The organism is Asanoa sp. WMMD1127 (genome assembly GCF_029626225.1).
Lineage (GTDB): Bacteria > Actinomycetota > Actinomycetes > Mycobacteriales > Micromonosporaceae > Asanoa.
Window position 1 is genome coordinate 5,569,990 of the sequence record NZ_JARUBP010000001.1, and the last position, 112,437, is coordinate 5,682,426.

Below are 112,437 nucleotides of genomic sequence, written 5' to 3' on the forward strand. Positions count from 1 at the left end.
TGCCGGAGACGGCGTTGAAGGCGCGCAGCGTACGCACGCCCGGCTGGGCGTAGATGCCGGCCTTCCAGTCGTCGTTGCCGGCCGTCGCCGGGTCGACCTGCCTCGTCTGCAGCGCGTTGCCGCTGCGGTGGAAGGCGCGCTCACGGACCCGCATCTCGGGACCGCCGTTGACCAGGTCGATCTCGGTGCCGGAGCGGCCCTGGTCGCGCTCCAGCGCCGCGTCGCCACGGGCGGGGTGGTCGAAGTCGTAGTACGCGACGAGGTCGTCGCGCAGGGTCGGGTGGACGTCGCGCGGGCCGTCGTTGCTGGCCGACGCGGGCAGGACGGCGGTGCCGGCGCCGGCGAGCAGGCCGGCGGCGAGGACGGTGGCGGTGGCGAGGACGGCTTTCCGCATGGGCGTACCTCCTAGCGGGGCGACTCGGCGGGACGGCCGCCGAGGTAGAGCTCTCCGAGGCGCGGGTCGGCGAGGAGTTGGGCCGCCGGCCCAGAGATGTGCACGCGCCCGAGGTCGAGGACGCAGCCGATGTCGGCGGTCTCCAGCGCGCGGCGGGCGTTCTGCTCGACCAGCAGCACGGCGGTGCCGGCGTCGCGCATCCGCACGACCTGCTCAAACACGGTGCTGGTGGCCTTCGGGTCGAGGCCCATCGACGGCTCGTCGAGCAGCACGACCTTGGGGTCGACCATCAGCGAGCGGGCGAACTCGACCTGCTTCTGCTGGCCGCCGGAGAGCAGGCCGGCCAGCGTGTCCCAGCGGTCGGCGACCACCGGGAACAGGTCGCGGACGAACTCCGTGCGCGCGGCGATCCGCGCCTTGTCCTTGATGGTGTACGCGCCGAGGAGCACGTTCTCGGCCACGGTCATCTCGCTGAACACGCTGTGCCCCTGCAGTACGTGGGCGACGCCGCTGGCGAGCATCCGTTGTGGACCGTGGCCGGTGACGTCGACGCCGCCGACGCGGACGGCGCCTGATCGGGGCGCGAGCAGGCCGCTGGCCACTTTGAGGACGGTTGACTTGCCGGCGCCGTTGGGGCCGACGAGACAGACGATGGTGCCGGCCGGGACGGCCACGCTGAGTCCACGTAGGACGGGCGCGGCGCGGCCGTAGCCCGCCTCCACGTCGACGAGCTCGATCTCGGGTTCAGACACCAAGGTAGGCTCCCAACACGCGCTCGTCGGTGCGGATGACCGACGGCGGGCCCTCGGCGATCGGCCGGCCCCGGTCGAACACCACGATGTGGTCGCTGATGCTCATCACCAGCTCCATGTTGTGCTCGACGATGACGAACGTGCGACCCTCGGCGTTGAGCTCGCGGACCAGCCCGCCGATCCGGTCGAGCAGCGCCGGGTTGACCCCGCCGGCCGGCTCGTCGAGCAGCACGGTCTCGGGCTCGCTCATCAGCACCCCGGCCAGTTCGAGCAGCTTCTGCTGCCCCCAGGACATGGTGCGCGCCTCGACGTCGGCGAGGTGTTCGATGCCCAGGCGGGTCAGCCACTCGCGGGCGCGGTCGACCTCGGTGCGGCCGCGGGCGCCGCGGAACAGGTGCAGCCCCTGCGGCCGGGTCGCGGCGAGCACGTTGTCGAGCGCCGTCATCCGCGGGAAGACCCGGCACAGCTGGAAGGTGCGGCCGAGCCCGGCGCGGGCGATGGCGTGCGGTGAGCGGCGGGTGATGTCGTGGTCGCCGTAGCGGACCGCGCCGCTGTCGGCCCGGATCATGCCCGTGACGCAGTTGAAGAACGTCGTCTTGCCGGAGCCGTTGGGGCCGATCAGCGCGTTGACCTTGCCGTGCTGGAAGCTGACCGTGGTCTTGTCGAGCACCACGTTGCCACCGAACGCCTTGGTCAGCTCAACCGTTTCCAGGCTGCGCACCGCGCTCACCTCCGATCGGTTGGGGCTCGCGCTGTGCGGCCAGCTCGGCTGCGGTCACCTCGCGGATCGAGCTGTCGGTGCGGCCCGAGAAACGGTGCAGCAGGGTGCTCAGGGCGGGCAGCACGCCGTCGGGCATGAAGAGGACGACCAGCGCCAGCAGCACGCCGGTGGCCACCAGGTGCAGGGGAGTGTTGCCGAACTCGACCTTGAAGTATTCGAGCGCCGAGCCGACCAGCAGCGCGCCGACCAGCGGGCCGAACAGGTTGCGGACGCCGCCGAGCAGCGCCATCAGCACCATGTAGGAGCCGGTCAGGATGGAGAACTGGAAGATCGGGTCGAGGTCGCCGAACCAGAGCGCGTAGAGCCCGCCGGCCAGCCCGGTGAAGAACGCCGAGACGACGAACACCACCAGCTTGTAGGTGAACGTCGGCGTGCCCAGCGCCTCGGCCTTGTCCTCGTCCTCGCGGATCGCCTTGAGGCCCAGGCCGAACCGGGAGCGGTCGATCAGCCACCAGACCAGCAGGGCGACCGCGAGCAGGGCCAGGAACAGGTAGTAGAAGACCCGGTGGTGCTCGGGCCGGAGCAGGCCGGGGAACGGGCGCGGCACGTTGAGCCCGCGGGACCCGCCGGTGAACGACGCCCAGCTCTGGAAGACGAGCAGCGTCACCAGCACCAGGGCGATCGACACGATGACGAACGAGGCGCCGCGGACGCGCAGGGCGGCGTACCCGATGGGGACCGCGAGCACGGCGACCAGGAGGGCGGCGGCGGCCAGCGCCACGAAGCTCGGCAGGCCGCCCTTGGTGACCAGCAGGGCCGTGCCGTAGGCGCCGAGGCCGGCGAGGGCGCCGTGGCCGAGCGAGATGTAGCCGGTGAAGCCGCCGACGAAGTTCCACGAGGTGGACAGCACCGCGTAGTTGAGGACGACGATGCCGACCGAGAGGAGATAGGGGTTGGGCGCGATCTCCGGGTACGCGAGCGCGACGGCGACGAACGCGAGCAGCGCGACGCCGCCGGCGACCCTAGAAGCGTTGCGCAAGGCGACCTCCGAAGAATCCCTGCGGCCGGATCGCCAGCGTGACGAAGAGCGCGACGTAGAACACGGTCTGGGCCCAGGTCGTGCCGAGCTCGATCTGCAGCAGGCTCTGCGCGAGCCCGAGGACCATCGCGGCCGCCGCCGCGCCCGGGACGCTGCCGAGCCCGCCGACCACGATGATCGCCATCAGCGGGCCGATCCAGTGCCAGTGCAGCGACGGGTAGATCGTGGTGTCGAGCGACAGGGCGGTGCCGCCGATCGCCGCGGTCGCCAGGCCGAGCCCGAAGCCGAAGCCGGCGACCCGGTCGGTGTCGATGCCGACGAGCCGGGCCGCGTCGCGGTGCTGGATCGTCGCCCGCAGCGCCCAGCCGAACTGGGTGCGCTTCATGACCAGGTAGAGCGTCACCAGGGCGACGGCGGCCAGCCCGAACGCGATGAGCTTGACCACCGCGACGCGGGCGCCGAACAGCTCCAGGCTGGCCGAGCCGTAGCCCAGCTGGATGCGGCGCTGGGTGCCGCTGAAGACGTAGCCCAGCAGGCCCTCGATGACGACGGCGATCGCGAACGTCAGCAGCACCGACATCATGGTGAGGGTGACCGGCCGGAGCCGGGCGAGCAGCAGGCGTTGCAGCAGCACCCCGCAGCCGAAGAACAGCGGGACGGTCACCACCATCGACAGCAGCGGGTCGATCCCCAGCTCGGTGTGTGACCACCAGGCGAGGTAGGCGGCCAGGATGAGGAACGCCGAGTGGGCGATCATCACCACCCGCATGATTCCGAAGTAGAGCGTCAGCCCCGCCGCCAGGAGGGCGTAGAGCCCTCCCAGCAGCAGGCCGAGGATGACGCTCTAAAAGAGCAGGGCGCCGGACGGCATGGTCAGCTCACCAGGCCGGCTTCGGGAACACGAGGTCGGTCTCCTTGGCGTCCGCCGGCAGCACGATCTTGATCTCGCCGCCGACCCACTGCTGGATCATGTGGGCGCCCTGTGGCTTGCCGGTCTCGTCCCACGACAGCGGGCCGACGACCGTGTCGACCGTGTTGGCGCGTACCCAGTCGACCAGCTTCTTCTGGCACTCGCCCTGCTCGGCGCAGCCGGCCGCGGTGATGGCGGCCGCGACGACCTGACCCGTGGTGTACGCGTTGGCCTCGTCCTCCTCGGGCGGCGAGCCGAACTGGGCCGTGTATTTCTCGACGAACTCCTTGTTGCTCTCGTAGGGCGCGTCCTGCGTGTAGCCGGTGGGCGACAGGATGCCCTCGGTCTTGTTGCCGATCGCCGCCGCGAACTCGGGGCTGGTCGGCGCCGTCGAGAAGGCGGCCAGCTTGGGCTGGTAGTTGAGCTGCTGCAGGGCGACGATCAGGTTGACGCCGTCCTGGTACTGCGAGCCGCCCACGACCATGTCGGCCTTGGAGGTGGCGATCTTCGCCGCGATGCTGCTGAAGTCGGTGGTGTTCGGCGGGTAGACCTCGTCGACCACCGTCTTGACGCCGCCGGCCTCCAGCTTGGCCTTGAGACCGTAGGCCGTGCCCTGGGCGAACGGGTCGTCCATGGCCGCGTAGGCCGCCGTCTTCGGACGCTGCCCCTCGGGCAGGGCGAGCAGGTGCTCGGCGAGATGGTTGTAGTGGTCGTTGGCCACCGCGGGGGCCGCGTAGAACAGGTTCTTGAAGCCCTGCTGGAAGACCTCGGCCGCGGCGCCGGCGGGCTCGACGAAGAGCATGCCGTATTCCTCGGCCACCCGGGCGGCCGGGACGACGAGGCGGGTCGAGAAGGGACCAACCACGACGTCGACCTGGTCGCTGCCGATGAGCTGCTCGTAGTCGGCCACGACGCGGTCGGCGTTGGACTGGTCGTCGAGAATCTTGAGCTCGATCTGGCGGCCGAGCAGGCCACCCTTGTCGTTGGTGATCTTCGCCCAGGCCTCGTAGCCGCGCTGGACGCCCTTGCCGGGCTCGGAGAAGTCTCCGGTCAGCGGCAACGAGATCCCGACGACGATCGGTTCGTCGCTGTTCTGCTGCTCCGGTTCGTCTCCACCGCAGGCGCCGAGCGCGAGTGCGAGCGTCGCGCCGATCGCGGTGGCCGTGCGTCGTATCGTGCGGTTCTGGTTCGTCATCTCCGGACGCTCCTTCGAGCGGGGGACGGAAGCGCTTGCGAAAGCGCTTTCGTAGCCTAGGCTGTGTCCTGCGGGACTGGCAATAGACGGATTCCGTTGGATCGATGCTCGCGCGGGAGTGCGGATGCCGAAGCCTGGATCACGGTTGCGCCTCGTCGACGTGGCCGAGCGGGCCGGCGTGTCGCTGGCGACCGCGTCGCGCTCGCTGACCGGTCGCGACGGCGTCAGCGAGGAGGTCGCCCGCCGGGTCCGGCAGGTGGCGGCCGAGCTCGGCTACGTCGTCGACCCCTACGCGCGCACCCTCGCGGGTGGAGTCTCGACCTCGGTCGGTCTGGTCGTGCACCAGGTCGACGACCCGTACTTCTCCGAGATCGCCGGTGGCGTCATCGAGGTGGCCGGCGAGCAGGGGCTGATGGTGCAGATCTGCCACTCGGGCCGCGACCCGGTCCACGAGCTGCGGCAGATCCGGCACCTCATCGCGCAGCGGGTCGGCGTCATCATCGTCGCGGGCTCCGGCTACAACGATCCCGCCACCGAGGCGGCGACCAAGGCGGAGCTGACCGCGTTCCAGGACCTCGGCGGACGGGTCGCGGTGATCGGCCGGCACAGCCTGGGCGTTGACGCGGTCCTGCCGGACAACGAGGCGGGCGGGTTCGCGCTCGGGACCCATCTGCTGTCGCTCGGGCATCGGCGGATCGCGATCGCGGCGGGCACCGGCGGGCTGACGACGGTGACGGACCGGATGGCCGGGGTGCTGCGGGCCGTGCGGGAGGCGGGCCTGCACCCGGCGTCGCTGCCGGTCGTGCACACCGACTTCACCCGCGACGGCGGCCGGGACGCGGCCGAGCGGATCCTGCGCGACCACCCGGACACGACGGCCGTGATCGCGCTCAACGACGCGATGGCGATGGGCGTGCTGTCCGTCCTTCGTGGACGGAAGATCGCGGTGCCGAAACGGATGTCGGTGGTGGGCTTCGACGACGTCTCGGTGGCGGCGGACCTGGCGCCGTCACTGACCACGATCCGGCTGCCGATGACCGACATGGGCCGGATGGCGTTGGAACTGGCCCTCAAGCCGAAGTCGGCCCGCGCCCGCCGCCGCTCCACCGGCCACACCCTGGTCGTCCGCGACTCCACCGGCCCCGCGCCGCGCTGACGCGCGCCGCGCTGACGCGCGCCGCGCGTTAGGAACGGGCCGTTCCAATCGCTATCCGTTAGGAACGGGCCGTTCCTAACGGGGCGGGCGCCGGGAGGTCAGCCGGCCTGGGAGGAGGCGGCCCAGATATTGAGGTCGGACTCCGTCGCGTACCGGTCGATCTCGGTCAGCTCGTCATTCGTGAAGTCGAGGTGGTCGAGGGCCGCCAGGCTGTTGTCGAGCTGGGCCACGCTGCTCGCGCCGATCAGGGTGGAGGTCATCCGCTTGTCGCGCAGGGTCCAGGCGAGCGCCAACTGGGCCAGCGACTGGCCGCGGCCACGGGCGAGGTCGTTGAGCGCGCGGATCTTGCCCAGGTTCTCGTCGGTGAGCCAGTCGGCGTCGAACGAGCCCTCGCGAGCGGCGCGGGAGTCGGCCGGGATGCCGTCGAGGTAGCGGTCGGTGAGCATGCCCTGGGCCAGCGGGGAGAAGCCGATGCAGCCGATGCCCTCGCGGTCGAGCACGTCGAGCAGGCCGTCCTCGATCCAGCGGTTGAGCATCGAGTACGACGGCTGGTGGATCAACAGCGGCGTGCCGAGGTCCCGCAGAATCTGGGCGGCCCGCTCGGTCAGCGCGGGGGAGTAGGACGAGATGCCGACGTAGAGGGCCTTGCCCTGGCGCACCGCCGAGTCGAGGGCGCCCATCGTCTCCTCGAGCGGCGTGTCCGGGTCGACGCGGTGGGAGTAGAAGATGTCGACGTAGTCCAGGCCCATCCGGGAGAGGCTCTGGTCGAGGCTGGCCAGCAGGTATTTCCGGGAGCCCCAGTTGCCGTAGGGCCCCGGCCACATGTCGTAGCCGGCCTTCGTCGAGATCACCAACTCGTCCCGGTAGGGCCGCAGGTCGCCGGCCAGCAGCGACCCGAACGCCGTCTCGGCGGAGCCGTAGGGCGGCCCGTAGTTGTTGGCCAGGTCGAAGTGGGTGACACCGCGGTCGAAGGCCCGCCGCACGATCGCGCGCTGGGTCTCCAGCGGTCGCTCGCCACCGAAGTTCTGCCACAGCCCGAGCGAGATCGCCGGGAGCTTGAGTCCGCTGCGTCCCGTGCGGCGATAGGGCATCGCGTCGTAACGGTCGGCGGCGGCGGCGTACACGGAGGTCCCGATCGCTGGCATGACCTCCACCCTAGGTCTTGCCGGCCAGATAGCTCCGCACGGTGTCGTCGGACACGGCCTGGTAGAGCGCCTTCGCCTTGGTGCTGTCCGAGAGCACGACGCTCTGGCCGTCGCGGTTGCCGGTGCCGGCGGTCGGGCTGCCGAGGAACGTGAGGTCGGCGCTGCGCAGCCCGCGCAGCTGGAGCGCGGTGCCGACGAGGTCGAAGTCCTGGTCGACGGTGAGCGACCTGGTCGCCGCCTGGAGGAAATCGTTGAGCTTGACCGGGTTGGCCAGCGTGCCGGCGCTGGCCGCCTTGTCCAGCAACGCCTGCAGGAACTCGCGCTGGTGCCGCTCGCGGCTGAAGTCACCGTCGGCGAACTGGTAGCGCTGGCGCACGTAGTCGAGCGCCTCGGCGCCGGTGAGGTGCTGGGTGCCCTTCTGGAACGTCCGGTACGGCGGGTGGATCGACTTGATCGTCTTTTCGATCTTCAGGTCGACGCCGCCCAGCGCGTCGACCACCTGGGCGAAGCCGGCGAAGTCGATCATCGCGACGTGGTCGATGTGCACGCCGGTGAAGGTCTCCACGGTCCGCACGGTCAGCGGGGTGCCGCCCCAGGCGTACGCCGCGTTGATCTTCGCCATGGTGTCGCCGTGCTGGCCGTCGGGCGCCGGCGGCACGTAGACCCAGGTGTCGCGGGGTATCGAGATGACCTCGGCCTTCTCGTGGTCGGCGTCGACGTGCATCAACATGATCGTGTCGGTGCGGGAGTCGGCGCTGTCGTCGGGGTCGCGCGAGTCGCTGCCCAGCAGCAGCACGTTGAGCGCGCCCTTGACGACCGGGGCCGGCCGGTCGTCCTCGGGCACGCCGGCGAAGGCGTCGGTGCGGGCCAGGTGCCCGTTGAGCGAGCGGCCGTACGCCCAGACGCCGATCGCGCTGCCGCCGCCGATGACCACCAGCGCCGCCAGCACCCCGACCAGGATCCGTCGCGTTCTCCGTCGCACCGTTTCTGCCCGTCCGTCCCGCCGGCGGCCACCGCGGCCGCCGGACGTCACCGACGGTAAACGCGAATTCTGTGCGGAACCTTGACGCCGCTCGGTCCGGTCGACCGGGCGGCGGCCGGCTCGGACCTGGCCCGGCGGACCCCGAGAACGCTGACCGGTTGGCCCGGTCGGCCCGCTTGGCCGGGTCGGCCCGGTTTGCCCGGTCGGCCTTCGGTCTCCCACTCGCCCGATGATCAGGTGCACCTGATCTGGCTCGTGCACCTGCTCCTCCTCGATCATGTGCATCACGCCTGGGCGACACGCCCTTCCCTGGCCAGACCAGTCGCACATGATCATGAGAAGCGCACTCTCGTAACCAGACCCCGTGCACCTGATCAAGAACGCCACGCCCCCGGCGGCGCCCGTCCCGCGGTGCGGTGTCCGGTCGTGCGGTTCCGGCGGTGCGGTGTCCGGCGGTGGCGTGTCCGGCGGTGGCGTGTCCGGGCGGTGCCGCCTTCGCGTGCGGTTCCGGCGGTGCCGCCTCCGGCCGTGCCCGGTCCGGTGCCCCGGTGGGCGGTGCCCCGCTGGGTGGCGCCGCGTTGGGCAGCGCGCCGCACTGGGCGGCGGGTCGTGCGTCGGCCGTCGGGGCGCGGAGCCGGTGAGGCCGCCGGCGCGGGCCGCGCGTTAGGAACGGTCCGTTGCAATCGGAAGCAACGGACCGTTCCTAACGCGGGCGGGCGTGGTCAACCCACTGGCTTCCAAGTGCTGTCGTCGGTCACATCGGCGAGCGTGATGCCGTCGAGCACCTTCCGTATCTCCTCCGTGGACAGCCCGCCGGCGCCGCGGCTGGCCACCTGCACGTTGACCTTGCCGTCCGGCGACCATCGGTTGCAGAAGCCGGCGCCGCAGCTGATCTGGCGGGACGGTCGCTGGTTGGCGTTGGTGGACGGCACGACGTAGACCACGAAGCTGTTGGGCGGATCGGCGCCCTCGACGCCGCCGTACGGCTCGGACAACCCGGTCGTCGGCTGGGCGGGCCGGCTGTAGAGCAGGCCGCCGTAGTCACCGTCGCGCGCGGCGGCGATGCCGTTGAGCCCGGTCATCGCGTGCTGCGCGACCTCGTCGAGTTGGTAGCCGGCGGGGACGTAGCCCAGCGTGACGGGAACCTTGGCGGGCCTGGGTGTCGTCCCGCGCAGCCCGGCCGCCAGGGCGCGGAACTCCGCCGCCGACGGGTTGCCCGGCTCGCTCGAGTAGGAGTCGATCACCGCCCAGGCGCCGTCGGCATATTCCCAGGCGAGGGTGTGGAGGCGGCCACCCTCCGGCACGTCGGTCTCGCGGCCGGGGCGCTCCCCGACGGTCACCGGACGGGCGCCGGGGAGCTTGTCCGGGTCGTACGCGCCGGGTCGGTAGACGGTGAGGTAGGCGTAGAGCGACGGACCCTCGCGGGCCGGCGCGGCGGCGTCGATCGCCCGGTCGTTGGTGACCAGGCCCTCGGCGTAGACAGGTGCGATCTGGTAGGCCGTGGCGACGTCGACCGGCGGCGCGACCCGCAGCCGGCCGACCTCGTAGGCGTCGACGGTGAAGGTGAACGGTGGCGCCGCCACCGGCACCGGCGTGAGCGCCTGCGCCGCCGTCTCCGCCGGCCCGGTCACCGCGCGCGACTGCAACGCCACCGCCGCGACGACGCCCAGCACGGCCAGCCCGGCCGCGCCGGACGTGGCCCAGGCCTGCCGCCGGCGCCGGCGTACCCTGCGTCCACGTTGGACAATGTCCTCAACGCCGTAACGCGGCGGCGGCGCTTCGTCGGCCGCCAGATCCACCACGTCCCTGACTCGCATCTATCCACGCTCCCGGTTCCGCTGAATCGTCAAGAACGACACCGCCCGCGGCCAGCGCCGCACGCAGGTTGGCCAGGCCGCGGCTCGTCTGGCTGCGCACCGTGGGCGGGCGCACGCCGAGCACCTCCGCGGCCTCCTCGGCCGTCAGGTCGAGGTAGTAGCGCAGGACGAGCACCGCCCGTTGGCGCACGGGCACCCGGCGCAACGCCGAGCGCACCCGCAGGCCCTCTTCGCTGGCCCCCGTCGGGTCGGAATGGGGGACGTCGGGCAGCGCGTCGCCGGCGGACCGCTCGCGTCGCCACCAGGGCCGGCGGGTCTCGTCGATGGCGGCCCGGACCACCATGGTCCGCGCGTAGAGGTCCGGCCGGTCGAGCCGGCCCCACCGCGGGTAGAGCTTCGCCAGCGCGTTGGCCACGGCGTCCTCGGCGGCATGCCAGTCGCCGCACGTGACGTACGCGAGCTTGCGCAGCGCCGGCATGTGCGACGCCACGAACTCGCGAAACCCGTCCTCGTCAGCCGGACTCAATGGGCCGCTCCCTCCGCCAGGGGTAAGACGGTGGAACCGCCGCGAAACGATGCACCGGTCACGGTTCCGATCCAACGCCGGCCCGGTAGCCGGCCGGTGACGCCCCGGTGACGCGCTTGAACGCGACGCTCAACGCGCTCTCCGAGCCGTAGCCGACCTCGCGGGCGATGCTGGCCAGCGTGCCGTCGCCGCGCCGGATGCGGTCCGCCGCGAGCTCGATCCGCCAGCCGGTCAGGTAGTCGACCGGGCTCTTGCCGATGACCTCGCGGAACCGGGCCGCGAGCGTCGAGCGGGACACCGCGGCCGCGCCCGCCAGCGACCCGACCGTCCACCGCTCACCCGGCCGCGCGTGCATCGCCCGCAGCGCCGGGCCGACCACCGGATCGGTCAGCCCGGCCAGCCAGCCGGACGGGGCGGCGTCGGTGGTGGCCAGATGGAAGCGGAGCACCTGGATCAGCATCACCACCGCCAGATGCTCGGCGACCAGCGTCGAGCCGATCCGCTTGGCCCGCACCTCGGCGTCGATCCGGTCGATCGCCCAGTGCACCGCCTCGGCCTCGGCGGTCGTGGCCGGCACGTGGATAACCGGCGGCAGGCCGTCGAGCAGGAGCGCCCGCGCCCGCCGGTGGAAGCTGAACCGGCCGCCGATCAGCGCCAGGTCGTCGCCGTCGCCCACGCGGGCCACCCCGTCGACGGCCGCGGCGAACACCGGCCCGGCCGGCTCCGGCGGCACCTCGGCGTCGCTGGCCAGCCCGAACGGGACCGGCCTCGTGAGCAGGAAACAGTCGCCGGTCGCGAGCGGGATCGGATCGGCCAGGCCCTCGACGGTGAGCAGGCACCGCCCCCGCCGCACCGCGTTGAACTTGACCCCGTCGAGCGGGGTGAAGCGCAGCGCCCAGCGGCCGCCGGCGACCATGCCGCTGGAGAGGTGACCGGAGACCCCGATCAAGGTCAGTACGTCTTCCAAAGGATCCATGGCTGGACGCTCGCTAAAGTTTCGTGCCGTCTCGACTATTCATCGTCTGCCGCGCGGCTCATACCGTAACAGCCATGACTGAGTTCCACTCCCGCACGACAGCCGCCGAGGTCCTGGCCGGCGTCGACCTGACCGGCCGCCGGATGATCGTCACGGGCGGTGCCTCCGGCATCGGCGCCGAGACGGTCCGCGCGCTGGCCGGCGCCGGCGCCGAGGTGACCGTCGCCACCCGCGAGCCCGCCGACGCCAAGCCGCTCGCCGACGAGCTGCCCGGCCGGGTGCTCGCCCGCCGCCTGGACCTCGCCGACCTCGACTCGGTCGCGGAGTTCGTCCGCGGCTGGGACGGGCCGCTCGACGCCCTCGTCGGCAACGCCGGCATCATGGCGCTGCCGACCCGGCAGACCACCGCGGCCGGCTGGGAGCTGCAGCTCGCCGTCAACTACCTCGGGCACTTCGCCCTGGCGTACGGGCTGCACGACGCGCTCGCCGCCGCCGGCTCGGCCCGGGTGGTTTTGGTCAGCTCGGGCGCCCACCTGCGTTGCCCGGTCGACTTCGACGACCCGCAGTTCGACCGCCGGCCGTACGACGGGTTCGCCGCCTATGGCCAGTCGAAGACGGCCGACGTGCTGCTCGCGGTCGGGATCGCCGAGCGGTGGGCGGCGGACGGCATCGTGGCCAACGCGGTCGCGCCGGGCTCGATCCACACCAAGCTCCAGCGGCACCTCGACCGCGACACGATGGTGGCGTGGGGCGCCATGGACGAGGCGGGGGAGCTGCTGGTGCCGGCCCATTTCAAGACGGCCGCCGAGGGCGCGTCGACCACCGTGCTGCTCGCGGCGTCGCCGACCGTCGCCGGGGTGACCGCGCGCTACTTCGAGGACAACCGCGAGATGCCGGTCGTACCCGGTGGTCCCGACGCCCGGACGGGCGTGGCCGCGCACGCCCTCGACCCCGCGGCCGCCGACCGCCTGTGGGAGCTGGGCCTACCGTTCGTGCGCTGACCGGGTCACTCGCCGACGGCGGTGGCGGCGGCCACGATCGCCTCCGTCGTCGCCCGTGGCTGCGACACCATCGAGACGTGTGAGGCGGCCACCTCGGTGACCGTCGCGCCCGCGCGCTCCGCCATCCGGCGCTGCGCGCTCGCCGGGATGATCCGGTCCTCGGTGCCGATGACCGCCCAGCTCGGCAGCGACCGCCACGCCGGGGGACCGGACGGGGTCATGTTGGCGCTCAAGGTGAGTGGGCGCTGGCCCGCCGCGATCAGCCAGCGGTCCTGCTCCGGCAGGTCCTGGGCGAACGAGCTGTGCACGGTCTCGGGCTTGAGGAAGGCGTCCGCGTCGCCCTCCGGCGCGCCCGGGTAGCCGATGACGTCCAGCACGGTGGTCGGGTCGGGCACCGCGAGCGCCGACCCCGAGTCGCCCAGCACGCCGAACGTGGTCTCGCCCTCGTCCGGCATGAACGCGTCTACGTAGACGAGCGCCCGGACGTCGCCGCCGTCCAGCCCGGCGTTGGTGGTGACGAAGCCGCCGTACGAGTGTCCAACGAGGACGACCGGCCCGGCGGTCCGCTGACCGAGACAGGACGCGACGTACGCCGCGTCGTTCGTCACGCCCCGCAACGGGTTCGGCAACGCCAGCACCGTGAACCCCATGTCCCGCAGGGCCGTGACGACGGAATTCCAACTCGAGGCGTCCGCCCAGGCGCCGTGCACCAGGACGATCGTGGGTCGTGCCATGCGGATCTCCTCCCTCGGCCACTGACTGCCTCGTAGCCACGAGAGGCGACGCCAAACCTCCGGCGGCCAGGCTGGTGCCGGTGGGTCCCGCGGGGTCAGAGTGGGCGGCAGGAGGCCCGGACGACCAGCTCCGTCGGCATGCGGATGTGGGTTTCCCGCTCGACGCCGGCGATCAGGTCGACCAGCAGGCGCAGCGCCTCGGCGCCCATCTGCTGCAGGGGTTGCATGATGGTCGTCAGGGGCGGGTTGACCACGGCCGACTCGGGGACGTTGTCGAAGCCGATGACCGACAGGTCGTCGGGCACCGACAGGCCCATGCCGCGCGTCACGTCCATTGTGGAGATGGCGGAGAGGTCGTTGCCGGCGAACACCGCCGTCGGCCGGTCGGGCAGCGCCAGCAGTTCCGCGGCCGGGCCCTCGGCGCTCTCGCTGCGGAAGCCACCGACGCGGACCAGCCGCTCGTCGACGGCGACGCCCGCGTCGGCCATCGCCTTGCGGAAGCCCGCCTCGCGCAGCCGGGCCGACTCGAGGTCGGGGCGGCCGCTCAGGTGGCCGATCCGCCGGTGGCCGAGCGAGAGCAGGTAGTTGGTGGCGAGCACCGCGCCGGCGAAGTTGTCGGAGTCGATGGTCGGCAGGCCGGACGGGCCGGTGTGCGGGTCGACGGCGACGACGTGGAAGTCCTGCTTGGTCTCGACCACGGTCGGCGTGACGATGACGGCGCCGTCGATCAGGGTGCCGGAGAGGCGGGCCAGCGAGCGCCGTTCCCAGCCGATGGCCGTGCCGCCGCCGTCGCCGCTGGAGTAGGCGAGCAGCTGGTAGCCCGTGCCCGCCAGCTCCTTGGACGCGCCCTTGAGCAGCTCCGTGGAGAACGGCTCGAACTCGGCGACCAGGATGCCGAGCACGTTGGTGCGGTGGCTGCGCAGGCTCTGCGCGCCGAGGCTGGCCTCGTAGCCGAGCTGGTGGATGACCTGCTGGACGCGCTCGACGGTCGCCTGGGCCACCCCGTAGCGACCATTGACGACCTTGGACACGGTGGCCACCGAGACGCCGGCCGTGCGGGCCACGTCCGACATCTTCACACGCTGCGGGAACGCCACGCCGATGAGGATAGCGGGCGGTCGGGCGTACCCCTGGAGCGTTTCGAAAACGATATCGATAACGATTGACACTGGCTTGTGATGGCTGCGAAACTCGCCGTCAATCCCGAGCACCCGACTGACCGGTCGAGGAGAGATCGATGGCGATCAAGCACCGTGCTCTTGCGATTTTTTCGGTAACAGCCCTGCTCGTCGCCGGTTGCGGCGGCGGCGGTGAGGACGAGGCGCCCGCCGCGGACGAGCTCTACAAGAACCCTGTGACGCTGACCTGGTGGCACAACGCCTCCCAGGACGGCCCCGGCAAGACCTACTGGCAGAAGGTCGCGAAGGACTTCTCCGCGGCGCACCCGAGCGTGACGATCGAGATCGAGGCGATCGAGACCAACCAGCTCCAGCGCACCCGGCTCCCCGCCGCGCTGCTGACCAACGACCCGCCGGACATCTTCCAGGCCTGGGGCGGCGGCGAGATCCGCGAGCAGGTGGAGGCCGACTACCTCAAGGACGTGACCGAGCAGGTCAGGACCGAGGTCGGCAACATCGGCAGCGCCGCCGAGATCTGGCAGGTCGACGGCAAGCAGTACGGCCTGCCGTTCCGGATGGGCATCGAAGGCATCTGGTACAACAAGGACATGTTCGCGCGGGCGGGCATCTCCGCCCCGCCCACCACGTTCGACGAGCTCAACGACGCGGTCACCAAGCTCAAGGCCATCAACGTCGTGCCGATCGCGTTGGGCGCCGGTGACAAGTGGCCCGCCGCGCACTGGTGGTACAACTTCGCGCTGCGCGCCTGCTCGGTCGAGACGCTCAAGAAGGCGTCCGTCGACCTGGTCTTCGACGACCCGTGCTTCGTCAAGGCCGGCGAGGACCTCAAGACCTTCATCGCCACCGAGCCGTTCCAGAACAACTTCATCGCGACCCCCGGGCAGAACGACCCGACCAGCGCCAACGGCCTGCTGGCCAACGGCAAGGCCGCGATGGAGCTGATGGGCGACTGGAACAAGGGCACGCTGGAGACGGTCGCCGAGGATCCCGAGGCGCTCAAGAAGTTCCTCGGCTGGTTCCCCGTGCCGGCCCTCTCCGGCTCCGCGGGCGACCCGAAGGCGGCCCTCGGCGGCGGCGACGGCTTCGCCTGCGCCAAGAACGCGCCGGCCGAGTGCGTCGAGTTCCTGAAATACATCGTGAGCCCCGAGGTGCAGACGGGGTACGCGGAGACGGGCACCGGCCTGCCGGTGGCCAAGGGCGCCGAGGCGGGTGTCGAGGACCCGGCGCTGAAGTCCATTCTGGAGGCCACCTCCGGCGCCACCTATGTGCAGCTTTGGCTGGACACCGCGTTCGGCAGCACGGTCGGCAACGCGATGAACGACGCGATCGTCGGCATCTTCGCCGGCAAGGGCACCCCGCAGCAGGTGGTCGACGCGATGAAGTCGGCTGCCAAGAAGTGACCTCGACCAAGGTGAGCCCCGCCGGTGGCGCGTCCGCGCTGCCGGCGGGGCGACCGCCCGCCCGCCGCCGGTCGTCCCGGGCGGCCGAGACCCGGCGCAAGTGGTACGAGATCATCGGCCTTACTACGCCGGCGATCGTCGTCTACGTGATGTTCGTGCTCGTGCCGATGGGCTTCGCCGTCTACTACAGCCTCTTCCGCTGGCGCGGCGTCGGGGCGCCGACCGACTACGTCGGGTTCGACAACTACGTGCTCGCCTTTCAGGACCCGATCTTCCTGGACGCGCTGCGCAACAACGCCGTCATCGTGGTCGGCTCGCTGCTGGTGCAGGGCCCGATCGCGCTCGGCGTCGCGCTGCTGCTCAACCGGCGTTTCCGCGGGCGCACGGTGTTCCGGCTGCTGGTCTTCGTGCCCTACGTGCTGGCCGAGGTCACCGCCGGCATCATGTGGAAGCTGATCCTGACCGACGGCGGCACGGTCGACGCGCTGCTGCGCTCGCTCGGGCTCGGCGGCCTGGTGCAGGCGTGGCTGGCCGACCTCGACGTGGTGATCTGGACGCTGCTGTTCGTGCTCACCTGGAAGTACGTCGGGTTCGCCATCATCCTGCTGCTCGCCGGACTGTCCAATGTGCCGCCGGAGCTGACCGAGGCCGCCGCGATCGACGGCGCCGGCTGGTGGCAGATCCAGCGGCACGTCACGCTGCCGCTGCTCGGCCCGACGATCCGGATCTGGATGTTCCTGTCGATGATCGGCTCGCTGCAGGTCTTCGACGTGATCTGGGTGACGTCGGTCCCCGCCGTCCGTTCGCTGGGCGCCTCGGCCACCATGGCGACCTACATGGTCGACAACGGCTTCTTCGCCCGGCTCTGGGGCTACGGCAACGCGGTCGCCGTCATCCTGTTCGTCATCTCGTTCGTGGCGGCGCTGCTGTTCCAGCGGTTCCTGCTCCGCCGCGACATCCAGGGCGCGCTCACCGGGAGGGTGAACTGATGGGTGCTCGGCCGTTCTCCTGGGGCAACCCGCTGACGTACGCCCTCGCCTTCGCCGTGGCCGCGGTGTCGATCGCGCCGGTGGTCTACGTGATCGTCGGCGGCTTCCGCACCACGCCGCAGATCGTCGCCGACCCGGCCGGGCTGCCCGACCCGTGGGTCTGGGACAACTACCGGCGGGTGCTGACCGAGAGCGACTTCTGGGGGCAGGCGTTCAACAGCGCGGTCATCGCGATCGGCACGACGGTGTGCGTCGTCGTGCTCGGCGTCTGCGCGGCGTACGTGCTGGCCCGCTACACCTTCCGCGGCCGCGAGGCGCTCTACACGTTCTTCACCCTGGGCCTGCTCTTCCCGGCCGGCGCGGCGATCCTGCCGCTCTACCTGATGCTGCGCGACCTCAACCTGACGAACTCGTACTACGCCGTGATCCTGCCCCAGGTCGCGTTCTCGCTGCCGCTCACGATCGTGATCCTGCGCCCGTTCCTCACGGCCATCCCGCGCGAGCTGGAGGACGCGGCGGCGATCGACGGCACGGGCCGGCTCGGCTTCCTCTGGCGGATCACGCTGCCGCTGTCGCGACCGGCCCTGGTCACCGTCGGCGTGCTCGCGTTCGTGGCGAGCTGGAACGCGTTCCTGCTGCCACTGCTCGTGCTGGGCGACGTCAGCCTGCATACGCTGCCGCTGGGCGTGCAGAACTTCAGCAGCCAGTACACATCGGACACCGCCGGCATCCTGGCCTTCACGTCCCTGGCCATGCTGCCGGCGTTGCTGTTCTTCACGTTCGCGGAGAAACAGATCGTGGGTGGCCTGCAGGGAGCGGTGAAGGGCTGACCCGCCGGGCCCGGACGGTCGCGACCAGGAACCAGAGCAGGACGGCGAGCACGCCGGTGACGAGGGCGGGGGCGAAGGCCCAGGGGAGGGCGCGCGGCGAGAGCGTCCAGGCCTGCTGGGTGTCGGCGAGCACTCTCGGGTGCTTGGCGGACTCCGGGATCCGGACCTCCCACTCGTACGCCTCGTTCGGGTGCTCGGGGTCGAGCGCCTGCCACGAGGTGCCGACGTCGACGCCGTGGATCGGGCCGCGATGGCCGTGGCCGCCCCGGGTCCAGTTGCCGACGCACCGGTGGTGCCGGACCTCCTGGCGGTCGTAGGTGACGTAGCAGTGGTCGACCGTGGCCCGCGGCTCGTCGGCCCCGGGCCACAGACCGGCCAACCAGGACAGCACGCCGCCGAGCGCCAGGGTGGCGAGCACCATCACGGCGAGCCTGGTCCGGAACGCGTCCATGGGCTGCCCCTTCGTCTGCTGGCCCACCGTAGCCGTGCGGGGCCGTGCGTCGTCGCCCCTGACCGGTCGGGTGGAGCGCCGGAGGAACACGGACCTTCACCGCAGCATCAGGGGCATCGCGTTTCAGCGCCAGACTCCGTGGAGGAGGGTGTCGACGACTAGGTCGGCCGCCTCGGGCGGTGGCATCTCCGGGAATCGGTAGGCGGCAGTGCTGACCAGTTGGTCGAGGACGGCGCGGGCCCATTCCGGGGCGACGCCCGCACGCAGGAAGCCCTCGTCGGCGGCGCGCTGGACGAAGGCGTCGAGCCGGGCGCTCTGCCCGGCGGCCCGGGCGGCGGCGGGCGGATCGTTGCGCATCATGCGGTGCGTGTCGACCGGCCACTCGCGGCTGACCGGCACGATGCCCTCGACGAAGCGGTGCAGCGCGACCGGCACCGGCGCGGTCGTGAGGCGGGCCTCGTCGAGGACCCGCTCGGCCGAGTCGAGCTTGGCGTCGAAGACCGCGCTGAGCAGGGCCTCGCGGCTGGCGAAGCGGCGGTGCAAGGTCGTGCGGTCTACTCCGGCCGCGCTCGCGATCGCCGACAGGGGAGTGCTCGGGTCGTCGGCCAGCAGGCGGGCGCCGGCGCGGAGGACCTGGGCGAGATTGCGGGCGGCGTCTGCTCTCATGGTGTGTTAGATCATACCCGCTGTAGCAGATGGGCAGCCACAAGCAGCCGTCCGGTGGCGGCTGGAATATTTAGTGCTACGTTCATGTCGTACTTAGCGTTCCAGCTTCAACATGTTCTAGGAGATTCGCGATGACACGCACGTGGTTGATCACCGGGGGTTCGCAGGGCCTCGGTCGAGCCCTCACCGAGGCGGCGTTGGCGGCCGGCGACCGGGTGGCGGCGACCTCTCGGCAGGCCGACGCGCTGCCCGAGCTGCGGGCGGCGTACCCGGATCGGCTGTTGACCCTGCCCTTGGACCTCACCTCGGAGGCGGCGGCCCGAGACGTCGTCGCGACCGTGGTCGACCGCTTCGGCTCGCTCGACGTCGTGGTCAACAACGCCGGGTACGCGACCAGCGGCTCGATCGAGGACTTCCCGGCCGACGAGTTCCGGGCCCAGGTCGAGACGAACCTGTTCGGCGTGATCAACGTGACCCGGGCGGCGCTGCCCGTCCTGCGCCGCCAGCGCTCCGGCCATGTCGTGCAGATCTCGTCCGTCGGCGGGCGGGTCGGCGGTACGCCCGGCCTCGGCGCGTACCAGACCGCGAAGTTCGGTGTCGCGGGCTTCTCGGAGGTGCTGGCCAGCGAGGTCGCGCCGCTGGGGATCAAGGTGACGATCGTCGAGCCGGGCGGCATCCGCACCGGTTGGGCGGCCGGTGCGGCGCAGACCTCGGGCCCGACCACGCCGGACTACGCTGAGACGGTGGGGCGGTGGCAGGCGATGTTCGGGCAGTACACCGGCCAAGAGCCGGGGGATCCGGCCCGGATGGCGCGGGCGATCGTCGAGGTGGCCGACGGGCCGGAAGCACCCCGCCGGCTGTTGCTGGGCAACGACGCGCTGGACATCACGCTGGCCGCCGAGGAGTCGCGGCTCGCCGAGGCGCGGAAGTGGGCCCACGTCAGCCGATCCACGGACGTGGTCGCATGATCGTCCGGGACAGGCTCTACGTCGGCGGCGCCTGGGTGCCGCCGAGCTCGCCGGCGCTGCTGGAGATCCGGTCGCCGCATGACGGGTCGGTGCTCGGGCAAGCCGTTCAGGCGGCCCCGTCCGATGTGGACGACGCTGTGGCGGCGGCCCGGGCGGCGTTCGACGAGGGGCCGTGGCGGCACACGACGAAAGTGCGTGCGCTGTCGGTCGCCCGCCGGCTGTGCACCGGCACCGTGACCGTCAACGGTTCGCCGATGAGCTTCGACGGCCCGTTCGGCGGTTACAAGGCCAGTGGCATCGGTCGGGAGTACGGGATGGTCGGCCTGCTCGGTTACATCGAGCACAAGTCGGTCACCCGGGCACGGGTAGCCGCGCGTAGTTCCGCGGCGTGAGCACGCTGGCCGCGGTCAGCTCGGCGTCCTCGCCGATCAGCGACGACACCGGATAGGTCGTGACGACCTGCCAGTCCTCCGACGGGATCCGGCCGCGGCCCGGGTCACCCGCGACGACCAGGGTGTCGCGCTGGGCGGCGGCGAGCAGGAACGGCAGGACCCGGTCGGCGAGCTGGTCGTTGTAGAAGGCGTCGCCGGCCAGCACCACCTCGGCCCGGATGTCCGCGATGGCGTCGGGGGTCAGGTCGAGCAGGTCGGTCGACAACGGAATCACGTGTACGCCGTTGACGCGGGCATTGGCCCGGATCGCCGCCGACGCGTACGGGTCGATGTCGTTGGCGACCACGACTGACGCGCCGGCCATCGCCGCCGCGATCGCGACGAGCCCGGAGCCGGAGCCGAGGTCGAGCACCCGCCGCCCGGCAACGGTCTCGGGGGCGTCGAGCACGTAGCGGGCGACCGCCTGGCCGCCGCCCCAGGCGGTGGCCCAGAACGGGGCGGGCATCTTGTGACCGGCCTGGGCCTCGAGCCGCGCCCAGAAGATCGTCGGATCCTCGGCGAGGAAGAGCTGCACCTCGGGCACCAGCCCGGTGCGGGTGAGTCGGAGACCGTCCATGTCGATCGCGCCTCCTTCCAGGTTCGAGCCGGCCCGGTCGTCTGCCGGGCCTGGATCGCCAGGTCGGTGGGGACCCTGGTCACCGCCGCGCCGATAACGGCCTGCTGCCGTTACCGGTGATGTCGCTTGTGGTGCCGTTCACGGGTGGTCGCGTGGTGCGTGGTGCGTTGTGCCGTGTGGCTACCTGCAGTGTCGTCCACCGGGCGCAGATCTGCCCGCTGTGGCGCCTTCGGTCCGGCTCAGGTCCTGGAGCCGTGCCCCGGTACCGCCATCGTGGCCCGCGCCGCGGCGCTGCTGCGGCCGAATTCGTGATTTTCCCTCTCGGGGGTGCCGGCTGGCACCGGCTGCCCGGCTGCCCGGCTGCCCGGCGGGCCGTGCCCAGGCCGATGTCGTCAGGCCCGGGCACGACCGCAACGGGTCAGATGACGCGGATGTTGGACGCCTGCGGGCCCTTCTGGCCCTGCGTGATGTCGAACTCCACGCGCTGGTTCTCTTCCAGCGAGCGGAAGCCGTTGGCCTGGATGGCCGAGAAGTGGGCGAACACGTCGGGGCCTCCACCGTCCTGCTCGATGAAGCCGAACCCCTTGTCAGCGTTGAACCACTTGACGGTACCTACTGCCATTTCCTCTAACCTCTCGGAATGGTGCCCACACCGTGCGGGCGCCGCGATTGCCGCATGCATCCATCCCGACCGGCGTGCCGGCACAAACACAAAACGCCCGTGGTTGGCTGCCCGGGCGTCTGCTTGGTATGGGGAACATGTAACCGCAATATCGGAACGGTAGCACGCACGCCCCGGCCCCGCGCCCGCGGCGTGACCGGTCCGCGCGGGGTGTCGCGCGGTCAGCCCCGCCCGGCGTGGCGGCGCAGCGGCCTGGCGGCCCAGGGGCCCAGCGGCCTGGCGGCCCAGCGGCCCAGCGGCCTGGCGGCGCAGCGGTCCGGCGGCCTGGCGGCGCAGCGGCCTGGCGGCGCAGCGGCCTGGCGGCGCAGCGGCCTGGCGGCGCAGCGGCCTGGCGGCGCAGCGGCCTGGCGGCGCAGCGGCCTGGCGGCGCAGCGGCTCTGGTGGCCCAGCGGCCGGCCTCGCAGGCGTGGCAGCTCAGCGGTTGGAGGCCTACCGTGCGCTAGGTGTGCTGTCCAGGGAGGTTGGTCAAGGTTGTGTGACGAGACGATCTAGGTCTTGAACGGGTGAGGCCTCCGGTCGTGAAGTGGAGCTGTCGAAGAACCGCTTCACGTTGACTGGAGGCCTCGTGGCACACGCTAACGCAGCTCTGACTCCGATAGCACGTCTGAAACTGGCCCGGCTGGTAGTCGAGCAGGGCTGGACGATCGCCGCGGCCGCGCGGCGGTTCGACGTGTCGTACCGGACCGCGAAACGGTGGGTTGACCGGTACCACGCCGCGGGTGAGGCCGGTATGCAGGACCGCTCCAGCCGGCCGCACCGCAGCCCGACGCGCACGCCGCAGCCGCTGGTCCGCACGATCGTGCACCTGCGATTGAAACGCCGTCTCGGACCGGTCCAGATCGCCGCCCGGCTGGCGATGGCGGCCTCGACCGTGTACGCGGTTCTGGTCCGCTGCCGGGTCAACCGGCTCACCCACATAGACCGGGTCACCGGGGAACCTGTCCGCCGTTACGAACACGATCATCCCGGGGCGATGCTGCACGTCGATGTGAAGAAATACGGGAACGTCCCCGACGGGGGCGGTTGGCGTTTCGTCGGGCGCCGCCAGGGCGACCGCAACCGGCAGGCCACCGCCCAGCGCACCGGAGTGCGCAACGCCAAGTGGGAACCCAGGGTCGGGACCGCGTTCGTCCATACCGTCATCGATGACCACTCCCGCGTCGCCTACGCCGAGATCCGCGACGACGAGAAGGCAGCCACCGCCATCGACGTCCTGCGCCACGCGGTGGCCTGGTTCGCCGCCCGCGGTGTGACCGTCGAACGAGTCCTGTCCGACAACGGATCGGCCTACAAGTCCCACGCCTGGCGCCAGGCCTGCACCCAACTGGGCATCAAGCCGCGCAAAACCCGCCCCTACCGGCCACAGACCAACGGGAAGGTCGAACGGTTCCACCGGACCATGACCGACGGCTGGGCACTGGCCCGGCTCTACACCAGCGAACAGGCCCGCAGGAAGGCCTTACCGGCCTTCCTGCATCACTACAATCACCACCGACCCCACACCGCCATCGGCGGCCAACCACCCATCACCAGGTTGACCAACCTCCCTGGACAGCACAGCTAGGCCGTAGGGGCGGTTGAACGTGATCGGCCTCGCACCTGGAGTAGGTTGAGGGCGTTGGTCCACAGCGTGTCGAGCTGGTCGGGGTCGTTGAGCAGCTTCGCCAGCAGGACTCGGCCCTCTAGCTGGGCCACGATGGAACGCGCGGCTTCGCGGCTGTCGACGGACAGGTCGGCCAGGTGGTGCGCCTTGGCGTCGACGACGACCTCTTCGATCAGGTCGATCTGGGCCTCGAAGATCTCCTGCAGCCGCTTGCGGATCTCCTCGGCCTGGTTGCTGAGCTCCAGCGCGAGATTGCCGAACAGGCAACCCACCACCACGCCCGCGCGCTGCTGGCCCTTGCGCTGCACGTCTTCCGTGGCCTCGAACAGGTCGCGCAGGCGCTGCAGCGGGTCGCGCTCGGTCCTGAGCACCTCCACCCACTGCGCCCGCTGGGCTGCCCAGTGCTCGTCGATCACCGCGAGCGCCAGCGCCTGCTTCGACGGGAAGAAGTAGTAGAAGCTGCCCTTCGGTACCCCCGCCGCCGCGCAGATCTCGGCCACCCCCAACGCCGAGTAGCCGCGCTGCTCGATCAGCACCTTGGCCGCCTCGAGGATCTTGTCTCGCGCGTCACTCGTGCGTCCCATGCCTTGGAGCTTACACGACCGGTCGTCTAGCTTTTAGTCGACCAGTCGTCTAGTAGTAAAGGAACGCTCATGACCAGTCAGAAAGTCGTCGTGATCACCGGTGCGTCCCAGGGCATCGGCGCCGGCCTCGTCGAGGGATACCGCAAGCTCGGCTACGGCGTCGTGGCCACGTCGCGCTCGATCGCCCTGAGCGACGACCCACAGGTCGTCACCGTCCAGGGCGACATCGCCGACCCGGCGACGGCGGACCAGGTGGTCGCCGCGGCGCTGGACCGCTTCGGCCGGATCGACACCGTGGTCAACAACGCCGGGGTCTTCATCGCGAAGCCGTTCACCGACTACACCGACGACGATTTCGACCTGCTCGTCGGCGTCAACGTCGCGGGCTTCTTCCACCTCACCCGGCGTGCCCTGCCACACCTGGCACAGACCGGCGCCGGCCACGTCGTCAACATCACGACGAGCTTCGTGGACCAGCCGAACTCCAACGTGCCGTCGGTGCTGGCCTCGGTGACCAAGGGCGGGCTGAGCTCGGCGACAAAGTCGCTGGCCATCGAGTACGCGACCCGCGGCGTACGCGTCAACGCCGTGGCGCCGGGCATCATCAAGACCCCGATGCACCCGGTCGAGTACCACCCGACCTTCGACGGCCTCCACCCGGTCGGCCGGATGGGCGAAGCCAGCGACATCGTCGAGGCGGTGCTGTATCTGGAGTCGGCCCCGTTCGTCACCGGCGAGATCCTCCACGTCGACGGCGGCCAGAACGCCGGACACTGACCAGAAAGGACGAGGAACGATGCCGATCGTCACCATCCAGATCACCAAGGAAGGCACCACCCCGGGTGCGGAGGCCGCGACCGCCGAGGAGAAGGCCGCCCTCATCAAGGGCGTCAGCCAACTGCTGCTCGACGTGCTCCACAAACCGATGGAGGCGACCTTCGTCGTCATCGACGAGGTCGAGACAGAGAACTGGGGCTGGGGTGGCCTCCCCGTGGAACAGTTCCGCGCGCAACGCCGGAACGCTCAGTAGCGGTGCGGGGTTGGCGCTTCGCACCAATCCCGCCACCAATCTTCGGTCGCCCGACAAGCCCCGGCGTGCATCTCCTCCGGCATCAGGGCGGCTGATGCCGCCGGCTGGGCCGGACCTGATGTGTCGCGGGCTGGGCCGGCCTGACCGCCTCAACCGGCCTCGCCGCCTTTGACAAGCTGGGCGCCCCGCACTGCGCTCACGGAGAGTGCGCCCCAAGGGCTGATGCGCTCCACGAGACGCTGACCGGGCAGGTCCCGGGTGTCCGCGGACACGTGGGAGGAGCTGACCTGGGCGCTAGCCGCCACGTGGGAGGAGCTGACCCGGGCGCTGGCCGCCGGCCGCGTCCCGGCGCCCCTCGAGCTGCGCGCTCGGGTCGACCTCACCACGAACCGCCCGTGAACATTGGTCGGAGCTCTTCGGTGGCCCCGTGCGCGACGACGCGTCATGCGCCGTCGTTGAGGGCCCGGGCGAGGCGGCGGACGGCGTCGTCCATCAGGTCCGGTGGCGCCGCGGCGTAGGTGAGGCGGAGGTGGGGCGCGTCGGGTTCGGCGGCGTACCACGGGCGGCCCGGGAAGACGATCACGCCTTCGGTGGCCGCCCTCGTGGCCAGTGCGACGTCGTCCGTTCCCGCGGGGAGCTCGACCCACAGGTGCAGGCCGCCGCGCGGGACCACCGTCGGGACCAGCTCCGGGAGGTGGCGGTGGAGCGCGGACAGCAGCGCCTCGCGGCGGGTGCGGAGCGACGCGCGTAGGCCCCGGCGGTGGCGCGACCAGGACGGCGAGCTGACGAACTCCAAGGTGGCCAGTTGGAGCGGGCCCGCGACGAAGAAGTCGTCGAGCAGGCGGGCGGCGCGCAGGCGGGCGCCGGCGGGGCCGCGGGCGCCGATGGCGGCCACGCGCAGGCCGGGAGCGGCCGATTTGGTCAGCGAGCGCACGTAGACCACGTGCCCGTCAGGGTCGTCGGCCGCCAGCGGTGGCGGGGGCGTGCCGTCGATCGTCAGGTCGCGGGCGTAGTCGTCCTCGATGAGGAACGCGCCGGCCGCGTCGAGGGCGGCGGCCACGGCGGGGCGGCGGGCCGCGGCCAGCGTCGCGCCGTGCGGGTTGGCGTGCAGCGGCTGGCAGTAGAACAACCTGGCCCCGGTGCGGGCGAAGGCGGCGGCGAGCTGATCGGGGCGTACGCCGTCGGTGTCCGTCGGCACCGGCACCACCCGCAGGCCGGCGGCGTGCGCGGCGGCCAGCGCGCCGAGGTAGGTGGGGGACTCCACCAGGATCGTGTCGCCCGGAGTGGTGAGTGCGCGCAGCGCGGTCGACAGCGCCGCCTGACCACCCGGACAGATCACCATGTCGTCCGCGCGGAGACCGGCGCCGGTCTCGCGGGCGAACCAGGCGCGCAGGTCCGGATGGCCCTCGGCCGGGCCGCGTTGCCAGGACGCCGGCTGGCGGGCCGCCCGGGCCAGCGCGGCGCCGAGGGCGGCGGCGGGTTGCAGGTCGGCGTCCAGGTAGCCGCCGGAGAGCGGGATCGCGCCGGCCGGGGGTAACGCCAGTAACGCTTGCATCTCCGTCTCGCCTGACCGGCCGGGGCCGAGGGCCACCGTCTGCCACGCCAGGTCGGGCGGCTGGGCGGGCGCGTTCCGCGGCGCCGCCACGTAGGTGCCGCGGCCGGGCCGGGTCTCGACCACTCCTTGGGCGACCAGCTGCCGGAGGGCCTCCGCGACCGTGACCGGCGACGCCTGGTGCCGGACGGTCAGCTCCCGCACCGACGGCAGCCGCGTGCCGGGCGCGGCGGCCGATGCCAGACCGCGCAGATCTTGGATAACGCGAGCCGCTGCGTTACCGTCACTCATGAGAGCAGAGAGTAGCGCTACCGGGCCGAACACGGTAACGGCCGGGTTCGCGCTCGGGGCGTTGGGCGTGGTGGCGTTCAGCATGTCGCTGCCGGCCACCCGGATCGCGGTGGCGCAGCTCGACCCCTGGTTCGTCGCCTTCGGCCGGGCGGTGGGCGCGGCGCTGCTGGCGGCGGCCTACCTCCGGTGGACCGGCGCGCCCCGGCCGACTCCCGCCCAGTGGCGGCGGCTCGCGGTCGTCGCGCTCGGGGTCGTGGCCGGGTTCCCGCTGTTCACCTCGCTGGCGCTGCTGACCCAGACCGCGTCCCACGGCGCGGTGGTCGTCGCCGTGCTGCCGGCGATGACGGCCGTGTTCGCGGTGCTGCGCGCCGGCGAGCGCCCGCCGCCGCTGTTCTGGCTCGCCGGCGCCGGGGGACTGGTGGCGGTCCTCGCCTTCCTGGCCGCGAGCGGCACGGTCCACGGTGGACTCAACCACGCCGACCTGTTCCTGCTCACGGCCGTCACGCTCTGCGGCCTCGGCTACGCCGAAGGTGGCGCGCTCGCGAAGGAGCTCGGCGGCGCCCGTACCATCTGCTGGGCGCTGCTCGTGGCCCTGCCGGTCACGGTCCCGATCACGGCCGTGGCCGCGGTCGCGAATGCACCCGCGGCGGACGGCCGCGGCTGGGCGGCGTTCGGCTACCTCACGCTGGTGTCGATGTTTCTGGGCTTCTTCGCCTGGTACGCCGGCCTGGCCCGCGGTGGCATCGCCCGCGTGGGCCAGATCCAACTGGTGCAACCGGTGCTCACCATGGCCTGGTCGGCCCTGCTGCTGTCGGAGCCCATCACCCCGATCGCACTGGTGGCCGCCGCGGTCGTCCTGGTCTGCGTGATCCTGACCCAACGCACCCGCACCGGCGCGGCCACGACGCCGCTGGCCGAGGACGGCGAAGGTCGCCGCCGGACAAACCTCCAACGCTGACCAGGTCACGGACGCGGGGCGGCGACCACTCGGCCGGGCCGCGCTCCACCGAATCGGCGTAAAGGCGCGGAAAGCCCACAGAAGGGACTAACGCGGTCTAATCTCCGAGTTGAAGCGCCGGCGAGCCCGAGGAGGCACGATGGCCGACGATGCCGTACCAGCGGCGGAGCTCTACACCGACGAGTTCGCCGTGGACCCGTATCCCGCCTTCGCCAAGCTGCGCACCGACAGTCCAGTGTGTCCGGTCAGCTCGCCGCGGTTCGACTCCTACCTGATCACGCGGTTCGAGGACGCCAAGGCCGCGCTGACCGACCCGCGGCTGTCCAAGGACCTCTACGGGCCGGGCCAGCACTTCCTGCGGATCTTCGGGCCGAACTCCGAGGGCCTGAACAAGAACATGCTCAACTCGGATCCGCCGGAGCACAGCCGGCTGCGGCAGGTGACCTCGCGGGCCTTCGCGCCGCGGCGGATCGAGGCGCTGCGGCCGCGGGTGACCGAGATCGTGGCCGACCTGCTCGACAGGGTCGTGCCGCAGGGCCGGGCCGACCTGATGCGCGACTTCGCGATCCCGCTGCCGATGATGGTCATCTCGGAGCTGCTCGGTATCCCGCGCACCGACCACGAGCCGGTGCTGGCCTGGACGCAGGTGATCCGCGAGTCCGGGTCGTCCGGCCGGCCGCCGGCCCAGGAGAAGGCGGCCGTGCAGGAGGCGCAGGCCTGGCTGCACGGTTACCTGACCGAGCTCGTGGCGGCCAAGCGTGCGACGCCCGGCGACGACATGGTCAGCATGCTGATCAGCGCCTGCGACGACGAGGGGCTGCTGTCCGACCGCGAGCTGGTCAGCACCACGTTCCTGCTCCTGTTCGCCGGCCACCAGACCACCGCCGACTTCATCGGCAACGCGATGGTGGCCCTGCTGACCCACCCGGACCAGCTCGAGCTGTTGATCGAGCAGCCGGAGCTGCTGCCGCACGCGATCGAGGAGCTGCTTCGCTTCGACGGTCCGCTGCCGGTGGCCAGCCCACGGATCGCCACCGAGGACCTCGACTTCCAGGGCGTACGCATTCCCGAGGGTTCGGTCGTCGGTGTGGTGATCAACTCGGCCAACCACGACCCCGCGCAGTTCGAGGACCCGGACCGGCTCGACCTGCGGCGCGAACGGGGACCGCACCTCGGTTTCGGCCACGGCGTGCATTACTGCCTCGGCGTCTCCTTGGCCCGCATGGAGGCGCAGATCGGCATCGGTGAGCTGTTGCGCCGGATGCCGGGCCTCGCGCTCGGCAAGCCGGTCGAGGAACTGCGCCGGCTGCCGGCCGCGTCGCCGTTCCGCGGCCTCATCGAGCTTCCCGTCACCTTCAACACCAATCTGTGAGGAGCAGCCGTGGTATTCCGCAACGTCATCGTCTGCCGCATCGTCCCGGGCAGTGAGCAGAAGGTGGCCGACGTCTTCGGTCACTTCGACAAGGTGACCCGGCCGCAGGACGTGGGCGTGACCGGCCGCATCCTGCTGTCGCTGCAGGACCTCTACATCCACGTCGTCGAGCGGGCCGAGGACCCCGAGGTGTCGGGCCAGAAGCGCGGCCTGCCGGCCTTCCAGGAGATCGCCGAGAAGATCGCGCCGTACGTCACGCCGTACCCGCGCAACTGGCAGAACCCGTCCGACTCGGTGGCCAAGCCGTTCTACAGCTGGGTCGCGCCGGGGCGCACGCCGGCCGCCGGCGCCAACCCGTTGCTCATCGTGCAGCGGATCAAGCCCGGCTCGGAGGCCGAGGTCGCCCGGATCTTCCGTGAGTCCGACGAGGGGCCGCTGCCGACCCAGATGGGCGTGGCGGGCCGGTGGCTCTACTCGATCGACGACGTGTACGTGCACCTGATGGAACGCACCGACGCCGCGGTCGCCGAAGGCCTGGGCGGCAACCACCACGCGCCGGCGTTCTCGAAGATCATCGAAGACCTGAGCCCCTACGTGGCGCCCTACGACCCGAAGTCGTGGCGCGGGCCGCAGGACTCGGTGGCCAAGCCGTTCTACAGCTGGCAGGCCGCCGACTGAGTCGGCCGACCGGGGTCGCGGGGGTGTGAGCGTCGTCGCTCCGCCCCCGCGATGGCGTTCACGGACCGCGACCGGCGCTATACATGTCGGTTGGGGGATCCGACATGCGCACGTACGAGCTCAGCCGGTCCGGGCCGCGGGAAACGGGCCCGTGACCGCGGTCACGTCCGATCCGGTCGACGCGGATCGGGTCATCCTGACGCCGGACCAGCGGCTGCGGGTGTTCGTCAGCTCGACGCTCGCCGACCTGACGGCCGAGCGGCAGGCGGTCCGCGACGCCATCGCCGGCCTGCACCTCGTCCCGGTGATGTTCGAGGCGGGCGCCCGGCCGCACGCGCCCCGCGACGTCTACCGGTCCTACCTCGAACAGAGCCAGATCTTCGTCGGCGTGTACGGCGAGAGCTACGGCTGGATCGGGCCGGACGCGCCGGTGTCCGGCATCGAGGACGAGTACCGCCTCGCCGGCGGACTGCCCCGCCTGGTGTACGTCAAGCACCCGGTCGCCGGCCGCGACGCCCGACTGGACGCCCTGCTGGCCGCGATCGCCCGCGACGGCGAGGTGTCCTACCGCCGGTTCCACAGCGCGGCCGAGCTGCGCCGCCTGGTCGAGCACGACCTGGCCGTGCTGCTCTCGGAGAGCTTCCACCGCCACGGGCCGGCCACCGGCGAGGAGGCGGCGCCCGGGCCGATCCCGGTGCCGCGCACCCCGCTGGTCGGCCGCGAGCACGAACTCGATCTGCTGTCGGGCCTGTTGACCGACGCTCGGGTGCCGTTGCTGACGCTGGCCGGACCGGGTGGCGTCGGCAAGACCCGGTTGGCCGCCGCGCTGGCCGCCCGCGTCGCGTCCCTCTACCGGGACGGCGTGCGCTACGTCGACCTGTCGACCGTCGCCGGCGTCGAGTCGGTGGGTGAGGCCATCGCGCGGGCGCTGCGCCTGCGCACCTCGGGCGGGGTCCGGTCGTGCGAGGACCTCGCCATGTTCCTGCGCACCAAGCGCATGCTGCTCGTGGTCGACAACTTCGAGCACGTCGCCGAGGCGGCGCCGGACCTGGCCACGCTGCTCCGGGCCGCGCCGGGCGTGACGGCCGTGGTGACGAGCCGCATGCCGCTGCGGCTCAACGACGAGCGGGTCTTCCGGGTCCCGCCTCTGCGGGCGCCACAGGCGAACGGCCGCCTCGATCCGGCCGAGGTGCTCGAGCGCTACAGCGCCGTGCGGTTGTTCGTCGACCGCGCCCGGGCCGGCGACCGGCGGTTCGCGCTGACCGCCGACAACCTGGCGCCGGTGCTGGAGATCACCCGCCGGCTCGGCGGTCTGCCGCTGGCCATCGAGCTCGCCGCGGCCCGCGTGCCGCTGCTGTCCCCGGCCGGGCTTGCTGCCCGGCTCGACGACCAGCTGAGCCTGCTCACCGGCGGCCAGCGCGACCTGCCGCCGCGCCAGCGCACCCTGCGCGACACGCTCGCCTGGAGCCATCAGCTGCTGCCGCCGGACGCACAGCGGCTGTTCGCCGTGACCGGCGTGTTCGCCGGCGGTTTCGACCTGCCGGCCGTCGAGGCGGTGGCGACCTGCCTCGACGAGCCGCTCGACGTGCTCGACGGGCTGGAGTCCCTTGTGGACGCCGCCCTGATCGACCGGGACGGCGACGCCCGCTTCCGGATGGTCGACAGCGTGCGGCACTTCGCCCTGGAGCGGCTGGCCGCCACCGCGGGCGAGGGGGCCGCCGTCCGCGAGCGGCACGCCGCGTACTTCCTCGACCTGGCCCTGCAGGCGGCGCCCCACCTCAACGGCCCGGACTCGCCGGACTGGTTGGCCCGCCTCGACCGCGAGCACGGCAACCTGGACGCGGCGATCAACTGGCTGCTCGACCAGGGCCGGCGGGCGGACGCGTTGCGCTTCGGCTGGGCGATCTGGCCGCTGTGGTGGCGCCGGGGCTACCTCGAGGAGGGGCAGCGCTACCTGCGCCGGACGCTCGACGACCCGCAGCGGTTGTCGCCCCGGTTGCAGGGGCGGGCCCTGGTGGCGGCCGGGGCCATGGCGTTGGTGTCCGGCCAGGACGAGCAGGCCCGCGCCGACTTCGAGCGGGGCCGTCAGCTCGCGCACGCGACGGGTGACGCCGTCACCGAGGCGCGCGCGCTCGGCCCGCTGGGCTCGTTCGCCGCGCGGGCCGGCGACCACGAGACGGCCGACCGGCTGCTGCACCAGGCGTACGACCTGGCCGTGCGCACCGACGAACGCTGGCTCGTCAGCCTGTTCCACAGCCGGCTCGGCATGATCGCCCTGCAGGAGGGCGACCCGGCCGCCGCAGGCGACCACCTCGCCGAGGCGATGCGTGTCTCGGCGGAGGCCGGCGACGAGCTCGGGATGGTGGTCGCCCGCTACACCTGCGGCGTGGTGCTGGTCGCACGCGGCGAGCTCGCCGGCGCCCAGGACAGCCTGGTGGCCGGCCTGCGCGCGGCGGCGGAGAGCGGCGACGTCGCCAGCGTCGGCCTGTTCCTGACAGTGCTGGCCGACCTGGCCGGCGCCCAGGACCGGCCGGTGCGGGCGGTGCGGCTGGCCGCGGCCGCCGGCACCTTCGAGACCCCGTCGAGCCGCCTGTGGATCCAGGCGTACGTGCCGCCGTGGCCGACCCAGGGCGCGGGCCTCGACGAGCTGCGGGAGCGGCTGGGCCACGAGCGGTTCGAGCGGAGCTGGCGCGAGGGGGAGCGACTGGGCCTGCGCGGCGCGGTGGAGGAGGCGGCTAGGCCGTGAACTCCTTCCAGTGCCCCTCGGAGATGACCTCGACGGCGCCGTCGACGACCTTGATGGCCGTTTCGTCGTCGATCGCGTAGGCCAGGCCACCCAGCTCCGCGGCCCACTTCTCCGCCGCGGCCATCGTGTTCTCCGGCAGCATCTCGTGGTCGACGTGCGGGAAGATCGAGAAGTCGACGAGACCCAGCGTGGTGTCGTCCCCGGCGGGCGGCCGCCAGTCCACGAAGTCCTCGCCGATGCGGGGCGTCAGCACCATGCTGCCGGCGCTCAACCCGACCCAGACGGTGTCGCGCAGCGACGGCAGCAGGTCGGCCAGCCCGGACTCGCGCATCCAGTGGCAGAGGAAGAGCGGGTCGCCGCCGTTGACCAGCAGCACGTCCGCGTCGCGGACCGTGGGGACCCACGTGTCCTCGCCGACGCTGGGCAGCGCGGTCAGCTCCAGCACGCCGACGGACTTCCAACCCAGCTCGGTCATCGGGCACTGCGGTTCCTGCCCGCTGATGAACCGCCACGACCGCACCTCGCCACCGCGCCGGGCGTAGATGGCGGTGGGAATGCACAGCGCGGTCGACTCCGCGATCGGCTTGCCCAGCAGGTCGACCAGCGCGCCGTGGATGCTCGGGTTCTTGACGCCTCCGGACGTGAGCAGCAGTTTCATGATGTCCCTTCCTGGCGGTAGGTGGTCTGGCCGAACGGTTCACCCTTGGCATGGGCGTACGCCTTGTCGGGCGTCACCTCGAACACGACGAGCCGGGTGTCGGGCGTCAGGGCGGCGACGGCGCCGTCACGGATCTCCAGCTGCCAGCGGCCGTCCCAGCGGCCGCGGTAGAGCGCGGCGACCCGCCGCAGCTCGGCCTCGTCGGTCACCGGCACGGCGGTCCCCTCGACGGCCACGTCGAGCCCGCCTTCCCAGGCGGTGTCGCCGGCGAGCACGAGCACGTGCGGGTTCGCCTGGATGTTGGCGTGCTTCACCTCGGTGCTGCCGGTGTGGAACCAGACCCGGCCGGCATCGACGACCGGGACCATGGGTGTCGCATGTGGACGGCCGTCGGGCCGCACGGTGACGATCCAGGCGACCTCGGCCGTGGCCAGCCGGGCCTGCGCGTCGGCCCAGGGCACCGCCTCGGCCCGCTCCTCGCTGTAGCGCCGGTCGATGCGCCCACGCACGATGCCTCCCAAACTGCTTGCAGAATGAAAGTGGTCGCGGTGACGCTAGCATGACCGGTTGCGAAGTACCATCAGTTCGCGATGACTGACGTAGGAGACCCGCACCGGTCCGGCTGCCCGATCAACCTGGCGGTCGAGGTGCTGGGCGACCGGTGGTCGCTGGTCGTGCTGCGCGACGTGATGTTCGGCGACCGGCACTACTTCCGCGAGCTGCTGACCGGGTCGCAGGAGGGGATCGCGTCCAACATCCTGGCCGACCGGCTGCGGCGGCTGGTCGGGCACGGTCTGCTCTGGCGGTCGGACGACGCGACGCACCGGCAGAAGATCCGCTACAGCCTCACCGAGGCCGGCGTGCAGCTCGTGCCGGTGATGGCGGCGCTCGGCTCGTGGGGGCGGCGGCACCTGCCCGTCAGCCACGAGCTGTCGGTGCGGGCCGAGCTGCTCGAGCGGGGTGGGCCGCAGCTGTGGGACCGGTTCATGGCCGAGCTGCGCGAGCAGCATCTCGGCATCCCGCGGCCGCCGGGCACACCGTCGGTCTTCGCCGAGCTGCAGGCGGCGTACGAGGACGCGGTGAGGGGCGGCCCGCAGGCCGCCCCTCCCAGGTGAATCAGCCGCGCCAGTGGTAGAACTCGCGGGCCACCGCGTCCTGCGGCGACTTCCACGTCGCCGGGTCGTACGGCTTGATGTAGGCCCGCAGGTCGTCGCTGATCTGCTTGAACCCGGCCAGCTGCGGACCCTTGCGCAGCGCCGCGGCCGGGTCGTCGTCGAACTCGATCACGTGCAGGTAGAGGTCGTTGAGCGAGTAGAGCGAGCGGGCCCGCACCCCCAGGTCGTGGGGGAGCGAGGTGGCGTCGGACGCCGCGAAGATCTGGGCCACCGACTGCTCGGCGTCCGGTTGGATCTTGGCCACGATCACGGTGCGGTTCATGCGGTGCCTCCAAGCGCGAAGATGCCGGCGAGGTGCGCGTCCAGGGCCGCGGCCGAGACCGGCGCGGTGCGGAATCCGACGTGCCCGTCCGGACGGATCAGGTAGGCCCCCGTGCCGCGCAGGCCGTACGCGGCGCGGAAAGCGCCCGACGGGTCCCGCAGCACCGGCACCTCGAGCCCGGCCGGCGGGCCCGCGTCGTGGCTGGCCACGACGTAGACGTCGACGAAGCCGCGGACCTTCTCGGCCAGCTTCTCGAAGCCGGCGTACTCCTCGGCCGGCGTGGTCCCGTCGGCATAGGCCAGCAGGGTGTGCCCGGTGCCGCGGGTCAGCTCGAACAGCCGCACCGCGTGCCCGACGCCGAAGCGGCGCAGGTCCCGCACGTCGGGCGCCCGGTCACCGGGCTGCGGCCCGCCGTCGAAGTTGTCGCCGTCGGCGCCGACCAGCGGGCTGCCCGCGTAGCTCAGCGTCATCTGCATCTCGAGCAGGAACTGCTCCCGCTCGTCGTCCATGTCCATCTCGTCGGTGAACGCGATCTTCACCGCGCGGTCGACGATGGCCTTGCCGGCCGGCCGCCGTTCAGCCTCGTAGCTGTCCAGCAGCGCCGGCGCCGCGTCGCCGCGGACGGCCAGGGCCAGCTTCCAGCCGAGGTTCCAGGCGTCGTGGATGCCGGTGTTCATGCCCTGGCCGCCGGCCGGCGGGTGCAGGTGCGCGGCGTCGCCGGCGACGAACACCCGGCCGTCGCGGTAGCGGTCCACGATGCCGTGCTTGATCCGGAAGATCGACGCCCAGCGCAGGTTGCTCGCGGTCGTGCCCTCCGGCGCCAGTTGGTCCAGCACCGCCTGGATGTCGGGCAGCGACGGCGGGTCGTACTCGGCCGAGAAGCCCGGCGGGATCGCGCCCGAGCCGATCTCGGCCTGCAGCCGCGGCGGCGCCAGTGTGGCCACCCGGTAACGGTTGCGTCCCTTGAGCGGCACGCAGACCAGCATGCCCTTCATCTCGTCGTCCTCGACCTGGATGAAGCGCAGCAGGTGGCCCTCCGGCATCGACCAGTCGAGATCGACGTCGCCGAGCATGAACAGCTGCGGGAACATCCCCATGCCGCCCTCGAACGTCAACCCCAGGGCCTGCCGCACGGTGCTGTGCGCGCCGTCGCAGCCCACCAGATATTGCGTCCGGACGGTCTCCGCCCGGCCGTCCGCGTGCCGCAGCTGGGCCGTCACGCCGTCGGCGTCCTGGGCGAACGACTCGAGCTCGACACCGCGCTCGACCCGCACGCCGTGCCCGGCCAGGCACTTCGTCAGGATCGCCTCGGTCTCGTACTGGGGCAGGCCCACGTGGGCGTACGGGAGATCGGGCAGGTCCCAGTCGACCTGGTGGGTCTGGCGGCCGTTGACGAACACGGTCTGGCCGTGCAGCCAGATGCCCGCGTCCATCGCCTCCCGGGCGACGCCGATCGTCTCCCAGATCTCCATCGTCCGGCACTGCACGCCGATCGCCTTGTCGGCGGTGCCGGCCGCGTCGGGCCGCTTCTCGACCAGCCGGCACGACACGCCGCGCCGAGCCAGCTCGATCGCGGCGGTCAGGCCGGCCGGCCCGGCCCCCACCACGAGCACGTCGGTCCCGTAACTGTCCACAGCAGACCTTTCGACGACTGGGGCGGAATTCGGTCGCGGCCGCTCGGCCGGCTTTGGCTGCGCGGCCGGCTTCGGCGCAACGGCAGGCTTCGCCGCCGGCGTCACGACCACCCCGGCCGGCTGCGGGCTCTCCTCGGGCCGCGCCACGATGTGGTACGTGGCCCGCTGGAAGTTGTCGCAGATGTACTGGATGAGCGGCGCCGTCTGGTCCAGGTGCGCCTGGTCGTCGGTCCAGGCGTTGAACGACGTCTCGTCCAGCCACTCGGCCAGGATGTGATAAGTCCCGGTGCCGGGCTCCCGCAGCAGCTCCTCGCGGACGTGCCCGGGCGTGCCGCGCATCCGCTCCGCCACCTTGAGATAGGCCCGTTCGTAGGCGGCCTCTTCGCCCGGCGGCACGGTGACCGTGACCATCACCCGGATCCGCGGGCCCTGGCCGACCACGGTCTGCAGCACCTCGTAGGTATTCTTCTCACCCGACTCGCGCAGGTCCCGCAGCGCCGCGGTCAGCTGCTCCCGCGCGGCGCTCGGCCCGAACGCGTCGAGCGCCCGCTGGTCCCGCCAGTCGCTGATGATCAGGAAGGTCCGCGGGTCCTCCGCGTCCCGGATCAGCTCCTGGCGCAGGCTGCCCGGCGTCCGGCTGATCTCGTCGGCGGCGGTCCGCCAGGCCGCCTCGAACGCGTCGGCGCAGCCCTCCCGGGCGCGCATCCTCAGGATCGTCCGCACTGGACTCTCATCCGGCATCGCGCAGCCCTTCTTCCCGGTAACGCTTGAGCACGATGGAGCTGTTGAACCCGCCGAAGCCGCGCGCGTTGACGAGCACCACGTCGGTCCGCAGCGGCCGCGGCTCGCGGACCAGGTCGAGGTCGTGACCGGGCCGCGCCAGGTTGCCGACCGCCGGCACGACGCCGTCCCGCAGGGCGAGCAGCGCGGTCGCCACGGTCAGCGCCGCACCGCCGGAGCACAGCCGCCCGACGAACCCCTGCGGCGCGGTCACCGGGACCGGCCGGCCGAAGACGTCGCGGATCGCCCGCGCCTCCAGCGCGTCCAGCGCCGGCGTCGCGGCCCCGTCGGCCACCACGAAACCGACCTCGTCGGGCGTGACCGCCGCGTCGGCGAGCGCCTGGCGCATCGCCCGGGCCAGCTGGGCGGAGTCCGGCGCGGGGTCCTGCGGGTGGTGCCCGTCGTGGGTGGCCGCATAGCCGGCGATCTCGCCGTAGATCTGCTGCGCGCCCCGCTCGGCCGCGGCGGCCGCGTCCTCGACGATCAGCACCGCGCCGCCCTCGCCGGGCACGAACCCGTCGGCGTCGGCGTCGAACGGCCGGTAGCCGGTGCGGCTCATCCGCCCGCTGGTGCCCTGACACACCAGGGCGTACGGCGACAGCGGCGCCTCGGTGCCACCGGCGATGACGGCCGGGGTGCCGCGGCGGATGATGCGGCGCGCGGCCCCCAGGCTGTCCAGGCCGCCGGCCCCCTCCGAGACCAGCACGCTGTTGGGTCCCTTGGTGCCGTGCAGGATCGAGGTCTGACCGACGCTGGCCGCGTAGAACCAGGCGATCGACTGGTACGCGGTGACGGCCCGGCGACCCTGGCTCCACAGCGCCTGGATCTCCCGCTGGCCGAACTCGTTGCCGCCCGAGCCGCTGGCCAGCACGACCGACGTGGCGTACGGGTCGTACGCCGCCGGGTCGTACTTCGCGTCCTCGAGCGCCATCTTCGTGGCGGCCAGCGACATCCAGGTCCACCGGTCGGTCTGGATGATCAGGCGCGGGTCCACGTTGTCCTCGGCGGAGAACCCCGGCACCTGGCCGACGGGCTGGTCGCCCAGCGTGCCCACCCGCACCTCACCGGCCAGTGTGGAGCGCCAGTGCTCCTCGGCGGTCAGCCCGCTCGGCGCGACGACGCCGAGTCCCGTGACGACGGCCCTGGTCACGACGACCACCTCCGGAGGACAGCGGCGGACTGGAAGCCACCGAAACCGCTACCGACCGAGAGCGCGACGTCGATCCGTTGCTCGCGCGCGTTCTTCGGCACGTAGTCGAGGTCACACTCGGGATCCTTGTTCTCCAGGTTCGCGGTCGGCGGGACCACGCCGTAGCGGATCGCCAGCACGCAGGCGGCCAGCTCGATCGCGCCGATCGCCCCGAGCGAGTGGCCGACCATCGACTTGATGGAGCTGACCGGCACGTCGTACGCGTGCTGCCCGAGGCTCCGCTTGAACGCCGCGGTCTCGTGCCGGTCGTTCTGCTTGGTGCCCGAGCCGTGCGCGTTGACGTAGCCGACCGCGGTCGGGTCCAGTTTGGACTGCCGGAGCGCGTCGGTGATCGCCTCGGCCATCTCCAGCCCGTCCGGCCGCAGCCCGGTCATGTGGAACGCGTTGCTGCGGTTGGCGAACCCGGCCACCTCACAGAAGATCTCGGCGCCCCGCCGCTTCGCGTGCTCGAGCTCCTCCAGGATCAGCACGGCCGCGCCCTCGCCCATCACGAACCCGTCCCGGGTAGCGTCGAACGGCCGGGAGGCGTGCTCCGGGTCGTCGTTGCGCGCCGAGGTGGCCCGGATCGCGTCGAAGCAGGCCATCGAGATCGGCGAGATCGGCGCGTCGGCGGCGCCGGCGATGACCACGTCGGCGTCGCCGTCCTCGATGAGCTGGTGGCCGTAGCCGATCGCGTCGAGGCCCGAGGTGCAGCCGGTGGAGATCACCGCGGCCGGGCCGTGGGTCCGGTAGCGGCACGCCACCTCGGTCGCCGCGCTGCTCGGCACCAGCGCCTGGTAGAGGAACCGGCTGCCGTAGCGCTCGTCGACGTCCCAGAGCCGGCCGTGGTCGCTGACGTTGACGTACTCGTCCTCGAGCCGGGTGGTCGCGCCGACCGCGCTGCCGATGCTCACCGCGACCCGGTCGCGGTCCGCGGCCTCGAGGTCCAGGCCGCTCTCGGCCATCGCCTCGTCGGCCGCCACCAGGGTGAACTGGGCGAACCGGTCGCTGCGGTGGATCTCCTGCGGGGTCAGCCCGGCCGCCCGCGGGTCGAAGTCGCATTCGGCCGCGATCTGCGAGCGGAAGTCCGCCGGATCGAAGAACGTGATCCGCCGGGTGGCGGTGCGGCCGGCGGTCAGCATCTCCCAGAACGCGCTCCGGTTGACGCCGCCCGGCGCGACCACACCGACCCCGGTGACCACGGTCCTGCGACTCATGGCGTGCTCCCGGGCAGGGCCTCCGTGTCGACGTGGCCCAACTCGGGGCGGGGCGCCAGCGGGCCGAGCGCGAACACCAGGAACGCCGGCGCGGCGCCGTCGTTCATCAGCCGGTGCTTGACCCCGAGCGGGATGTGCACGCCCTCGTTGGCCTTGAGCGCCAGCTCCCGCCCGTCGAGGCGCACGGTGATCGCGCCCTCGACACAGAACAGGAACTCCTCCGAGTACGGGTGCCAGTGCTCGGTGACGACCTCGGCCGGCGCGAGCCGCAGCGTGCCCATGAAGCCCGCCGTCGAGCCGACCGTCGCCGGCGACAGGATCGTCCGGATGTCGCCGCCCCGCCGCCTGTTGCTCGGCACGTCCTCGATGGACACCACGCGGATCTCGCGGCGCGGCTGGCTCGGGCCGCCGATGCCGTGGATCGCCATCCGCTCGACCTTGTCGCGGATGACGTCCATCTGGACGGCCGTGTTGGCGTTGATCCGGTCGGTCATCGCGGCGGTGTCGATCGGCGCGTCCGGGCGCATGCGGAAGTCCTGGATCCAGCGCATCCGGGTGCCGTTGCCCTCGATCTCGTACGTCCACTCGATGTTCATGAACTCGAACGGACCCGGCTCGACGCGGCGGGCGACCACCCGGCGGGCGGCCTTGTCCGGTGTGCGCTCGGAGACCCAGCTCCACACCTTGCCGTTCTCGTCGGGGTGCATGGCCAGGCGGAACCGCACGGTCTCGCCCGACCGCTCGATGATCTCGGCCTGCGCGTACTCGGTGAACAGCTCCGGCCACTTCTCGACGTCGTTGGTGGCCTCCCACACGACCTCGAACGGCGCGTTGATGAGAATCGAGTTGTCCACGTGACCGATGGTCGGGGCGCTCATGCGGCCGGCTCCGAGGTCAGTCGCTCGTCGATGGCGGTCGACATCTCGCCGACGGTCAGGGCCATCGGGCGGTCGTCGGGCAGCTCGAACCCGTACAACGCCTGCAGTTCGGACTGCAGCTGGAGGAACGCGAGCGAGTCCAGCCCCAGGTCGCCGAACGTCTTCTGTGGATCGTTCGTGCGCATGTCCGAGGGCAGACCGACCTTGGTGACCAGCAACTGCATCAGGTCGTCGATGGTGAACCTCATGATTCCTCCCGGTTTTCCGGATCGGTGAGCCGGCCGACGAGCGACGTGTCGTGGGTTCCGGCTACGAATTGCGGGTGGGCCAGCGCGGTCAGCAGGAAGTCGCGGTTGGTGGAGAGGCCCGGGCCCTCGACGGACAGCTCGGCGAGGGCCCGGCGCATGCGGGCCAGGGCCTGCGGGCGGTCGGGCGCCCAGACACAGACCTTGGCGAGGAGCGGGTCGTACGCGGCGGAGATCCGGCCACCGGCCTCGGCCGCGGTGTCGACCCGCACGAACGGGCCGGCCGGCAGGGTCAGCCCGGTCAGCCGGCCCGGGGTCGGCATGAAGTCGCGGGTGGGATCCTCGGCGTTGATCCGGCACTCGATCGCCCAGCCGCGGGCCTTGAGCTCCTCCTGCGACACGTCGAGCGGCTCGCCGGCCGCGATCCGCAGCTGCTCGCGCACCAGGTCGACGCCGTGGGTCAGCTCCGTCACCGGGTGTTCGACCTGGATCCGGCAGTTGACCTCCATGAAATAGAACCGGTGCTGGTCGTCGACGAGGAACTCGACCGTGCCGGCCCCGACGTAGCCGGCGGCGAGCAGGCCGCGCACGGCGGCGTGGCCCATCTGCTCGACGAGACCCCGGGGCAGACCGGGCGCCGGGGCCTCCTCGATGATCTTCTGCCGGCGGCGCTGCACCGAGCAGTCGCGCTGGCCGAGGTGGATGCCGTTGCCGTGGCTGTCGCAGAGCACCTGCACCTCGATGTGGCGGGCCGCGGGCAGGTAGCGCTCGACGTAGACCCGGTCGTCGCCGAACAGCGACTGCGCGGTGCTGCGGATCTCCCGGTACTGCCGGGGCAGGTCGTCGGGTTCGGTGACCACCTGCATGCCCCGGCCGCCACCCCCGGCGACCGCCTTGACGATGACCGGGTAGCCGATGTCGGCGGCGACCTTGGCGACCGCCTCCGCGTCGGAGACCGGCTCGATCGTGCCGGGCAGCAGCGGCAGGCCGGCGTCGGCCATCGCGGCGCGGGCGGTGGACTTGTCGCCGAGCCGGTCGATCACGGCCGGGGGAGGGCCGACGAAGGTCAGGCCCTCGGCCTCGCACGCCTCGGCGAAGTCCGCCTGCTCCGAGAGGAAGCCGTAGCCGGGGTGGATCGCCTCGGCGCCGGTCTGCCGGGCCGCCTCCATGATCGCCGGGAGGTAGAGGTAGCTGTGCCGCGCGGGGCCGGGTCCGATGCACACCGCCTGGTCGGCGAAGCGCACCACGGCGCTGTCCCGGTCCTCGGTGGAGTAGACGACGGCCACGCGCAGGCCCAGCTCGCGGCAGGTCCGGGCGACCCGCAACGCGATCTCGCCGCGGTTGGCGATGAGCACGGTGCTGAACACGACGACCTCCTAGGCTGCCTGGGGATCGATGGTCATGAGCCGTTCGCCGAACTCGACCGGCGCGCCGTCGGCGACGTGCAGCCCGACGACCCGACCCTCGGCCTCGGCCTCGACGGGGATCATCAGCTTCATCGCCTCGACGATGCCGACCTGCTGGCCGCGCCGGACCTGGTCGCCCTCGGACACGAAGGGCGCGGCGCCGGGCTCCGGCGAGCGGTAGAACGTGCCGACGATCGGCGCGCAGATGCCGGCGCCGGGCGGGAAAGCGGCCTCCTCGGCCGGAGCGGGGCTGGGCGCCGGAGCCGGCGCCGGCGCCGGCGCCGGGGCGGCCCCCACGGCGACGGGGACGGGCGCGTGCTGCTGGTCCGTCCACTCCATCTCGACCACGACCTCGCCGGCCCGGATCCGCAGCGCGCGCGGCCGGTCGGCCAGATCGGCCAGGAGCGACTGGGCGCTGCGGCGCACCTCCTCGAGCGCCTCCGCGAGCGGCGCGGCACCGTCCGTCCGCGCCGGTTCCATCAAAGACGTCACTGGGATCCTCCAGGGTGGGTGAGAGCGGCGGCGTTGACGTCGCCGCCGAACCGGCGGAAGCGGGCGCGGCGCTCGGCGACCAGGCGCGCGGGGTCCCGCGCCGCGAGGTCGGCGAGCTCGGCCCGGATCGCCTCGCGGACGAGCGTGCCGGCCCGGTTGTTGTCCGACTCGGCGCCGCCGGGTGGTTCCGGCACGACGCCGTCGACCACGCCGAGCTCCAGCAGCGAGCGGGCGTCGACCCGCAGCGCCCGGGCGGCGGTCGGGGCGGCGGCCGAGTCCTTCCAGAGGATCGCCGCGCAGCCCTCGGGACTGATCACCGTGTAGATGGCGTTCTCCATGATCAGCACGCGGTCGGCGACGGCGATCGCCAGCGCGCCGCCGCTGCAGCCCTCGCCGGTGACCACCGTGACCAGCGGGACCGGCAGGGCGCCCATCAGGCGCAACGTCTCCGCGATCACGGTGGCCTGCCCCTGCAGCTCGGCGTCCACACCGGGGTAGGCCCCGGGCGTGTCGACGAGCGTCACCACCGGCAGCCCCCACTTGGCGGCGAGGCGCATCAGCCGGGCGGCCTTGCGGTAGCCGGCCGGGTTCGGCATGCCGAAGTTGTGCGCGGCGAGCTCCGCCGGCGTGTGGCCCTTCTGGTGCCCGATCACCACGACCGGCTCGCGCCCCAGCCGGCCGATGCCGCCGACGATCGCCGGGCAGTCGCCGCCGACCCGGTCGCCGTGCAGCTCCTCGAAGTCGTCGAGGATCATCCGGAAGTACTCGGCGGTGGTCGGCCGGCCCAGGTGCCGCGCCCGGCGGACCGCCTCCCACGGGTCGAGCTCGGGCACCTGCTCCGGGTCGCGGATCACCACCTGCTCCGCGGGGCACAGGTTGGCCGCCGTGTCGCGCCGCGCCCCGACCGAGAGCACCCGGCCCAGCCGCTCGCGCAGCTGCGCCCGCGGCGCCACCAGGTCGACGAAGCCGCGCTCCAGCAGGAACTCGGCGGTCTGGAAGCCGGGCGGGAGCTCCTGCTTGATGGTCTGCGCGATCACCCGGGGGCCGGCGAACCCGAACCGCGCGCCGGGCTCGGCGATCACGACGTCACCCAGCATGGCGTACGACGCGGCGACCCCGCCGTAGGTCGGGTCCGTCAGCACGCACGCGGTGACCAGGCCGGCGTCGTCGAGGGCCTGCATCGCCTGGGCGGTCTTGGCCATCTGCATCAGCCCGACGACGCCCTCCTGCATGCGCACGCCGCCCGACGCGGTCACGATCACCAGCGGCAGGCGGTCGGCCAGCGCGGTCTCGGCCGCCCGGGTGACCGTCTCGCCGACCGCGGCGCTCAGGCTGCCGCCCATGAACCGGAAGTCCATCGCGGCGACCACGACCGGCGTGTCCACGATGGACAGGCGGGCGCAGAGGACGGCCTCGGCCATCCCGGTCGCGTGGCGGGCCTGAGCCAGGCGCTGGGCGTACGGCACGCCGTCGGCGAAGCCCAACGGGTCGCCGGCGGGCACGTCGAAGTCGAGCGGGCGCAGCGACTCCGGGTCGGCGAGCAGGTCGAGCCACTCCTGGGCGGTCAGCGGGAAACAGCCGCCGCACTGTGGACAGACGCCGTGGTTGCGGGCGAGCCGCTTGGCGTAGACGACGGCCCGGCAGTGCCGGCACAACGCCCAGTCCGGCCTCGTTGTCATGCCTTCACCCCCGCGTCGACGAGGAACAGGGCGCCGTCGGCGTCGAGGTAGCCGAGGTCGCCGGTGCGCAGCCAGCCGTCCGGGTCGGCCGTCGCCGTGGCCACCTGCGGGCCGCGTACCCGGACGTGGCCGGGTCGGCCCGGTGGCGCCGGATGCCGCCCGTCGAGGTCGGTCACGCGGCAGTCGGTGCCCGGCACCGGCCGGCCGACGGAGCCCGCCGTGGGATGGTCGATCCGGTCGCAGTGGGTCAGCGGGCCGCCGGCCGGGCCGTACCACTGCACGAGCGGCGCGCCCACCCGCTTGGCGAGCCGGCGCGCGGCGGCCGGCGTGATCGTGGCGCCGCCGGAGAGCACGGCCCGCACGGTCAGCGTGCGCGGGTGGGTGTCCCGGGGGTCGGCCGCGAGCCGGGTCAGCGGCGCCGGCAGGCCGCAGTAGTGGGTGGCGGCCTCGCGACCGGCCAGGGCGACACCGCCGGCCGGGTCGGGGTCGGCGCAGAGCACCTGGGTCGCGGCCGCGTGGACCGTCGCGTCGAGGTACACCTGTTCGTACGCGGGCAGGTGGTTGACCACCGTCGAGCCCGGCCCGAAACCGTAGGCCCGCGCCGCCTGGGCGGCGCCGACGGTGAGGTTGCGGTGCGTCAGCGGGAGCACCACCCCACCGGGCCCGAAGCGCAGGCAGGCCACCGCGTCGACGTCCGTGGGCGGCGGGGCGGGGCGCCGGCGCCGGCCGGCCTCCTCGCGCACCAGCGCGGCCACGGTGCGGGCGCCGCGGTGGCCCGGCTGGTCCAGGTAGGCCACGTCGAGCTCGTCGCGCTCGACCCGGATGCGGCGTAGCCGGTCGGCCATCCCGGCCATGGCCACGAGCAGGGCGATCCCGGCGCGCTCGATGGCCGCGTCGAGGGCGTCCTCGGTGAGGTCGGGGTCGAGCACGGCGCAGACGTGGCCGGCCCGGATCGCTCCGAAGTAGGCGATGGGGAAGGCGGGGTGCAGCGCGGCGGTGACGCCCACGACCGTGCCGCGCGGCCGGCCGGCGAGCGCGGCGGCGAAGCCGTCCACGGCCGCGTCGAGCTCCCGGTAGGACAGCGCGCGGGCGCCGTAGCGGATCGCGGGGCGGTCGGGCGCCTCCGTCGCGGCCCGGCGCAGCAACCCATCCAGCGACTGAGGCGACTCAGTTTCGGACACGGAGGGCTCCTTCGGGCCGGCTGTCTAACGGCCTCCCGACCGTCGCAGTTGCCCGCTTGAGCCCGCCTGGAATGTCGGTGGAGGCCCGTGAGCTGCTGTCACAATCGTACGATCCAACCGAAAAGGTTCCTCATGTCGTTTAAGCCCTTTAAGGTTCTTCACAGCGACGGTCATACGGGGGCGCAATGACCTACTACGTTCTTGGTCCGCTGGCGGTGAGAGCCACGCCCACCGGCCCGGCGGATCAGCTGACCGCGCCGAAGCCGCGCAAGGTGCTGGCCCTGCTCCTGCTGCACGCGAACCTGGTCGTGCCGGTCGAGACGCTGACCGCCGAGCTGTGGGGCTGCGAGCCGCCGGCCAGCGCGCAGACGACGCTGCAGACCTACGTCCTCAAGACCCGCCGCATGCTGACCCACGCGCTGGGCGTCTGCCCGGCCCGGCTGGCCAACGAGATCCTGGTGACCACGTCCGGTGGCTACCGGCTCAACGTGGGGCCGGGCGAGCTCGACCTCCACGAGTACGAGCGCCTCGCCGCCGCCGGCCGGGCCGCGCTGGCCGCCGGCGACGACGTCGAGGCGGCCCGCCTGCTGGGCGAGGCGCTCGGCCTCTGGCAGGGCGGGGCGCTGGTCGACGTGCGGCACGGCCCGGTGCTGCGGGCCGAGGTGCAGCGGCTCGAGGAGGGCCGGCTGTCACTGTGGCGCCAGCGGATCGAGGCGGAGCTGCGGCTCGACCGGCACCAGGCGGTGCTCGGCGACCTCGGCTGGCTGGCCGCCCGGCACCCGCTCAACGAGGACCTGCAGGCGCAGTACATGATCGCGCTCTACCGGGCGGGCCGGCGCACGGACGCGCTGGAGGCGTTCCACCGGCTGCGCGGCACGCTCCAGGACGACCTGGGCCTGGAGCCGTCAGAACGGGTCCAGCGGCTGCAGCACGCGATCCTGACGGCCGACCCGGCGCTCGACCACGCGTACGCCTAGCCGTCGGCGAGCCGGCGCTCCAGCAGGACGCTCAGGGCGATCGACTCGCCGTCCTTGCCACCGCGACCGACCACGAGCGGCGCCGGGCGCGGCTCGGGCCGGACGCCGGTCAGCCGGGCCCGCGTGGAGTTCGGCACGGCGAGCAGATAGAACCGGCCCTCGGTGTCGACCGCCATCGACTGCCGCTGGTCGAGGTACCAGCCGCGCAGCCCGGTGCGGTAGCGGACGCGGCCGCGGTGGGCGGGAGCCGTCAGCGCGACCGGCGCGATCCCGCGCTCGTGCGCGTCGCGGACGAACGCCGCGACGAGCCCGGCGGTCTGCTCGGCCTCGCGGGCGGCCCGGTCGGTCTCGGCCCGCGCGTGCGCCTCGACCGCCCGCCGCCGCTGCGCGTCCCAATCGGCCTTCACGTGTGGTGACGCTACCCCCGCCGGAGCAGCCCGCGCCCGGGGCCGCCGAGGCCGGATCGCGGTCTCGAAAGGACGGACAATGGCCGTTCCGGGGACACGCCGTTATGGTGTCGTTATGCTCCGCGCCAGGCAGCCGCGCGTGGACCGCGGTCGGCGATGACAGTGGCCGACGAGGTCGCGGGCGCTGCGCCGCCCCGCCGTCGACGGCGGTTCTGGCTGGTCGGCGCCGGTCTCGTCGCCCTGCTGCTCGCGGTCACGGCCGTCGTCGCGTTCCGGGCCGGCGGTGGGGGAGACCGCCCGGCGGCCGCGCCCAGCCCGTCGCCCACGGCCAAACCGCCACTGACCACCGCCCAGGTGTACGCCGCCCTCGCCCCGTCGGTGGTCAGCATCCGGGGTGCCGGCAACGGGACCGGTGTGGTCGCCAACGCCGACGGGCTGGTGGTCACGGCGCTGCACGTCGTCGACGGCGCCAAGCGGATCGAGATCACCTTCCCGGACGGCGCGGCGGTGCCGGCCACGCTCGCCAGCCGCGATCCGGCCACCGACATCGCCCTGCTCCTGCCGGAGCGGTCGCCGACGCTCGTCGTGCCGGCCGTGCTCGGCAACGCGGGCCGGCTCGCCGTCGGCGAGGACGTCGTGGCGATCGGCAACCAGCTCGGTCTCGTGCACAGCACCACCGCCGGCGTGGTGTCGGGCCTGGAGCGGGCCGCGACCGGGACCGACGGCGTGCGGCTGCGCGGGCTGATCCAGTTCGACGCCGCCGTCAACCCGGGGAGCTCCGGCGGCCCGCTGGTGAACACCCGCGGCGAGACCGTCGGCATCGTCGTCGCCCTGCTCAACCCGACCACCGCCGGCACCTTCGTCGGTGTCGGCTTCGCCGTGCCGATCGGCGCCGCGCTCGCCGGCGGCGGCGGTGACAGCCCCGGCCCACCCGGACCCCTGCAGTAGGAGCGCGCATGGACACCGAGCCCATCCTGTACGAGGTCAAGAAGACCATCGTCGGCCAGGACGCGCTGCTCGAACGGCTGCTGGTGGCCCTGCTGGCCCGCGGCCACATCCTGGTCGAGGGCGTGCCGGGGCTGGCCAAGACCCTCGCCGTCAAGGCGCTGGCCGGGGCGATCGGCGGGCAGTTCCACCGCGTGCAGTTCACCCCCGACCTGGTGCCCGCCGACATCGTCGGCACCCGCGTCTACCACCAGCACAGCGGCGAGTTCCAGGTCTCGCTGGGCCCCGTGTTCACCAACCTGCTGCTGGCCGACGAGATCAACCGGGCGCCGGCCAAGGTGCAGAGCGCGCTGCTCGAGGTCATGCAGGAGCAGCAGGTCACCATCGGCCGTGAGACCCACCGGGTGCCCGAGCCGTTCCTGGTCATGGCCACCCAGAACCCGATCGAGTCCGAGGGCACCTATCCGCTGCCGGAGGCCCAGGTCGACCGGTTCATGATGAAGGTCCTGGTCGGCTACCCGAGCGCGACCGAGGAGTTCGTCATCGTCGAGCGCGCGATCGTGGCGCCCGCGCCGGGCCAGGCCGTCGCCGATCCCGAGCGCCTGGTCGCGATGCAGGAACAGGTCGACCGGGTGTACGTGGACCCGGCGCTGATCGAGTACGCCGTGCGACTGGCCAACACGACCCGCGACCCGGCCGCCGCGGGCCTGGGCGACCTCGCCCGTTACGTCAGCTTCGGCGCCAGCCCGCGCTCCTCGATCAACCTCATCCTGGCCGGGCGGGCGCTGGCGTTCATCCGGGGGCGCGACTACGTGGTGCCGGCCGACGTGACCGACCTCGTGCTCGACGTGTTCCGGCACCGGCTCGTCCTGTCCTACGAGGCGCTCTCCGACGACGTCACCGCCGACCACATCCTCACCCGGGTGATGGCGGTGGTGCCCATCCCCGACGCGCCGCTGCAACGGGCCGCCCGGCCATGAGCAGCGCCCCCGACCGCCTCCTGCGCCGCCTCGAGTGGCGGGTCGTCCGCCGCCTCGACGGCCGGCTGCAGGGCACCTACCGCACGGCCTACCGCGGCACGGGGATCGACTTCGACAGCCTCCGCGAGTACGCGCCCGACGACGACGTCCGGCACATCGACTGGAACGTCACCGCCCGGCTGGACCAGCCGCACGTCCGGCAGTACACCGAGGACCGCGAGCTGACCGCCTGGCTCGTCCTGGACCAGTCAGCCTCCATGCGCTTCGGCGAGACGCCGCAAGGAAAAGACTCCATGCTCACCGACCTGGCGGTGTGTCTCGCGCGGTTGTTCACGCGGGGCGGCAACCGGGTCGGCGCGATCCTCTACGACAACCACCGGCACCGGGTCGTGCCGCCGCGCACCGGCCGCGACCATGTGCTGCGGCTGACCGGCCTGGTCACCGCGCCGACCCCGGACCGCGGCGGCGGCAGCACCGACCTAGCGGCGATGCTGCGGCTGGCCGCGCGCAACGCCCGCCGGCGCGGCCTCGTGTTCGTGGTCTCCGACTTCATCGGCGCGGGCGAATGGGCCGGCGAGCTGACCCGGCTGGCGCTGCGGCACGAGGTGGTGGCGATCCGGGTCGTCCACCCGGTCGAGTTGGAGCTGCCCGACCTCGGCCTGGTGCTGGTGGAGGACGCCGAGACGGGCGAGCAGCTACTGGCCGACACCGGCGACCCGCTGTTCCGCGAGCGGCTGCGCGCGGAGGTCGAGGCGAGGGAGTCCACCGTGGACGATGCGATGCGCCGCTCCGGCGTCGACGCCCACCGGGTGCGCACCGACGAGGACCTGGTCGAGGTGCTGGTGCGGATGGTCCGCCGCACGGGACGGGTGCGCCGATGAGCGTCGAGCATCCCGTTCTGATCGCCGTCGCCGTCCTCGTCGGCGCCGCGTGCGCGGTCGGGCTGCGCCGGCTCCACCGCGAACGGACCCGGGCGTACGCGGCTGCCGGGGTGACCGCCCGTGGCGGGCTGCGGCGCTGGTTGCCACCGGTGCTCTTCCTGGCCGCCGTGGTCTTTCTGCTGCTGGCCGTCGCGCGTCCACAAGTGACACTGGGCGTGCCACGCACGTCCGGCACCGTCATGCTGGCTTTCGACGTGTCCAACAGCATGGGCGCGGACGACATCGCCCCCAACCGGCTGGCCGCCGCCCAGAACGCCGCGATCGCCTTCGTCGAGGCGCAGCCCGACACCGTCGACATCGGAGTGATCGCGTTCAGCCAGGGCGCGCTCAGCACGCACGAGCCGGGCAACCGGCACGCCGAGACCGTCGACGCCATCAAGCGGCTGCGGGTGACCGGCGGCACATCGCTCGGCCAGGCGATCCTAGGCTCGCTCACCGCGATCGTCGGCCGGCCGGTGCTGCTGCCCGAGCCGCCCGCGCCGCCGCCGGACGTCGGCTACCACGCCGACGCCACGATCGTGCTGCTCACCGACGGCGAGGACACCGGCGGCCCGGACGTGCTGCAGGCGGCCGAGCTCGCGTCCAACGCCGGGGTGCACATCCAGACGGTCGGCGTCGGCACGGTCGAGGGCAGCACGGTCGACATCGACGGCTACCAGGTGGCGACCGCGTTGAACGAGGACCTGCTGACGCAGGTCGCCACGGCGACCGGCGGCGCCTACCACCGCGCCGCGGACGCCGGGGCGCTCGATGCCGCGTACCGCGATCTCGACCTGCGCACCACGATCGAGCCGCGGCCGGTCGAGCTGACCGGCCCGGTCGTGGCGTTCGCGCTGCTGTTGCTGGTGGCCGGCGCGGTGCTCACGATCCACTGGTTCGGACGGATCGTCTAGATGTCGCTGACCTGGCCCTGGGCCCTCACCGCGCTGCTGGTCTTCCCGGCCCTGCTGGGCTACCGCTGGTGGCTGCGCCGCCGCCGGCGCCGGGAGACGGTGCGGCTGCCGAGCCTGGCGCTGGTGCGGGCCGCGCTGCCGGGCCGCTCCCGCTGGCGGCGCCGCATCCCGCTGTGGCTGTTCGCCGCCGGCCTGCTGGTGCTGGCCACCGGCGCCGCCCGGCCGCAGGCGTCGGTGCCCGTGCCGGCCAACTCGACGACCATCATGCTGGCCATCGACTCGTCCGGCTCGATGTGCTCCACCGACGTGCCGCCGAACCGGTTGACCGCCGCGCAGGCGGCGGCCCGCGAGTTCGTCGAGGGCCAGCCCGACGGGGCGAAGATCGGGCTGGTCACCTTCTCGGGCAATGCCGGGCTGCTGGTCGAGCCGACCGACGACAAGCGGGCGCTGACGGCCGCGATCGACGCGCTGCGCACCGCCCGCGGCACCGCGATCGGCCTGGCCATCCTCACCTCGGTCGACGCGATCGCCGAGGTCAACGCCGACGTGCCGCCGACCGGGGTGGAGCTGCCGGCCGGCGGCGCGCCGGGTGACTTCGAACCGGACACCATCGTCGTGCTCACCGACGGCCGCAACACCCAGGGCGTCGACCCGACCACGGCGGCGCAGCAGGCGGCGGCCCGCGGGCTGCGCGTCTACACGATCGGCTTCGGCACCACCCAGCCGTCGGCCATGGTCTGCGACCCCACCCAGGTCGGCGGCGACGCGATGTTCGGCGACGGCTCCCGCTTCGGCGGCGGCGGGTTCGGCGGCCGCCGCTACCAGAACATCGACGAGCCGACCCTGCGCGAGGTCGCGGAGCTGACCGGCGGCGAATACTACAAGGCCGAGGACGCCGCCGAGCTCAGCCGGGTGCTCCGCGACCTGCCCAGCAACATCGTGCTGCAGCGACAGGATCAGGAGATCACCGGTTGGTTCGCGCTCGCCGGCGCCCTGCTCGTGCTGGCCGCCGTCGCACTGGCCCAGTGGTGGGCCCGGCCTCCGGTCAGAAGCTCGACCGCGGCACCGCCTTCCCGCCCGTGACCTTCGCCGGGCCGGACGCCGACGGGCGTACGTCGATGTCGAAGATCTCGGTGGGGATATAGATGGTGGCGCAGGAGTTGGGGATGTCGACGACGCCCGAGAACCGGCCCTCGATCGGCGCGGCGCCGAGGATCAGGTAGGCCTGCTCGCGGCTGTAGCCGAACTTCTCGAGGTAGTCGATCGCGTGCAGGCAGGCCCGCTGGAACGACAGCTGAGCGTCGAGGTAGCGCTGCTCGCCCTGGAGCGTCACGGACACGCCGGAGAAGGCGAGCCACTGACAATATTGCGGGTTGTTGTTGCCGGGGAGGAAGATCGCGTTCTCGCCGACGCCGTACGTCTGCATGCCGCCCTTGATGACGTCGACGTGCAGGTCGACGAAGCCGCCCATCTCGATGGCGCCGCAGAAGGTGATCTCGCCGTCGCCCTGGGAGAAGTGCAGGTCGCCCAGCGACAGGTTGGCGCCCGGCACGAACACCGGGTAGAAGACCCGCGAGCCCTTGGTCAGGTTCTTGATGTCCTGGTTGCCGCCGTTCTCGCGCGGGGGAGCGGTGCGGGCGGCCTCGGCCGCGGCGTCGTCGAACGCGGAGCCGCTCAGGGACCCGAGCACGGCGTCCTGCGGCAGCGGCGGCAGCGACAGCGGGGGCACGCGGTCCGGGTCGGTCTCCCGCAGCGCCGTCTCGCGCTGGTTCCACGTGCGCAGCAGCTCGATCGACGGCGCGGTGCCCATCAGGCCGGGGTGGACCATGCCGGTGAACGAGACGCCCGGGATGTGCCGCGAGGTCGCCACCTGGCCGCTGAAGTCCCAGATGGCCTTGTAGGCGTCGGGGAACCAGTCGGTGAGGAAACCGCCGCCGTTCTGCTTGGCGAAGATGCCGGTGTAGCCCCAGCCCTGCCCGGCCAGCGGCCCCGAGTCCTCCTGCGGTATCGGCCCGACGTCCAGGATGTCGACCATCAGCAGGTCGCCGGGCTCCGCGCCCTGCACCGCGAACGGCCCGCTGAGCGCGTGCACAGTGGACAGCGGCGCGTCGCGTACGTCGTCGGCCGAGTCGTCGTTGTGGATCGCGCCGTCGAACCACTCCCGGCAGTGCACCCGGAACGTCGCGCCGGGCTTGACGGTCGCCACCGGCGGAACGGCCGGATGCCACCGGTTGTGGCCGACCTTCTCCTGCTGGGTGAAGCGCTTCGTCGAGTCCAACCCAAAGATGACCTCGGGCATGCCCATTGTCCTTTCGCCGCGCCGCGCCCCCGTGGCGCGTGCCGTCTAGAGCCGCGGCAGGCCGCGCGGCACCGGCGCCGGCACGCGGCGGGCGCCCGGCAGCTGGGCGACCACCCGCGGCGCCTCGGCGCTGCGCCCGGCCTGCTCGATCGCGGCGGCCAGCGGGCGTGGGGTCCGGCTCAGATGGGGCGCCGACCAGACTCGGGTGGCGTCGCCGGCACAGTGTCCACAGGAGATGCTCTCCGTCGCCGCGCCGAGCGGGAGCCGCACCTCGAAGTCGCCGTCGCGCGAGCAGCGGTAGACATACGTCGCCATCGGCCGTCCCCTTCCGCACCGGACGCCACCAGCATCGAACGCCGGCGCAGCCCACCTCGGCAGGCGCGCGGCCGGTGCACCCGAACGAGTGACCTCAGGCCTGGGAGCCCGGCAGGCTAGTGTCCTGAGTCGTTAAATCGTTGTCAGTGGGTACGGTGGTCGTATGCCGTCTCCGATAGCAGTGTCGATCGTGCTCACTGATGACGAGCGTGAGCAGTTGGTTACCTGGTCACGAAGGCCGACCAGTGCGCAGGCTTTGGCGGCGCGGTCACGGGTCGTGCTGGCCTGTGCCGATGGTCCCGGCGAGTCGAACGGCCAGATCGCGCAGCGTCTGGGGATCTCGCGGAACACGGTGAAGAAGTGGCGTAATCGGTTCGCGGTCGACCGGCTCGACGGGTTGTTGGACGAGCCGCGGCCGGGCCGGCCGCGCACGGTCACCGACACCGACGTCGAGCGCGTCATCACCACGACGTTGGAGACCACGCCGAAGGACGCCACGCACTGGTCGACCCGGTCGCTGGCCGCGCAGGTCGGCCTGTCACAGACGGCGGTATCGCGGATCTGGCGGGCGTTCGGGCTGCAGCCGCACCGGCAGGACTCGTGGAAGCTGTCGAAAGACCCGCAATTCATTGACAAGGTCCGCGACGTGGTCGGTCTCTACTTGGACCCGCCGGAACGGGCGGTCGTGCTCTGCGTCGACGAAAAGTCTCAGATCCAAGCCCTCGACCGGACCGCGCCGGTCCTACCAATGCTGCCCGGCACACCCGCCAGGGCCAGTCACGACTACATCCGCGCCGGCACCTCCAGCCTCTACGCCGCCCTGGACCTGACCACCGGCAAGGTGATCGGCTCGTTGCACGCCCGACACCGGGCGATCGAGTTCCGCAAGTTTCTGACCACCCTCGACCGGGAAGTCCCCGCGGACCTACAGGTCCACCTGGTCCTGGACAACGCCTCCACACACAAGACACCAGCGATCAAACGCTGGCTGGCGGCCCACCCTCGCTTCGTCCTGCACTTCACCCCGACCAGCTCATCCTGGCTCAACCTCGTCGAGCGCTGGTTCGGCGAACTGACCACCAAGAAACTCCAACGCGGAACCCACCGCTCGGTCCGCGCCCTCAACAAAGACATCCGCGAATGGATCGGAACCTGGAACGACAACCCCAAGCCCTACGTCTGGACCAAGACCGCCGACCAGATCCTCGAATCCATCGCCCGCTACTGCACTCGAATTAACGACTCACGACACTAGGCGTGGCCGGCCAGCGGGTCGTAGCCGTAGAGCCAGTCGATGTCCGGGGACAGGCCGTTGCTCGACGCGATCGCGGCGTCGCGGGCCTCCTGCTGCGGCCCGTCCGGCAGGTGGAAGCGCACGGCGTTGCCACGCGAGAGCTCCTGAACCCGGGCCGTGCGGTCGTGTCGCAGCGTCTCGTAGCGGGCCAGCGCCGCCGGCACGTCGTCGTTGTCGCGCAGGCACGCCGCCAGGACCCACGCGTCCTCGATGGCCTGGGCCGCGCCCTGAGCCCCGTACGGCAGCATCGGGTGGCAGGCGTCGCCGAGCAGGGTGACCGGGCCCTTGCTCCACCGCCCGAACGGGAGGCGGTCGAAGAGCGCCCACTTCAGCGGCGCGTCGAGCGCGTCGACGAGTGACCGGACCACCGGGTCCCAGCCGGCGAACGCGGCGCGGAGCTCCGCCGGGTCGCCGCGGTCAGTCCAGGACTCCCGGGTCCAGGTGTTCTCCTCGACGACGCAGACCACGTTGAGCAGCCGGCCCGCCGAGACGAAATAGTGCACGAAGTGGCGGCCCGGCCCCATCCGGACCGTAGCCGTCCGCTCGACCGGCAGCCCGGCCACCCGCGCCGCGGGGATCAGTCCCCGGAACGCCACGTGGCCGGTGAACCGGGCGTCGGCCGCGCCGAGGATCGCGTGCCGGACCACGGAGTGGATGCCGTCGGCGCCCACCACCAGGTCGGCGCGCTCGACCCGCCCGCCGGCGAACCGCACCTCCGCGTCGCGGGCGCCGGGCGCCACGTCGACGCAGCGCGCGCCGGTCTCGACCGGCACGACGTCCGCCAGCACCGCGACGAGATCGCCGCGGTGCACGTGCAGGTAGGGCGCGCCGTAGGCGTCCTGCGCGGCCGGGCCGAGCGCGGTCGACGACAGCAACCGCCCGTCGTCCCACCGCCGGAACTCGAACGCCGTCGGCGCCACCGCCACCCGCCGCACCGCCGGCAGCACACCCAGCGCGTCGAGGATCCGCGTCGCGTTGGGCGCGAGCTGGATGCCGGCCCCCACCGTGCCGACGGCCGGCGCCTGCTCGTAGACCCGCACGTCGCACCCGGCCCGGCGCAGCGCCAGCGCCGCGACCAGCCCGCCGATCCCACCACCGACCACCGCCACCCGCATCGTCGCATCATCGCTGCTCGATGGCGCCGGGTCAGTCCGGTTTCAGCGGCGCCGCAGCGGACTGAACGAGTGACGCGAATCGGACACCGGGGTGGTAAACGGTCAGCTAGCCTCGGATGCGATGGACGTCGCCGCCGCCGTCACGTTGCCCGAATCGACCACTCCGGAGGGTCCCGCCCCGGCGCCCGCGCGCCCGTGGTGGCGCTGGTTCAGGTGGGCCGATCTCGCCCTGGTCCCGTTGGCGATCGGTGTGGTGCTCTTCGTCCGGCGCTATGCGGCGCACGCGCCACTGTGGCTCGACGAGCAGATGATCGCCCGCAACATCCGCGATCGGGGCTTCGGCGAGCTGGCCGGCGCGCTCGACTACAACCAGAGCGCGCCGCTCGGTTGGCTGTGGGCGCAGCACGCGCTGGTGGCGGTGTTCGGCACCGACGAATACGTGCTGCGCCTGCTGCCCCTGCTGGCCTCGATCGGGACGCTGGTGCTGGCCTGGCTCGCCGGCCGGAGCTGGCTCGGTCCGGTCGGCGCCGTGGTGCTCGTCTCCTTCGTGGCGAGCAACGCGTCGGCGATCCGCTACGCGGCTGAGGTCAAGCAGTACAGCGGCGATCTCTTGTGGACGATGTCGCTGCTCGTCGCGACCATGGCGTTGCTGGAGCGACCGCGACCGACCGCCCGGCAGTTCGTGTGGTGGTGGTCGCTGGCCGCGGTGGCCTGCCTGTTCAGCATGGGCGCCATGCTGGCCACGCCGGTGTTCGCGTTCGTGGTGGTGGCCACCGTGCTGCTGCGGGCCGGCTGGTCGGCCGCCTTCCGCGCCGCGCTGCCGTTCCTGATCTGGACGGCGGTGTTCGCCGGCCACTATCTCGCATCCCTGCGACACGTGCTGTCCAGCGACTACATGGCGACGTTCTGGGGCCGGCGGGGCTACCCGCCGGCGGACGGCTCGCTTCGCCGGGTGGCGCACTGGTCCTGGGACCGCCTCCACGTGCTCGGCGTGGACCCGCTGAGCCTGGCGCCGCCGGGCGAGGGCCGGTCCCACATCGACACCGTGGCGCCGATCTTCTGGCTCCTGGTCGCCGCCGGCTGTGTGGCGGCCGCGTGGCAGGTCCGCCCGTTCGGCGCGTTGCTGGCCGGTGTGGTGGTGTTCGCCTATGCGCTCGCCTTCGCCGAGCTGGTCCCGCTCTACATGCGGATGGCGATCTGGATCCTGCCCGCCGTGTACGTCGCGGTCGCGTTCGGCGCCGACGGGGCCGCCCGCCTGGCGTTGGGCGCCGGCCGCGCGATGGCCCGCGGCGCACCCCGGACGTGGCGCACCGGCGCCGTGCTGACCGGTGGCGTCGCTGGCGCGGCGGCCGCGCTCGTCGTGCTGGTCATGCTCGTCCCGCTGGTCGTCGGCCGGGTCGGCGAGCGACCACCGCCGCCCGGCCTCGACGAACGCGCCGCCGTCGCCTGGGCGGCCGGCCAGCACCGGCCCGGTGACCTGACCCTGGTGCTGACCACCAGCCGCCATGCCGTGGGCTGGTACGCGGACGACGAGTTGGAGCCGCGCCGTTACCCGGTCGCGGTGTCCCGGTTGCCCGGCCGGCCCTGCACGGGCCACGACATCGCCACGCTCGTGGCCGGCCATCGGCGCGTGATCCTCTACGGCTACTACAAGTCCGCCTATTACACCCGCACGGCGCAGCGACTCCGCGCCGATCTCACGGCCATCGGCACGGTGGTCGCGGACGGCGCCTTCCCGTCCGCGGTCGCCATCGTGGTCGAGCTGCGCCCGCCCGCCGGCCGCGCCCCGACCACCGGTTGCTACCAGGCATAGGGGAACGTCGTAGTGTGCACACTGTGGATGATCGACTAACGCTGGCGCGGGAGCGCTACGAGGCGGCGCTCTTCGGCGGCGCCGACGACGGACTGGACGCCGCCGACCGGGCGCTGGACGGGGTCGAGGCCGACCTCGCGGTGGCCCGCGGCCGGATCCGGCACGCCCGCTACCTGTCGGCGCAGGCGGCGGGGGAGCAGCCCGCCGAGGACCTGACCGAGCTCGCGCTGTTCGAGCGCGCGCTGTCCCTCTACGAGGCGCTCGACGACAGCCGCGGCGCGGCGGAGGCCCAGTTCTGGGTGGGCTGCTTCCACCAGGTGGTGCGCGGCGACCTGACCGGCACGGAGGCGCTGTTCGCGCGGTCCCGCGACCTGGCGACTGCGGCCCGCGACGACCTGACCCGCTCGTACGCCCTGCGCCATCTGGCTTTCGTCGCCCAGCACGCCGGTCGCGCGGCCGAGGCGCGGGCGACGCTGGCCGAGTCGACCCAGTTGCGGCGCGATCTCGGCTTCACCGCGGGCGTCGCCGCCAACCTGGTCGCCCAGGCCTACCTGACAGCCGAGGACGGCCGGCCCGCGGAGGCGAGCGCGCTGCTCGACGAGGCGGCGACGCTGGCCACCGAGGCCGGCGCGCACGCCGTGGCCGGCTGGGTGTCGGAGGCCCGGGCCAACCTCAGCTCGCTTCCCGAAGCCTGAGCCACGGCAGGAGCAGGCCCGACACCTGTCCCGGCGCCTGCTCGGGCAGCCAGTGGGACGCGCCTTTGAGCACGTGGAACTCGTAGGGAGCGCGGACGTACCGCCCGCACCGCCGCGCCGCGGCCCGGGTCACGTACCGGTCGCCGTCGCCCCACATGAACAAGGTCGGCACGTCGACGGGCCCGGTGGACGGGTTGAGCCCGATGGCGCGGTACCAGGCGAGCGGCCCGCGAACTGCGTCCGGGTCGGCGAGCCGGGCGGCGTAGCGCTCCGCGTGCGGCGAGTCGAGGCCGGCCCGCCGCGGCCATTCTCGGCCCCGCCGGCCCGCGAAGTAGCGTTCCGGCAGGACGGGCAGCACAAAAGCGGCGATGTACGCGGAACGGATCGCCTGCCCGCTGGTCAGCAGGGCCCGGCCGAGCGCAGCGGGATGGGGAACCGACAGGCACGCCAGCGACCGCAGCCGCTCGGGATGACGGGCGGCCAGATGCCAGGCGACGGACGCGCCCCAGTCGTGACCGACCAGGTGGAACCGGTCGGCGCCGGCGGCGTCGGCCAGGGCCAGCACGTCCCCGGCCAGCTTCGGCAGCGTGTACGCGGCCCGCCGCCTCGGCGCGGCGCCGGGAGAGTAGCCGCGCTGATCGGGCGCGAGCACCCGATGCCCGGCCGCGGTCAACGCGCCGGCGACGGCGTCCCAGGAACGCCGATCCTGCGGAAAGCCGTGCAGTAGTACGACCACAGACCGGGATTCGCCGCGCGGCCGGTGGTCGCTGACCGGGAACGTCAGTCCCTCATGGACGTACGTGTCCATCGCCCGTTCCTCCATGGAGCAGGTGCCGGCCGAGGAGCCGGTAGCCCTGCCGCACCGCCTCCGGCAGCCGCACTCCGAAGCGTTCCTCGACGGCGTCGAGCTCGGCCTCCGTGACGTCGTCGACCTCGTCGACCGGTTCGGCCCACGCGGCGGCGAACCCGCGGATGAAACGCCAGGCGTCGGCGTAGGTGTCCAGCCCGCGCAGCCCGGCGACGATGTCGAAGCTCACGGTGGCACAGCCTAGGTGCCGGCGAGCGCTCGTTCCGCGCGGCTCAGGTGCTTGTCGACCATGCGGCGGTCGTAGCCGCGGAAGGCCACCGGCGGTCGCGGCCCGGCGATCGCCCGCAATGCCTCGGCGCGGCGGAAGGGGTCGTCGCTGGCCAGCGCCGCGGCGACCGTGGCCACGAGGGCGTCGGTCTCCTTGATGCGGTAGCCGCGCAGCACGACCAGGAACTCCGGCGTCGGAGGGTCGACCTCGGTCGGATCGGCCGCCACCCCGCCGGCACGGGCGCGCGCGAGCCACGCGTCCACCTGCGCGCGGTCGTAGCCGCGCAGCACCTCGATCGGCGGCCAGTACGCCCGTACGGCCGCCTCGATCGCGGCCTGGTCACCGGCCGCCGCGTTCACGGCCCGAACCATCGACTCCACCGCTGCCCGGTCGTAGCCGCGCAGGCTGATATCGAATTCCGTCACGACCGACATTGTCGTCGGTTCTGGCTACGCTGCCACCCGTGAGCTACGACCTGTACTTCTGGCCGGCCGGGGCGACGCCCGACCCGACCCGGTTGGCGCGCCGGCTGGCCGACGAGAAGGTCGGTCGGCTGCCGCCCGACGAGCGGGTGCTGGCCTTCCGGGCCGACCTGCTGCGGCGCTGGCCGGAGCTCACCGACCGGATCGCGCCCTGGCACGACGACCTCGGCCGGCGCCAGCCTTGGGGACGCACCGACCTCGCCGACCGGTTCGTGGGGCTGACGTTGCCCTTCGGATGGCCGGCCACCGACGCCCTGCCGGTGCTGGCCGGCGCCCACGGCCTCGACTGCTACGACCCGCAGGTCGGGCACCTGCTGGTGAGCAGCCGCAATGTCGGCCTTGACGGCGCGAGCGAGGTCGGCGGCTCGGTGGGCGAGGCCAACGTCGTGCCCCTGCTGCGACGGATCAGCGGCCACATCGGCTACGCCTACGACGACCTGGACGCGGACGCCCTCACCGGCGCCCTCGACGGCACCGACGCGGAGGCCGACCGCTGGTTCGATTACCCGCTCAGCGGCCGGCCCGTGGTGAACGTCGCGTTGGCCCGGTCCGGCGACGGCTCGGTCGTCATGGTCCGAGCGCGCGGTGAGCTGGACCTCGTCCTCGCGTCGCGCATCGAGACGGCGATCGACCTGCTCTGAGCGCCGCTCCCGATCCCCCGACGGGGCCGGGCGCCCGGCCCGGCCCCGATCAGGCGCGGCCCGCCGGTCAGACGTCGACCCAGGAGGTGCAGGTCCAGCTGTTGGCGCCCGCCACCGAGTAGCAGGCGTGGTGCTGGTCCTGGCTGGCCGCGCCGCCCCACCAGCCCTGGACGGATCCGGTGAACGTGCTGCCGTACCCACCCGTGGCGGTCTTCCGCTCGGTGACCACGCCGTTCTCGCGCCGTTCGACCTTGATGTCCCACAGCGGCGACAGCCGTTCGTCGACGACGAGCCGTGCGTAGTAGGTGCAACTCGACGTCCGCACCAGGCTCAGGGACGCCCTGAACAGCGGCAGGTAGCCCGGCGTCGCGGGCCCGCACGAGCCGTACGCCTGGGCCGGCGTCGCCGCGACGCCGGGAACGAGGGCCACCGCGAGGGCGACCGCGGCCACGAGACGACCGACCAGGCCGGTACGCCGATTTCGGATTGTCATGCGGCGAGAGTCGCGCGGTCACCTATCGCCGACCTATCCGACCGACCGCGACACCCGGTTCCGGTCCGCCGCGCCGGGCGCACCACGGGTGACGGTACCTGCCGACGACGACGGTGCTCCGGTGGGTGTTCTTCTAGGACACCGCGGGCGGGCAGCACCGGACCAGTTCGACGTCGCCGTCGATCCGCACCTGACCCGCGTCGTGCCCGACCAGGACCGTCATGCCGGCACGCAGGTCGATCGCGTCTCCCGGGCAGCTCAACCGGCCCGCACCGGAGACCACCACGACGACCGCGAACCCGGCGTCCCACGTGGACGGTCCACTGTGGCGGACGGCGCGGAAGAACCCGTCGCCGTACGCCGGGAAGATGCGTGGGTCGTCGATCCGGCCGAACAGCTCCTTGAGCGTCTCGGCGGGCACGGCCGCGCGGCTCACGCACGGCAGGGCCGCGTCGAAGCCGATGCCCAGGTGGCCGTCGCGCGGGCCGTCGATGGCGAAGCCGTCGTATTCCAGCAGCAGCGACAGGTCGGCTGCCTGCTGCAGCTCCAGCAGCAGGATCCCCGAGCCGATCGCGTGCGGGTAGCCGGCCGGCACGAAGACCGTGTCGCCCGCGGCGACCTCGACCTCGTGCAGCGCCGCGAGCATCGCCGTGCGGTCCTGTGCGGAGACCCAGCCACGAAGCGTCTCCGGTGCGACGTCCTCCCGGAAACCCAGGTGCACCCTGGCCCCGGGCTCCGCGGACAGGATGATCCAGGACTCGGTCTTGCCGTTGCGACAGCCCAGGTGCGACTGCGCGAACGCGTCGTCGGGGTGCACGTGCACCGGCAGCCGCTCGCCGGCGTCGAGGAGCTTGACCAGCAGGGCGGGGTCCGCGCCGAACCGCGCGACGTGCGCCGGGCCCAACCACCGCACCGGGTCGTCCGCGATCGCGGCCCGCAGCGTCCGCCCGTCGTCGAGCACGGTCAGCCCGAGCGAGTCGAACCCGGCGACCGTCGTCGTCGAACCCACCCAGTCCTCGGGTACGTGGTCGCCGGCGGGCGCGGTGCCGCGGAAGGCGGCGATCCGGTCGCCGCCGAGATAGAACCGGTCGGCCGGCTGGTTGGCGGGAAGGACGATGACGGACATGGGCTCTCCTGGAGGGGGTACGAGGGCTGGCCGTGATCATTCGCGCGGGTCGCGCGACGCGTCAAGCTGGTCAAGGACCGTCCGGAGCTGGGCGCCGGGTGCGGCGGCGGCGTCGACGGCGAGATGGTCGACGGCCGGCGGCGCCAGGTCGATGCGGTCCAGGAAGGCCGTCAGGTCGGCGAGTTTGGGGCGGTCGCGGTCGGCGGCCCGGCTGCTCATGCGGTCCGCGAGCAGCGCGCGGTCGGCCCGCAGCCAGACCAACGACGGGCGGCCACCCGCCGCGGTCAGCCGGTCGGCGGCGGCCCGCCAAGCGCCGGGATCGCGGCGTTCGGTGGTGAACGGGGCGACCAGCACGACCGGGATGCCGGCGGCCAGGTTGTCGACCGCGGCGGCGTACACCGTGTCGTAGCGGGCCCGGCGGGTGGCGGCGACGAGCCGCGGGTCGTCGACGTCGTGGGTGCCGACCAGGTCGCCGACCACCGCGGTCAGCGGGTTGGTCAACACGTCGAGGTCGAGCAGGGCCGCGCGGAGGCGGCCGGCGAGCGCGGCGCCGAGCACGGTCTTGCCGCTCGCGGGCGGGCCGGCCACGAGCACCGCGGGGGAGATCACCACCAACAGCGCTCCTTTCGTCACGACATTTCGTGACTTAGTCAGGCACGCTCCATCTCGAACAACCAACCAAGGAAACGATCGCGTCACGAAACGTCCCCGAAAACTCCTCGTCATCTTGACAGTCATGAAGCCGAGTGCACATAGTGCGAGCACTGCTGTGACATCGATTACCTCGTCTCGTGACAACGATTACCCGACGACGGAAATGAGGGACCGGTCAGTGCTGATCGCGACGCCCAACCTGTGTCTGGACAGGACACAGCTCGTACCCGAGCTGGTGCTCGGCGGGGTGATGCGCGCCCGGTCCGTCGAGGTCACGGCGGGCGGCAAGGGCGTGAACATCGCCCGCGTCGCCCGCGCCCACCACCGGCCCGCCACCGTCGTCGGGCTCGTCGCCGACGGCGACCGGCAGCGCCTGCTCCGCCTGCTCGCCGAGGAGGGCGCCGACGTCGTCGACGTGCCGATGCCGGGCGACACCCGCAACGCGGTCATCATGATCGAGCAGCCGAGCGGCCGGACCACCATCGTCAACGAGCAGGGGTCCACGATCGACGCCGAGATCTGGGGCCGTTACCGCGCCGCCGTCGACGCCAACCTGCCCCGGCACCGCGTGCTGTCCTGCTCGGGCAGCCTCCCGCCGGGCGCGCCGGAGGACGGCTACGGACAGCTGGTCGCGCTGGCTCACGCGGCCGGCGTGCTCGCCGTGGTCGACACCGCGCCGGGCGCGCTCCGCGCCGCCCTCGACAGCCACCCCGACCTGGTCAAACCCAACCTGCAGGAGGCCGAGGCGGCGATCTCCGGCACGTCGGGGCTGGTGCTGACCGACGCCGACAGCGACGTGCGCGAACGCGCCGAGACCGCCGCCGCCACCCTCTGCGCGCTCGGCGCCCGCAACGCCGCCGTCACCGCCGGCGCACACGGGGTGGCACTGGCCGAGAGCGGAAAGAGGCCGCGCTGGTTCCCCGCCGTCAAGGTGCGGGTGGTCAGCGCCGTCGGCGCCGGCGACTCGTTCCTGGGCGGTGTCCTGCTGGAGATCGAGGACTCCGCGACGCCGGACTGGGTGGCGGCGATCCTGCGCGGATCCGCCACCGCCAGCGCCTCGTGCGAGCAGCTGCGCGCCGGCGGCGTCGACCCGGACCGGGCCGCCGAGCTGCTGGCCCAGCTCCGCAAGCAGGTCGGCCGCTCATGAAGGCGCCCCGGCCTCGGCTCCGCGACGTCGCGCAGGCCGCCCAGACGAGCACCAAGACGGCGTCGCGCGTGATCAACGGCGACGAGCGGGTCTCGGCCAGTACGCGGGCGCGGGTCGAGCAGGCCGTCGTGGACCTGGGCTACCGGCCGGACCCGCTGGCCCGGTCGCTGCGGCGCGGCCAGGACGAGACGATCGGCGTGGTGGTCGACGAGGTCGGCGACCCGTTCTTCGCCAGCGTGATCGGCGAGATCGAGCGGATGGCCCTCGATCGCGGCATCTCGGTCATCATCGCCAGTACCCGCCGCCGCGCCGAGCGGGAGCGGATCGTCCTCGACGGCCTGCTGCAGCGCCGGGTCGCGGGGCTCATCATCGCCTCCATCTCGGACACTCACGCCTACCTGCACACCTCGCCGTGCCCGTTGGTGTTCATCGACCGCCCGGCCGAGGATCTCGCCGCCGACGCGGTGGTGGTCGACGACCACGGCGGCGCCCGGATGGCCGTCGAGCACCTGATGCGGCACGGCCACCGGCGGATCGCGTACATCGGCGACCGGCTGCACACCGCCACCGCCCGCCACCGGTTGGCCGGTTACCGGGCCGCGCTGGAAGCGGCCGGCATCGCGCCCGACGACGCCCTGGTCGCCGAGGTCGAGCCGGCCAAGGGCGACGCCGGCGTCGCGGCGGAGACGCTGCTGCGCCTGCCCGACCCGCCGACCGCCGTGTTCAGTGCCAACACCCGCTGCTCGCTGGGCAGCCTGCCGACGATCCACCGCCTGCGCCGCACCGACATCGGGTTCATCTCGTTCGGCGACTTCGCGATGGCCGACACGCTGACCCCGGCGATCACCATCGTCGACCACTCGCCGGAGGCGATCGGCCGGCTCGCGGCGCAGCGGCTGTTCAGCCGGCTCGCGGGCGAGGCGCCGCCGGTCGAGACCATCCTCGCCCCGCTGCGCATCGTGGCGCGGGGCAGCGGCGAGCTCGCATCGCGGGACACGCCATGACCGACGTCGTGGCCGGGATCGACCTCGGCACCACGGACACCAAGGCCGTCCTGACCCGCCCGGACGGCGAGCAGGTGGCGTTCGCGCGGCGGCCGACGAGCTGGACGACGACCACCGACGGCCGGCTGGAGACCACTGGGGCCGCGCTGGCCGCGGACGTGCTGCGTACCCTCGAAGCCGCGGTCGCGGCCGCCGCCGAGGACGTCCGGGTGACCGGCATCGGCATCGCCGGCCTGGCCGAGAGCGGCGTCGTCCTCGACGAGCGGGGCCGCGAGACGTCGCCGGTCATCGCCTGGTTCGACGAGCGCGGCCAGGCCGAGCTGACCGCGCAGGGGCCGGCGTTCGTCGCCGAGTTCCCGCGGCGCACCGGGCTGCCGTTAGGTGCACAGTGGAGCCTGCCGAAGCTGCTCTGGATGCGGGCCAACGGCGTCCTGATCGACCACGCGTCGCGCTGGCTCAACATGCCCGAGTTCGTGGCGTACGCGCTGACGGGCGAGCGGGTCAGCGAGCCGTCGCTGGCCTCGCGCACCGGCCTGCTCGACCAGGCGACCGGTCAGCTCTGGCCGGAGGCCCTCGACCGGATCGGCGCGGGACCGGGGTTCCTGCCGGAGACCCGCACCGCGGGCGAGGTCGCCGGGCGGGTCACGGAGGGCGCGTTCGCCGGCGCCGCGGTCACCGTGGCGGGCCACGACCATCCGGTCGCCGCGATCGGGGCCGGCGCCACCGGTCCCGAGGACCTCTTCAACTCGTGCGGCACCGCCGAGGTGCTGCTGCGGTCGGTGCCCCGCATCCTCACCGACGACGAGCGCGCCACGCTGGTCGGCCTCGGCATCGACGCGGGCCGGCACGTGCTGCCGGGCCACGGCGTGCTGATCGGGGGCATGCGCTCCGGCCTGGTGATGCGCCGGATCCTCGCCCTGGTCGGCGCCGACGACCCGGCCCGGCGCGACGCGCTCGACCGGCGATGGCGGCCGGACGCGGCGGTCGGCGACGCCGTCGCGGTGCTCCCGGCCGGGCCGCACGACAACGACGTCACGCTCCGCCTCCGGGACGGCGCCGGCCCCGACCAGCTCTGGGCGGCCACCCTCGCGCACCTGGGCGAGCAGACCGCGGCCCTGCTGGCGGCGGTCAACTCGGTGGTCGGCCCGCACCGCACGGCCGTCGCCGCCGGGGGCTGGACCCGGATGGCGAGCGTGCGGCAAGCGAAGGCCGCGGTGATCCCGCGGCTGCGGATCTCGGCTCTCGAACAACCCGGCGCCCGCGGTGCGGCGATGTTCGCCGCCTGCGCCGCCTACGACGTCCCGTTCGACAAGGTGACGCGGCATTTCCTGGACACGGCCGACGCCACGGAAAGGACCACAGATGACCGATCGACATAACGGTCTCGGCGCGATCGCCGACGCCAACGGCGTCTTCTCGATCGTCGCGATGGACCAGCGCAACACGTTGCGCCGGATGTTCGCGGCGGTCGGCCGGCCGGACGTGGGCGACGCCGACCTGCGGCAGGCGAAGATCGACGTCGCGGCCGCCCTCACGCCGCTGGCCAGCGCGATCCTGCTCGACCCGACCTGGGGCGTGCCGGCCACGACCGAGGCCGGTGTCCGAGCGGCGAGCTGCGGCCTGCTCGTCGCGGCCGAACCGGCCGACCGGGGCAACTACAACGGCGAGCCGCGTACGCACCGCGACCCCAAGCAGGACGCCGCGTGGGTCAAGGCGCAGGGCGGCGACGCCGTCAAGTTCCTCGTGCAGCTGCGCCCCGGTCGCCCGGTCGGCGACGGCCCGGACATCGCCGCCGAGGTGCTCGACATCGTCCGTGAGGTGGCCGCGGACTGCCGGGCGGCCGGCATTCCGTCGGTGGTGGAGAACCTGATCTACGCGCTGCCCGGCGAGGAGCTGAGCGCGCAGCAGCGGGAGGACCTGATCGTCGAGGCGGCCGTGCAGATCGCGGACACCGGCGTCGACCTGGTGAAGATCGAGTACCCGGGCTCGGCCAAGGGTTGCCGCCGGGTCGCCGACCAGGTCAAGGCGCCGTGGGCGGTGCTGTCGGCCGGCGTCGGCTTCGACGAGTTCCAGAACGTGCTCCGGGTCTCCTGCGACGAGGGCGGCGCGTCCGGCTTCATCGCGGGCCGGTCCATCTGGAAGGAGGCCGTCGGCCTCGACGGGCCGGCCCGGCAGGAGTTCCTCGACACGGTCGCCAGACCGCGGCTGCAGACCTGTCTGGACACGGTCGCCGGCCGCGCCCGGCCCTTCACGGAGGCGGTGAGCCGGTCATGACCGCGGTGCTCGAGGCGCGCGGCATCACCAAGCACTATGGACACGTCGAGGCGCTCAGCGACGCCAGCTTCGACGTGCAGGCCGGTGAGGTGGTCGCCCTGATCGGCGACAACGGCGCCGGCAAGAGCACGCTGGTCCGGATCCTCTCCGGCGCGGAGTCGGCGGACTCCGGCGAGGTGCTCTTCGAGGGCCGGCCGGTCCAGCTCGGTTCGCCGACGGACGCCCGGGCGCTCGGCATGGAGACCGTCTTCCAGGACCTCGCGCTCGCGCCCCACCTGTCGCCGGTGCAGAACATGTATCTGGGCCGCGAGGTGATGCGCAAAGGCCTGCTCGGCAAGCTCGGGTTCATGGACGCGAAGGCGATGCGCGACGGCAGCCGGGCCGCGTTCGACCGGCTCGGGGCGACCGTACGCAATCTCAACGGTCCGGTCGGCTCGATGTCCGGCGGCCAGCGGCAGGGCATCGCGGTGGCCCGCGCGGCCGCCTGGGCGCAGAAGGTCATCTTCCTCGACGAGCCGACCGCCGCGCTGGGTGTCGTGCAGACCCAGAACGTGCTGGAGCTGGTCCGCCGGGTCAGCGGCGAGGGCATCGGCGTGGTGTTCATCAGCCACTCGATGCCGCACGTGATGGAGGTGGCCGACCGCATCCAGGTGATGTGGCGCGGCCGGCGGGTGGCCACCTACAACAAGGCGGACACCTCGATGGAGCAGCTGGTGTCCGCGATGACCGGCGCCCTGGCGCAGGAGGCGTCATGACCACCACTCGGACCGCCGACCAGGTGTCCACAGAGGACGCGCCGACCAGCCGGCTGTCCCGCATCTCCCGCCTGCAGGCGTTGCAGATCCTGATCCTGCTGGTCGTCACGGTCGCCGTGTTCACCGCGCTGCGCCCCGACACGTTCCTCACGGGCTTCAACATCCGCGGCATCGTGCAGAACACCGCCATCTACGCCGTACTCGGCGTGGGCATGACGTTCGTCATCATCACCGGTGGCATCGACCTGTCGGTCGGCAGCGTGCTGGTGTTCAGCGGCGTGGTCGCCGACAAGGTGATGGTCTGGTACGGCGGCCAGGGCTGGGGAACCGTCCTCGTAGGACTTGTCGCCGCCCTCGCCTCGGGGCTGGCCTGGGGCCTGCTCAACGGCGTTCTGGTGGCCAAGGCCAAAGTGCCACCCCTGGTGGTGACGCTCGGCTCGCTGAGCGCGGCGCTGGGCTTCGCGCAGATCATCACGAAGGGCCTCGACCTGCGGGACGCGCCGCAGGCCCTGGTCAACGACATCGGGTTCGGCAACATCGTCGGACAGGTGCCCACCATCGCCGTGGTCTCCGCGGTGGTCGTCGCCTTCGGCATCGTCCTGCTGCACCGCACCCGCTTCGGCCTCTACACGTACGCCATCGGTTCCAACGCCGAAGCCGGGCGCCGGTCCGGTGTCAAGGTCGAACGGCACCTCATCAAGGTGTACGCGTTCGCGGGGCTGCTGGCCGGTTTCGCCGGCCTGCTCAACCTCGGCTTCTTCCAGTCCACGACGATCGGCGGGCAGTCGAACACACCGCTGAACGTCATCGCTGGCGTCGCGATCGGCGGCACCAGCCTGTTCGGTGGCATCGGTTCCGTGTTCGGCACCGTCATCGGACTGTTCATCCCGATCGTGCTGCAGAACGGGTTCATCCAGGTCGGCGTGCAGCCGTTCTGGCAGCAGGTCGTCGTCGGCGCGGTGCTCGTCGCCGTCGTCTACGTCGACCAGCTCCGTCGTGCCGCCGCCGTGCGGGGCACGCCAACACGCCTGCCGTTCCTGTCCAGAGCAGGGCGAGCAGGAAGCGCATCGAGAAAGGGATCAGCATGAAGCGCAAGTCAACCGCCATAGTCGCCGCGTTGGCCGCCGTCGCGCTCGGCGCGGCCGCCTGTGGTTCCGACAGCGACGGCGGGGGCTCGTCCTCCGGCGGCTCGGACGGCAACTACAAGCTGGCGTTCATCCAGGGCGTCGCCGGTGACGCGTTCTACATCACCATGGAGTGCGGCATCAAGGAGGAGGCGGCCAAGGAAGGCGCGACCGTCGACGTCCAGGGCGCCCAGAAGTTCGACCCGACCCTGCAGACCCCCGTGCTGCAGTCGGTCATCGCCTCCAAGCCCGACGCCATCCTGATCGCGCCCACCGACGTCTCCGCGATGCAGCAGCCGATCGCCCAGGCCAAGGCCCAGGGCATCAAGATCGTCCTGGTGGACACGACGCTCAACGACCCGTCGGTCGCCGTCTCGGCGATCGCCTCGGACAACAGCGCCGGCGGCAAGGCGGCGTTCGAGGCCATCCAGAAGCTCGTCCCCAACGGCGGCAAGGTGCTCGGCGTCGGCGTTCAGCCCGGCATCAGCACCACCGACGCCCGCGACAAGGGCTTCGAGGAGGCCGTCAAGGCGGACCCGAAGTTCACCTACCTGGGTGTGCAGTACTCGCAGAACGACCCGGCCAAGGCCGCGTCCATCGTGAGCGCCGCGCTGCAGAAGGACCCCGACATCGTCGGCATCTTCGCCTCGAACCTGTTCTCGGCCCAGGGCTCGGCCACCGGCATCCGCCAGGCGGGCAAGCAGGGCAAGGTCAACGTCGTCGGCTTCGACGCGGGCCCGGAGCAGATCAAGGCCCTGCAGGACGGCACCGTGCAGGCGCTGATCGCGCAGCAGCCGGGCGACATCGGCGTGCAGGGCGTCCAGCAGGCCATCAAGGCCCTGAAGGGCGAGGCCAACGAGGCCAACATCAAGACCGGCTCCACCATCATCACCAAGGACAACCTGGACAGCCCCGAGGGCCAGGCGGCCGCCTACAAGGCGAGCTGCTGACCCCACCCCGGGCACGCCGGCCCGGCACCCCCACCCGGGGTGCCGGGCCCTTCGCGGTAATCGGGATGAACGGACGGGGCGGCAGCGCGTACGATCCTCGCTGCGGTGGGCGGCTCCGCGCGGCGCTTCCTTCTCAAACCTCTCTGGCTGATTAGCGTCGCGACTCTCCGCCCACCGCCTTCGCAACGGGGGAGGTGGCGCGATGGATCCGCTGGCCGGAGTGTTGCTGCGCCAGACGGGCCGGGTGGCGGTGGTCAGCGCGGGCGCGACGCCGCCGGACGGAAGTGCGTGGGTCGCCGCGCTGGAAGCCGACCTCGCCGGTCGTGGTTGGTTGTTGCGCGACGACCTGCGGGCCGCGGCCGCGGCGCTGCCCAGCGCGATCCGGGTGCGCTGGGCCGACTGGCTGCTCGCGGCCGTCGACGAGCTGGCGGGCGCCGACCGCACGATGGTGCCGCTCTACCGCACGTTCCCCGACACACCCCGCGACGTCGACAAGCTCTTCGTCCAGCGGCTGCTCGTCCACCTGTTCGCGGTGCCCGGCGCGCCGTGCGTCCTGTGTGGACGCGACGACGGTGGCGCGCCGCTCGATCCGTGCGGGCATCCCGTCTGTCCCGCCTGCTTTCCGCCGGAGCGATACAGCGCGTGCCCCGTCTGCGGCCGTCGGTTGGCGGCCGACAACACGTATCTCCCGGTAACGCCGCCCGCTGCGCCGCGAGCACGCCGGCTCGACGAGCGCCCGCCCCTGCCGCTGCGGCTCGCCGGGCTCGAGCCCGACCCGCACGCCGCCGCCGTCCGGCTCCGTGACGAGTTCGTCGCCCGGCCCGGCGCGCTGTCGGAGGCGGACCGGGCCGACCTCGAGGTGCTGGTCACCGCCACCGCCAAGGGCCGGCTCGACTGGCTGCCCGAGGTGGTGCCCGCTCGCGAGACGCTCGCGCTCGTCACCGCCTGGGCCCTGCACGCCACCGCCCTGACTCCCGCGTTCCCCGGTCTGGTCGCGGAGGCCGGGCGGCGCTGGACGACCGCCACCGACGTGGCGCGGACGCTGTGGGCTTACTCCGGCGGCGATCCCGGTCTGGTCCTCCCGCGCCGCGCCGACGACACGGGGCCTGGCACGGCCTGGCGGCCCGTGCAGGAGCCCGTTGTGACCGTTCCGGAGGTGCGGGTCCGCGCGCTGGCGCGTCCGTTGCGGCGGGCGGCCCTCACCTTCCTCGACCGCTGTGGCGCGGCCGGGGCGGCGGAAGACCTGCAGCGCCATCCGACCGTGTGGAAGCGGCTCGGCGAGCGGCTGCACCCTTTCGAGCGGGTCGCGTCGCGGCCCGCGGCCGCCCTCGCGTTCGCCGCGCTGCGTGGCACCCGCACCGCGCCCGACAGCCACCTGGCGGTGGCCATCGAGGAGGCCTGTGCGCGCGAGCCGCGCCACCTGCTGCTGATCAACCACGCGGACGGCACGGTCGGCGTCCGGTTGCGCACCCACGCCGCGCTGGTCGAGGCGGCCTTCGCCGCCGGTGACGTGGCGCGGGCCGCCGAGCTGCTCACCGAGCGGCCGGGTCAGCTGTGGCGGCGGCTCGACCACCTGCTCCGCGCCGCCGGCGAGGACCCGGTGGCCCGCGCCGCCGTCGACGCCGCCATGCGGGCCACGGTCCCGGCGGCGGGGGCGGCCGTGCTCACCGCGGCGGCAGCCGAGCTGGCCGGCCGCGCCGAGACCGTGCCCGCCACGGCCGAGGAGCTGGCCGCGACCGCCCGCGCGCGCACCGCGGCCCGGGCGCACCGCGCGGCCGTCGCCGCTGCGATCCCGGCGTTCACCGAGAATGTCGGTACCCTGCTCGACGCGGCGGTCCGGCGGCTGCGCGGCGGACCGACCCGGCCACCGACTGGCTCCCCTCCCGTTGCGGATGACGCACCGCTGCCCGGGATCGTCGGTGGTCGGCCCGGTCCCGGCATGCCCCGGCGGGTGTTCTTCCCGCGCGGCAGCGTCGTCACCACCTGGACCGAGCCCGAGCGGCGGCGGCCGATCCCGGCGGATGCCATCGCCGCGACCCGCGCCCTCGTCGACGGCGAGCTCAGCGCCCGCGCCGGCCGGCACGAGCGGTTCGACGTCGCCGTGCTGGACGCGGCGCTGGCCGGGATGCCGGCGCCGATGCGGGAGCGGGCGGCCTCGGCCCAGCTGGCCGGCTGGCCGCGCGGGGGCGTCCGTCCGCTGCCGCCGGGCCAGGTGCTGCGACTTTTCCTGCACTGGACGGAACCCGCGGGCACCCGGGTCGACCTCGACCTGTCCTGCGCGTTCTTCGACCGTGACTGGCGACGGCTGGGCCAGTGCGACTACGAGCAGCTGCGGTTCCGCGGCGATGCCGCCGTGCATTCCGGCGATCTGACCTCCGCCCCGGCGCCGCTGGGGGCGACCGAGTTCCTCGACCTCGCGGTCGACCGGCTCGCGGTGACCGGCGTGCGGTACGCCGTGCCCGTGGTGCTCAGCTACAACGCCGTGCCGTTCGAGGCCCTCGGCGATGCGTTCGCCGGCCTCATGGTGCCGCCGCCCGGCGGAGGGCTCTTCGACGCCGCGGGTGTGGCCCAGCGGTTCGATCTCCAGGGGAACGCCCGAATGCTGCTGCCCATGGTCATCGACCTGCCGGCCCGCCGGCTGCTCTGGACCGACCTCACGCTGCCGGGCCGCGGCTACGGCCACAGCGTCGGTCGCCACGGCGACCAGCTCGCCCGGGCCGCGGCCGACCAGTGGATCCATTTCCTCGGCGGCCACCGGGCGACGCTGCTCGACCTGTTGGCGTTCCACGCGGCCGGCCGGGCCGACCGCATCCTCGTCGGTCACGCCGACGGCACCTGGACCCAGGTCCCGGCCGACCCGGCCGCGGTCCGCGCCGCGGCCGCGGCGTCCACCGGCGGGCTGGCGCCCGATCTGTCGGGGCGCACGGTGCTGGCCGGCGCCCTCGATGTCGATGGCCTCGATCGCCTGGTGCCGTGGGCGGTCGGTGCCGGCTCGACCGCGCTGACCGTGACCGGCTCGGCCGGCGATCCGTGGACGCCGCGCCGCGCCGAGTACCTCCTCGGCGATCTGCGGGCCGGCTGACGGGAGAATTAGGCCCATGGCGATGGAGGGGCTCGAGCCGGTCGCCGACGTGTCGGCGGGGGACTGGCTCGCGGCCGCTCTGCCCCGACCGAACGGCGCCGTGTCGGGTGTGGTGCCGGGCAGCTTTCCGGCGTACGCCCGGGTCCTGCACCCCGTCGAGCGCCACGACGGCGGGCCGGACACCACGTGGGCCCAGGTGTGCCAGGCGACCGGCCGCGTCGCCCATCCGCTGATGCAATGGTTGTCGATCATCACTCGGGCGGACGGCAGCGAGTGGACCGACGGTGACGTACGCCCAGGAGCGCTGGCGCCGCCGGCCTTGGCCGCGCTGCTCGACGTGCTGGCTCCCTACGCCGGCGACCAGGTCTGTTGGCACGCCCTCTGGGAGGGCTGGGGCTGGGTCGGCGGTGGCGGCGTCGCGGTGATGAGCGTGGTCGAGCGCGACGACGACATTCCCGGACCGCGTGGCATCGTGCGCTACCAGGAGAGCACAGCCGACTGGGACGAGGACGCCGTGCCGGCGCTCGCGCCGCCCTTCGTGCCGACCGATCCCGGCGTGCCCCGCGAGGTCTGGGATCTGCCTCGCCTTCGACTGCCGGATCGCGACTACCTCCTCTATCGCGGTCCGTTGCGGGCGGCCCTGGCGATGGGCCACGACTTCGCCGGCGCCTTCGAACCCCAGTCGCCGAGCCTGCTCTGGCCGGCCGACCACGCCTGGTGCGTCGGCACCGAGATCGACTTCGACTCGACGCTGGTGGCCGGCCCGCCCGAGCTGATCGCCGCCGTCCTGGCCGCGCCCACGCTCGAGGCCTATCCCGTGCGGGCCACGGACGACCTGTCGCTGACCGGCGACCGCATCAACACCTGACGGCCCGCCACCCCACGAGGGAGTGACGGGCCGCCGCCGGCCGGGCAGGGTCAGTCGAACTGGACCCAGTTGAGGTTGACGAGGCCGGTCGTCGGGCCGCCGGTGACGCCGGTGAAGACCAGGAAGAGCTTGTGCGCGCCGGCCGCGTAGCTGACCGGGACCGCCGTCTCGACGAAGGCGCCGTTGCCCGTCGTCGCGTTGAGCGTGCCCGTGCCCGCCAGCGGGCCGGTGGGCGAGTCGATCCGCAGCTCGACCGTCGCCCGCGGGGTGCCCGCGGTGGCCGCCGATCCGCCCGAGTGCCGCAGCGTCACGGTCGACACACCGTCGAGGTTGATCGGGTCGAAGGCGATGCTGTCGCCCACGTCGATGCCGTTGACGTGCAGGCCGCCGCCGGTGTCACCGGTGTTGGCGACCGTCACGCCGGTCTGCACCTGCGCGAACTCCGCCTGCTGCCGCGGCGTCTGGATGACCGCCTGCGACACCGTGGTCAGCGCCGGCTGACCGCCACCGCCCAGGTCGGTGTACGACGCGCTGACCGCGCCGAACAGGTAGCCGCCCGCGTGGTCGGCGCCGTCCGCCGGTGACTGGACGGTGCCCGTGCAGCCGGTGGTCGAGCCGTCCGGGTGGCCGTGCGTGTCGTGGCCGAGCACGAACGTCACCACGACCCGCGTGCAGTCGATCGGCCCGTCCTCGGGGTCGCTGACCTCGACCGTGTACGGGATCGAGTCACCCCAGTCGAAGAAGGAACCCGCGACCGGTGTGGTGACACGGACCGACGGCGCCGTGTTCCCGACCGTGATGACCGTCGTCAGCACGCCGGTCTTGCCACTCGAGTCGGTCACGGTCAGCTTGGCCACATAGGACCCGTTCTCCGTGTACGTGTAGGTCGGGTTCGGGTCCGCCGAGTCCACCGTGCCGTCGTTGGTGAAGTCCCAGGCGTACGAGATGGACTCGCCCGGGTCCGGGTCGAAGGTGCCGGCCGACGAGAACGCGACCGTCAGCGGTGCCTGGCCGGACGTCGGTGTCGCGGACAGCTTCACCACCGGCGACCGGGTGCCCTTGACGTAGCGGATGACCGACAGCTGCGCGTCCGGGTTGGCGTTGAAGAAGCCGTCGCCGTACTCCAGCACGTAGAGCGCGCCGTCCGGGCCGAACTCCATCTCCATCGGGTTGTCGAAGAGGGTGCCGGGCAGGAACTGCTCCACGCCGGTCAGGTTGCCCTTGCCGTCGGTGCGCATCATGAACAGCTTGTCGCGGGTGAACTCGCCGAACACCACGGCGTTGTTGAAATATTCCGGGAACTTGACCTGCGAGGTGCTGTCGGCGTCGTACTTGTAGATGGGGCCGCCGTGCGGGCCGACGCCACCTGTCCCGATCACCGGCCACTTGAAGTCGCAGGCGATGGGCGGGTTCTGCAGGTACGCGCTGCCGCACGGCGTGCGGGCCTCGTAGGTGTACCAGAACTGCGGCTGCTGCACCGCCGGCAGCACGGTCAGGCCCGTGTTGTGCCGGGAGTCGTTGACCGGGGCGCCGCAGTTGAACGGCTCACCGGACGTCCGCGTCGCGAAGTCGAAGTCCACATAGGGCAGACTCGGCGACATGCACAGCGGCCAGCCGTAGTTGCCGGCCTTGTTGGTCGAGAACCACCGCCCGGTGCCCTCCGGCCCGCGGGTCGGGTTGGAGGTGCGCGAGTCGGGGGAGTAGTCGGCGACGTAGAGCCGGCCCGAGCTGTCCACGTCGAAGCGGAACGGGTTGCGCAGGCCCATCAGGAAGATCTCCGGACGGGTCTTCCCGTCGACGTCCGTCGACTCGGGGAACAGGTTCCCGGCCGGGGACGTGTAGGTCCCGTTGGCCTTCACCTTGATCCGCAGCACCTTGCCCCGCAAGTCGTTGGTGTTGGCCGACGAGCGCCGGGCGTCGTAGCCCGGACCCTGGTTCGGTGAGTCGTTGATCGGCGTGAAGCCGTCCGAGCCGCCGGCGTTGGTGTCATCGCCGGTGATCAGGAACAGGTTGCCCTTGCCGTCGAACTTCACCTTGCCGGCCACGTGGCAGCAGATGCCGCGGTCGACGTCGACCCGGATGATCTGCTGCTCGGAGGCCATGTCGAGGTGCGGCGTGGGCGACTCCACCAGCTTGAACCGGGAAAGCTGGTTGTAGCCCTTGAACTTGTCCCACGTGGTCGGGTCGGTGCTCGTCGCCGGTGCGTCGCCCTCGTTGACACCCGGGGTCGCCGGATTGTCCACGGGAGTGTTCAGCGGCGGCGCGTAGTAGACGTACACCCACTTGTTGGTGGCGAAGTCGGGGTCGATCGCCAGTGTCTGCAGGCCGTCCTCGTCGTGCGAGTAGACCGGGATGGTGGTGATGACCGGGCTGGCGTTGGTCGTCGGGTCGTACATCCGGATCTGACCGCCGCGGGTGTTGTGCAGCACCCGGCCGTCGGGCAGCACGGCCAGCGACATCGGCTCGCCGGGCTCGTCGTTGAGCGTGACCTTCTCGTAGTTGGCCAGCACGGTCGCGCCGCAGTCGCCCTCGACCACGCCGGACGCCCACTGGATGCCGCCGAGCAGGTGCCGCTTGTACGCCGCCGCCCGGTAGGTCTCGATCGAGTGGCCGAGTCCGGTGTAGAACGACCGGCCGCCCTGGTAGTCCTTGCACCAGCTGATCGGGTGGTCGAAGCCCATCGTGCCGCCGGTGACGGTCTTCTCGTCGACGGTGGCGAGCACATGGGACTGGCCGCGGACGTTGGCGGTGAAGTTGTACCACTCCTCCGTCAGGGTCAGCGTGCGCGGCACCGTCTCGGTCGCCGGGTGGACCCGGTCGGCGACGTCGACGTTGCCGGGCTCGACACCGGTGACACCGGCCACCTTGGCGCCGACCAGCGACTGGTAGAACGCCCAGTTCGGCTCGGTCTCGGCCGCCGCGTGCACGCCGACGTAGCCGCCGCCGGCCTTGACGTAGCCCTCGAACGCGGCCTCCTGGGCCGGGTTGAGGATGTCGCCGGTGGTGTTGAGGAACACGACGGCGCGGAACTTCGCCAGGTTGGCGGCCGTGAAGTCCGCGGCGTTCTGCGACACCGTGACGGTGAAGTCGTTGTCCTTGGCCAAAGCCCGGATCGTCGCGACACCGTCCTGGATGGACGGCCGGCGCACACCGGCGGTCTTGGTGAAGACGAGCACCTTATAGGTCTCGGGCGCCCGAGCCGACGAGCGCAGGGTCTCAGGGCCGTTCTCGGCCGCGACCAGCGGCTCGGGGTCCGCGGTGCGGGAGCTGCCCGCCGCGGGGTCGGTGGCGCGGGGATCCGCCTGTGCGCCGGCCGGAGCCAGCACCACCAGCGGAAGCCCGACGGTCGCCGCGGCCAGCGTTGCCAGCCGTCGGCGGAGGGTGGATGGCATTCGTTCCTCCGGGGTGTGGGGGTATCGCCTCGGAGGCCGGGCGCGCGCCGCCGCGCCCGGCCCGCTCAAACGGGGTTCAGCGACCGCGCTTGTAGATGGTCAGCTCGGACATGTTCTGGTAGGACAGCGCCGCGAAGTCCAGCGACTGGCCCGGGTTGGTCGCGCCGCCGGGCGCGTTGTCCTGCTCCCAGTTGGCGTGCCGGTAGTCGGCGTCGCCGATGGTCTCGAAGAACTGCTGGAAGTTGATGTCACCCTCGCCGAGCGGCACCATCTCGTAGCCGTTGGGCAGCGTGCTGTTGCGGTTGCCGTCCTTGGCGTGGAACAGCGGGAACCGGTCGCCCCGGGCGGCCACGTTGAGGATCGGGTCGAACAGGTCCGTACGCTCGACGCCGCGCTTGTCGATGAACTTCTGGTGCTTGAACCGGGCCACGTACGCCCAGTAGATGTCCAGCTCGAAGAAGACGTACCGCGGGTCGGCCTTGCCGAAGAAGTACTCCAGGCGCCGCATGCCGGACGACCGGGTGGGCCGGCCGTTGACGTCGAACGGACCCTCGTCGAGCAGGAAGGAGTACGCCGCGTCGTGGTTGTGCGTGTAGAGCTTGAGGCCGCGCTTGCGCGCCTGCCGGCCGAGCTCGTTCCACAGGTCGGCGGCCGCGTCCCAGTCCGACGTGTAGCTGGAGTTCGTCGGGTCCGAGCCGGTGCCGATGTGCTTCATGCCCAGCGTCTCGGCGATGTCGAGCTGCTGGGTGAAGGTGGTCGCGTTGATCGACGTGTGCGTGCCGTTGGCGACCAGCCCGTTGTCGTCGAGGATCTTGCGGATCTCCTCGGGCGTGATCTGCCGGCCCAGGATCGAGGTGTGCTGGTTGTAGCCGGCGAACTCGACCTCCTTGTAGCCGAGCTCGGCGACCCGGGCCAGGACCCGCTCGAATCCGTACGGGACGCCGCTGTCGTCGGGCGCGGCCGAGATCCGGTCGCGCACCGAGTACAGGATGATGCCGCGGCGCCGCTGCGGGATCAGCTCCTCGGGGTGCAGGTTGCGCGTGCCGATCGCCGGGGTGCTGGTCGACAGCACCGGCAGACCGGCGGCGCCGAGCGCGGCGCCGGCCGCGGCCGAGGCCTTGAGGATGTTGCGCCGGGTGAGCCGGCGGCGCTCGGCGGGGTCCAACGGAGTTTCGGTCATCGTCGTCCGTCCTCTCGGCGGCGGACAGCCGCCAGCGGCGCGACGGCAGGGTGCCGCCGCGATGGGATGAGCGTGAATCGATTCAGGCGCCGCCGACGCGCCCGGCGTGGTCGAATCCGTCAGGGGCAGGTACAGGCCGCGGTGCCACGCGCGGCGGGCGGCCGGCGCTGGGATCACCAGCCAACCCGTGGTGTGTCCTGTGTGTTACGGGAGACACTAATGTCAGTGACGGCCAAAAGATAGATGGTTGAGAGCGAAAGTTCTTCATGGATGGCCGTAACTTTTGCACAACCAGCGGAAAGTCCATTGAGGTCCGCGAACTCACTCACGGTAGTGAATATTTGCGCTGGTCGTCAAGGTTGCTTGCCGGCCGACAACCTGTTCGCATACCGAACAGCACCGCCGCTTCTCCGCCGACAGTTCGCACAAGGCGCGCGGGCCTGGCAGGCTACGTGGGTGGAACGGCCAGCGTGGGACGAGATCGCGGACGCGGTGGCGGCGGCGCCGTACCCGGTCCAGGTGTTGCCGGCCGATCCAAGACGGTCCGCCGGATGCCTCGCCCGCCTGGAGATCACCACCCGGTCGTGGCTCGGCGCCGTCGTTGCCAACAGCGGTGGCCTGCTCGTCGACCATGGCTGGCTGCGGGCCCTGGGCGGCGGGCATGACGGGCTGCCCGACGTGGCCGCGCACCTGGATCCCGCCGACGGCCGGCTGGTCGTCGGGTTCGACGTGCTGGGTGGACAGTTCACCTGGTCGCGGGCGCGGCCGCAGGCCCGTCCGACGATCCATTACTTCGGCCCCGAGGATCTCGCCCTCGACGATCTGGAGGTCGGCTACGCCGAGTGGCTCGACGCGATGCTCGGCGGCGCGCTCACCGCGTTCTACTCGGCCGTGCGCTGGCCGGGCTGGGAGGACGAGGTGCTGGCCGTGCCGCCGGACCAGGGGATCAGTCTCTGGCCGCCGCCTTGGACCAGCGAAGGCAAGGATCTCTCGGCCGTTTCCCGCCGACCGATCCCCCTGGCCGAGCTCGTCTCCGCGCACGCGGACCTGGCGCGTCAGCTCGGGTTCCGCTGACTCACCAGCTGTGCAGGGTGCCGTCCTCGAGGCGGTTGACCGGCAGCGCGGCCGGGCGGTACGGGTACTGCGCCGCCAGTTCCTCGTCGATGTCGACGCCCAGGCCCGGCTTCTCCGAGGGGTGCAGGTAGCCGTCCGCGAAGTGGTAGCCGTGCGGGAAGACCGCGTCCGTCTCGGCCGTGTGGCGCATGTATTCCTGCAAGCCGAAGTTCGGGATCGCGATGTCGAGGTGCAGCGCCGCCGACATGCAGACCGGCGACAGGTCCGTGGCGCCGTGCGAGCCGCTGCGCACGTGGTAGAGCGCGGCCAGGTCGAAGATGCGGCGCAGGTGGGTGATGCCGCCGGCGTGCACGACCGTGGCCCGGATGTAGTCGATCAGCTGCTCGGTGATCAGCTGCTGGCAGTCCCAGATGCCGCTGAAGATCTCGCCGATGGCGATCGGCGTGGTGGTGTGCCGGCGGATCAACCGCAGGCTCTCCTGCAGCTCGGCCGGGGTCGGATCCTCGATCCAGGTCAGCGCGTACGGCTCGAGCGCCTTGCCCAACCGCGCCGCCTCGATCGGGGTGAGCCGGTGGTGCACGTCGTGCAGGAGTCGCAGCGCCGGGCCGAACTCGTCGCGCACCCGGGCGAACACCGACGGCGTGTGCGCCAGGTAGCGCTCGGTCGACCAGACCGCCTCCGACGGCACCGCGGCGTCGGCCGGCTCGTAGAACATCTTGTCGCCGCTGACGCCGTACGTCGTCGCCAGTCCCGGCACGCCCGTCTGCACCCGGACGGCCCTATAGCCCAGGTCGACGTAGCGGGCCACCTCGACCAGCACGTCGTCGACGGTCTCGGCGTTCGCGTGCCCGTACACCGTGACGCCTTCGCGACTGCGACCGCCGAGCAGCTGGTAGACCGGCAGGCCGGCGGCCTTGCCCTTGATGTCCCACAGCGCCGTGTCGACCGCCGCGATCGCGGTCATCGTCACCGGGCCGCGCCGCCAGTAGGCGCCCTTGTAGAGGTATTGCCACGTGTCCTCGATGCGGGAGGCGTCGCGGCCGATCAGCGTGGGCGCCACGTGGTCGCGCAGGTAGCTCGCCACCGCCAGCTCGCGCCCGTTGAGCGTGGCGTCGCCGACGCCGGTCAGGCCGTCGTCCGTCACGATCTTGAGGGTGACGAAGTTGCGACCGGGGCAGGTGACGATGACCCGCGCGTCGACGATCTTCACGGCTGCCTCCGAGGGTCAACCCGCGAGGGTACGCAGGTAGGCGAGGTTGTCCCGGGTGCGCTCCGCCAGCGGTAGCGCCGTCGAGAAGTCTTCCACGGTCACCCAGCCGGTGTAACCGACGGCCCGCAGCGCGGCGAAGTAGGCGCCGAGGTCGGCCTGGCCCTCCCGCAGCGGCGCCCAGTCGGCGGCCCACGCGGTCGACCCGTCCGGCCGTGTGCCCACCGGCCGCCAGGCCACGTTCTTCACGTGCACGTGCGCCAGATAGGGCCCGAGCAGCTCGAACGCCGAGCGGTGGTCCTCGTGCCCCTCGTGGATCAGGTTGCCGACGTCGTGGATGACCGCCACGCGGGCCGGGTCGAGGCCGTCCACCAGCCGCAACGCGGCCGACGCCGACGCGGCCACGGTGCCGTGGTGCAGCTCGACGAGGGCGGTCACGCCGTGCGCGGACGCCCGGCCCGCGGCCCACTCGAGGTCGGTCCGGGCGGCGGCGAACAGCTCCGGGTACGGCGCGGGGCCCAGCTTGGGCATCGTGATCCTGACCCGGCCGGCGCCCAGGGCGGCGGTCGCGGCCAGCACCCGCTCGACGTCGTCGTGGTCGCCGCACGGCACATAGGCGCCGACGGCGGAGAAGTCGAGGCCGGCGCCCCGCGTCACCTCGGCGATCTCGGGCAGCTTCGACTCCAGCCCGGTCAGGGGCCAGGTGGCGCGGTTCCCGGCCCAGAAGCCGGGCGCGGCCGCGTCGGCCTGGTCGGTGACCCGCCACTCCACGCCGTCCCAGCCCTGCGCGGCCAGCTCCCGCGCCGCCTCCGCGGGTGTCCACTCCGGAGTCGAGGCCGTGAAGACCGAGAACCTCACCGGGTCACCTCCACCACGTCGTCGAGCGCGCCGCGCAGCACGTCGTCGAACGCGACCGGGCGGCCGAGCGCGGCCGACGCGTACACCGCGTAGACGGTCGCGACCGCGAGCAGCCCGTCGTGCAGGCCGACGCCGGGTGGCCGCCCCCCGTCGATGGCGGCCACCACGTCGTCGTACTGGCGGAGATGTCCCTGCACGAAGCTGTCGTCGGGCTTGGCCGCGCCGCGCAGCTCGCCGGCCGGCACCGCGTCGGCCGCGCGCTCGACCGGCGCCGGACCGGCCGTGGCGTTGAGGAACTCGAGCTGGTCGTCGTGGATGACGGCGGAGCCGGCGGTGCCGTGGACCTGCAGCCGCACGCCGATGCCGGGATGCCCGGCCGTCGTGGCGTGCAGAGTGGCCAGCGCGCCGGACGCGAAGCGCAGCACCGCGACCGCCACGTCCTCCACCTCGATGCCCTCGTGGGCCAGCCGCGCGGTGAAGGCGGAGACGGTCACCGGCGTGCCGAGCAGCCAGAGGAGCAGGTCGACCGTGTGCACGCCCTGGTTCATCAGCGCGCCGCCGCCGTCGAGCCGCCACGTGCCGCGCCACTCGGCCGAGTCGTAATAGGACTGTGCGCGCCACCACGGCACCGACGCCACCGCGGAGGTGAGCCGGCCGAGACCGCCCGCGCGGGCGGCCGCCGCGACCGCCACGCTCGCCGGGTCGAACCGGTGCTGGCTGACCACCGAGGCGACCAGCCCGCGGGCCGCGAACGCGTCGGCCCGGTCGGCGAGCCGGCGGGCGATCCGCGGCGCGGTGTCGAGCGGCTTCTCGACGAGCACGTGCGCGCCGGCCTCCAGCGCCCGCTCGGCCACCTCGACGTGCAGCCCGGTCGGGGTGCAGACCGTGACGAGGCCGCCCGGCACCAGCGCACCACCGGCCAGGTCCGCGAACCGTTCGGGCGCCGGGTGGCCCGCGTCGGCCACCCGGGCGGCCAGCGCGTCGCGGGCGGCGGCGTCCGGGTCGACGACCGCGGCCACCCGCAGCCGGGTATGGCGGAGCACCGCGTCGGCGTGCGTCTCGCCGATGATGCCGGCGCCGACCACCGTGACGGGGATTGTCGTCATGCCGTCTGGACTCCGATCTCGTGGGTGAGCGCGGCGAACGCCCGGGCGGCCCGGCCGAACTCCGCGGGGCCGGAGAAGCCGCCGGTGGCGCTCTGCAGGGCGAGGTGCGGTTCGAGCGAGGCGAAGCCGGCGTAGCCGTCGTCGCGCAGGGCGGTCAGCGTCTCCCGGAGCTCGCCGTCGCCCGCGCCGGCCGGCACCACCTCGCCGGTGTCGGCCATCGCGTCCTTGACCTGCAGATATTCGAGGTACGGGCGGAGCTGTGCGTAGCCGTCGGTGAACGGCCGCACGCCGACCTGCACGAAGTTGGCGTTGTCCCAGGCGACCCGCAGGGCGGGGGAGCCGACCGACTCGACGATGTCGCGTACGCGCTCCGGTGTGTCGCCGTAGATCTCCTTCTCGTTCTCGTGCACCAGCACGACCCCTTCCCGCTCGGCCGTCGCGGCCCAGTCCCGCATCCGGGTCAGCACCTCGTCGCGGATGTCCTGCGCGGTGACGCCGGGCGGGCGGTAGAACGAGAACAGGCGGATATAGCGGCAGTCGAGGCGGTGCGCGGCGGCGATCGCCCGGGTCAGGCGGTCGCGCTCGCCGGCCGGGTCGTCGGTGATCTGCACCTTGCCGATGGGCGACGCGATGGCCGACACCGCCATGCCCCGTTCGGCGAGCAGCGCGGCGATCCGGTCGAGCCGGCCGGCGTCGAGGTCGACGACGTTGACGTCCCAGGCGCTGCGCAGTTCGAGATGCCGGGCGCCGAGGGCGGCCAGGACGGCCAGCTGCACCACGGGATCCGGATCGATCTCGTCGCCGAAGCCGGACAGTGTCCACTGTGTCATCGCACGCCTCCCGTCGTCAGGCCGGCCACCAGGTAACGCTGGAAAACGAGGTAGAGCGCGACCACCGGGACGGCGCAGACCAGGGCGGCCGCCATCAGCTGCCCGTAGACCGGAAGCGCGCCGCCCTCCTGGCTCGCGCCGAAGATCTGCAGCTCGACCGCGGCCGTGCGGGTGTCCGGATTGGTGAGCACCGAGGCGAACAGCACGTCGTTCCAGCCGAGCAGGAACGCGAACACGCCGCTGACCACCAGGCCGGGCCAGCTCAGCGGGGCGATCACCCGGGTCAGCACCCGCCACGGCGACGCGCCGTCGACCCGCGCCGCCTCGTCGAGCTCCGGCGGCAGCTCACGCAGGTAGGTCACCATCACCCACGTCGAGAACGGCAGCGCGAAGGTGAGGTAGGTGACGAGCACCGCCCACCGGGTGCCGATGATGGTGACGCCGAGCGCGGTGGCGGCGCTGGCGAACAGCACGAACACGGGCAGCAGCAACAGGGTGCCGGGGATGCTCTGCAGCGCGAGCAGGGCGCGCAGCACCGCGACGCGGCCGCGGAAGGCATAGCGCACCAGGACGTACGCGGACAGCAGCGCGACGAACGCGCTGACCACGGCCACGGCGCCGGCGACCAGCACGCTGTTGACCAGGCCGCGGCCGAGCCCGGTGGTCGACCAGATCCGGGCGTAGTTGTCGATGTGGAACCCGTCCGGCCACAGCGCGCCGCGCGCGACGGCGAGGTCGGAGCTGACGCTCGCGAGGGCCATGTAGGCCAGCGGGCCGAGGGTGACGAGCAGCAGCACGGCCAGCACGACGGCGCGCAGCGGGCCGGGCAGCAGGCGGGCGACGTCTTCCGAGCGGGACCTCATCGCGAACCCCGGTCCCGGCCGGTGTCCAGGCGCACGGCCCGCAGGTAGACCGCCATCGGGATGGCCACGAGGACCAGCGAGACCACCGCCATCGCGACGCTCAGCCCGAACTCGAAGTTCTGGAAACTCTCCACATAGGTCAGCACGGGCAACACCTCGACGTCGTACGGGCTGGGCACGCCGAACAGCACGAACGGCAGCGTGAAGCTGTTGACGTTGTGCAGGAAGGAGATGACCAGCGCCAGGGAGACCGGGCCACGCAGCTGCGGCAGGACCACGTGGCGCAGCTTGGCCCACCAGCCGGCGCCGTCGAGGGCCGCGGCCTCGTGCACGGTCGCGTCGACCGACTGCAGGCCGGCCGCGGCGAGCAGGTAGACCAGCGGCCAGCCGGCCCAGAGCTGCACGAGCACCAGCGCCCAGAAGCTGCGCGGGCCGTTGAGCCACAGCCCGTCGGTGCCGAGCACCCGGTTCGCGATGCCGTCCGGCTGGAGGATGATCCGCCAGGTGCTGCCGACCACGAACGCCGGGAGCACGTAGGGGACCAGCAGGACCGAGCGGACGAGACCGCGGCCCTTGAACCGGTCCTGGGTCGCGACCGCCGCCGCCAGGCCGAGCGGCAGGCAGCCGACGGTGACGAGCGCGGAGTACGCGATGCTGATGCCGATCGCGTGCACCAGGTGTGAGTCGCGGACCGCCTCGACGTAGTTGTCGAACGCGATGAACTCGGCGCCGACCCACTCGCGGATGGAATATTGGTCGAGGTCGAGCAGCGAGATGTAGAGCGCGAGCAGCAGCGGGGCGACGATGACCAGGAGGGTGAGCACGCCGCCCGGCAGGAACATCCAGAGTGGACGTCCCTGCCGGGTGGCGGTGCGGCGCGGCCGGGTCACTTCGCCTTGTCGAGCGCTTCTTGCGCGGTGGTCTGGGCCTGGCCGAGCAGGCCGGTCAGCTTGCCGTCGTCGACCCGGCCGGCGGACAGGTCGGGGATCGACTGCACGACCACGTTGGTCAGCGCGAGCTGCACCTGGCTCCAGCCGCCGGTGAACGGGGTGTTCTCGGACTTGCCGGCCGACTCGACGATCGCGGCCAGCGCCGGGTCGCTGCCGAGCTTGTCGGCCGCGGCCTGGTTGGTCGGCAGCTCGCCGAACGTCCGGTAGTAGCTCGTCTGCATCTCCTCGCTGGTGAGCAGCTTCACCAGGGCCAGCGCGAGGTCCTTGTGCTTGCTGTATTTCGCGACCACGACGTTGTCGCCCGAGAGGATGCTGGTCGCGCCGACTCCGCCGGAGGGGAGGCTGGTCGCGCCGGGCGGGATCGTCGGCATCACGGCGTACGCGTACTTCCCGGCGACCTTCGACTTGTCCAGCGTCACCTTGGAGCTCGCCGAGACCATCGGCAGGAACGCCGCCTTGCCCTCACCGAACGCCGCGATCGCCTGGGCGTTCTTCCAACCGACGGCGGCGGGGTCGACCACCTTGTCGGTCGCCAGCCAACCCAGATAGGTCTCGTAGGCCTTCTTGGTGTTGGGGCCGTCGAGCGCGGCCCTGCCGTCCTGCACCACCGGCGTGCCCGCCTGGATCGTCATCGCCCAGATGAACTTCCACGGGTCGAAGCCGTCGGCGTAACCGATCGCCAGGCCGTGCTGCCCGCCCTTGGTCAGCTGCTTGGCCTGGTCGCGCAGGCCGTCCCAGCTGTCGGCGGGCTTGTCGATGCCGGCCGCCGCCAGCATCTCCTTGTTGTAGGCCATGACGAACGGCCGGCTGGCGAACGGGATGCCGACCTCGTGCTCCTGGTCGGGCCCGGAGATGCCCAGCGTGGCCGGGAGGAACCGGTCGCGCCCGCCGACCTTGTCCCAGTCGTCGGCCTTCAGTTCGACGAACGCGCCCGTCGCGTACGCCGTGGGGGTGAAGGTCGTGCCGAGCGCGTAGACGTCGGGGCCCTGGCCCGCGACCACCGACGTCTGGATCTTCGTCAGCTCGTCGTTGGCGGAGGCGAACGTCTCGAACCGCACGGTCGCGCCGGTCTCCTGCTTGAACTTGTCGGAGACCTCGGCGAACCACTGCCGCTGCTGCTCGGGATAGATGTTGTTGACGCCCATGAGCATGGTGAGGGTGACGCCCTCGTTGTCGCCGCCGGCTCCTTCGCCGTCGTCGGAACCGCAGGCGGCCAGGCCCGCGGTCAGGGCGAGGGCGCCGGCCAGTGCGACGAACCTTCTTCTGTCCATAGGAACTCCTGCGAGGGAGTGGGGATGGTCGATGGGGTGATGTGTGGGCCGACGCTGCCACCCCGGTCAACCCGATGACAACCGTTTGCCATGTGTTGCCATCGATGGTTGGCTGGCGACCGTGACGGAGAGCGGGCGGCGCCGGCCGGTGACGATCGCCGACATCGCGGCGGCGACGGGCGTGGCGACCTCGACGGTGTCGCGTGCGCTGTCCCGGCCGTCCCGGGTCAGCGCGGCCACCCGGGAGCGGATCCAGGCGGCGGCGCGGGAGCTCGACTACGTGCCGCACCCGCCGGCCCGAGCGCTCGCCTCGGGTCGCACCGGCACGGTCGCGCTGGTGGTCTCCGACGTCACCAACCCGTTCTACTTCGGCATGATCAGGGGTACGCAGCAGCAGCTGAAGGCGGCCGGCTACGCGCACCTCCTGATCGACACGGAGGACTCGGCCGACCACGAGATCGAGATGCTGCACACGATGCGCCGCTCACTCGACGGCGCGATCCTGGGCGCGTCCCGGTTGCCGGCGCGGTCGCTGGTCGCCCTGGCCGCGGAGATCCCGCTGGTCACGGTCAATCGCAACGTGCGCGGCGTACCCAGCGTCGTGATCGACACCCCGGCGGGCATCGCGCAGGCGGTCGAGCACCTGGTCTCGCTCGGCCACCGGTCCATCGTCTACGTAGCGGGCCCGACCCAGTCGTGGTCCAACCAGGCCCGCTGGCAGGCGATGCGGGTGGCGCTCGCGCGGCACGGGCTCCCGGCCGAGCGGGTCGGCCCCTTCCCGCCGGGCCGGGGCTCGGGCACGGCGGCGGCGGACGCGGTCCTCAACAGCGGCGCGACGGGGTGCGTGGCGTTCAACGACCTGTTCGCGATCGGCATGCTGACGCGGCTGCGGGAGCGCGGCGTGCGGGTGCCGGCGGACGTCAGCGTGGTCGGCTGCGACGACATCTTCGGCGCCGACTTCAGCAACCCGCCGCTGACGACCCTGACCGCGCCGATCGAACAGGCCGGCCGGATGGCGGTGTCGCTGCTGGTGGCGGGCCTCGACCACCGGGCGCCGCAGCCACAACGCCGCGCGGTGGTGCTGCCGACCTACCTCACGGTGCGCGAGTCGACCGGCCCGATGACCGGCTGACCTGACCGCACCCGGACCGCCCGGACCGCGGACCGCGTGGACCGCCCGGACCGCGTGGACCGCCCGGACCGCGTGGACCGCCCGGACCGCGTGGACCGAGTGGACCGCGTGGACCGCGCGGACCGCGGACCGCGGACCGCGGACCGCGTGGACTGTCCGGACCGCCCGGTCCGCCCGGACCGCGGACCGCGGACCGCGTGGACCGCCCGGTCCGCCTGGACCGCCCGGTCCGCCCGGACCACCCGGTCCGCCCGGACCACCCGGTCCGCCTGGACCGCCCGGCCCGCGTGTACCGCGTGTACCGCGGACCGCCCTAACCGGCGCGCCGGGTCCTCGTCGGCGACGTCCCCGGCGCCGCGACGCGCGGGCCGGCGGTCATGGCGTGCGCGGCTGATCGCCGGGTCAGGGCGTCTTGGCGGCGCGGAGGAACAGCGTGGTCCAGTGGACCGCGGCCACGCGGCCGTCCTTCAGCACGGTCAGCGAGGTCGGGACGCCGAGGCAGCCGAGTTCCTCTCGGATCCAACCGTCGGGGCTGCTGTGCCAGGCGGCGGCGCACTCGCGGGTGCCGCCGGACTCCTCGGTTTCCTGCTCCTCGCCCGTGCTGCTGACGGCGAGCAGCTCGCCGCCGGGCAGCACGGTGGCCGCGGTGATCATGCGGGCGTTGGCAGCCGCTTCGTCGCGTTGCCAGTGTTGGCCGTCCGGCGACGTGAGCACCAGGGCCGCGCCGCGGAGGTCGCCGTCGGCGCCGCCCAGTGCGACGAATCGCCGGCCGTCGTGGAGCAGCAGGGGGAGCTGGGGGTCGCCGCCCAGGTCGGGGATCGTGCCGGTCTGCCAGGTTCGGCCGCCGTTGGCCGACACCCACGTACGGATGGCGTAGTGCTCGTTGGGTCGCGCGCTCGTGCCGATCGCCACCAACCGTCCGTCGGGCGCCGCGGCGACGGCGTTGACGCCGACGCCAACGGCGCCATCGGCGGGCAGGTCGACCGCGCGCCAGCTGACCCCGTCGGCGGACAGCCACGCCAGCGGGCGGTCGTTGTCGCGGCCGACCGCGACGTAGCCGTCCCGCGTCGTCGTCAGCGCGATCGGGCCCACGTGGCTGGCCTGCGGGTCCTCGCCGTCCGCCGCGTCGAAGCGGGCGACGGTCCGCCACCCCTCGGGCGTGCCGTCGCCGCGCAGGATCGACGTGTTGTAGGCGTAGGCGTCGTTCGCGAAGGTGTGCTTCGCGATCGCCAGGTAGCCGCCGCCGCGGGCCGGCACCGCCGACAGGATCCCGTTGCGGTCGTCGCCCGGCAGGTAGTCGCCCTGCGGCCGCTTGGGTGGCGTCACCACCTCGGCGGTGGCGCAGTCGCCGGTGCCGACCCAGTAGGCGGTGGACAGCCCGTCGCGGCCGAAGCCCGTGAAGCACCGCTTCGGGTCCGCGAGCAGGACCTGCGGCCCGCCCATCCACTCGTCGTCGACCGGGAAAGCCCGCTCGACCACCCGCCACGCATCGGCCGCGTCGGTGCGGTCGGGGCGCCGCCCCGTCGCCCCGTCCCGCACCAGCACGGCCCCACCCACCGCGACGGCGAGCACCGCCACCGCGGCGCCCACCACGACCCCCGTCGACTTCCGCACCGCGCCACCCTCCCACGCGCGGGCAAGCTCGAGGTTGAGCCCGCATACTTAGAACCGCTCGGCTTCGCCCCTGTTCGTGGTCGCCCCCCTTCCGGCCGCATCGCGGCTAGTCGCGACCCTGCCAGGTCGTTATGCAGATCTCGTTGCCTTCTGCGTCCGCCAGGATCCAGAACGCGGGGGCGCCCGCCGAGGAGACCAGCCGCCCGCCGGCCGCCTGGGCCGCCGCGATCCGGCCCGCGGCCTCGTCGTGCGGCAGGCACAGGTCGAAATGGATGCGGTTGCGGTGCGGGCGCGGCTCGTCCATCTGCTGGAACCAGATCGCCGGCCCCTGGCCCGCCGGGTCGACGAGCCCGCCGCCTCCCGGCTCGGCGGCGTAGCCCAGCACCGCCGCCCAGAACGGTCGGATCGCCGCGATGTCGAGGGCGTCGATGGCGATCTCGAGCAGCTGGAGGGCACCAGTGGACGGCGACCCGGCGTGCTCGACGGCGGTCGAGACACGCCGGGCCAGGTCGACGTCGCGGCCCGTGACCTCGCCGCGGGAGAGCGACTGCAGCGCGAGCACGACCCGGTCCGACCGTAGGTCGACGCGTAGGTGCCCGTCGGCGTCGTCGCCGCACGCCGCGACGGCGCGCGTCGCGACGGCGGCCGCCTCCGCCAGTGATCCGACCGGCACCGCCGCGCGCAACGATCCCAGCAGGAACCGCCAGCCCAGGTCGAGAACCGCGTCCGAGGCCTGCTGGCGGGTCAGCGTCTGCTCCATGGCGACATCCTGACAGCCACCACCGACAAGTTTCAGCGTGCGGCGCCCTCGCGCAACGCCCCGCTGAGGAACGTCGCCACGCCGAACAGCACGGCCACGACCACGAGCGCCCGGAGTACGGTCAGCCGGTCGCCGAGCAGCCCCAGCAGCGGCGGACCGGCGAGGAACGCGCAGTAGCCGATCGTCGCGACCACGCTCACCCGGCCCGCGGCGAACGCGGGGTCGGCGGCCGCGGCGCTCATCCCGACCGGGAAGCCCAGCGCCGTGCCCAGCCCCCACAGCACCGCCCCGGCCAACGCCAGCGGCAGCGCCGGCGCGAACACGAACAGCGCGGCGCCGACCAGACCCGTGACCGCCAGCCCGCGCAGCACCGGCACCCGGCCGTAGCGGTGCAGCAGCCACGGCCCGCACCACCGCCCGGCGGTCATCGCCGCCAGGAACGCCGCGAAGGCCAGCGTGCCGATCGCCGGCGCCGCACGGTGCCCGTCGACCGCCGCGATGACGATCCAGTCGTTGCCCGCGCCCTCCGCCAGCGTGAAGGCCAGCACGAAGAGTCCGATGAGGAGGGTCTGCGGCTCCCGCCAGGCGCCGAAGCCGGTCCGCGGCGCCGGCCCGGCCGAGGCGGGCTCGTCAGGAAGGAAACCACGCGCGAAGCCGGGCACGCACCCGGCCACCACCACGGCGACGACGCCCAGGTGCACCGCCACCGGCACGGACAGCGCCACCAGCGCGGCCCCGACCAGCGCGCCGGCCACGGTGCCGACCGAGAACCCGGCGTGCAACCGCGACATGATCGGCCGGCCGAGGTGCCGCTCCAGCACCGTCCCTTGCAGGTTCATCGCGACGTCCCACGCCCCGGTGGCGGCGCCGAGCACGAACAGGCCGACCACCACCGGCAGCACGGCCACCAGCGCGCCGACCGCCGCCGTCGCGAGCCCGACGGCGAACAGCACCGCACTGACGGAGACGACCCGCCGCGACCCGTGCCGGGCCACCACCGGACCGGCGAGGACCAGCGCGAGCACCGAGCCCGCCGACCCGGCCAGCAGCGTCAGGCCGAGCCCGCCGGGAGTCAGGCCGAGCTGGTCGCGGATCTGCGGAATGCGGGCGAACAGGCTGGCGAACGCCAACCCCGACGCGCCGAACGCGGCGAAGGTGGCGACCGTCGCCCCGCGTAACGACTCCGGGGTCACCCCAGCCGACCGGCCGCCGCGTCCCACGCCGCGGTGTCGCCGCGCGGCTCGTAGCGCCGCACCTCGTGCGTCTTCCGCACCAGCTCGCGCAGGGCGGGCAGGTCGCCGCGCACCACGCCGGCCGCGCGCGCCTGGACAAGCACGTTGCCGACCGCCGTCGCCTCCACCGGACCCGCCAGCACCGGCAACCCACAGGCGTCGGCGGTCAGCTGGCACAGCAGCTCGTTGTGCGCGCCGCCGCCGACCAGATGCACGACCCGCACCTCGCGCCCGGACAACGACTCCGCCGCCCGCACCGCCCGCCGGTGGGCCAGGGCCAGACTGTCCATGATGCACCGCACCAACGCCGGCCGCGTCGACGGAGCGCGCTGGCCGGTGCGCCGGCACTCGGCGGCGAGCCGCTCCGGCATCTCGCCCGGCGGCAGGAACACGGGGTCGTCCGCGTCGACGACGGCGCCGAACGCCGGCTCGTCGGCCGCCGCCCGCAGCAGCGCGGCGAGCTCGGCGCCACCCCACGCGCGTACGCATTCCTGCAGCAGCCAGAGCCCCATCACGTTGCGCAGGTAACGGATCGTGCCGTCGACCCCGCCCTCGTTGGTGAAGTTGGCCAGCCGACTGGCCTCGGTGAGCACCGGCACATCGAGCTCCACACCGACCAGGGACCAGGTGCCGCACGAGATGTACGCGAAGTCGGTCCCGTCGGCCGGCACCCCGACCACGGCGGAGGCGGTGTCGTGGGACCCGACCGCCACGACGTCGGTGGCATAGGGCAGCTCGGCGCGCACGGGACCGATCCGGTCGCCGGGCCGGCGCAGCGGCGGGAACAGCTCGAGCGGCAGCCCGGCGTCGGCGATCAGGTCGGTCGCCCAGGCGCGTGCCCGCACGTCGTACAGCTGGGTGGTGGAGGCGTTGGTCTCCTCGGCCCCGACCGAGCCGGTGAGCCAGAAGGCGATCAGGTCAGGGATCAGCAGCAGGTGCCGGGCGGCGGCGAGCTGCGGTGTGCCGGCCGCCGCGGCCAGCTGGTAGAGCGTGTTGAACGGCAGCTGCTGCAACCCCGTGGTGGCGTAGAGCCGCTCCTCGCCCAACCGGGCGGCGGTCGCCTTCCAGACCGCGTCCGTGCGGGAGTCCCGGTAGTGCACGGGATTGCCCAGCAGGGCCCCGGTCGCGTCGAGCAACCCGTAGTCGACGGCCCACGAGTCGATCCCGACGCTGTCGACGGGGCCGGCGGCCCGCAACCCGTCGAGGATGCCCGCGTAGAGCGCGAGGACGTCCCAGTGCAGCGTGCCGCCGGCCCGTACGGGCTGGTTGGCGAACCGGTGCACCGTCGTGAGGTCGAGCCGGCCGTCGCCCAGCCGGCCGACCACCACGCGCCCGCTGGCGGCGCCGAGGTCGACGGCGGCGTACGCGCTCACCGCAGGAACGCCGCGGCGACCCCGGCGTCGACGGGCACGTGCACGCCGGTGGTGTGCGACAGGTCGCCGGCGGTGAGGGCGAACACCGCGTTGGCCACGTTCTCCGGCAGCACCTCCAGCTTGAGCAGGGTGCGCTGGGCGTAGTACGCGCCGAGCTCCTCCTCCTTGACCCCGTAGACCGCGGCCCGCTTGGCGCCCCAGCCGCCGGCGAAGATGCCGGAGCCGCGTACGACGCCGTCGGGGTTGATGCCGTTGACCCGGATGCCGTGCGGGCCGAGCTCGGCCGCCAGCAGGCGCACCTGGTGGGCCTGGTCGGCCTTGGCCGAGCCGTAGGCGACGTTGTTGGGGCCGGCGAACACGGAGTTCTTGGAGGAGATGTAGACGATGTCGCCGCCGCAACCCTGGGCGACGAGGATGCGGGCGGCCTCGCGGGACACCAGGAAGGAGCCCTTGGCCATGACGTCGTGCTGGAGGTCCCAGTCGGCGTCGGTGGTCTCCAGCAGGGGCTTGGAGACGGACAGGCCCGCGTTGTTGACGACCAGGTCGACGCCGCCGAACGCGAGGCTGGCCTGGCGCAGGGCGGCCACGACGGCGGCGGTGTCGGTGACGTCGGCGGTGACCGGGATCGCGACGTCGGTGGTGCCGATCTCGGTCGCCACGCGGGCCGCGGCCGCGCCGTCGCGGTCGGCGACGACGACGCAGGCGCCCTCGGCGGCGAGGCGGTGGGCGATGGCGCGGCCGATGCCGGAGCCGCCGCCGGTGACGAACGCGACCCGGCTCGCCAGCGGCCGGGGCTTGGGCATGCGCTGGAGCTTGGCCTCCTCGAGCCGCCAGTATTCGATGCGGAACTTCTCGGCCTCGTCGATCGGCGCGTAGCGGGAGACCGACTCGGCGCCGCGCATCACGTTGACGGCGTTGACGTAGAACTCGCCGGCGACCCGGGCGGTCTGCTTGTTGGCGCCGAACGAGAACATGCCGACGCCGGGCACGAGCACGATCGCGGGGTCGGCGCCGCGCATCGGCGGGGAGTCGGGCGTGGCGTGCCGCTCGTAGTAGGCCCGGTAGCCGTCGCGGTAGGCGGTGTGCAGTGCGCGGAGCCGGTCGACCACATCGGACAGCTGCGCGGTCGGCGGCAGGTCGAGGACGAGCGGGCGCACCTTCGTACGCAGGAAGTGGTCGGGGCACGACGTGCCGAGCGCGGCCAGGCGGGGGTGCTCGGCGCGGGCCAGGAAGTCGAGGACCTCAGGCGTGTCGGTGAAGTGGCCGACCACGCGCCGGTCGGTGGAGGCGAGCCCGCGGATCACCGGGGCGAGCGCGGCGGCCCGCTCGCGTCGCTCGGGCTCGGGAAGGGGCTCGTGAACGACCGGCCCGAAGGGCTCCGGCCGGCCGTGCTCGGCGAGGTAGGCGGCCGCCGTCTCAATGATCTCCAGCGAGTTGGCCTCGCACTCGGCGCTGGTCGCGCCCCAGGCGGTGATGCCGTGCCCGCCGAGGATCACGCCGATCGCCTGCGGGTTGGCCCGGCGGACGGCGGCGATGTCGAGGCCGAGATGGAAGCCGGGACGCCGCCACGGCACCCAGGCGACCCGGTCGCCGAAGATCTCCTTGGTCAGGGTGGGGCCGTCGGCCGCCGTGGCGAGCGCGATGCCGGAGTCGGGGTGGAGGTGGTCGACGTGGTCGGCGCCGACGAGGCCGTGCATCGCGGTGTCGATCGACGGCGCCGCGCCGCCCCGGCCGTGCAGGCAGTAGTCGAACGCGGCGACCATCTCGTCCTCCCGGTCGACGCCGGGATAGACGTCGACCAGCGCCCGCAACCGGTCGAGCCGCAGCACCGCCAGCCCGGCGGGCGTCAGCGTGCCGAGGTCACCGCCGGAGCCCTTGACCCACAACAGTTCCACGTCACCGCCGGTGACCGGGTCGGTGGCCGTGCCCTTCGCGGACGTGTTGCCGCCCGCGTAGTTGGTGTTGCGCGGGTCGGCACCCAGCCGGTTGGACCGCTGGATCAGGTCATCCACCGTGGACATCAGGCTCCCCAGCCGGCGGCCTGGCCGCCGACGCGCTCGGCTTTGACGGTTTCGTGGTAGCCGGACCGCTTGTAGGCGCCGACCGGATCCGGGTCGAGCCCCATCTCCTCGCGCAGCGACCGCAGCAGGGGCCGGACATCGGTGTGGTACGCGTCCATCAGCACGTCGTTGGCGGCAAGCACGTCACCCGCGCGCTGGGCGGCGGCCAGCGCGGTCGCGTCGACGAGCAGGGCCTTGGCGGTGGCCTCCTGCACGTTGGTCACGGACCGGATCACCGCCTGGATCTTGGGCTCGATGTTGTGGCACTGGTCGAGCATGAACGCTATCCCGGCGGACGACGTGAGGGCGTCCGCGGACACGATCTCGCACATGATGCGGAACAGCTGGAACGGGTCGGCCGCCCCGACCATGAGGTCGTCGTCGGCGTAGAACCGGGAGTTGAAGTCGAACCCGCCGAGCTTTCCCGCGCGCAGGAGGACGGCGACGATGAACTCGATGTTGGTGCCGGGGGCGTGGTGCCCGGTGTCGATGACCACCTGGGCCCGGTCGCCCAACGCCAGGCAGTGGGCGTACGCGGTGCCCCAGTCGGGCACGTCGGTGGTGTAGAAGGCCGGCTCGAAGAGCTTGTATTCCAACAGCATCCGCTGGTCGGCGCCGAGCCGGTCGTACGTCGAGCGGAGCGCCTCGGCGAGCCGGTCCTGGCGCGTGCGGATGTCGTCCTGGCCGGGGTAGTTGGTGCCGTCGGAGAACCACAGCTTGAGGTCACGGGAGCCGGTGGCGTCCATGATGTCGACGCACTCGAGGAGGTGGGCGAGCGCCTTCGCCCGTACGCGTGGATCGGGGTTGGTCACCGAGCCCAGCTTGTAGTCGTCGTCCTGGAACACGTTGGCGTTGATGGCGCCGAGGCCGATGCCGCGCTCCTTGGCGAACGCGGCGAGGGCGGCGTAGTCGTCGACCTTGTCCCACGGGATGTGCAGCGCGACGGTCGGAGCGACGCCGGTGAAGCGGTGCACGGTGGCGGCGTCGGCGATCTTCTCGTAGGGGTCGCGGGGGACACCCTCCTGGGCGAAGACCTTGAAGCGGGTGCCGGAGTTGCCGAACGCCCAGGAGGCGGTCTCGATCCGCTGGTCGTGCAGCGCCGCCAGCACGCGGCTCCGGGTCGCCTGGGCAAGCTCGGTCATGTCTGGGTCCTCCGCGCCGGCACGTGTCCCCTGAAACGTTTCAGGTTCGGCATCGAAGATATCCGTCATCCGGCGGGGGAGTCAAGGTATGAGACGTTTCAGTGGATCGCGTACGCTGATCGACCATGGCGGCGAGCATCAAAGAGGTCGCGCAACGGGCCGGGGTGTCCCTCGGCACGGTGAGCAACGTGCTCAACCGCCCCGACATCGTCTCGCCGCAGACCCGCAAGCGGGTCCAGGAGGCGATCGAGGAGCTCGGCTTCGTCCGCAACGACTCGGCGCGCCAGCTCCGGGCCGGCCGCAGCCGCACCGTCGCCATCGTGGTGCTCGACGTGTCGAACCCGTTCTTCACCGACGTGGTCCGCGGCGCGGAGTCGATCGTCGAAGCCGGCGGCGGCATGGTGGTGGTCTGCAACAGCGGCGGCGACATGGCCCGCGAGCACCGGCACCTGGAGGTGCTCGAGGAGCAGCGGGTCCAGGGCATCCTGGTCACCCCGGTCAGCGACGGCCGCCAGCCCCGCCTCGACCGCATCGTCAGTCGCGGCATCCCCGTGGTCCTGGTCGACCGCGGCGCCGGCCTGGCCAACCAGTGCTCGGTCGCCGTCGACGACGTGCTCGGCGGCCGCATCGCCGCTGCCCACCTGGCCGAGCGCGGCCACCGCCGGATCGCCTTCGTCGGCGGCCCGTTGGGCCTGCGCCAGGTCACCGACCGCCGGGCCGGCGCGGAGGCGGCGCTGTCCGAACAGGGCCTGCCGGCGCCGCTGGTGGTGGAGACGCCGGTCCTGTCGGTCTCGGCCGGTCGCCAGGCCGCCGACGAGATCGTCGCCCTGCCGTCGGCCCGCCGCCCGACGGCCATCTTCTGCGCCAACGACCTGGTGGCCCTGGGCGTGCTGCAGGCGTTGACCGCCCACGGGCTGCGCGTGCCCGACGACGTCGCCCTGGTCGGCTACGACGACATCGAGTTCGCGGCCGGCGCGGCGGTGCCGCTGTCGTCGGTGCGCCAGCCCCGCGAGCAGTTGGGCCGCACGGCGGCGCAGCTGCTGCTGGAGGAGTCCACGGACCCGGACCACCACGAGCACCGCCACGTGGTCTTCCAGCCGGAGCTGGCCATCCGCCAGTCCAGCGAACGCAAACGCCGCCGCACCCGCTAGACCGCGCTCAGGTGCGGGGTCGGAACGGGGCGAGGGTGGCGCGGATCTGGTCGGCGGCGCCCCAGTCGTCGTCGAACTGGGCCAGCACGGCGAGGTGTTGCCGCAGTTGGACGATCGGCATGCGGGCGCGCCAGTCGTCGTCGAGGGCGGTCAGCTCCGCGTAGACCGCGAAGAACCGGTGCGCCTCCGGCGGCGGCGCGGTGGTCCACACGTGGGCGAGGTCCACCTCGGCCCACATGTAGGAGACCGCCGGGTCGATCAGGGCGGGGCGCCCGTCCGCGGTGGCCAGGACGTTCTGGGCCCACAGGTCGCCGTGGGTCAGGCAGGCCGGTCGGTCCGGTAGCAGGTCGGGCAGCCGGTCACACAACCGTTCCAGCGCCGCGCGGTCGGTGGCGTCGAGCGCCGCCTCGACGCGGGGTTCGCCGAGCCACCGGAGCAGCCGGTGCGTGGCGAAGAACCGGAACCCGTCGGCGTCCCAGGTGTTGACCTGCCGGCGGCGGCCGAGCCAGTTGTCACGGTGCCAGCCGAAGCGGGGATGGGTGATGGTCAGGTGCAGGCGGGCGAGCGCATGGGCGAGTTGCTCCCAGAACGCCTCGCTGCGCGGCCGGGGTCGCAGCATGGACAGCACGAGCAGTTCCCGATCGGCGAGGACCACCTCGGGCGTCGCCACGCCGCCTCGGTCGCGCAGGACGGCCAGCCCTTCGGCCTCCGCGGCGAACACGTCGTCGGCCGGCGGGTCCGCGAAGGCCTTGACGAACACGGGCGGCGCGTCGCGGCGGGTGGCGATGCCCGCGAGCGCCGCGAGCCCGCCCGCCGCCGGCCGGACCGCGACGACGTCGCGCAGCCCCGCCCGGTGGGTGCGCTCCAACAGGAAGGTCGCCGACGGTGACACGAGAAGGTTGCTCCTTTCCGCTCCTCAGCCTTTGATCGCGCCGGCGGTCATTCCCTCGACGATGCGGCGGTTGAAGAACATGAACATGATCAGGGGCGGAATCGTGATGAGGAGGATGTTCATGAACAGCAGGTTGTACTGCGACGTGAACTGGCTCGAGAAGTTGTAGAGCGTCAGCTGGACGGTCGCGTTCTGCTCGCCGGGCAGGAAGTAGAGCGGGTTGACGAAGTCGTTGAAGACCGTGACCGACTGCACGACGATCACCGTGATCGCGACCGAGCGCAGCAGCGGGAAGATGACCCGGAAGAACAACCGGAAGGGCGACGCGCCGTCGATGATGGCGGCCTCGTCGAGCTCGCGGGGGATCCTGGCGATGAACGCGCGGAACAGCAGGATCGCGAACGAGATGCCGAACGCCACCTCGACCAGGATCAGGCCGGGCATCGTGCGGAACAGGCCCAGTCTCTGGAGCACCCAGATGGTGGGTACGACGGCCGGCGGGATGATGAGGCCCGACAGCACCAGGAAGTTGATGAGCACGTTCCAGCGGGACTTCCTGCGCTGCAACACATAGGCGACCATCGCGGCCAGCACCACCATGATGGCCACGCTCGCGACCGTCAGGATCGTGCTGTTGATGAACGCGATGATGAGCATGTAGTCACGGGCCTTTACCACGTCCATGAAGTTCTGCACGACCTGGAAGTTCTCGGGCCAGGAGAAGTCCAGCAGCGCGGCCTGTTGCCGGTCCTTGACCGCGGTCAGGAGGATGAACGCGAACGGCACCAGGAAGACCACCATGGACAGCAGAATGGCCACGCCGCTGAGCCAGTAGTTCCGGCGGCGCGGGCGGCGACGGGTGGCGGCGGTCGCGGTCACAGCTCGACCTCCTTGCGCGACAGGAACCAGTACAGCGGCAGGACGATGGCGGTGACCACCAGGAACAGGATCACGTTGCCCGCGGTGGAGAGGCCGTAGAAGCCGGCCTGGTACTGCTTGTAGATGACCGACGCGATGACGTCGGAGGTGAAGCCCGGGCCGCCCCGCGTCATCGCCCAGATGAGGTCGAACGAGCGCAGGCCGCCGATCAGCGACAGGATGACGACCGTCACCGTGGCGGGTCGGGCCAGCGGCAGGATGATGCGGAAGAAGCTGGCCGTGGAGCTGGCGCCGTCGACGCGGGCGGCCTCGAAGTACTCCTGCGGGATCGAGACGATGCCGGCGATGTAGATGAGGGTCGCCAGCCCGACGCCCTTCCAGACGTCGACCAGCGCCACCGACAGCAGCGCGTAGTCCGGATCCGTGAGCCAGCCCGGCCCGGAGATGCCGAGCACGCCGAGCGACTCGTTGATGAGGCCGCGCTCGGGGTTCATCAGCACCGTGAACGTCAGGCCCACGCCGATCGTGCTGACGAGCACCGGGAAGAAGACCACCGAGCGCAGGTAGCCGCGGCCGATGATCTGCGAGGTGAGCAGCACGGCCAGCAGCATCCCGAGGACCACCTTGAGGCCCGAGGTGACCACCGCGTAGACCAGCGTGTGCGTCAGGCCGGAGACCAGCGCGGGCTCGCGGAAGAAGTTCACGAAGTTCTCGAAGCCGATGAAGTGCGAGTCGAAGATGGTCCAGCGGGTGAGGCTGAAGTAGAACGACGCGAACGTCGGCACGAGGAACAGCACGCCGTAGATGAGCGCGGCGGGCAGATAGAACCAGGACGGGTACGGGCTGCGTCGCGTCGTCATCGCACGGCCTCTCGTACGTGGGCGCCGCGGCCCCGGACAGGGGCCGCGGCGGCCATCTCTACCAGCCCGGCAACCCGAGCTGCTGGGCCTGCTTCTCGACGTCCCGGTCGTACAGCGTGGCGCCGTCGGCCGCCTTGCGGATGCCGGAACCGACCTCCACGCAGATCTGCTCGAGCGAGGGACCCTTCACCGGCGACAGGAACTCCAACGCCAGGCTGGACCCGCCCTGCCGGTCGATGTAGGGCTGCATGTCCTTGATCGACTGCGGCACGTCGGAGGGCAGCGTACATCCCTTGACCGCGAACGGGCCGGTCGGCGGCGAGGCCTTGGCCTGCGAGGCGCAGCCGTCGGGGCTCGCGATGAAGGCCAGCAGCTTCTTGGCCGCGTCGAGCTTGGCGCCGCTCGTCGAGGTCGGGATGTAGGCGCCGCCCGGCGCCCAGACGGTCAGGCCGTTGGTGGCGGCGTCGTCGCCGGGGAGGGCGAACAGGCCGACGTCGTCGACCTTGTCGGCGTTGTTGATGGCGATGTTGGCGACGGCCGCGGTCAGCATCGGGTAGTGCGCGCCCTCACCGAGCGCGATCATCCGCTGGCCGTCCTCGTATTTCGCCGACGCGAAGTCCTTGTTGAGGTAGCCGGCGTCGTGCACCTCCTGCAGGTGCTGGAAGCCCTTCAGCGCCGCAGGGGAGGTGGCGTACTTGACCTGGTTCTTGGTGTATTTGTCGGCGAACGACGGGTCGGCGGCCGAGACGTTGTGGAAGTCGCCGAGGATGAACAGCTGCGAGGTCCAGGTCTCCTGGTAGGTCTGGATGACCGGGGCGACCTTGCCGGCGGCCTTGATCTTCGCGTTGTTGGCCATGAACTCGGCCCAGGTCTTGGGCACCTGCAGGCCGAGGTCCTCGTAGACCTTGCGGTTGTAGAGCACCGCGCCGCCCATGAACGTGCCGAACGGCGCGCCGAACACCTTGCCGCCGCTGGACACCGTGGTCTTGAAGTTGTCGTCGAGCTGGCCGACGTAGGGCTGGTCGTCGAGCGCGACCAGGTTCTGCTCGGGCTTGAGGGCCTGGAACAGCGAGCCGGAGTTGTAGAAGAAGACGTCGCTCATGTCGCCGGTGGACAGCCGGGTCTTGACGATGTTGTCGCCCTCGGTGCCCTGCGGCCGGGTCTCGACCTTGACGGTGATGTCCGGGTTCTTCGCGCCGAAGTCCTTGACGACCTGCTCGGCCGTCTTCACGGTGGCTTCGGCGTTGTCGACCAGGAGCGAGATGGCGGTCTTGCCGCCTTCCTCGCTGGAGCCGAGGCTCCCGGCACTGCACGCGGTGAGCGCCACGGCGCTCGCCACGGCGGCCGCGAACGCACCCAGGCGCCGCGGCGGGACGTCGAACATGGCCGTACCTCCTATGTGGTTGTGGTGTATGAATCGTTTCAGTGAAAGTAACCAGACCTTAACGGGAGCATCCATCGCGGTCAACCCCCGCATGCCGCTCAGCCGAGCAGCGCCACCAGCCGCGCACGGAACGTCTCGGCCTGCGGCGCGAGCCCGGCCGGGGCCAGCGCCTCGGCGATCTCCCGCGCCGGCGCGTCGAGGTAGGCCAGGGTCCGCGCGGCCGCGTCGCGGTCGTCGTGCGTGACGTCGAGCTCCGCCGCCAGCGCCACCACCGAGGCCCACGTCGGCTCGTGGTCGAGCACGTCGCGCACGGTCGGGTCGCCGGGCATGGCGGGAACGCTCGGGTACGGGTCGGCGCAGTCGAACTCGTGGCTGCCGTGGCCGACCTCGACCGGGTCGCTGCCGTCCGGCAGGTGCACGGTCGCCGTGCTGCCCACCGGCACCCGCACCGACAGGGCGAACCGGCCGCCGGCCCGGGTCCAGGAGACCGCGGCCTCGCCGTAGGGAGTGAGGTGGCGGGCGGCGGCCGAGGTCAGCACCGGGCCGGGCAGCGGGCGCACGACCAGGCTCCGGTAGCCCGGCGCGGCCGGCGCGAGCCCCGCGACCGTGCGGTGCAGCCAGTCCGCGACGGCCCCGAGCGCGTAGTGGTTGAACGAGGTCATCTCGCCCGGGTTGATCCGGCCGTCCGGGAGCATGCTGTCCCACCGTTCCCAGACCGTCGTCGCGCCCATCGTGACCGCGTAGAGCCACGACGGCACGCCGGTCTGCAGCAGCAGCCGGTGCGCCACGTCGCCCGCGCCCGCCGAGGTCAGCGCGTCCGCGATCAGCGGCGTGCCGACGAAGCCCGTGCTGATCCGGAAGCCGGAGGTACGCACGAGGTCGGCCAGCCGGCGGCCGGCGCCGGCCCGCTCCCGCTCGCCGGGCAGCAGCGCCCACTCGAGCGCGAGCGCGTAGACCGTCTGGGCGTCGCTGATCACGCGACCGCCGGCGGTGACGTACTCACGGGCGAAGGCGTCCCGGGTACGCGCGGCCAGGTCGGCGTAGTGCGCTCGCGTGTCCTCGTCGCCCAGCACGGCGGCGGCCGACGCGACGATCTCGGCCGAGCGGGCCAGGTGCGCGGTCGCGATGACGTCCGGGTCGGCCTTCGCGGCGGCCGGGGCCTCCGGCGGGGCGGTCGGGTCGAGCCAGTCGCCGAACTGGAAACCGCCGGTCCACAGGCAGTCCTTGCCGGCGAGCGCGGCCATCCGGTCGACCCACGCCCGCATGCTGGGCAGCTGGGTCGCGAGGATGCCGGCGTCGCCGGTGCGCTGGTAGACCACCCAGGGCACGACGGTCGCCGCGTCCCCCCAGGCGGCCGCGGCCGCGCGCTCGGTGTGCAGCACGTCCGGGACGACGAACGGCACGGAGCCGTCGGGGTACTGCTCGGCCGCGAGGTCGGCCAGCCAGGTGGTGAGGAAGCCGGCCGCGTCGAACAGGAACGTCGCCGTCGGCGCGAACACCTGGATGTCGCCGGTCCAGCCGAGCCGCTCGTCGCGCTGCGGGCAGTCGGTGGGCACGTCGAGGAAGTTGCCGCGGGCGCTCCACACCACGTTGTCGTGGAACCGGTTGAGCAGCGGGTGCGACGACTCGAACCAGCCCGTGCGGCGCAGGTCGGTGCCGACGACGACCGCCTCGACGTCGTCCGCGCGCAGGTCGGCCACCCCGCTGACCTCGGCGTAGCGGAAGCCGTGGAAGGTGAAGACCGGCTCCAGCGTGACCTCGTCGGGACCGGCCAGGACGTACGCGTCGGTGGCCTTGGCGGTCTTGAGCGGGCGCACGCCGAGCTCGCCGTCCTCGAGCACCTCGGCGTGCCGGACCGTCACCTCGCTGCCGGCGGCCAGCCCGCGGGCGCGCAGCCGGACCCAGCCGACCAGGTTCTGGCCGAAGTCGACCAGCGTGCGGCCGGACGGCGAGGTGGTGACCGCGACCGCCGGCAGCACCTCGGTGACCCGCACCGGCGGACCCTCGGGCGCGACGAGCCGGCCCAGGTCGGCGTCGAGCACGTCGACGGGGTCGGTCGTCTCGGCCGGTCGGGCCGGGCGGCGCAGGTCGGTGCGCTGGCCGTCGTAGTTGTCGTCGGCGACGATGTCCGTCTCGCCGGCCGCCCAGCTCTCGTCGGTGGCCAGCCGGTGGGTCCGCCCGTCGGCGGTGGTCACCTCGAGCTGGGCCAGCAGGGCGAGGCGGTCGCCGTAGAGGGCGCGGCCGCCGCGGAAGCCGAGCCGGCCGCGGAACCAGCCGTTGCCGAGCGCCACGTCGAGCGTGTTGGCCCCGGACCGGACCAGCTCGGTCACGTCGTGCGCCCGGTAGCGCAGCCGGTGGGGATAGCTCGTCCAGCCCGGGGCGAGCTCGTCGTCGCCTACCCGCTCGCCGTTGAGCTCGGCGCGGTGCAGGCCGTGGCTGGTCACGTAGAGCCGGGCTTTGGTGACCTCGCCGGGCACGTCGAGCCGGCCGCGCAGCAGCGGCGCGGGCGCGCCCGGGGCGCCGAGCGTGCGCGGGCTGACGAACCGGGCGGTCCAGTCGGCCGGGTCGAACAGGCCGCCCTCGGCCCGCGCCGGTGGGCTCCAGTCGGTCCAGTCCCCGCCGGCGTCGCGGACCCGGACGCGGACCGTGACCCGCTGGCGCGAGGCGATCGGGGCGGCCGGCCACGGGACCAGGACCTGCTCGGCCGACTCGACCAGGTGGGTCGTGGGCGATCCATCGTCGACGGTGATCTCGAGCTCGTAGGCGGCGGCCGTGAAGCCGGCCGGCGCGTGGGGGATCTGCCAGGAGAGGCGGGGGGTGCGGCTCGGCACGGCGAGGACGGCGCCGGCGTCGGTGCGGTGGTCGAACCGGACGGGGGTGGGGGCGGCGGGGCGGACCATCGTTGCTCCCAAGATCTCTCGTGAATCGATTCAAGAATGCCCATCCTCGGCGCGCCGCCGCGGTCCGTCAACCCCCGAGGTTCGCCGAGCCGGTGGGGTTGACCCATCGAGCGATGTGGTTCTAGCCTGGCGGGCGCATTGAATCGTTCAAAGCCGCACCGTCCCTCCGGGAGGCTGACCGATGCATCTCCGACCCACCGCGCGCCGCCTCGCCCTCGCGCTGGCCGCCGTCCTCGCGCTGCCCGCGGCGCAACTCGTGCCCGCGCCGGCGGCCGCCGACACCGACTGCGCCCGGGTCCCGTGGATGAACACCCACAGGTCGCCGGAGCAGCGGGCCCGCGCCCTGCTCGCGGCCTCGACGCTCGACCAGAGGCTGCGCTGGCTCGACGAGCAGTCCGCCAACAACCCCGCGCAGACGACGTTCACCACCGCGCGGCCCCGCGAGGTGCCGCCCGACCAGTTCACCCCGGTCACGTTCACGATGCCGGCGCAGGTGCCCTGCACGCCGACGATCCAGTACACCGACGCGCCGTCGGCCATCGCCGGCGCCGGGGCGGGCGTCACGGTGTTCCCCGCCAACGTCTCGCTGTCGGCGTCGTGGGACACCGCGCTGGCCCGCGCGAAGGGCGTCGCCATGGGCCACGAGGCCTGGCGCAAGCAGCGCAACGTGCTGCTGGGCCCGGGCATCGCCAGCGGGCGGGACCCGCGCAGCGGCCGCACCTCGGAGTATCTCGGCGAGGACCCGGTGCTCTCCGGCCTCATGGCCGCCGCCTACAGCCGGGGCGTGGGCGCCAACCCGGCCGAGCCGGTGGAGTCGGTGCTCAAGCACTTCGTGGCCAACGAGCAGGAGATCGACCGCAACAACAGCTCGTCCAACGTGGACGGCCGCACGCTGCGGGAGATCTACACCCTGCCCTACGAGATCGCGATCGACCGCGGCGACGTCGGCGGCGTGATGTGCTCCTACAACCAGGTCAACCACGCCTGGGCCTGCGGGAGCCGCCAGCTGCTGGACCGGATCCTCAAGCGGGAGATCGGCTTCGACGGCTGGACGGTCAGCGACTTCGGCGCCCGCCACTCGCTGGCCGACGACCCGCCGTCGCTGCGGGCCGGCCTCGACCAGGAGCTCAACGCCTGGCGCTACTGGACGCCGATGGCCATCAAGGACCTGATCGCCCAGGGGACGCTGCGGGTCGCCGACGTCGACGAGGCCGCCTACCGGATCGTCCGGGCGCACATCGCCGCCGGGCTGTTCGACGTGCCGCGGATCGCCGCGCCCGACGCGGACGTCTCGACGCCGGCCAGCGTGGCGCTGGCGAAGACCCTGGCCGAACGCGGGGCGGTGCTGCTCAAGAACGACGGCGCGTTGCCGCTGGCCGCGAGCGCGCGGCGGATCGCGGTGATCGGCCCGACCGCAGCCAACACCCCGGCCACCGGCGACGTCGACGCGTCCAGCGTCTGCCTGCACACCGCGCCCAACATCCCGTGCACGGCCGCCGCGCCGCTCGACGCGATCACCGCCCGGGCGCCCGGAACGGTCGCCTACGCCGACGGCAGCGACGTGGCCGCCGCGGTGGCGACCGCGGCCGCGGCCGACGTGGCGGTGGTGTTCGGCTACTACCAGGAGGGCGAGTTCGCCGACCGGCCGAACATCGCGCTCGACGGCAACGGCGACGCGCTGATCGAAGCGGTCGCGGCGGCCAACCCGAACACCGTGGTCGTGCTGCAGACCGGCGGCCCGGTCACCATGCCGTGGCTCGACGACGTCAAGGGCGTGCTCGAGGTCTGGTACGCCGGCGAGCAGGTCGGCCCGGCGACCGCCGCCCTGCTCTTCGGCGACGCGGCGCCGAGCGGCAAGCTGACCCACTCGTTCCCGCGCAGCGAGGCCGACCTGCCGACCGCCGGCCACCCCGACCGCTACCCGGGCGTGTTCGTCGACGGCTCGACCGTGCGCCAGGTCGACTACAGCGAGGGACTCGAGGTCGGCTACCGCTGGTACGCCGCGCAGGGTGTCGCCCCGCTGTTCCCGTTCGGCCACGGGCTGACGTACACCTCGTTCGCCTATCGCGATCTGCGGGTCGAGAGCGGGCGCGACGGGTTGCGGGTGCGGTTCCGGCTGACCAACACCGGGCAGCGGGCCGGCACCGAGACCGCACAGGCCTATGTGGAGCTTCCCGCCGCGGCCGGGGAACCGGCGAAGCGGCTGCTCGGCTGGCAGCGGGTCACCCTCGCGCCCGGCCGCTCCACCACCGTCGAGATCCGGCTCAGCGCGGCCGACCTGGCCGACCTGCACCTGCTGCAGCACTGGGACGGCCGGTGGACCACCGCGAAGGGGCGCTACACGGTCACCGTCGGCGGGTCGTTCGACACCGCGCTCAGCGACCGGTTCACTCTCCGGTGACGGACCTCGACCTGCGCGCCAAGGTGCGCCTGCTGACCGGCGCGAGCGTGTTCACGCTCGCGCCGGAGCCGGCCGTCGGCCTCCACGAGGTGCGCCTGTCGGACGGACCCACCGGCGTACGCGGCCTGACCTTCTCCGGCGGTCCGGTGGTCTCGCTGTTTCCCAACGCCACCCTGCTCGCCGCCGCCTGGAGCGAGGACGTGGCGCACGAGGTGGGCCGGCTGCTCGCCGAGGAGGCGATGGCGCAGCGGATCCACGTCGTGCTCGGTCCGACGATCAACCTGCACCGGTCGCCGCTGGGCGGTCGGCTGTTCGAGGCGTACTCCGAGGATCCGCTGCTGACCGGCAGGCTGGCGGCGGCGTACGTGCGGGGCATGCAGGCCAACGGCGTCGCCGCCTGCCTCAAGCACCTGGTCGCCAACGAGTCCGAGACCGACCGGACGACCGTCGACAGCGTGGTCGACGAGGCGACGCTGCGCGAGGTCTACCTGCTGCCGTTCGAGATCGCCGTGGCGGAGGCCGACGCGTGGTCGGTGATGGCCGCCTACAACGACGTCAACGGTGTGCCCGCGACCGAGCAGCACCACGTGATCAACGAGATTCTCAAGGGGGAGTGGGGCTGGACCGGCCTGGTCGTCTCCGACTGGTTCGCCACCAAGAGCGCCGCCCCGGCCGCGAACGGCGGCCTCGACCTGGTGATGCCCGGGCCGGACGGGCCGTGGGGCGACGCGCTCGTGGCGGCCGTCGGGTCCGGCGCCGTCGCCGAGTCGGTGGTCAACGACCACGTGGCCCGGCTGCTCCGGCTGGCCGACCGGGTGGGCGCGCTCGGCACGCCGCGGGCCTGGCCCGCCGACCTGCCGGCGCCCGACAGCCCGACCCGGCGGGAGCAGCTGACCCGGCTGGCGGCGGCCGGGATGACGGTGCTGACCAACCGGGCGGGCGCGCTGCCGCTGCGGCGTGGCGAGACGGTCGCGCTGGTCGGGCGGCACGCGCTCGAGACCATCGGCATGGGTGGCGGGTCGGCCCAGGTCAACCCGCCGCACCAGGTCAGTGTCACGGACGGGCTGACCGCGCTGCTGGGCACCGCCGTGACCGTTACCGACGGCGTCGAGGTGCGGTCGCGGCCGGTGCCGGCGCGGCCGGACTTTCTGACCGACCTGCGCTTCACGTTGCGCGCGGGCGACGGTTCGGTGCTCGACACCCGGGGCGGCGCCGCCACCGTGGTCGGCTTCGACGACGGACTCGCCGGGCGGGTCGCGACGATCGACGTCGAGGGCCGGTTCACCGCCGGTGGCCCGGTCGAGGTGGGCGGGATCGGCGCGGGGTCCTGGCGGTTGCGGGCGGGCACCGCGTCGGTGGCACACGACCTCGCGGTGCCCGCCGGCGGTTTCGGCGCGGAGATCCTCGCGCCGCCGGCCGGGACCAGCGTGGTCACGGTGGCGCCCGGCGACGTGCTGTCAGGGTCGGTCACCCTGCCGGCGGGCCACGGCCCGCTCAGCGGGGTCGGCCGCTACGCAGTGGTGGCCCGACCGGCGCCGCGGGACGCCGACGAGGTGATCGCCGCCGCGGCGGCCGCCGGCGCCGCCGCCGACGTGGCCGTGGTCGTCGTCGGGCTCACCGAGGAGGAGGAGACCGAGGCGGTCGACAAGCACACCCTGCGCCTGCCGGGCCGCCAGGACGACCTGGTGAGCGCCGTCGCCGCCGCGGCACGGCGGACGGTGGTGGTGGTCAACGCCGCGACACCGGTGCTCATGCCGTGGCGGGACGAGGTCGACGCGATCCTCTGGGTCGGGCTGCCGGGTCAGGAGGGCGGGCACGCCGTCGCGGCGGCCCTGCTCGGCGACGTCGAGCCGGCCGGCCGGCTCGTCACCACGTTTCCCGCCGCCGACGGCGCGAGCCCGGCGTGGTCGGTGACGCCCGTCGACGGCAAGCTGCCCTACACCGAAGGCACGTTCGTCGGCTATCGCGGCCACCACGCGGGCCGGGCGTCGGAGCCGGCGTTCTGGTTCGGGCACGGCCTCGGCTACGGCGCGTGGGCCTACGCCGACGCCGCCTGGTCCGGCGACGCGCTCACCGTCAGCGTCACCAACACCGGCGGGCGGGCCGGCCGGGAGGTCGTGCAGGTCTACTTCGCACCGTCCGAACAGGACCAGCCGGTGCGGCTGGTCGGCTGGCAGGCGGTGGAGGCCGCGCCGGGCGAGTCGGTGACGGTCACGGTCACCGGCGACCGCCGGCTCTGGCGGCGCTGGGCCGGCGACGGCTGGGCCACCCTTTCCGGCTCGGGCCGGCTGCTGGTGGCCCGGGGCCTCGGCGACGTGCGGGCCGCGATCGAGGTCTAGCGGCGGCCGATCACCACGCCGGCGGGCAGGGGGTCGTCGGGTTCGAGGAGGAGCTCGGCCTCGACCGTGAAGTCGGCCGCGCGCAGCCAGTCGCTCACGCGGGCGAGGGGGCGGCGGAACACCATGACGTTCATCGGGTGGCCGCCGTACCCCTCGGTCTTGTGCGTCTGCTTGTCACCCACGTGGAAGCCGAGCAGGACCGGGCCGCCGGGGCGCAGGACGCGATGGAACTCGCCCAGGATCCCGGGCATGGCGTCGTCGGGCACGTGCACCGTGGACCAGAACGACAGCACCCCGGCCACGGACGCGTCCCCGAGCTGGAGACCGGTCATCGTGCCGACCTCGAAGCGCAACCCTGGATGCTCCCGCCGGGCCGCGTCGACCATCCCGGGGGAGAGGTCGACGCCGAACGCGTCGACGCCCAGGCCGGCGAGGTGCGCGGTGACGTGACCCGGCCCGCACCCGACGTCGGCCACCGGCCCGCCGCCGCCCTGGGACACCAGGTCGGCGAAGAGCGCGAGCACGCCGCTGATGTAGGGCACGCCGACGAGCGAGTCGCGCATCCGCTCGGCGTAGCTCGCCGCCACGGTGTCGTAGGAGGTCCGCGTGTCCGCTATCCAGGTGTCCGTCACCGGGACAGGGTAGGTCAGAGATCCACTGCGGCGAGGTCCGCGTACACGCCGAAGTGGTCGGTCGCCCACACCCCGCCCACCGGCTGGTTGAACGCCAGGCCGACGTCGCGGACCGCGAGGCTCGGGCCGTGGTCGCCGCACCGGACCAGCACGTAGTCGATCCGCCGGCCGCGATCCAGGCCCGGTTCGTCGACGGCGGTCAGCGGGTTGCGCGGATCGAACGTCCAACCGTGGGCGCCGCCGCGGCAGCTCTCCCAGGCGTCGCGGTAGGCCACGCTGAGACCGTCGAGCGACTGCCGGCCTGACCAGAACCGCATGCTCGCGGTCTCGGGTTCGGCGTTGAAGTCGCCGCCGACCACGACGTGGGCGGGTCCGTCGCCGACGAACTCCTCGATCGCGCGGGCGGCCGCGACCGCCTGGAGCTCCCGTTCCGCCTCCGCCCACCACGGCCACGACGGGCCGTGGTCGACCAGGACGACCCGGCCCAGCGGGGCGGGTGCCCGCACCTCGACCAGCAGCGTCCCGCACGAGTAGGCGCCCGTGCGGGGCGTCAGGTGCAGGTCCACCTCGTGCACCCGCTCCACCGGCCAGCGGCTGGCGATCGACACGCCGTGGTGCCGCCCGTCGCCCACCAGGCCGCGCGTCTGGTGCACGACCTGGTAGCCGTTGTCGAGCAGGTCCGCGAGCTGGTCGCCGGCGTCGTCGACGATCGCCTCCTGTGCGGCCACCAGGTCCGGCGAGAGCTCGCGCAGGCCGGCGGCGAGCACGTCGCGGCGGCGGTCCCAGTCGCCGTGCCGCGCCCACAGGTTGAGGCTGAGCACCCGCAGCTGCGTCAAGTGCGCGCCGCCGTCGAGGGTGGGGCGTCGGCGTGGGCGTCCGGGTCGACGCCGATGCCGAGCCGGTCGACCAGCTCGCCGCCGAGCCAGGCGGCGCTGCCGGCGATCGCCACCGCGAGCACCTCGAGCACGAAGGCGAACGCGCCGGCCTCGTGGCCCTCCTCGCCGACCCGCAGCAGCCAGGCGACCAGGAACAGCACCAGGACGACGGCGTTCAGCAGGCCGTGCAGCCGGCCGACGCGCTTCGCCCGGGTGCCGGCCGGGATCTTGGTCCAGTCGGCGAAGCCGGTCGCGCCGGCCAGGACCCCGCCGATCAGGCCGACGGTGATCGTCCAGAAGCCGACCTCGCCGAAGACGGCGTTGTCACCGATCAGCTGGACGAGGTCGAAGATCGTGCCCGTGACGAACAGCGCCGCCGGGAACATGACGAGCATGGGGTGGACGGGGTGGCCCAGCGCCCGGATCCGTGCGTGCATCGCGACCCTCCTTGAGTCGCGGTGCGCGTACCCGCATCGAGGGGCGTCAAACCGGGTCGCGATGGACCGCGATGTCGCTCAGCCGGCGCAGCGCCTCGTGGTTGCGGGGCTTGAGCATGACCGACTGGATCGCGTCGGGGAGCAGCCGGGGCATGCCCGAGACGATCTCCTCGGACATCGTGACCACGGTGGACGACGCCGAGACCGGTTGCAGGGTCAGCCGGACGATCGCCTTGCCGACCGGCCACATCTTGGCGTCGAGCTCGATCAGGCGGTCGGGCTCCACCGCGCGTACGGTCGTCTGGTCGTCGATCTGCACCGGCCAGGGGCCGAGCCGGTGGTGGATGCGGCTGCCCACGGCGGGCCAGGCGGCGTCGACGTCGCGGATGTGCGCCGCGCCGACGACCCAGCTCGCATAGCTCCACCCGTCGGCGAGCACCGCGAAGATGCGCTCGGGGGTGGTGTCGATGACCAGACGCGTCTCGCTCACGAGTGGTCTCCTTCCCCCCGCAGACCTCGGCAAACCCGTCATCAGATTACGTATCGCGCCGCCGGGAATGGGTAGGTTCGGGGGCAGGAACCGAGCGGGAGGCGGCGGTACGGTGCGAACGGTTGACGCGGTGGTCATCGGGGCCGGACACAACGGGCTGGTGGCCGCCAACCTGCTGGCGGACGCCGGCTGGGAGGTGCTGGTCCTCGAGGCGACCGGCACCGCGGGGGGAGCGGTGCGCACGGCCGACCTGACCGCGCCCGGTTTCCACCACGACGTCTACAGCGCCTTCTATCCCCTCGGCGCCGCCTCGCCGGTGCTGCGGAACCTCGACCTCGAGTCGTACGGCCTGGCCTGGCGGCACGCCCCGGCCGTGCTCGCGCACCTGTTCCCCGACGACCGGGTCGCCGTGCTCCACCGCGACCCGGAGCGGACGGCCGACTCGCTGGCCGCCTTCGACCCGCGCGACCGGCCGGCCTGGCTCGCCGAGGTGGCCAGGTGGCAGCGGATCGGCGCGCCGTTCCTCGACGCGATCCTGCGCCCCTTCCCGCCGGTGCGGGCCGGCCTGCGGCTGGGGTTCAAGCTCGGCGTCGCCGACGGGCTCGACTTCGCGCGCCTGTCGGTGCTGCCGGTCCACGAGTTCGGCCGCGAGATGTTCCACGGGGAGGGCGCCAAGCTGCTGTTCGCCGGCAACGCCCTGCACACCGACCTGGGCCCCGAGCAGGCCGGCAGCGCCGTCTACGGGTGGCTGCTGGCGATGCTCGGCCAGGACATCGGCTTCCCCGTGCCGGTCGGCGGCGCGGCCCGGCTGGTCGAGGCGCTGCTGCGGCGGCTGGCCGAGCGCGGCGGCGCCGTGGAATATGGCCGGCCGGTGTCGCGCGTGCTGCACGCCCGGTCGACCGCGGTCGGTGTCGAGGACGTGCACGGCGAGCGCGTCCGGGCCCGCCGTGCGGTGCTGGCCGACGTGCCGGCGCCGGCGCTCTACGAGAAGCTGGTCGGCCTCGACGCGCTGCCGTCGTCGTTCGTCGGTCACCTGCGGCGCTTCCAGTGGGACAACAGCACCATAAAGGTGGACTGGGCGCTGTCGGCGCCGGTGCCGTGGAACGCGGCGGAGGCGCGCGGCGCGGGCACCATCCACGTCGGAGACATGTCGAAACTGAGCGCCTACAGCGCCGCCCTGGCCCGGCGCGAGGTTCCCGACGACCCGTTCGTCCTGGTCGGACAGATGACGACGAGCGACCCCAGCCGGTCGCCGGCGGGCACGGAGTCGCTGTGGGCCTACACCCACGTGCCGCAGGCGGCCGCCGGCGACGCGACCCGCATGGCGGCGCAGGCCGAGAAGATGGAAGAGGTCATCGAGCGGCACGCGCCGGGCTTCCGCGCCTCGATCCTGGCCCGCCACGTGCAGCTGCCGGGCGACCTGGAGGAGGGCGACCCGAGCCTGTTCGGCGGCGCCATCAACGGCGGCACCGCGGCGCTGCACCAGCAGCTCTTCTTCCGGCCGGTGCCGGGCCTCGGGCGCGCCGACACGCCGATCGACCGGCTCTACCTCGCCGGGTCGTCGGCCCATCCGGGCGGCGGCGTGCACGGTGGGCCGGGCTCCAACGCGGCACACGCGGCGCTGGCCCGCAACGGGCTGGGCGGATCGGCGTACGCGTCGCTCATCGGCGCTCTCCATCGCCGGCTCTATCGCTGAGCGGTGCCAGCGGCGG

General features: G+C 72.7%; 107 protein-coding genes and 1 pseudogene (2 of these 108 cut by a window edge). 41 read left to right on the forward strand and 67 right to left on the reverse strand.

The window, feature by feature from the left end:
• The 6 genes in view from O7635_RS26540 to O7635_RS26565 are tightly spaced (at most 40 nt apart) and all read right to left on the reverse strand, a layout consistent with a single transcriptional unit that may run on beyond the window.
• On the reverse strand, positions 1-394 hold the beginning of the coding sequence (locus O7635_RS26540) for a LamG-like jellyroll fold domain-containing protein (RefSeq protein ID WP_278083196.1). Its footprint begins 563 nt before the window's first position; 394 of the gene's 957 nt are visible here — the first part of the coding sequence; its start codon is at positions 392-394; its stop codon lies beyond the left edge, outside the window.
• An 11-nt stretch (positions 395-405) separates the two neighbouring features.
• The gene (locus tag O7635_RS26545; RefSeq protein ID WP_278083197.1) at positions 406-1,146 is read right to left on the reverse strand and encodes an ABC transporter ATP-binding protein; all 741 of its coding nucleotides are present in this window, start codon (positions 1,144-1,146) and stop codon (positions 406-408) included.
• On the reverse strand, positions 1,139-1,867 hold the full coding sequence (locus O7635_RS26550; RefSeq protein ID WP_278083198.1) for an ABC transporter ATP-binding protein: 729 nt from the start codon (positions 1,865-1,867) through the stop codon (positions 1,139-1,141). Before O7635_RS26550 ends, O7635_RS26545 begins: the two co-directional genes overlap by 8 nt.
• A complete protein-coding gene (locus O7635_RS26555; RefSeq protein ID WP_278083199.1) occupies positions 1,845-2,906 on the reverse strand; it encodes a branched-chain amino acid ABC transporter permease in 1,062 nt (353 codons plus the stop codon). The genes O7635_RS26550 and O7635_RS26555 overlap by 23 nt, the downstream gene beginning before the upstream one ends.
• Positions 2,890-3,744: a branched-chain amino acid ABC transporter permease gene (locus tag O7635_RS26560; protein ID WP_347405345.1), complete on the reverse strand. Its 855-nt coding sequence runs from the start codon at positions 3,742-3,744 to the stop codon at positions 2,890-2,892. The genes O7635_RS26555 and O7635_RS26560 overlap by 17 nt, the downstream gene beginning before the upstream one ends.
• A gap of 40 nt (positions 3,745-3,784) precedes the next feature.
• Positions 3,785-5,011, reverse strand: a complete 1,227-nt coding sequence (locus O7635_RS26565; RefSeq protein ID WP_278083200.1) for an amino acid ABC transporter substrate-binding protein — start codon at positions 5,009-5,011, stop codon at positions 3,785-3,787.
• Positions 5,012-5,135: 124 nt separating this feature from the next.
• Here O7635_RS26565 and O7635_RS26570 point away from each other — a divergent pair, with 124 nt between their 5' ends.
• Complete coding sequence (locus O7635_RS26570) at positions 5,136-6,167, forward strand: LacI family DNA-binding transcriptional regulator (RefSeq protein WP_278083201.1); 1,032 nt, start codon at positions 5,136-5,138, stop codon at positions 6,165-6,167.
• 98 nt (positions 6,168-6,265) lie between these two features.
• Here O7635_RS26570 and mgrA read toward each other — a convergent pair whose 3' ends face one another.
• From mgrA to O7635_RS26595, 5 genes are all read right to left on the reverse strand, one after another.
• Entirely contained in the window at positions 6,266-7,312 is a 1,047-nt protein-coding gene (gene mgrA / locus O7635_RS26575; RefSeq protein ID WP_278083202.1) for an L-glyceraldehyde 3-phosphate reductase, read from the reverse strand.
• Between the two features lie 10 nt (positions 7,313-7,322).
• Positions 7,323-8,294, reverse strand: a complete 972-nt coding sequence (locus O7635_RS26580; RefSeq protein WP_278083203.1) for an LCP family protein — start codon at positions 8,292-8,294, stop codon at positions 7,323-7,325.
• Positions 8,295-9,016: 722 nt separating this feature from the next.
• On the reverse strand, positions 9,017-10,111 hold the full coding sequence (locus O7635_RS26585) for a hypothetical protein (protein WP_278083204.1): 1,095 nt from the start codon (positions 10,109-10,111) through the stop codon (positions 9,017-9,019).
• On the reverse strand, positions 10,047-10,637 hold the full coding sequence (locus tag O7635_RS26590) for a SigE family RNA polymerase sigma factor (RefSeq protein ID WP_278083205.1): 591 nt from the start codon (positions 10,635-10,637) through the stop codon (positions 10,047-10,049). Before O7635_RS26590 ends, O7635_RS26585 begins: the two co-directional genes overlap by 65 nt.
• 58 nt (positions 10,638-10,695) lie before the next feature.
• Positions 10,696-11,613 (reverse strand): AraC family transcriptional regulator, encoded by a 918-nt coding sequence (locus O7635_RS26595; RefSeq protein WP_278083206.1) that lies wholly within the window; start codon positions 11,611-11,613, stop codon positions 10,696-10,698.
• Positions 11,614-11,687: 74 nt separating this feature from the next.
• Between O7635_RS26595 and O7635_RS26600 the strand changes: the two genes are divergently transcribed.
• Positions 11,688-12,614, forward strand: a complete 927-nt coding sequence (locus tag O7635_RS26600; RefSeq protein ID WP_278083207.1) for an SDR family NAD(P)-dependent oxidoreductase — start codon at positions 11,688-11,690, stop codon at positions 12,612-12,614.
• A gap of 5 nt (positions 12,615-12,619) precedes the next feature.
• Here O7635_RS26600 and O7635_RS26605 read toward each other — a convergent pair whose 3' ends face one another.
• Entirely contained in the window at positions 12,620-13,348 is a 729-nt protein-coding gene (locus tag O7635_RS26605; RefSeq protein WP_278083208.1) for an alpha/beta hydrolase, read from the reverse strand.
• 95 nt (positions 13,349-13,443) lie between these two features.
• Positions 13,444-14,445, reverse strand: a complete 1,002-nt coding sequence (locus O7635_RS26610) for a LacI family DNA-binding transcriptional regulator (protein WP_278083209.1) — start codon at positions 14,443-14,445, stop codon at positions 13,444-13,446.
• Positions 14,446-14,585: 140 nt separating this feature from the next.
• Between O7635_RS26610 and O7635_RS26615 the strand changes: the two genes are divergently transcribed.
• Genes O7635_RS26615 through O7635_RS26625 form a run of 3 tightly spaced genes read left to right on the forward strand, consistent with a single transcriptional unit; the run spans position 14,586 to position 17,706 of the window.
• Complete coding sequence (locus O7635_RS26615) at positions 14,586-15,887, forward strand: extracellular solute-binding protein (protein WP_278083210.1); 1,302 nt, start codon at positions 14,586-14,588, stop codon at positions 15,885-15,887.
• Positions 15,884-16,876, forward strand: a complete 993-nt coding sequence (locus O7635_RS26620) for a sugar ABC transporter permease (RefSeq protein ID WP_278083211.1) — start codon at positions 15,884-15,886, stop codon at positions 16,874-16,876. Before O7635_RS26615 ends, O7635_RS26620 begins: the two co-directional genes overlap by 4 nt.
• Complete coding sequence (locus O7635_RS26625) at positions 16,876-17,706, forward strand: carbohydrate ABC transporter permease (RefSeq protein ID WP_278083212.1); 831 nt, start codon at positions 16,876-16,878, stop codon at positions 17,704-17,706. Before O7635_RS26620 ends, O7635_RS26625 begins: the two co-directional genes overlap by 1 nt.
• Here the strand turns inward: O7635_RS26625 and O7635_RS26630 are convergent.
• Both O7635_RS26630 and O7635_RS26635 read right to left on the reverse strand, forming a co-directional pair.
• The gene (locus O7635_RS26630) at positions 17,651-18,157 is read right to left on the reverse strand and encodes a hypothetical protein (protein WP_278083213.1); all 507 of its coding nucleotides are present in this window, start codon (positions 18,155-18,157) and stop codon (positions 17,651-17,653) included. The genes O7635_RS26625 and O7635_RS26630 overlap by 56 nt on opposite strands.
• A 123-nt stretch (positions 18,158-18,280) precedes the next feature.
• On the reverse strand, positions 18,281-18,823 hold the full coding sequence (locus O7635_RS26635) for a TetR/AcrR family transcriptional regulator (RefSeq protein WP_278083214.1): 543 nt from the start codon (positions 18,821-18,823) through the stop codon (positions 18,281-18,283).
• A gap of 131 nt (positions 18,824-18,954) precedes the next feature.
• Here O7635_RS26635 and O7635_RS26640 point away from each other — a divergent pair, with 131 nt between their 5' ends.
• Together O7635_RS26640 and O7635_RS26645 are read left to right on the forward strand one after the other, a co-directional pair.
• On the forward strand, positions 18,955-19,791 hold the full coding sequence (locus O7635_RS26640; protein WP_278083215.1) for an SDR family NAD(P)-dependent oxidoreductase: 837 nt from the start codon (positions 18,955-18,957) through the stop codon (positions 19,789-19,791).
• Complete coding sequence (locus O7635_RS26645; RefSeq protein WP_278083216.1) at positions 19,788-20,183, forward strand: aldehyde dehydrogenase family protein; 396 nt, start codon at positions 19,788-19,790, stop codon at positions 20,181-20,183. The genes O7635_RS26640 and O7635_RS26645 overlap by 4 nt, the downstream gene beginning before the upstream one ends.
• Here the strand turns inward: O7635_RS26645 and O7635_RS26650 are convergent.
• Positions 20,143-20,799 (reverse strand): 50S ribosomal protein L11 methyltransferase, encoded by a 657-nt coding sequence (locus O7635_RS26650; protein ID WP_278083217.1) that lies wholly within the window; start codon positions 20,797-20,799, stop codon positions 20,143-20,145. The two genes, O7635_RS26645 and O7635_RS26650, sit on opposite strands and share 41 nt — an antisense overlap.
• A 418-nt stretch (positions 20,800-21,217) precedes the next feature.
• Entirely contained in the window at positions 21,218-21,421 is a 204-nt protein-coding gene (locus tag O7635_RS26655; RefSeq protein ID WP_278083218.1) for a cold-shock protein, read from the reverse strand.
• A 625-nt stretch (positions 21,422-22,046) separates the two neighbouring features.
• Here O7635_RS26655 and O7635_RS26660 point away from each other — a divergent pair.
• The gene (locus O7635_RS26660) at positions 22,047-23,045 is read left to right on the forward strand and encodes an IS481 family transposase (RefSeq protein WP_278085578.1); all 999 of its coding nucleotides are present in this window, start codon (positions 22,047-22,049) and stop codon (positions 23,043-23,045) included.
• Here O7635_RS26660 and O7635_RS26665 read toward each other — a convergent pair.
• Positions 23,042-23,668: a TetR/AcrR family transcriptional regulator gene (locus O7635_RS26665; RefSeq protein ID WP_278083219.1), complete on the reverse strand. Its 627-nt coding sequence runs from the start codon at positions 23,666-23,668 to the stop codon at positions 23,042-23,044. The genes O7635_RS26660 and O7635_RS26665 overlap by 4 nt on opposite strands.
• A gap of 69 nt (positions 23,669-23,737) precedes the next feature.
• On the opposite strand from O7635_RS26665, the gene O7635_RS26670 reads away from it, so the two are divergent.
• The 3 genes from O7635_RS26670 (at position 23,738) to O7635_RS26680 (ending at position 25,097) form a co-directional block, all read left to right on the forward strand.
• On the forward strand, positions 23,738-24,445 hold the full coding sequence (locus tag O7635_RS26670) for an SDR family oxidoreductase (protein WP_278083220.1): 708 nt from the start codon (positions 23,738-23,740) through the stop codon (positions 24,443-24,445).
• A gap of 19 nt (positions 24,446-24,464) precedes the next feature.
• Positions 24,465-24,698 carry a 4-oxalocrotonate tautomerase family protein gene (locus O7635_RS26675; RefSeq protein ID WP_278083221.1) on the forward strand — a complete coding sequence of 78 codons (234 nt, stop codon included), beginning with the start codon at positions 24,465-24,467 and terminating at the stop codon, positions 24,696-24,698.
• 258 nt (positions 24,699-24,956) lie between these two features.
• Positions 24,957-25,097 carry a hypothetical protein gene (locus tag O7635_RS26680; RefSeq protein ID WP_278083222.1) on the forward strand — a complete coding sequence of 47 codons (141 nt, stop codon included), beginning with the start codon at positions 24,957-24,959 and terminating at the stop codon, positions 25,095-25,097.
• 43 nt (positions 25,098-25,140) lie between these two features.
• On the opposite strand, the gene O7635_RS26685 is transcribed toward O7635_RS26680, so the two are convergent.
• The gene (locus O7635_RS26685) at positions 25,141-26,541 is read right to left on the reverse strand and encodes a PLP-dependent aminotransferase family protein (protein ID WP_278083223.1); all 1,401 of its coding nucleotides are present in this window, start codon (positions 26,539-26,541) and stop codon (positions 25,141-25,143) included.
• Here O7635_RS26685 and O7635_RS26690 point away from each other — a divergent pair.
• The 4 genes from O7635_RS26690 to O7635_RS26705 all read left to right on the forward strand — a co-directional run bounded on the left by O7635_RS26690 (position 26,540) and on the right by O7635_RS26705 (position 32,295).
• The gene (locus O7635_RS26690; RefSeq protein ID WP_278083224.1) at positions 26,540-27,499 is read left to right on the forward strand and encodes a DMT family transporter; all 960 of its coding nucleotides are present in this window, start codon (positions 26,540-26,542) and stop codon (positions 27,497-27,499) included. The two genes, O7635_RS26685 and O7635_RS26690, sit on opposite strands and share 2 nt — an antisense overlap.
• Before the next feature lie 139 nt (positions 27,500-27,638).
• Entirely contained in the window at positions 27,639-28,871 is a 1,233-nt protein-coding gene (locus O7635_RS26695; RefSeq protein ID WP_278083225.1) for a cytochrome P450, read from the forward strand.
• A 9-nt stretch (positions 28,872-28,880) separates the two neighbouring features.
• Positions 28,881-29,549 (forward strand): TcmI family type II polyketide cyclase, encoded by a 669-nt coding sequence (locus tag O7635_RS26700; RefSeq protein WP_278083226.1) that lies wholly within the window; start codon positions 28,881-28,883, stop codon positions 29,547-29,549.
• A 151-nt stretch (positions 29,550-29,700) separates the two neighbouring features.
• Entirely contained in the window at positions 29,701-32,295 is a 2,595-nt protein-coding gene (locus O7635_RS26705; protein WP_278083227.1) for a DUF4062 domain-containing protein, read from the forward strand.
• On the opposite strand, the gene O7635_RS26710 is transcribed toward O7635_RS26705, so the two are convergent.
• Together O7635_RS26710 and O7635_RS26715 are read right to left on the reverse strand one after the other, a co-directional pair.
• Positions 32,285-32,953, reverse strand: coding sequence for a Type 1 glutamine amidotransferase-like domain-containing protein (locus tag O7635_RS26710; RefSeq protein ID WP_278083228.1), 669 nt, complete (start codon positions 32,951-32,953; stop codon positions 32,285-32,287). The two genes, O7635_RS26705 and O7635_RS26710, sit on opposite strands and share 11 nt — an antisense overlap.
• The gene (locus tag O7635_RS26715; protein WP_278083229.1) at positions 32,950-33,462 is read right to left on the reverse strand and encodes a pyridoxamine 5'-phosphate oxidase family protein; all 513 of its coding nucleotides are present in this window, start codon (positions 33,460-33,462) and stop codon (positions 32,950-32,952) included. The genes O7635_RS26710 and O7635_RS26715 overlap by 4 nt, the downstream gene beginning before the upstream one ends.
• An 81-nt stretch (positions 33,463-33,543) precedes the next feature.
• Between O7635_RS26715 and O7635_RS26720 the strand changes: the two genes are divergently transcribed.
• Entirely contained in the window at positions 33,544-34,068 is a 525-nt protein-coding gene (locus O7635_RS26720) for a helix-turn-helix domain-containing protein (RefSeq protein ID WP_278083230.1), read from the forward strand.
• Between the two features lies 1 nt (position 34,069).
• Here the strand turns inward: O7635_RS26720 and O7635_RS26725 are convergent, their stop codons facing one another.
• From O7635_RS26725 to O7635_RS26775, 11 genes and pseudogenes are all read right to left on the reverse strand, one after another.
• Complete coding sequence (locus O7635_RS26725; protein ID WP_278083231.1) at positions 34,070-34,390, reverse strand: TcmI family type II polyketide cyclase; 321 nt, start codon at positions 34,388-34,390, stop codon at positions 34,070-34,072.
• Positions 34,387-36,765 carry an FAD-dependent oxidoreductase gene (locus O7635_RS26730; RefSeq protein ID WP_278083232.1) on the reverse strand — a complete coding sequence of 793 codons (2,379 nt, stop codon included), beginning with the start codon at positions 36,763-36,765 and terminating at the stop codon, positions 34,387-34,389. Before O7635_RS26730 ends, O7635_RS26725 begins: the two co-directional genes overlap by 4 nt.
• Entirely contained in the window at positions 36,755-37,963 is a 1,209-nt protein-coding gene (locus O7635_RS26735) for a beta-ketoacyl synthase N-terminal-like domain-containing protein (RefSeq protein ID WP_278083233.1), read from the reverse strand. Before O7635_RS26735 ends, O7635_RS26730 begins: the two co-directional genes overlap by 11 nt.
• Entirely contained in the window at positions 37,951-39,210 is a 1,260-nt protein-coding gene (locus O7635_RS26740; protein WP_278083234.1) for a beta-ketoacyl-[acyl-carrier-protein] synthase family protein, read from the reverse strand. Before O7635_RS26740 ends, O7635_RS26735 begins: the two co-directional genes overlap by 13 nt.
• Positions 39,207-39,587, reverse strand: a complete 381-nt coding sequence (locus tag O7635_RS26745) for a cupin domain-containing protein (RefSeq protein WP_347405346.1) — start codon at positions 39,585-39,587, stop codon at positions 39,207-39,209. Before O7635_RS26745 ends, O7635_RS26740 begins: the two co-directional genes overlap by 4 nt.
• A gap of 18 nt (positions 39,588-39,605) precedes the next feature.
• Positions 39,606-40,079 (reverse strand): annotated as a pseudogene (locus O7635_RS26750) (SRPBCC family protein); the annotation flags it as partial.
• 5 nt (positions 40,080-40,084) lie between these two features.
• A complete protein-coding gene (locus O7635_RS26755; RefSeq protein ID WP_278083235.1) occupies positions 40,085-40,336 on the reverse strand; it encodes an acyl carrier protein in 252 nt (83 codons plus the stop codon).
• Positions 40,333-41,700 carry a biotin carboxylase N-terminal domain-containing protein gene (locus O7635_RS26760; protein WP_278083236.1) on the reverse strand — a complete coding sequence of 456 codons (1,368 nt, stop codon included), beginning with the start codon at positions 41,698-41,700 and terminating at the stop codon, positions 40,333-40,335. Before O7635_RS26760 ends, O7635_RS26755 begins: the two co-directional genes overlap by 4 nt.
• A gap of 9 nt (positions 41,701-41,709) precedes the next feature.
• On the reverse strand, positions 41,710-42,231 hold the full coding sequence (accB, locus tag O7635_RS26765) for an acetyl-CoA carboxylase biotin carboxyl carrier protein (RefSeq protein WP_278083237.1): 522 nt from the start codon (positions 42,229-42,231) through the stop codon (positions 41,710-41,712).
• Positions 42,228-43,910, reverse strand: coding sequence for an acetyl-CoA carboxylase carboxyl transferase subunit alpha (gene accA / locus O7635_RS26770; protein ID WP_278083238.1), 1,683 nt, complete (start codon positions 43,908-43,910; stop codon positions 42,228-42,230). The genes accB and accA overlap by 4 nt, the downstream gene beginning before the upstream one ends.
• Positions 43,907-45,091 (reverse strand): AMP-binding protein, encoded by a 1,185-nt coding sequence (locus O7635_RS26775; RefSeq protein WP_278083239.1) that lies wholly within the window; start codon positions 45,089-45,091, stop codon positions 43,907-43,909. The genes accA and O7635_RS26775 overlap by 4 nt, the downstream gene beginning before the upstream one ends.
• Before the next feature lie 185 nt (positions 45,092-45,276).
• Here O7635_RS26775 and O7635_RS26780 point away from each other — a divergent pair, with 185 nt between their 5' ends.
• A complete protein-coding gene (locus O7635_RS26780) occupies positions 45,277-46,068 on the forward strand; it encodes an AfsR/SARP family transcriptional regulator (RefSeq protein WP_278083240.1) in 792 nt (263 codons plus the stop codon).
• On the opposite strand, the gene O7635_RS26785 is transcribed toward O7635_RS26780, so the two are convergent.
• On the reverse strand, positions 46,065-46,475 hold the full coding sequence (locus O7635_RS26785; protein WP_278083241.1) for a hypothetical protein: 411 nt from the start codon (positions 46,473-46,475) through the stop codon (positions 46,065-46,067). The genes O7635_RS26780 and O7635_RS26785 overlap by 4 nt on opposite strands.
• Before the next feature lie 156 nt (positions 46,476-46,631).
• On the opposite strand from O7635_RS26785, the gene O7635_RS26790 reads away from it, so the two are divergent.
• The 5 genes from O7635_RS26790 to O7635_RS26810 are packed head-to-tail and all read left to right on the forward strand — an operon-like array spanning position 46,632 to position 51,317.
• A complete protein-coding gene (locus O7635_RS26790) occupies positions 46,632-47,423 on the forward strand; it encodes a trypsin-like peptidase domain-containing protein (RefSeq protein ID WP_278083242.1) in 792 nt (263 codons plus the stop codon).
• A gap of 8 nt (positions 47,424-47,431) precedes the next feature.
• A complete protein-coding gene (locus O7635_RS26795; protein ID WP_278083243.1) occupies positions 47,432-48,400 on the forward strand; it encodes an AAA family ATPase in 969 nt (322 codons plus the stop codon).
• Positions 48,397-49,281: a DUF58 domain-containing protein gene (locus O7635_RS26800; RefSeq protein ID WP_278083244.1), complete on the forward strand. Its 885-nt coding sequence runs from the start codon at positions 48,397-48,399 to the stop codon at positions 49,279-49,281. Before O7635_RS26795 ends, O7635_RS26800 begins: the two co-directional genes overlap by 4 nt.
• On the forward strand, positions 49,278-50,234 hold the full coding sequence (locus O7635_RS26805; RefSeq protein ID WP_278083245.1) for a VWA domain-containing protein: 957 nt from the start codon (positions 49,278-49,280) through the stop codon (positions 50,232-50,234). Before O7635_RS26800 ends, O7635_RS26805 begins: the two co-directional genes overlap by 4 nt.
• Positions 50,235-51,317: a VWA domain-containing protein gene (locus O7635_RS26810; RefSeq protein WP_278083246.1), complete on the forward strand. Its 1,083-nt coding sequence runs from the start codon at positions 50,235-50,237 to the stop codon at positions 51,315-51,317.
• Here O7635_RS26810 and fmdA read toward each other — a convergent pair.
• Both fmdA and O7635_RS26820 read right to left on the reverse strand, forming a co-directional pair.
• Complete coding sequence (gene fmdA / locus O7635_RS26815; protein WP_278083247.1) at positions 51,280-52,533, reverse strand: formamidase; 1,254 nt, start codon at positions 52,531-52,533, stop codon at positions 51,280-51,282. The genes O7635_RS26810 and fmdA overlap by 38 nt on opposite strands.
• 45 nt (positions 52,534-52,578) lie before the next feature.
• Positions 52,579-52,848: a zinc ribbon domain-containing protein gene (locus O7635_RS26820; protein ID WP_278083248.1), complete on the reverse strand. Its 270-nt coding sequence runs from the start codon at positions 52,846-52,848 to the stop codon at positions 52,579-52,581.
• 163 nt (positions 52,849-53,011) lie between these two features.
• Between O7635_RS26820 and O7635_RS26825 the strand changes: the two genes are divergently transcribed.
• Positions 53,012-54,103 carry an IS630 family transposase gene (locus O7635_RS26825; protein WP_278080110.1) on the forward strand — a complete coding sequence of 364 codons (1,092 nt, stop codon included), beginning with the start codon at positions 53,012-53,014 and terminating at the stop codon, positions 54,101-54,103.
• Here O7635_RS26825 and O7635_RS26830 read toward each other — a convergent pair.
• Positions 54,100-55,257 (reverse strand): FAD-dependent monooxygenase, encoded by a 1,158-nt coding sequence (locus tag O7635_RS26830; RefSeq protein ID WP_278083249.1) that lies wholly within the window; start codon positions 55,255-55,257, stop codon positions 54,100-54,102. The genes O7635_RS26825 and O7635_RS26830 overlap by 4 nt on opposite strands.
• A gap of 121 nt (positions 55,258-55,378) precedes the next feature.
• Between O7635_RS26830 and O7635_RS26835 the strand changes: the two genes are divergently transcribed.
• Positions 55,379-57,070, forward strand: a complete 1,692-nt coding sequence (locus O7635_RS26835; RefSeq protein ID WP_278083250.1) for a hypothetical protein — start codon at positions 55,379-55,381, stop codon at positions 57,068-57,070.
• Between the two features lie 23 nt (positions 57,071-57,093).
• Complete coding sequence (locus tag O7635_RS26840; protein ID WP_278083251.1) at positions 57,094-57,765, forward strand: tetratricopeptide repeat protein; 672 nt, start codon at positions 57,094-57,096, stop codon at positions 57,763-57,765.
• On the opposite strand, the gene O7635_RS26845 is transcribed toward O7635_RS26840, so the two are convergent.
• Genes O7635_RS26845 through O7635_RS26855 form a run of 3 tightly spaced genes read right to left on the reverse strand, consistent with a single transcriptional unit; the run spans position 57,743 to position 59,266 of the window.
• Complete coding sequence (locus O7635_RS26845) at positions 57,743-58,573, reverse strand: alpha/beta fold hydrolase (RefSeq protein WP_278083252.1); 831 nt, start codon at positions 58,571-58,573, stop codon at positions 57,743-57,745. The two genes, O7635_RS26840 and O7635_RS26845, sit on opposite strands and share 23 nt — an antisense overlap.
• Complete coding sequence (locus O7635_RS26850) at positions 58,554-58,802, reverse strand: hypothetical protein (RefSeq protein ID WP_278083253.1); 249 nt, start codon at positions 58,800-58,802, stop codon at positions 58,554-58,556. The genes O7635_RS26845 and O7635_RS26850 overlap by 20 nt, the downstream gene beginning before the upstream one ends.
• 11 nt (positions 58,803-58,813) lie before the next feature.
• Positions 58,814-59,266 (reverse strand): hypothetical protein, encoded by a 453-nt coding sequence (locus tag O7635_RS26855; protein WP_278083254.1) that lies wholly within the window; start codon positions 59,264-59,266, stop codon positions 58,814-58,816.
• 38 nt (positions 59,267-59,304) lie between these two features.
• On the opposite strand from O7635_RS26855, the gene O7635_RS26860 reads away from it, so the two are divergent.
• Positions 59,305-59,964, forward strand: coding sequence for a hypothetical protein (locus O7635_RS26860; RefSeq protein WP_278083255.1), 660 nt, complete (start codon positions 59,305-59,307; stop codon positions 59,962-59,964).
• Between the two features lie 67 nt (positions 59,965-60,031).
• Here O7635_RS26860 and O7635_RS26865 read toward each other — a convergent pair whose 3' ends face one another.
• The 3 genes from O7635_RS26865 to O7635_RS26875 all read right to left on the reverse strand — a co-directional run bounded on the left by O7635_RS26865 (position 60,032) and on the right by O7635_RS26875 (position 62,216).
• The gene (locus tag O7635_RS26865) at positions 60,032-60,457 is read right to left on the reverse strand and encodes a hypothetical protein (RefSeq protein WP_278083256.1); all 426 of its coding nucleotides are present in this window, start codon (positions 60,455-60,457) and stop codon (positions 60,032-60,034) included.
• Positions 60,458-60,590: 133 nt separating this feature from the next.
• Positions 60,591-61,583: a class I mannose-6-phosphate isomerase gene (locus O7635_RS26870; protein ID WP_278083257.1), complete on the reverse strand. Its 993-nt coding sequence runs from the start codon at positions 61,581-61,583 to the stop codon at positions 60,591-60,593.
• Between the two features lie 36 nt (positions 61,584-61,619).
• Complete coding sequence (locus O7635_RS26875) at positions 61,620-62,216, reverse strand: AAA family ATPase (protein ID WP_278083258.1); 597 nt, start codon at positions 62,214-62,216, stop codon at positions 61,620-61,622.
• 184 nt (positions 62,217-62,400) lie between these two features.
• Here O7635_RS26875 and O7635_RS26880 point away from each other — a divergent pair, with 184 nt between their 5' ends.
• The 9 genes from O7635_RS26880 (at position 62,401) to O7635_RS26920 (ending at position 73,441) form a co-directional block, all read left to right on the forward strand.
• Complete coding sequence (locus O7635_RS26880) at positions 62,401-63,384, forward strand: PfkB family carbohydrate kinase (RefSeq protein WP_278083259.1); 984 nt, start codon at positions 62,401-62,403, stop codon at positions 63,382-63,384.
• A complete protein-coding gene (locus O7635_RS26885) occupies positions 63,381-64,388 on the forward strand; it encodes a LacI family DNA-binding transcriptional regulator (RefSeq protein ID WP_278083260.1) in 1,008 nt (335 codons plus the stop codon). Before O7635_RS26880 ends, O7635_RS26885 begins: the two co-directional genes overlap by 4 nt.
• The gene (locus O7635_RS26890; protein ID WP_278083261.1) at positions 64,385-65,767 is read left to right on the forward strand and encodes an FGGY family carbohydrate kinase; all 1,383 of its coding nucleotides are present in this window, start codon (positions 64,385-64,387) and stop codon (positions 65,765-65,767) included. The genes O7635_RS26885 and O7635_RS26890 overlap by 4 nt, the downstream gene beginning before the upstream one ends.
• The gene (locus O7635_RS26895) at positions 65,751-66,662 is read left to right on the forward strand and encodes a hypothetical protein (RefSeq protein WP_278083262.1); all 912 of its coding nucleotides are present in this window, start codon (positions 65,751-65,753) and stop codon (positions 66,660-66,662) included. Before O7635_RS26890 ends, O7635_RS26895 begins: the two co-directional genes overlap by 17 nt.
• Positions 66,659-67,417 carry an ATP-binding cassette domain-containing protein gene (locus O7635_RS26900; protein WP_278083263.1) on the forward strand — a complete coding sequence of 253 codons (759 nt, stop codon included), beginning with the start codon at positions 66,659-66,661 and terminating at the stop codon, positions 67,415-67,417. Before O7635_RS26895 ends, O7635_RS26900 begins: the two co-directional genes overlap by 4 nt.
• Positions 67,414-68,505 (forward strand): ABC transporter permease, encoded by a 1,092-nt coding sequence (locus O7635_RS26905; protein ID WP_278083264.1) that lies wholly within the window; start codon positions 67,414-67,416, stop codon positions 68,503-68,505. The genes O7635_RS26900 and O7635_RS26905 overlap by 4 nt, the downstream gene beginning before the upstream one ends.
• Positions 68,502-69,491 (forward strand): ABC transporter substrate-binding protein, encoded by a 990-nt coding sequence (locus O7635_RS26910; protein WP_278083265.1) that lies wholly within the window; start codon positions 68,502-68,504, stop codon positions 69,489-69,491. The genes O7635_RS26905 and O7635_RS26910 overlap by 4 nt, the downstream gene beginning before the upstream one ends.
• Positions 69,492-69,693: 202 nt before the next feature.
• Entirely contained in the window at positions 69,694-72,573 is a 2,880-nt protein-coding gene (locus tag O7635_RS26915; protein WP_278083266.1) for an MXAN_6230/SCO0854 family RING domain-containing protein, read from the forward strand.
• Between the two features lie 16 nt (positions 72,574-72,589).
• On the forward strand, positions 72,590-73,441 hold the full coding sequence (locus tag O7635_RS26920) for a hypothetical protein (RefSeq protein ID WP_278083267.1): 852 nt from the start codon (positions 72,590-72,592) through the stop codon (positions 73,439-73,441).
• A gap of 50 nt (positions 73,442-73,491) precedes the next feature.
• On the opposite strand, the gene O7635_RS26925 is transcribed toward O7635_RS26920, so the two are convergent.
• The gene (locus O7635_RS26925; protein WP_278083268.1) at positions 73,492-76,833 is read right to left on the reverse strand and encodes a ThuA domain-containing protein; all 3,342 of its coding nucleotides are present in this window, start codon (positions 76,831-76,833) and stop codon (positions 73,492-73,494) included.
• Positions 76,834-76,909: 76 nt separating this feature from the next.
• Entirely contained in the window at positions 76,910-78,013 is a 1,104-nt protein-coding gene (locus tag O7635_RS26930) for a sugar phosphate isomerase/epimerase (protein ID WP_278083269.1), read from the reverse strand.
• Positions 78,014-78,469: 456 nt separating this feature from the next.
• On the opposite strand from O7635_RS26930, the gene O7635_RS26935 reads away from it, so the two are divergent.
• Entirely contained in the window at positions 78,470-79,087 is a 618-nt protein-coding gene (locus O7635_RS26935; RefSeq protein WP_278083270.1) for a DUF2625 family protein, read from the forward strand.
• A 1-nt stretch (position 79,088) separates the two neighbouring features.
• Here O7635_RS26935 and manD read toward each other — a convergent pair whose 3' ends face one another.
• The 7 genes from manD to O7635_RS26970 are packed head-to-tail and all read right to left on the reverse strand — an operon-like array spanning position 79,089 to position 86,172.
• Positions 79,089-80,297 carry a D-mannonate dehydratase ManD gene (gene manD, locus O7635_RS26940; RefSeq protein WP_278083271.1) on the reverse strand — a complete coding sequence of 403 codons (1,209 nt, stop codon included), beginning with the start codon at positions 80,295-80,297 and terminating at the stop codon, positions 79,089-79,091.
• 15 nt (positions 80,298-80,312) lie between these two features.
• The gene (locus tag O7635_RS26945) at positions 80,313-81,152 is read right to left on the reverse strand and encodes a TIM barrel protein (RefSeq protein WP_278083272.1); all 840 of its coding nucleotides are present in this window, start codon (positions 81,150-81,152) and stop codon (positions 80,313-80,315) included.
• On the reverse strand, positions 81,149-82,258 hold the full coding sequence (locus tag O7635_RS26950) for a Gfo/Idh/MocA family oxidoreductase (RefSeq protein ID WP_278083273.1): 1,110 nt from the start codon (positions 82,256-82,258) through the stop codon (positions 81,149-81,151). Before O7635_RS26950 ends, O7635_RS26945 begins: the two co-directional genes overlap by 4 nt.
• Positions 82,255-83,088, reverse strand: a complete 834-nt coding sequence (locus O7635_RS26955; protein ID WP_278083274.1) for a sugar phosphate isomerase/epimerase family protein — start codon at positions 83,086-83,088, stop codon at positions 82,255-82,257. The genes O7635_RS26950 and O7635_RS26955 overlap by 4 nt, the downstream gene beginning before the upstream one ends.
• Complete coding sequence (locus tag O7635_RS26960) at positions 83,085-83,951, reverse strand: carbohydrate ABC transporter permease (RefSeq protein ID WP_278083275.1); 867 nt, start codon at positions 83,949-83,951, stop codon at positions 83,085-83,087. Before O7635_RS26960 ends, O7635_RS26955 begins: the two co-directional genes overlap by 4 nt.
• On the reverse strand, positions 83,948-84,841 hold the full coding sequence (locus O7635_RS26965) for a sugar ABC transporter permease (RefSeq protein WP_278083276.1): 894 nt from the start codon (positions 84,839-84,841) through the stop codon (positions 83,948-83,950). The genes O7635_RS26960 and O7635_RS26965 overlap by 4 nt, the downstream gene beginning before the upstream one ends.
• Positions 84,838-86,172, reverse strand: coding sequence for an extracellular solute-binding protein (locus tag O7635_RS26970; RefSeq protein ID WP_278083277.1), 1,335 nt, complete (start codon positions 86,170-86,172; stop codon positions 84,838-84,840). The genes O7635_RS26965 and O7635_RS26970 overlap by 4 nt, the downstream gene beginning before the upstream one ends.
• 121 nt (positions 86,173-86,293) lie before the next feature.
• On the opposite strand from O7635_RS26970, the gene O7635_RS26975 reads away from it, so the two are divergent.
• Positions 86,294-87,304, forward strand: coding sequence for a LacI family DNA-binding transcriptional regulator (locus tag O7635_RS26975; RefSeq protein ID WP_278083278.1), 1,011 nt, complete (start codon positions 86,294-86,296; stop codon positions 87,302-87,304).
• Positions 87,305-87,706: 402 nt separating this feature from the next.
• On the opposite strand, the gene O7635_RS26980 is transcribed toward O7635_RS26975, so the two are convergent.
• The 6 genes from O7635_RS26980 to rhaI all read right to left on the reverse strand — a co-directional run bounded on the left by O7635_RS26980 (position 87,707) and on the right by rhaI (position 95,485).
• A complete protein-coding gene (locus O7635_RS26980) occupies positions 87,707-88,918 on the reverse strand; it encodes a hypothetical protein (protein WP_278083279.1) in 1,212 nt (403 codons plus the stop codon).
• A 106-nt stretch (positions 88,919-89,024) separates the two neighbouring features.
• A complete protein-coding gene (locus O7635_RS26985; RefSeq protein ID WP_278083280.1) occupies positions 89,025-89,678 on the reverse strand; it encodes a VOC family protein in 654 nt (217 codons plus the stop codon).
• A 32-nt stretch (positions 89,679-89,710) separates the two neighbouring features.
• Positions 89,711-90,871 (reverse strand): MFS transporter, encoded by a 1,161-nt coding sequence (locus O7635_RS26990; RefSeq protein ID WP_278083281.1) that lies wholly within the window; start codon positions 90,869-90,871, stop codon positions 89,711-89,713.
• Entirely contained in the window at positions 90,868-92,283 is a 1,416-nt protein-coding gene (locus O7635_RS26995; RefSeq protein ID WP_278083282.1) for a rhamnulokinase family protein, read from the reverse strand. The genes O7635_RS26990 and O7635_RS26995 overlap by 4 nt, the downstream gene beginning before the upstream one ends.
• Entirely contained in the window at positions 92,280-94,304 is a 2,025-nt protein-coding gene (locus O7635_RS27000; protein WP_278083283.1) for a bifunctional aldolase/short-chain dehydrogenase, read from the reverse strand. The genes O7635_RS26995 and O7635_RS27000 overlap by 4 nt, the downstream gene beginning before the upstream one ends.
• Positions 94,304-95,485: an L-rhamnose isomerase gene (gene rhaI, locus O7635_RS27005; RefSeq protein WP_278083284.1), complete on the reverse strand. Its 1,182-nt coding sequence runs from the start codon at positions 95,483-95,485 to the stop codon at positions 94,304-94,306. The genes O7635_RS27000 and rhaI overlap by 1 nt, the downstream gene beginning before the upstream one ends.
• Positions 95,486-95,610: 125 nt before the next feature.
• Here rhaI and O7635_RS27010 point away from each other — a divergent pair, with 125 nt between their 5' ends.
• Positions 95,611-96,636, forward strand: coding sequence for a substrate-binding domain-containing protein (locus O7635_RS27010; protein ID WP_278083285.1), 1,026 nt, complete (start codon positions 95,611-95,613; stop codon positions 96,634-96,636).
• Positions 96,637-96,643: 7 nt separating this feature from the next.
• Here the strand turns inward: O7635_RS27010 and O7635_RS27015 are convergent, their stop codons facing one another.
• From O7635_RS27015 to O7635_RS27035, 5 genes are all read right to left on the reverse strand, one after another.
• Positions 96,644-97,528, reverse strand: a complete 885-nt coding sequence (locus O7635_RS27015) for a fructosamine kinase family protein (RefSeq protein ID WP_278083286.1) — start codon at positions 97,526-97,528, stop codon at positions 96,644-96,646.
• A gap of 24 nt (positions 97,529-97,552) precedes the next feature.
• On the reverse strand, positions 97,553-98,407 hold the full coding sequence (locus O7635_RS27020; protein WP_278083287.1) for a carbohydrate ABC transporter permease: 855 nt from the start codon (positions 98,405-98,407) through the stop codon (positions 97,553-97,555).
• Positions 98,404-99,267 (reverse strand): sugar ABC transporter permease, encoded by an 864-nt coding sequence (locus O7635_RS27025; RefSeq protein WP_278083288.1) that lies wholly within the window; start codon positions 99,265-99,267, stop codon positions 98,404-98,406. Before O7635_RS27025 ends, O7635_RS27020 begins: the two co-directional genes overlap by 4 nt.
• A 58-nt stretch (positions 99,268-99,325) precedes the next feature.
• The gene (locus O7635_RS27030; RefSeq protein WP_278083289.1) at positions 99,326-100,651 is read right to left on the reverse strand and encodes an extracellular solute-binding protein; all 1,326 of its coding nucleotides are present in this window, start codon (positions 100,649-100,651) and stop codon (positions 99,326-99,328) included.
• Between the two features lie 98 nt (positions 100,652-100,749).
• Positions 100,750-103,551 (reverse strand): family 78 glycoside hydrolase catalytic domain, encoded by a 2,802-nt coding sequence (locus O7635_RS27035; RefSeq protein ID WP_278083290.1) that lies wholly within the window; start codon positions 103,549-103,551, stop codon positions 100,750-100,752.
• 181 nt (positions 103,552-103,732) lie between these two features.
• Between O7635_RS27035 and O7635_RS27040 the strand changes: the two genes are divergently transcribed.
• Both O7635_RS27040 and O7635_RS27045 read left to right on the forward strand, forming a co-directional pair.
• Positions 103,733-105,952, forward strand: a complete 2,220-nt coding sequence (locus O7635_RS27040) for a glycoside hydrolase family 3 C-terminal domain-containing protein (RefSeq protein ID WP_278083291.1) — start codon at positions 103,733-103,735, stop codon at positions 105,950-105,952.
• Positions 105,949-108,291: a glycoside hydrolase family 3 C-terminal domain-containing protein gene (locus O7635_RS27045; protein WP_278083292.1), complete on the forward strand. Its 2,343-nt coding sequence runs from the start codon at positions 105,949-105,951 to the stop codon at positions 108,289-108,291. The genes O7635_RS27040 and O7635_RS27045 overlap by 4 nt, the downstream gene beginning before the upstream one ends.
• Here O7635_RS27045 and O7635_RS27050 read toward each other — a convergent pair.
• The 4 genes from O7635_RS27050 to O7635_RS27065 are packed head-to-tail and all read right to left on the reverse strand — an operon-like array spanning position 108,288 to position 110,725.
• Positions 108,288-108,923, reverse strand: coding sequence for a class I SAM-dependent methyltransferase (locus O7635_RS27050; protein ID WP_278083293.1), 636 nt, complete (start codon positions 108,921-108,923; stop codon positions 108,288-108,290). The two genes, O7635_RS27045 and O7635_RS27050, sit on opposite strands and share 4 nt — an antisense overlap.
• A 14-nt stretch (positions 108,924-108,937) precedes the next feature.
• On the reverse strand, positions 108,938-109,759 hold the full coding sequence (locus O7635_RS27055) for an endonuclease/exonuclease/phosphatase family protein (protein WP_278083294.1): 822 nt from the start codon (positions 109,757-109,759) through the stop codon (positions 108,938-108,940).
• Positions 109,756-110,235 (reverse strand): DUF2231 domain-containing protein, encoded by a 480-nt coding sequence (locus O7635_RS27060; protein ID WP_278083295.1) that lies wholly within the window; start codon positions 110,233-110,235, stop codon positions 109,756-109,758. Before O7635_RS27060 ends, O7635_RS27055 begins: the two co-directional genes overlap by 4 nt.
• A gap of 46 nt (positions 110,236-110,281) precedes the next feature.
• A complete protein-coding gene (locus tag O7635_RS27065) occupies positions 110,282-110,725 on the reverse strand; it encodes an SRPBCC family protein (RefSeq protein WP_278083296.1) in 444 nt (147 codons plus the stop codon).
• A 67-nt stretch (positions 110,726-110,792) separates the two neighbouring features.
• Here O7635_RS27065 and O7635_RS27070 point away from each other — a divergent pair, with 67 nt between their 5' ends.
• The gene (locus tag O7635_RS27070; protein ID WP_278083297.1) at positions 110,793-112,421 is read left to right on the forward strand and encodes an NAD(P)/FAD-dependent oxidoreductase; all 1,629 of its coding nucleotides are present in this window, start codon (positions 110,793-110,795) and stop codon (positions 112,419-112,421) included.
• On the opposite strand, the gene O7635_RS27075 is transcribed toward O7635_RS27070, so the two are convergent.
• On the reverse strand, positions 112,387-112,437 hold the end of the coding sequence (locus tag O7635_RS27075) for an NAD-dependent epimerase/dehydratase family protein (RefSeq protein ID WP_278083298.1). The gene runs 978 nt beyond the window's last position; 51 of the gene's 1,029 nt are visible here — the last part of the coding sequence; the start codon falls outside the window, past its right edge; it ends in the stop codon at positions 112,387-112,389. The two genes, O7635_RS27070 and O7635_RS27075, sit on opposite strands and share 35 nt — an antisense overlap.

Bases quoted from the DNA above. Each gene is read 5' to 3' on its own strand.
- O7635_RS26910 (WP_278083265.1), top strand. From the start codon at position 68,502: ATGAAGCGCAAGTCAACCGCCATAGTCGCCGCGTTGGCCGCCGTCGCG.
- O7635_RS26585 (WP_278083204.1), bottom strand. From the start codon at position 10,111: ATGCGAGTCAGGGACGTGGTGGATCTGGCGGCCGACGAAGCGCCGCCG.
- O7635_RS26895 (WP_278083262.1), top strand. From the start codon at position 65,751: ATGACCGATCGACATAACGGTCTCGGCGCGATCGCCGACGCCAACGGC.
- O7635_RS26565 (WP_278083200.1), bottom strand. From the start codon at position 5,011: ATGACGAACCAGAACCGCACGATACGACGCACGGCCACCGCGATCGGC.
- O7635_RS26755 (WP_278083235.1), bottom strand. From the start codon at position 40,336: ATGAGGTTCACCATCGACGACCTGATGCAGTTGCTGGTCACCAAGGTC.
- O7635_RS26900 (WP_278083263.1), top strand. From the start codon at position 66,659: ATGACCGCGGTGCTCGAGGCGCGCGGCATCACCAAGCACTATGGACAC.
- O7635_RS27010 (WP_278083285.1), top strand. From the start codon at position 95,611: ATGGCGGCGAGCATCAAAGAGGTCGCGCAACGGGCCGGGGTGTCCCTC.
- O7635_RS26625 (WP_278083212.1), top strand. From the start codon at position 16,876: ATGGGTGCTCGGCCGTTCTCCTGGGGCAACCCGCTGACGTACGCCCTC.
- O7635_RS26685 (WP_278083223.1), bottom strand. From the start codon at position 26,541: ATGAGTGACGGTAACGCAGCGGCTCGCGTTATCCAAGATCTGCGCGGT.
- O7635_RS26885 (WP_278083260.1), top strand. From the start codon at position 63,381: ATGAAGGCGCCCCGGCCTCGGCTCCGCGACGTCGCGCAGGCCGCCCAG.
- O7635_RS26740 (WP_278083234.1), bottom strand. From the start codon at position 39,210: ATGAGTCGCAGGACCGTGGTCACCGGGGTCGGTGTGGTCGCGCCGGGC.
- O7635_RS27070 (WP_278083297.1), top strand. From the start codon at position 110,793: ATGGGTAGGTTCGGGGGCAGGAACCGAGCGGGAGGCGGCGGTACGGTG.
- O7635_RS26930 (WP_278083269.1), bottom strand. From the start codon at position 78,013: ATGACCGAAACTCCGTTGGACCCCGCCGAGCGCCGCCGGCTCACCCGG.
- O7635_RS26985 (WP_278083280.1), bottom strand. From the start codon at position 89,678: ATGGAGCAGACGCTGACCCGCCAGCAGGCCTCGGACGCGGTTCTCGAC.
- O7635_RS26870 (WP_278083257.1), bottom strand. From the start codon at position 61,583: ATGTCCGTCATCGTCCTTCCCGCCAACCAGCCGGCCGACCGGTTCTAT.
- O7635_RS26675 (WP_278083221.1), top strand. From the start codon at position 24,465: ATGCCGATCGTCACCATCCAGATCACCAAGGAAGGCACCACCCCGGGT.
- O7635_RS26820 (WP_278083248.1), bottom strand. From the start codon at position 52,848: ATGGCGACGTATGTCTACCGCTGCTCGCGCGACGGCGACTTCGAGGTG.
- O7635_RS27060 (WP_278083295.1), bottom strand. From the start codon at position 110,235: ATGCACGCACGGATCCGGGCGCTGGGCCACCCCGTCCACCCCATGCTC.
- O7635_RS26615 (WP_278083210.1), top strand. From the start codon at position 14,586: ATGGCGATCAAGCACCGTGCTCTTGCGATTTTTTCGGTAACAGCCCTG.
- O7635_RS26640 (WP_278083215.1), top strand. From the start codon at position 18,955: ATGACACGCACGTGGTTGATCACCGGGGGTTCGCAGGGCCTCGGTCGA.
- O7635_RS26670 (WP_278083220.1), top strand. From the start codon at position 23,738: ATGACCAGTCAGAAAGTCGTCGTGATCACCGGTGCGTCCCAGGGCATC.
- O7635_RS26790 (WP_278083242.1), top strand. From the start codon at position 46,632: ATGACAGTGGCCGACGAGGTCGCGGGCGCTGCGCCGCCCCGCCGTCGA.
- O7635_RS26605 (WP_278083208.1), bottom strand. From the start codon at position 13,348: ATGGCACGACCCACGATCGTCCTGGTGCACGGCGCCTGGGCGGACGCC.
- O7635_RS26630 (WP_278083213.1), bottom strand. From the start codon at position 18,157: ATGGACGCGTTCCGGACCAGGCTCGCCGTGATGGTGCTCGCCACCCTG.
- O7635_RS26650 (WP_278083217.1), bottom strand. From the start codon at position 20,799: ATGGACGGTCTCCGACTCACCCGCACCGGGCTGGTGCCCGAGGTGCAG.
- O7635_RS26600 (WP_278083207.1), top strand. From the start codon at position 11,688: ATGACTGAGTTCCACTCCCGCACGACAGCCGCCGAGGTCCTGGCCGGC.
- O7635_RS26835 (WP_278083250.1), top strand. From the start codon at position 55,379: ATGGACGTCGCCGCCGCCGTCACGTTGCCCGAATCGACCACTCCGGAG.
- O7635_RS26780 (WP_278083240.1), top strand. From the start codon at position 45,277: ATGACCTACTACGTTCTTGGTCCGCTGGCGGTGAGAGCCACGCCCACC.
- O7635_RS26635 (WP_278083214.1), bottom strand. From the start codon at position 18,823: ATGAGAGCAGACGCCGCCCGCAATCTCGCCCAGGTCCTCCGCGCCGGC.
- O7635_RS27035 (WP_278083290.1), bottom strand. From the start codon at position 103,551: ATGGTCCGCCCCGCCGCCCCCACCCCCGTCCGGTTCGACCACCGCACC.
- O7635_RS26955 (WP_278083274.1), bottom strand. From the start codon at position 83,088: ATGACACAGTGGACACTGTCCGGCTTCGGCGACGAGATCGATCCGGAT.
- O7635_RS27040 (WP_278083291.1), top strand. From the start codon at position 103,733: ATGCATCTCCGACCCACCGCGCGCCGCCTCGCCCTCGCGCTGGCCGCC.
- O7635_RS26730 (WP_278083232.1), bottom strand. From the start codon at position 36,765: ATGCCGGATGAGAGTCCAGTGCGGACGATCCTGAGGATGCGCGCCCGG.
- O7635_RS26695 (WP_278083225.1), top strand. From the start codon at position 27,639: ATGGCCGACGATGCCGTACCAGCGGCGGAGCTCTACACCGACGAGTTC.
- O7635_RS26890 (WP_278083261.1), top strand. From the start codon at position 64,385: ATGACCGACGTCGTGGCCGGGATCGACCTCGGCACCACGGACACCAAG.
- O7635_RS26960 (WP_278083275.1), bottom strand. From the start codon at position 83,951: ATGAGGTCCCGCTCGGAAGACGTCGCCCGCCTGCTGCCCGGCCCGCTG.
- O7635_RS26570 (WP_278083201.1), top strand. From the start codon at position 5,136: ATGCCGAAGCCTGGATCACGGTTGCGCCTCGTCGACGTGGCCGAGCGG.
- O7635_RS26880 (WP_278083259.1), top strand. From the start codon at position 62,401: ATGAGGGACCGGTCAGTGCTGATCGCGACGCCCAACCTGTGTCTGGAC.
- O7635_RS26805 (WP_278083245.1), top strand. From the start codon at position 49,278: ATGAGCGTCGAGCATCCCGTTCTGATCGCCGTCGCCGTCCTCGTCGGC.
- O7635_RS26595 (WP_278083206.1), bottom strand. From the start codon at position 11,613: ATGGATCCTTTGGAAGACGTACTGACCTTGATCGGGGTCTCCGGTCAC.
- O7635_RS27000 (WP_278083283.1), bottom strand. From the start codon at position 94,304: ATGTCCACGGTGGATGACCTGATCCAGCGGTCCAACCGGCTGGGTGCC.
- O7635_RS26865 (WP_278083256.1), bottom strand. From the start codon at position 60,457: ATGACAATCCGAAATCGGCGTACCGGCCTGGTCGGTCGTCTCGTGGCC.
- accA (WP_278083238.1), bottom strand. From the start codon at position 43,910: ATGACAACGAGGCCGGACTGGGCGTTGTGCCGGCACTGCCGGGCCGTC.
- O7635_RS26830 (WP_278083249.1), bottom strand. From the start codon at position 55,257: ATGCGGGTGGCGGTGGTCGGTGGTGGGATCGGCGGGCTGGTCGCGGCG.
- O7635_RS26655 (WP_278083218.1), bottom strand. From the start codon at position 21,421: ATGGCAGTAGGTACCGTCAAGTGGTTCAACGCTGACAAGGGGTTCGGC.
- O7635_RS26665 (WP_278083219.1), bottom strand. From the start codon at position 23,668: ATGGGACGCACGAGTGACGCGCGAGACAAGATCCTCGAGGCGGCCAAG.
- fmdA (WP_278083247.1), bottom strand. From the start codon at position 52,533: ATGCCCGAGGTCATCTTTGGGTTGGACTCGACGAAGCGCTTCACCCAG.
- O7635_RS26915 (WP_278083266.1), top strand. From the start codon at position 69,694: ATGGATCCGCTGGCCGGAGTGTTGCTGCGCCAGACGGGCCGGGTGGCG.
- O7635_RS26825 (WP_278080110.1), top strand. From the start codon at position 53,012: ATGCCGTCTCCGATAGCAGTGTCGATCGTGCTCACTGATGACGAGCGT.
- mgrA (WP_278083202.1), bottom strand. From the start codon at position 7,312: ATGCCAGCGATCGGGACCTCCGTGTACGCCGCCGCCGCCGACCGTTAC.
- O7635_RS26905 (WP_278083264.1), top strand. From the start codon at position 67,414: ATGACCACCACTCGGACCGCCGACCAGGTGTCCACAGAGGACGCGCCG.
- rhaI (WP_278083284.1), bottom strand. From the start codon at position 95,485: ATGACCGAGCTTGCCCAGGCGACCCGGAGCCGCGTGCTGGCGGCGCTG.
- O7635_RS26690 (WP_278083224.1), top strand. From the start codon at position 26,540: ATGAGAGCAGAGAGTAGCGCTACCGGGCCGAACACGGTAACGGCCGGG.
- O7635_RS26920 (WP_278083267.1), top strand. From the start codon at position 72,590: ATGGCGATGGAGGGGCTCGAGCCGGTCGCCGACGTGTCGGCGGGGGAC.
- O7635_RS26925 (WP_278083268.1), bottom strand. From the start codon at position 76,833: ATGCCATCCACCCTCCGCCGACGGCTGGCAACGCTGGCCGCGGCGACC.
- O7635_RS26950 (WP_278083273.1), bottom strand. From the start codon at position 82,258: ATGACGACAATCCCCGTCACGGTGGTCGGCGCCGGCATCATCGGCGAG.
- O7635_RS27025 (WP_278083288.1), bottom strand. From the start codon at position 99,267: ATGACGACGCGACGCAGCCCGTACCCGTCCTGGTTCTATCTGCCCGCC.
- O7635_RS26720 (WP_278083230.1), top strand. From the start codon at position 33,544: ATGACTGACGTAGGAGACCCGCACCGGTCCGGCTGCCCGATCAACCTG.
- O7635_RS26725 (WP_278083231.1), bottom strand. From the start codon at position 34,390: ATGAACCGCACCGTGATCGTGGCCAAGATCCAACCGGACGCCGAGCAG.
- O7635_RS26645 (WP_278083216.1), top strand. From the start codon at position 19,788: ATGATCGTCCGGGACAGGCTCTACGTCGGCGGCGCCTGGGTGCCGCCG.
- O7635_RS26845 (WP_278083252.1), bottom strand. From the start codon at position 58,573: ATGGACACGTACGTCCATGAGGGACTGACGTTCCCGGTCAGCGACCAC.
- O7635_RS26970 (WP_278083277.1), bottom strand. From the start codon at position 86,172: ATGGACAGAAGAAGGTTCGTCGCACTGGCCGGCGCCCTCGCCCTGACC.
- O7635_RS26795 (WP_278083243.1), top strand. From the start codon at position 47,432: ATGGACACCGAGCCCATCCTGTACGAGGTCAAGAAGACCATCGTCGGC.
- O7635_RS26710 (WP_278083228.1), bottom strand. From the start codon at position 32,953: ATGAAACTGCTGCTCACGTCCGGAGGCGTCAAGAACCCGAGCATCCAC.
- O7635_RS26800 (WP_278083244.1), top strand. From the start codon at position 48,397: ATGAGCAGCGCCCCCGACCGCCTCCTGCGCCGCCTCGAGTGGCGGGTC.
- O7635_RS26810 (WP_278083246.1), top strand. From the start codon at position 50,235: ATGTCGCTGACCTGGCCCTGGGCCCTCACCGCGCTGCTGGTCTTCCCG.
- O7635_RS27030 (WP_278083289.1), bottom strand. From the start codon at position 100,651: ATGTTCGACGTCCCGCCGCGGCGCCTGGGTGCGTTCGCGGCCGCCGTG.